112 protein-coding genes and 6 tRNA genes (2 of these 118 running past the window's edge) are annotated in these 111,962 nt (G+C 59.7%); 76 read left to right on the top strand and 42 right to left on the bottom strand.

Annotation, left to right across the window (positions count from 1 at the left end):
• The 3 genes from AC1DM5_RS03450 to AC1DM5_RS03440 all read left to right on the top strand — a co-directional run.
• Positions 1-438, top strand: partial view of an N-acetyltransferase family protein gene (locus AC1DM5_RS03450; RefSeq protein ID WP_477823845.1) — the 3' portion only. The gene continues 30 nt to the left of window position 1, outside the view; the window shows 438 of its 468 coding nt (coding positions 31-468); its start codon lies beyond the left edge, outside the window; the stop codon is at positions 436-438.
• Positions 439-540: 102 nt separating this feature from the next.
• Positions 541-936 carry an NADH:ubiquinone oxidoreductase subunit NDUFA12 gene (locus AC1DM5_RS03445; protein ID WP_183804871.1) on the top strand — a complete coding sequence of 132 codons (396 nt, stop codon included), beginning with the start codon at positions 541-543 and terminating at the stop codon, positions 934-936.
• Between the two features lie 117 nt (positions 937-1,053).
• A complete protein-coding gene (locus AC1DM5_RS03440; RefSeq protein WP_477823844.1) occupies positions 1,054-1,494 on the top strand; it encodes a DUF2155 domain-containing protein in 441 nt (146 codons plus the stop codon).
• Positions 1,495-1,575: 81 nt separating this feature from the next.
• Here the strand turns inward: AC1DM5_RS03440 and AC1DM5_RS03435 are convergent, their stop codons facing one another.
• The 6 genes from AC1DM5_RS03435 to AC1DM5_RS03410 all read right to left on the bottom strand — a co-directional run bounded on the left by AC1DM5_RS03435 (position 1,576) and on the right by AC1DM5_RS03410 (position 6,501).
• Entirely contained in the window at positions 1,576-2,505 is a 930-nt protein-coding gene (locus AC1DM5_RS03435; protein WP_477974580.1) for a DUF2167 domain-containing protein, read from the bottom strand.
• Between the two features lie 75 nt (positions 2,506-2,580).
• Positions 2,581-3,198 carry a leucyl/phenylalanyl-tRNA--protein transferase gene (gene aat / locus AC1DM5_RS03430; RefSeq protein WP_477823842.1) on the bottom strand — a complete coding sequence of 206 codons (618 nt, stop codon included), beginning with the start codon at positions 3,196-3,198 and terminating at the stop codon, positions 2,581-2,583.
• A 19-nt stretch (positions 3,199-3,217) separates the two neighbouring features.
• The gene (accC, locus tag AC1DM5_RS03425; RefSeq protein ID WP_477823841.1) at positions 3,218-4,558 is read right to left on the bottom strand and encodes an acetyl-CoA carboxylase biotin carboxylase subunit; all 1,341 of its coding nucleotides are present in this window, start codon (positions 4,556-4,558) and stop codon (positions 3,218-3,220) included.
• Between the two features lie 10 nt (positions 4,559-4,568).
• Positions 4,569-5,039, bottom strand: coding sequence for an acetyl-CoA carboxylase biotin carboxyl carrier protein (accB, locus tag AC1DM5_RS03420; protein WP_113322399.1), 471 nt, complete (start codon positions 5,037-5,039; stop codon positions 4,569-4,571).
• Between the two features lie 21 nt (positions 5,040-5,060).
• The gene (gene aroQ, locus AC1DM5_RS03415; protein WP_007825196.1) at positions 5,061-5,498 is read right to left on the bottom strand and encodes a type II 3-dehydroquinate dehydratase; all 438 of its coding nucleotides are present in this window, start codon (positions 5,496-5,498) and stop codon (positions 5,061-5,063) included.
• A gap of 244 nt (positions 5,499-5,742) precedes the next feature.
• Positions 5,743-6,501, bottom strand: a complete 759-nt coding sequence (locus AC1DM5_RS03410; protein WP_477823840.1) for a DsbA family protein — start codon at positions 6,499-6,501, stop codon at positions 5,743-5,745.
• A 206-nt stretch (positions 6,502-6,707) separates the two neighbouring features.
• Here AC1DM5_RS03410 and AC1DM5_RS03405 point away from each other — a divergent pair, with 206 nt between their 5' ends.
• A complete protein-coding gene (locus tag AC1DM5_RS03405) occupies positions 6,708-7,865 on the top strand; it encodes a pyridoxal phosphate-dependent aminotransferase (protein ID WP_477823839.1) in 1,158 nt (385 codons plus the stop codon).
• 7 nt (positions 7,866-7,872) lie between these two features.
• Here AC1DM5_RS03405 and AC1DM5_RS03400 read toward each other — a convergent pair whose 3' ends face one another.
• Both AC1DM5_RS03400 and AC1DM5_RS03395 read right to left on the bottom strand, forming a co-directional pair.
• Positions 7,873-8,664 carry an aldolase gene (locus AC1DM5_RS03400; protein WP_477823838.1) on the bottom strand — a complete coding sequence of 264 codons (792 nt, stop codon included), beginning with the start codon at positions 8,662-8,664 and terminating at the stop codon, positions 7,873-7,875.
• A 22-nt stretch (positions 8,665-8,686) separates the two neighbouring features.
• The gene (locus AC1DM5_RS03395) at positions 8,687-9,388 is read right to left on the bottom strand and encodes a haloacid dehalogenase type II (RefSeq protein ID WP_477823837.1); all 702 of its coding nucleotides are present in this window, start codon (positions 9,386-9,388) and stop codon (positions 8,687-8,689) included.
• Between the two features lie 87 nt (positions 9,389-9,475).
• On the opposite strand from AC1DM5_RS03395, the gene AC1DM5_RS03390 reads away from it, so the two are divergent.
• Complete coding sequence (locus tag AC1DM5_RS03390; protein ID WP_477823836.1) at positions 9,476-10,327, top strand: LysR substrate-binding domain-containing protein; 852 nt, start codon at positions 9,476-9,478, stop codon at positions 10,325-10,327.
• On the opposite strand, the gene AC1DM5_RS03385 is transcribed toward AC1DM5_RS03390, so the two are convergent.
• Positions 10,324-11,667 (bottom strand): DUF2778 domain-containing protein, encoded by a 1,344-nt coding sequence (locus AC1DM5_RS03385; RefSeq protein ID WP_477823835.1) that lies wholly within the window; start codon positions 11,665-11,667, stop codon positions 10,324-10,326. The genes AC1DM5_RS03390 and AC1DM5_RS03385 overlap by 4 nt on opposite strands.
• Positions 11,668-11,959: 292 nt before the next feature.
• The gene (gene phaC / locus AC1DM5_RS03380) at positions 11,960-13,792 is read right to left on the bottom strand and encodes a class I poly(R)-hydroxyalkanoic acid synthase (RefSeq protein WP_477823834.1); all 1,833 of its coding nucleotides are present in this window, start codon (positions 13,790-13,792) and stop codon (positions 11,960-11,962) included.
• A gap of 148 nt (positions 13,793-13,940) precedes the next feature.
• On the opposite strand from phaC, the gene AC1DM5_RS03375 reads away from it, so the two are divergent.
• From AC1DM5_RS03375 to recJ, 5 genes are all read left to right on the top strand, one after another.
• A complete protein-coding gene (locus AC1DM5_RS03375; RefSeq protein ID WP_477823833.1) occupies positions 13,941-14,363 on the top strand; it encodes a hypothetical protein in 423 nt (140 codons plus the stop codon).
• Between the two features lie 224 nt (positions 14,364-14,587).
• Entirely contained in the window at positions 14,588-15,805 is a 1,218-nt protein-coding gene (locus AC1DM5_RS03370) for an LL-diaminopimelate aminotransferase (protein WP_007825161.1), read from the top strand.
• 64 nt (positions 15,806-15,869) lie between these two features.
• Positions 15,870-17,195, top strand: coding sequence for a homoserine dehydrogenase (locus AC1DM5_RS03365; protein ID WP_007825159.1), 1,326 nt, complete (start codon positions 15,870-15,872; stop codon positions 17,193-17,195).
• 145 nt (positions 17,196-17,340) lie between these two features.
• Positions 17,341-17,553: a hypothetical protein gene (locus tag AC1DM5_RS03360; protein WP_477823832.1), complete on the top strand. Its 213-nt coding sequence runs from the start codon at positions 17,341-17,343 to the stop codon at positions 17,551-17,553.
• A gap of 77 nt (positions 17,554-17,630) precedes the next feature.
• The gene (recJ, locus tag AC1DM5_RS03355; RefSeq protein ID WP_477823831.1) at positions 17,631-19,433 is read left to right on the top strand and encodes a single-stranded-DNA-specific exonuclease RecJ; all 1,803 of its coding nucleotides are present in this window, start codon (positions 17,631-17,633) and stop codon (positions 19,431-19,433) included.
• 31 nt (positions 19,434-19,464) lie between these two features.
• On the opposite strand, the gene AC1DM5_RS03350 is transcribed toward recJ, so the two are convergent.
• From AC1DM5_RS03350 to gloA, 7 genes are all read right to left on the bottom strand, one after another.
• Complete coding sequence (locus AC1DM5_RS03350; RefSeq protein WP_477823830.1) at positions 19,465-20,634, bottom strand: TMEM43 family protein; 1,170 nt, start codon at positions 20,632-20,634, stop codon at positions 19,465-19,467.
• Positions 20,635-20,942: 308 nt separating this feature from the next.
• Positions 20,943-21,017: transfer RNA gene (locus tag AC1DM5_RS03345), tRNA-Glu, on the bottom strand.
• Between the two features lie 433 nt (positions 21,018-21,450).
• Positions 21,451-21,663 (bottom strand): hypothetical protein, encoded by a 213-nt coding sequence (locus AC1DM5_RS03340; RefSeq protein ID WP_477823829.1) that lies wholly within the window; start codon positions 21,661-21,663, stop codon positions 21,451-21,453.
• A 221-nt stretch (positions 21,664-21,884) separates the two neighbouring features.
• Positions 21,885-21,959: transfer RNA gene (locus tag AC1DM5_RS03335), tRNA-Glu, on the bottom strand.
• 75 nt (positions 21,960-22,034) lie between these two features.
• Positions 22,035-22,109, bottom strand: a tRNA-Glu gene (locus AC1DM5_RS03330).
• 194 nt (positions 22,110-22,303) lie between these two features.
• Positions 22,304-23,401 (bottom strand): YcbK family protein, encoded by a 1,098-nt coding sequence (locus tag AC1DM5_RS03325; RefSeq protein WP_477824303.1) that lies wholly within the window; start codon positions 23,399-23,401, stop codon positions 22,304-22,306.
• A gap of 96 nt (positions 23,402-23,497) precedes the next feature.
• Positions 23,498-23,938: a lactoylglutathione lyase gene (gene gloA, locus AC1DM5_RS03320; protein WP_112545722.1), complete on the bottom strand. Its 441-nt coding sequence runs from the start codon at positions 23,936-23,938 to the stop codon at positions 23,498-23,500.
• Positions 23,939-24,132: 194 nt separating this feature from the next.
• Here gloA and AC1DM5_RS03315 point away from each other — a divergent pair, with 194 nt between their 5' ends.
• The 5 genes from AC1DM5_RS03315 (at position 24,133) to AC1DM5_RS03295 (ending at position 26,417) form a co-directional block, all read left to right on the top strand.
• Positions 24,133-24,711, top strand: a complete 579-nt coding sequence (locus AC1DM5_RS03315) for a cold-shock protein (RefSeq protein ID WP_007827433.1) — start codon at positions 24,133-24,135, stop codon at positions 24,709-24,711.
• Positions 24,711-25,199: a DUF192 domain-containing protein gene (locus AC1DM5_RS03310; RefSeq protein ID WP_477824304.1), complete on the top strand. Its 489-nt coding sequence runs from the start codon at positions 24,711-24,713 to the stop codon at positions 25,197-25,199. Before AC1DM5_RS03315 ends, AC1DM5_RS03310 begins: the two co-directional genes overlap by 1 nt.
• Before the next feature lie 83 nt (positions 25,200-25,282).
• A tRNA-Pro gene (locus AC1DM5_RS03305) sits at positions 25,283-25,359 on the top strand.
• Positions 25,360-25,977: 618 nt separating this feature from the next.
• Entirely contained in the window at positions 25,978-26,283 is a 306-nt protein-coding gene (locus AC1DM5_RS03300; protein ID WP_113322383.1) for an ETC complex I subunit, read from the top strand.
• 57 nt (positions 26,284-26,340) lie between these two features.
• Positions 26,341-26,417: transfer RNA gene (locus tag AC1DM5_RS03295), tRNA-Arg, on the top strand.
• A gap of 149 nt (positions 26,418-26,566) precedes the next feature.
• Here AC1DM5_RS03295 and AC1DM5_RS03290 read toward each other — a convergent pair.
• Complete coding sequence (locus AC1DM5_RS03290) at positions 26,567-27,091, bottom strand: DUF992 domain-containing protein (RefSeq protein WP_477974578.1); 525 nt, start codon at positions 27,089-27,091, stop codon at positions 26,567-26,569.
• 188 nt (positions 27,092-27,279) lie between these two features.
• Between AC1DM5_RS03290 and AC1DM5_RS03285 the strand changes: the two genes are divergently transcribed.
• Complete coding sequence (locus AC1DM5_RS03285; RefSeq protein WP_310389453.1) at positions 27,280-27,453, top strand: hypothetical protein; 174 nt, start codon at positions 27,280-27,282, stop codon at positions 27,451-27,453.
• A 277-nt stretch (positions 27,454-27,730) separates the two neighbouring features.
• The gene (locus tag AC1DM5_RS03280) at positions 27,731-27,913 is read left to right on the top strand and encodes a hypothetical protein (protein WP_477824306.1); all 183 of its coding nucleotides are present in this window, start codon (positions 27,731-27,733) and stop codon (positions 27,911-27,913) included.
• A gap of 526 nt (positions 27,914-28,439) precedes the next feature.
• On the opposite strand, the gene AC1DM5_RS03275 is transcribed toward AC1DM5_RS03280, so the two are convergent.
• The 4 genes from AC1DM5_RS03275 to AC1DM5_RS03260 form a co-directional block, all read right to left on the bottom strand.
• Positions 28,440-29,213, bottom strand: coding sequence for an amino acid ABC transporter ATP-binding protein (locus tag AC1DM5_RS03275; RefSeq protein ID WP_477974576.1), 774 nt, complete (start codon positions 29,211-29,213; stop codon positions 28,440-28,442).
• Between the two features lie 15 nt (positions 29,214-29,228).
• Positions 29,229-30,374, bottom strand: coding sequence for an amino acid ABC transporter permease (locus AC1DM5_RS03270; protein ID WP_477823439.1), 1,146 nt, complete (start codon positions 30,372-30,374; stop codon positions 29,229-29,231).
• Position 30,375: 1 nt separating this feature from the next.
• Positions 30,376-31,578 carry an amino acid ABC transporter permease gene (locus AC1DM5_RS03265; protein WP_477823440.1) on the bottom strand — a complete coding sequence of 401 codons (1,203 nt, stop codon included), beginning with the start codon at positions 31,576-31,578 and terminating at the stop codon, positions 30,376-30,378.
• Between the two features lie 102 nt (positions 31,579-31,680).
• A complete protein-coding gene (locus tag AC1DM5_RS03260; protein WP_477823441.1) occupies positions 31,681-32,706 on the bottom strand; it encodes an amino acid ABC transporter substrate-binding protein in 1,026 nt (341 codons plus the stop codon).
• 379 nt (positions 32,707-33,085) lie between these two features.
• Between AC1DM5_RS03260 and AC1DM5_RS03255 the strand changes: the two genes are divergently transcribed.
• Positions 33,086-34,276: a cystathionine beta-lyase gene (locus AC1DM5_RS03255; protein WP_477823442.1), complete on the top strand. Its 1,191-nt coding sequence runs from the start codon at positions 33,086-33,088 to the stop codon at positions 34,274-34,276.
• 15 nt (positions 34,277-34,291) lie between these two features.
• On the opposite strand, the gene AC1DM5_RS03250 is transcribed toward AC1DM5_RS03255, so the two are convergent.
• Together AC1DM5_RS03250 and AC1DM5_RS03245 are read right to left on the bottom strand one after the other, a co-directional pair.
• Positions 34,292-35,440, bottom strand: coding sequence for an FAD-dependent monooxygenase (locus AC1DM5_RS03250; protein WP_477823443.1), 1,149 nt, complete (start codon positions 35,438-35,440; stop codon positions 34,292-34,294).
• 28 nt (positions 35,441-35,468) lie between these two features.
• Positions 35,469-35,714 (bottom strand): zinc-finger domain-containing protein, encoded by a 246-nt coding sequence (locus AC1DM5_RS03245; protein WP_113322789.1) that lies wholly within the window; start codon positions 35,712-35,714, stop codon positions 35,469-35,471.
• Positions 35,715-35,861: 147 nt separating this feature from the next.
• Here AC1DM5_RS03245 and AC1DM5_RS03240 point away from each other — a divergent pair, with 147 nt between their 5' ends.
• From AC1DM5_RS03240 to clpA, 6 genes are all read left to right on the top strand, one after another.
• Positions 35,862-36,647 (top strand): alpha/beta fold hydrolase, encoded by a 786-nt coding sequence (locus AC1DM5_RS03240; protein WP_477823444.1) that lies wholly within the window; start codon positions 35,862-35,864, stop codon positions 36,645-36,647.
• A 132-nt stretch (positions 36,648-36,779) separates the two neighbouring features.
• Positions 36,780-37,613 (top strand): serine O-acetyltransferase, encoded by an 834-nt coding sequence (cysE, locus tag AC1DM5_RS03235; RefSeq protein WP_007827405.1) that lies wholly within the window; start codon positions 36,780-36,782, stop codon positions 37,611-37,613.
• 138 nt (positions 37,614-37,751) lie between these two features.
• Entirely contained in the window at positions 37,752-37,955 is a 204-nt protein-coding gene (locus AC1DM5_RS03230) for a DUF3126 family protein (RefSeq protein WP_007827403.1), read from the top strand.
• A gap of 284 nt (positions 37,956-38,239) precedes the next feature.
• Positions 38,240-38,608 (top strand): phasin family protein, encoded by a 369-nt coding sequence (locus AC1DM5_RS03225; protein WP_007827401.1) that lies wholly within the window; start codon positions 38,240-38,242, stop codon positions 38,606-38,608.
• Between the two features lie 263 nt (positions 38,609-38,871).
• Complete coding sequence (gene clpS / locus AC1DM5_RS03220) at positions 38,872-39,222, top strand: ATP-dependent Clp protease adapter ClpS (RefSeq protein ID WP_037072724.1); 351 nt, start codon at positions 38,872-38,874, stop codon at positions 39,220-39,222.
• 10 nt (positions 39,223-39,232) lie between these two features.
• Positions 39,233-41,725 carry an ATP-dependent Clp protease ATP-binding subunit ClpA gene (gene clpA / locus AC1DM5_RS03215; RefSeq protein WP_439014868.1) on the top strand — a complete coding sequence of 831 codons (2,493 nt, stop codon included), beginning with the start codon at positions 39,233-39,235 and terminating at the stop codon, positions 41,723-41,725.
• A gap of 147 nt (positions 41,726-41,872) precedes the next feature.
• Here clpA and AC1DM5_RS03210 read toward each other — a convergent pair whose 3' ends face one another.
• The 5 genes from AC1DM5_RS03210 to AC1DM5_RS03190 form a co-directional block, all read right to left on the bottom strand.
• On the bottom strand, positions 41,873-42,163 hold the full coding sequence (locus tag AC1DM5_RS03210; protein ID WP_477974574.1) for a Dabb family protein: 291 nt from the start codon (positions 42,161-42,163) through the stop codon (positions 41,873-41,875).
• Between the two features lie 59 nt (positions 42,164-42,222).
• The gene (locus tag AC1DM5_RS03205; protein ID WP_477823447.1) at positions 42,223-42,651 is read right to left on the bottom strand and encodes an HIT family protein; all 429 of its coding nucleotides are present in this window, start codon (positions 42,649-42,651) and stop codon (positions 42,223-42,225) included.
• A gap of 54 nt (positions 42,652-42,705) precedes the next feature.
• Positions 42,706-43,908 (bottom strand): GNAT family N-acetyltransferase, encoded by a 1,203-nt coding sequence (locus tag AC1DM5_RS03200; protein ID WP_477823448.1) that lies wholly within the window; start codon positions 43,906-43,908, stop codon positions 42,706-42,708.
• A 77-nt stretch (positions 43,909-43,985) separates the two neighbouring features.
• Positions 43,986-44,705, bottom strand: a complete 720-nt coding sequence (locus AC1DM5_RS03195; RefSeq protein WP_477823449.1) for a glycerophosphodiester phosphodiesterase — start codon at positions 44,703-44,705, stop codon at positions 43,986-43,988.
• Positions 44,705-45,172 carry a RidA family protein gene (locus AC1DM5_RS03190; RefSeq protein ID WP_477823450.1) on the bottom strand — a complete coding sequence of 156 codons (468 nt, stop codon included), beginning with the start codon at positions 45,170-45,172 and terminating at the stop codon, positions 44,705-44,707. The genes AC1DM5_RS03195 and AC1DM5_RS03190 overlap by 1 nt, the downstream gene beginning before the upstream one ends.
• A gap of 136 nt (positions 45,173-45,308) precedes the next feature.
• Here AC1DM5_RS03190 and AC1DM5_RS03185 point away from each other — a divergent pair, with 136 nt between their 5' ends.
• The 18 genes from AC1DM5_RS03185 to lpxB all read left to right on the top strand — a co-directional run bounded on the left by AC1DM5_RS03185 (position 45,309) and on the right by lpxB (position 64,085).
• On the top strand, positions 45,309-46,148 hold the full coding sequence (locus tag AC1DM5_RS03185; protein ID WP_477823451.1) for a cell envelope integrity EipB family protein: 840 nt from the start codon (positions 45,309-45,311) through the stop codon (positions 46,146-46,148).
• A gap of 207 nt (positions 46,149-46,355) precedes the next feature.
• Positions 46,356-47,432, top strand: coding sequence for a toxic anion resistance protein (locus AC1DM5_RS03180; protein ID WP_477823452.1), 1,077 nt, complete (start codon positions 46,356-46,358; stop codon positions 47,430-47,432).
• 11 nt (positions 47,433-47,443) lie between these two features.
• A complete protein-coding gene (locus AC1DM5_RS03175; protein ID WP_477974572.1) occupies positions 47,444-49,015 on the top strand; it encodes a substrate-binding domain-containing protein in 1,572 nt (523 codons plus the stop codon).
• A 7-nt stretch (positions 49,016-49,022) separates the two neighbouring features.
• Positions 49,023-49,640 (top strand): 5-bromo-4-chloroindolyl phosphate hydrolysis family protein, encoded by a 618-nt coding sequence (locus AC1DM5_RS03170; RefSeq protein ID WP_477823454.1) that lies wholly within the window; start codon positions 49,023-49,025, stop codon positions 49,638-49,640.
• The gene (locus AC1DM5_RS03165; RefSeq protein WP_477823455.1) at positions 49,640-50,743 is read left to right on the top strand and encodes a type 2 periplasmic-binding domain-containing protein; all 1,104 of its coding nucleotides are present in this window, start codon (positions 49,640-49,642) and stop codon (positions 50,741-50,743) included. Before AC1DM5_RS03170 ends, AC1DM5_RS03165 begins: the two co-directional genes overlap by 1 nt.
• Positions 50,744-50,968: 225 nt before the next feature.
• Complete coding sequence (rpsB, locus tag AC1DM5_RS03160) at positions 50,969-51,736, top strand: 30S ribosomal protein S2 (RefSeq protein WP_477823456.1); 768 nt, start codon at positions 50,969-50,971, stop codon at positions 51,734-51,736.
• Positions 51,737-51,975: 239 nt separating this feature from the next.
• A complete protein-coding gene (gene tsf, locus AC1DM5_RS03155) occupies positions 51,976-52,902 on the top strand; it encodes a translation elongation factor Ts (RefSeq protein ID WP_477974570.1) in 927 nt (308 codons plus the stop codon).
• Positions 52,903-52,997: 95 nt separating this feature from the next.
• Positions 52,998-53,720 (top strand): UMP kinase, encoded by a 723-nt coding sequence (pyrH, locus tag AC1DM5_RS03150; RefSeq protein WP_113295637.1) that lies wholly within the window; start codon positions 52,998-53,000, stop codon positions 53,718-53,720.
• Between the two features lie 51 nt (positions 53,721-53,771).
• Positions 53,772-54,332, top strand: a complete 561-nt coding sequence (gene frr, locus AC1DM5_RS03145) for a ribosome recycling factor (RefSeq protein WP_113322813.1) — start codon at positions 53,772-53,774, stop codon at positions 54,330-54,332.
• Between the two features lie 37 nt (positions 54,333-54,369).
• A complete protein-coding gene (locus AC1DM5_RS03140) occupies positions 54,370-55,113 on the top strand; it encodes an isoprenyl transferase (RefSeq protein ID WP_477823458.1) in 744 nt (247 codons plus the stop codon).
• Entirely contained in the window at positions 55,113-55,943 is an 831-nt protein-coding gene (locus tag AC1DM5_RS03135; RefSeq protein WP_477823459.1) for a phosphatidate cytidylyltransferase, read from the top strand. Before AC1DM5_RS03140 ends, AC1DM5_RS03135 begins: the two co-directional genes overlap by 1 nt.
• A 29-nt stretch (positions 55,944-55,972) precedes the next feature.
• Positions 55,973-57,106, top strand: a complete 1,134-nt coding sequence (rseP, locus tag AC1DM5_RS03130; RefSeq protein WP_037106235.1) for an RIP metalloprotease RseP — start codon at positions 55,973-55,975, stop codon at positions 57,104-57,106.
• A 201-nt stretch (positions 57,107-57,307) separates the two neighbouring features.
• The gene (gene bamA / locus AC1DM5_RS03125; protein WP_477974588.1) at positions 57,308-59,647 is read left to right on the top strand and encodes an outer membrane protein assembly factor BamA; all 2,340 of its coding nucleotides are present in this window, start codon (positions 57,308-57,310) and stop codon (positions 59,645-59,647) included.
• Positions 59,648-59,697: 50 nt separating this feature from the next.
• The gene (gene lpxD, locus AC1DM5_RS03120; RefSeq protein ID WP_477823460.1) at positions 59,698-60,759 is read left to right on the top strand and encodes a UDP-3-O-(3-hydroxymyristoyl)glucosamine N-acyltransferase; all 1,062 of its coding nucleotides are present in this window, start codon (positions 59,698-59,700) and stop codon (positions 60,757-60,759) included.
• Positions 60,752-61,219, top strand: coding sequence for a 3-hydroxyacyl-ACP dehydratase FabZ (gene fabZ / locus AC1DM5_RS03115; protein ID WP_477823461.1), 468 nt, complete (start codon positions 60,752-60,754; stop codon positions 61,217-61,219). Before lpxD ends, fabZ begins: the two co-directional genes overlap by 8 nt.
• Complete coding sequence (gene lpxA, locus AC1DM5_RS03110) at positions 61,216-62,034, top strand: acyl-ACP--UDP-N-acetylglucosamine O-acyltransferase (RefSeq protein WP_477823462.1); 819 nt, start codon at positions 61,216-61,218, stop codon at positions 62,032-62,034. Before fabZ ends, lpxA begins: the two co-directional genes overlap by 4 nt.
• A gap of 3 nt (positions 62,035-62,037) precedes the next feature.
• Positions 62,038-62,919, top strand: a complete 882-nt coding sequence (locus tag AC1DM5_RS03105) for an LpxI family protein (protein ID WP_477823463.1) — start codon at positions 62,038-62,040, stop codon at positions 62,917-62,919.
• Complete coding sequence (lpxB, locus tag AC1DM5_RS03100) at positions 62,916-64,085, top strand: lipid-A-disaccharide synthase (protein ID WP_477823464.1); 1,170 nt, start codon at positions 62,916-62,918, stop codon at positions 64,083-64,085. Before AC1DM5_RS03105 ends, lpxB begins: the two co-directional genes overlap by 4 nt.
• 31 nt (positions 64,086-64,116) lie before the next feature.
• On the opposite strand, the gene gltA is transcribed toward lpxB, so the two are convergent.
• Positions 64,117-65,406 carry a citrate synthase gene (gene gltA, locus AC1DM5_RS03095; RefSeq protein WP_477823465.1) on the bottom strand — a complete coding sequence of 430 codons (1,290 nt, stop codon included), beginning with the start codon at positions 65,404-65,406 and terminating at the stop codon, positions 64,117-64,119.
• Between the two features lie 340 nt (positions 65,407-65,746).
• Between gltA and AC1DM5_RS03090 the strand changes: the two genes are divergently transcribed.
• Complete coding sequence (locus AC1DM5_RS03090) at positions 65,747-68,122, top strand: ComEC/Rec2 family competence protein (protein WP_477974568.1); 2,376 nt, start codon at positions 65,747-65,749, stop codon at positions 68,120-68,122.
• Here the strand turns inward: AC1DM5_RS03090 and lexA are convergent.
• The gene (gene lexA, locus AC1DM5_RS03085; RefSeq protein WP_007822432.1) at positions 68,103-68,828 is read right to left on the bottom strand and encodes a transcriptional repressor LexA; all 726 of its coding nucleotides are present in this window, start codon (positions 68,826-68,828) and stop codon (positions 68,103-68,105) included. The genes AC1DM5_RS03090 and lexA overlap by 20 nt on opposite strands.
• Before the next feature lie 197 nt (positions 68,829-69,025).
• On the opposite strand from lexA, the gene AC1DM5_RS03080 reads away from it, so the two are divergent.
• Positions 69,026-69,913: a VOC family protein gene (locus AC1DM5_RS03080; protein ID WP_477823467.1), complete on the top strand. Its 888-nt coding sequence runs from the start codon at positions 69,026-69,028 to the stop codon at positions 69,911-69,913.
• Positions 69,910-70,758: a 3-deoxy-8-phosphooctulonate synthase gene (gene kdsA / locus AC1DM5_RS03075; protein WP_007822434.1), complete on the top strand. Its 849-nt coding sequence runs from the start codon at positions 69,910-69,912 to the stop codon at positions 70,756-70,758. Before AC1DM5_RS03080 ends, kdsA begins: the two co-directional genes overlap by 4 nt.
• Before the next feature lie 13 nt (positions 70,759-70,771).
• On the opposite strand, the gene AC1DM5_RS03070 is transcribed toward kdsA, so the two are convergent.
• Complete coding sequence (locus AC1DM5_RS03070) at positions 70,772-72,583, bottom strand: methyl-accepting chemotaxis protein (RefSeq protein WP_477974566.1); 1,812 nt, start codon at positions 72,581-72,583, stop codon at positions 70,772-70,774.
• Positions 72,584-73,058: 475 nt separating this feature from the next.
• Between AC1DM5_RS03070 and eno the strand changes: the two genes are divergently transcribed.
• The 14 genes from eno (at position 73,059) to AC1DM5_RS03000 (ending at position 84,998) form a co-directional block, all read left to right on the top strand.
• Positions 73,059-74,333 carry a phosphopyruvate hydratase gene (gene eno, locus AC1DM5_RS03065; protein WP_037106212.1) on the top strand — a complete coding sequence of 425 codons (1,275 nt, stop codon included), beginning with the start codon at positions 73,059-73,061 and terminating at the stop codon, positions 74,331-74,333.
• 146 nt (positions 74,334-74,479) lie between these two features.
• Positions 74,480-74,800, top strand: a complete 321-nt coding sequence (locus tag AC1DM5_RS03060; protein ID WP_007822443.1) for an FtsB family cell division protein — start codon at positions 74,480-74,482, stop codon at positions 74,798-74,800.
• 146 nt (positions 74,801-74,946) lie between these two features.
• The gene (gene pdhA / locus AC1DM5_RS03055; RefSeq protein WP_477822546.1) at positions 74,947-75,993 is read left to right on the top strand and encodes a pyruvate dehydrogenase (acetyl-transferring) E1 component subunit alpha; all 1,047 of its coding nucleotides are present in this window, start codon (positions 74,947-74,949) and stop codon (positions 75,991-75,993) included.
• 15 nt (positions 75,994-76,008) lie between these two features.
• The gene (locus AC1DM5_RS03050; RefSeq protein WP_477822545.1) at positions 76,009-77,394 is read left to right on the top strand and encodes a pyruvate dehydrogenase complex E1 component subunit beta; all 1,386 of its coding nucleotides are present in this window, start codon (positions 76,009-76,011) and stop codon (positions 77,392-77,394) included.
• Positions 77,395-77,409: 15 nt separating this feature from the next.
• Positions 77,410-78,762 carry a pyruvate dehydrogenase complex dihydrolipoamide acetyltransferase gene (locus tag AC1DM5_RS03045; protein ID WP_477822544.1) on the top strand — a complete coding sequence of 451 codons (1,353 nt, stop codon included), beginning with the start codon at positions 77,410-77,412 and terminating at the stop codon, positions 78,760-78,762.
• A gap of 21 nt (positions 78,763-78,783) precedes the next feature.
• Entirely contained in the window at positions 78,784-79,425 is a 642-nt protein-coding gene (locus tag AC1DM5_RS03040) for an SGNH/GDSL hydrolase family protein (RefSeq protein WP_477822543.1), read from the top strand.
• Between the two features lie 2 nt (positions 79,426-79,427).
• A complete protein-coding gene (locus AC1DM5_RS03035) occupies positions 79,428-80,006 on the top strand; it encodes a GNAT family N-acetyltransferase (protein WP_477822542.1) in 579 nt (192 codons plus the stop codon).
• Between the two features lie 16 nt (positions 80,007-80,022).
• Positions 80,023-81,486: a dihydrolipoyl dehydrogenase gene (lpdA, locus tag AC1DM5_RS03030; protein WP_477974564.1), complete on the top strand. Its 1,464-nt coding sequence runs from the start codon at positions 80,023-80,025 to the stop codon at positions 81,484-81,486.
• 103 nt (positions 81,487-81,589) lie between these two features.
• A complete protein-coding gene (locus AC1DM5_RS03025) occupies positions 81,590-81,844 on the top strand; it encodes a GlsB/YeaQ/YmgE family stress response membrane protein (protein WP_113325300.1) in 255 nt (84 codons plus the stop codon).
• Between the two features lie 12 nt (positions 81,845-81,856).
• A complete protein-coding gene (locus AC1DM5_RS03020; protein ID WP_192727189.1) occupies positions 81,857-82,105 on the top strand; it encodes a GlsB/YeaQ/YmgE family stress response membrane protein in 249 nt (82 codons plus the stop codon).
• Positions 82,106-82,211: 106 nt separating this feature from the next.
• Positions 82,212-83,183: a lipoyl synthase gene (lipA, locus tag AC1DM5_RS03015; protein WP_477822540.1), complete on the top strand. Its 972-nt coding sequence runs from the start codon at positions 82,212-82,214 to the stop codon at positions 83,181-83,183.
• A gap of 161 nt (positions 83,184-83,344) precedes the next feature.
• Positions 83,345-83,941 carry an AAA family ATPase gene (locus AC1DM5_RS03010; RefSeq protein ID WP_477822539.1) on the top strand — a complete coding sequence of 199 codons (597 nt, stop codon included), beginning with the start codon at positions 83,345-83,347 and terminating at the stop codon, positions 83,939-83,941.
• Between the two features lie 13 nt (positions 83,942-83,954).
• Positions 83,955-84,542 (top strand): P-loop NTPase family protein, encoded by a 588-nt coding sequence (locus AC1DM5_RS03005; RefSeq protein WP_477822538.1) that lies wholly within the window; start codon positions 83,955-83,957, stop codon positions 84,540-84,542.
• A 9-nt stretch (positions 84,543-84,551) separates the two neighbouring features.
• Positions 84,552-84,998 (top strand): type II toxin-antitoxin system RatA family toxin, encoded by a 447-nt coding sequence (locus tag AC1DM5_RS03000; protein WP_477822537.1) that lies wholly within the window; start codon positions 84,552-84,554, stop codon positions 84,996-84,998.
• Positions 84,999-85,001: 3 nt separating this feature from the next.
• Here AC1DM5_RS03000 and AC1DM5_RS02995 read toward each other — a convergent pair whose 3' ends face one another.
• The 3 genes from AC1DM5_RS02995 to AC1DM5_RS02985 form a co-directional block, all read right to left on the bottom strand.
• Positions 85,002-85,307 (bottom strand): hypothetical protein, encoded by a 306-nt coding sequence (locus AC1DM5_RS02995; protein ID WP_477974562.1) that lies wholly within the window; start codon positions 85,305-85,307, stop codon positions 85,002-85,004.
• 79 nt (positions 85,308-85,386) lie between these two features.
• Complete coding sequence (locus AC1DM5_RS02990; RefSeq protein ID WP_477822536.1) at positions 85,387-85,881, bottom strand: CinA family protein; 495 nt, start codon at positions 85,879-85,881, stop codon at positions 85,387-85,389.
• Positions 85,878-87,098: a bifunctional 2-C-methyl-D-erythritol 4-phosphate cytidylyltransferase/2-C-methyl-D-erythritol 2,4-cyclodiphosphate synthase gene (locus AC1DM5_RS02985; RefSeq protein WP_477822535.1), complete on the bottom strand. Its 1,221-nt coding sequence runs from the start codon at positions 87,096-87,098 to the stop codon at positions 85,878-85,880. The genes AC1DM5_RS02990 and AC1DM5_RS02985 overlap by 4 nt, the downstream gene beginning before the upstream one ends.
• Positions 87,099-87,239: 141 nt before the next feature.
• Here AC1DM5_RS02985 and dusB point away from each other — a divergent pair, with 141 nt between their 5' ends.
• From dusB to hflX, 8 genes are all read left to right on the top strand, one after another.
• Positions 87,240-88,259, top strand: coding sequence for a tRNA dihydrouridine synthase DusB (dusB, locus tag AC1DM5_RS02980; RefSeq protein WP_477974560.1), 1,020 nt, complete (start codon positions 87,240-87,242; stop codon positions 88,257-88,259).
• Positions 88,256-89,410, top strand: coding sequence for a two-component system sensor histidine kinase NtrB (locus tag AC1DM5_RS02975; protein ID WP_477822533.1), 1,155 nt, complete (start codon positions 88,256-88,258; stop codon positions 89,408-89,410). The genes dusB and AC1DM5_RS02975 overlap by 4 nt, the downstream gene beginning before the upstream one ends.
• A complete protein-coding gene (gene ntrC / locus AC1DM5_RS02970; protein ID WP_007822475.1) occupies positions 89,407-90,858 on the top strand; it encodes a nitrogen regulation protein NR(I) in 1,452 nt (483 codons plus the stop codon). The genes AC1DM5_RS02975 and ntrC overlap by 4 nt, the downstream gene beginning before the upstream one ends.
• A 183-nt stretch (positions 90,859-91,041) precedes the next feature.
• On the top strand, positions 91,042-93,309 hold the full coding sequence (locus tag AC1DM5_RS02965) for a sensor histidine kinase NtrY-like (RefSeq protein WP_477822532.1): 2,268 nt from the start codon (positions 91,042-91,044) through the stop codon (positions 93,307-93,309).
• Entirely contained in the window at positions 93,299-94,663 is a 1,365-nt protein-coding gene (ntrX, locus tag AC1DM5_RS02960; protein ID WP_007822479.1) for a nitrogen assimilation response regulator NtrX, read from the top strand. The genes AC1DM5_RS02965 and ntrX overlap by 11 nt, the downstream gene beginning before the upstream one ends.
• A 61-nt stretch (positions 94,664-94,724) precedes the next feature.
• A complete protein-coding gene (locus tag AC1DM5_RS02955; RefSeq protein ID WP_477822531.1) occupies positions 94,725-95,588 on the top strand; it encodes a D-amino-acid transaminase in 864 nt (287 codons plus the stop codon).
• A gap of 110 nt (positions 95,589-95,698) precedes the next feature.
• Complete coding sequence (gene hfq, locus AC1DM5_RS02950) at positions 95,699-95,941, top strand: RNA chaperone Hfq (RefSeq protein ID WP_003539403.1); 243 nt, start codon at positions 95,699-95,701, stop codon at positions 95,939-95,941.
• 78 nt (positions 95,942-96,019) lie between these two features.
• On the top strand, positions 96,020-97,345 hold the full coding sequence (gene hflX / locus AC1DM5_RS02945; protein ID WP_477822530.1) for a GTPase HflX: 1,326 nt from the start codon (positions 96,020-96,022) through the stop codon (positions 97,343-97,345).
• Between the two features lie 18 nt (positions 97,346-97,363).
• Here hflX and mazG read toward each other — a convergent pair whose 3' ends face one another.
• Entirely contained in the window at positions 97,364-98,209 is an 846-nt protein-coding gene (gene mazG / locus AC1DM5_RS02940; protein ID WP_477822529.1) for a nucleoside triphosphate pyrophosphohydrolase, read from the bottom strand.
• A gap of 6 nt (positions 98,210-98,215) precedes the next feature.
• The gene (locus AC1DM5_RS02935) at positions 98,216-98,803 is read right to left on the bottom strand and encodes a nucleoside deaminase (protein WP_477822528.1); all 588 of its coding nucleotides are present in this window, start codon (positions 98,801-98,803) and stop codon (positions 98,216-98,218) included.
• Between the two features lie 281 nt (positions 98,804-99,084).
• On the opposite strand from AC1DM5_RS02935, the gene cysG reads away from it, so the two are divergent.
• The 5 genes from cysG to AC1DM5_RS02910 are packed head-to-tail and all read left to right on the top strand — an operon-like array spanning position 99,085 to position 104,292.
• Positions 99,085-100,521, top strand: coding sequence for a siroheme synthase CysG (cysG, locus tag AC1DM5_RS02930; RefSeq protein WP_477822527.1), 1,437 nt, complete (start codon positions 99,085-99,087; stop codon positions 100,519-100,521).
• 1 nt (position 100,522) lies between these two features.
• The gene (locus AC1DM5_RS02925; RefSeq protein ID WP_037106160.1) at positions 100,523-100,837 is read left to right on the top strand and encodes a DUF2849 domain-containing protein; all 315 of its coding nucleotides are present in this window, start codon (positions 100,523-100,525) and stop codon (positions 100,835-100,837) included.
• An 8-nt stretch (positions 100,838-100,845) separates the two neighbouring features.
• Complete coding sequence (locus AC1DM5_RS02920; RefSeq protein ID WP_477822526.1) at positions 100,846-102,516, top strand: nitrite/sulfite reductase; 1,671 nt, start codon at positions 100,846-100,848, stop codon at positions 102,514-102,516.
• Between the two features lie 10 nt (positions 102,517-102,526).
• Entirely contained in the window at positions 102,527-103,039 is a 513-nt protein-coding gene (locus AC1DM5_RS02915; RefSeq protein ID WP_477822525.1) for a DUF934 domain-containing protein, read from the top strand.
• Positions 103,040-103,080: 41 nt separating this feature from the next.
• A complete protein-coding gene (locus AC1DM5_RS02910) occupies positions 103,081-104,292 on the top strand; it encodes a UbiH/UbiF family hydroxylase (RefSeq protein WP_477822524.1) in 1,212 nt (403 codons plus the stop codon).
• 31 nt (positions 104,293-104,323) lie between these two features.
• Here AC1DM5_RS02910 and AC1DM5_RS02905 read toward each other — a convergent pair whose 3' ends face one another.
• A complete protein-coding gene (locus AC1DM5_RS02905; RefSeq protein ID WP_007822496.1) occupies positions 104,324-105,073 on the bottom strand; it encodes a cytochrome c biogenesis CcdA family protein in 750 nt (249 codons plus the stop codon).
• Positions 105,074-105,611: 538 nt separating this feature from the next.
• Here AC1DM5_RS02905 and AC1DM5_RS02900 point away from each other — a divergent pair.
• Positions 105,612-105,791, top strand: a complete 180-nt coding sequence (locus AC1DM5_RS02900; protein WP_477822523.1) for a hypothetical protein — start codon at positions 105,612-105,614, stop codon at positions 105,789-105,791.
• Positions 105,792-105,917: 126 nt separating this feature from the next.
• Here AC1DM5_RS02900 and AC1DM5_RS02895 read toward each other — a convergent pair whose 3' ends face one another.
• The 4 genes from AC1DM5_RS02895 to AC1DM5_RS02880 form a co-directional block, all read right to left on the bottom strand.
• On the bottom strand, positions 105,918-106,187 hold the full coding sequence (locus AC1DM5_RS02895) for a hypothetical protein (protein WP_477822522.1): 270 nt from the start codon (positions 106,185-106,187) through the stop codon (positions 105,918-105,920).
• 1 nt (position 106,188) lies between these two features.
• On the bottom strand, positions 106,189-106,602 hold the full coding sequence (locus AC1DM5_RS02890) for a helix-turn-helix domain-containing protein (protein WP_477974558.1): 414 nt from the start codon (positions 106,600-106,602) through the stop codon (positions 106,189-106,191).
• Positions 106,603-106,715: 113 nt separating this feature from the next.
• Entirely contained in the window at positions 106,716-106,970 is a 255-nt protein-coding gene (locus AC1DM5_RS02885) for a hypothetical protein (protein WP_007826740.1), read from the bottom strand.
• 419 nt (positions 106,971-107,389) lie between these two features.
• A tRNA-Lys gene (locus tag AC1DM5_RS02880) sits at positions 107,390-107,465 on the bottom strand.
• Positions 107,466-107,771: 306 nt separating this feature from the next.
• On the opposite strand from AC1DM5_RS02880, the gene AC1DM5_RS02875 reads away from it, so the two are divergent.
• The 3 genes from AC1DM5_RS02875 to AC1DM5_RS02865 all read left to right on the top strand — a co-directional run.
• Positions 107,772-108,599: a DeoR/GlpR family DNA-binding transcription regulator gene (locus AC1DM5_RS02875; RefSeq protein WP_477822520.1), complete on the top strand. Its 828-nt coding sequence runs from the start codon at positions 107,772-107,774 to the stop codon at positions 108,597-108,599.
• A complete protein-coding gene (locus AC1DM5_RS02870) occupies positions 108,586-110,133 on the top strand; it encodes an alkaline phosphatase family protein (protein ID WP_477822519.1) in 1,548 nt (515 codons plus the stop codon). The genes AC1DM5_RS02875 and AC1DM5_RS02870 overlap by 14 nt, the downstream gene beginning before the upstream one ends.
• A gap of 245 nt (positions 110,134-110,378) precedes the next feature.
• Positions 110,379-111,962: the 5' portion of an ABC transporter substrate-binding protein gene (locus AC1DM5_RS02865; RefSeq protein WP_477822518.1), read on the top strand. 63 nt of this gene lie beyond the right edge of the window; 1,584 of the gene's 1,647 nt are visible here — the first part of the coding sequence; its start codon is at positions 110,379-110,381; the stop codon falls past the right edge of the window.

Below are 111,962 nucleotides of genomic sequence, written 5' to 3'. Positions count from 1 at the left end.
GCACGTGAAGCCGATCTGCCGGCTTTGGTCGCCATGTTTGCTGCCGATCCGCTCGGCGGCCATGGGGATACGAGTGATCCGGAGGCCTATCCGGATTACGCCCGCGCCTTTGCGGGGATCGCGGCGTCTCCCAACCAGACGCTTTATGTTGCCGAACGGGACGCTGACGTCGTCGGCACCTTTCAGACGATAATCACCACCTCGCTCAACGCACGCGGCTCATCCGCCATGATCATTGAGGCGGTGCAGACGCGCGCCGACCTGCGCGGGCAGGGGATCGGCGCGCGGATGATCGAATTTGCCATTGCCGAGGCGAAAGGTCGCGGCGTGCGGCTCGTCCAGCTGACATCGAATGCGGTGCGCAAGGATGCCCATCGTTTCTATGAAAGACTGGGCTTCAAGCCGTCGCATCTCGGTTTCAAGATGGCTCTGAAATGACCGCAGTTTCGGCGGGAATCGCTGGACAATTCAGCTTGGCGGCGGCATAAGCGAAAAAGCCTATCTGCTTTCGTCCGCGTCCTGCGGCCACGAGGAAAAGACATGATCAAGTTCCTGCTGCACACCTTCACCTGGTGGAACAATTACACTTTCGGCACGCTGTTCGCCCTTCGCGGCTTCAAGCGCGTTGGTGAAGATGAGTTGGGCAATGTCTATTACGAAGGCGGTCTTTCCTCCTACGGCCTGCCGAAGCGCTGGGTGATCTACAAGGGTTATGCGGAAGCTTCCGCCATTCCTCCGGGCTGGCACGGCTGGATGCATCACCGAACCGACGTTCCGCCGTCCAAGGAAAACTACGTCGCCAAGGAATGGCAGAAGCCGCACCGCGCCAACCCCACGGGTTCGCCGCAGGCTTACCGTCCGCCGGGTTCGCTCTCGGTTGCCGGCGAACGTCCGCGCGTGACTGGCGACTACGACGCATGGACGCCGGGCAACTGAGCGTCGAGCATCTGATGGCGGGTCCTGCCCCGCGCTTTGGCCACAATTGACCTTTACCCGCAGGTTGGCCGCAATCGCTGCGGCCATGAACCTGATATGTGCTGGAGACGGGTAGATATGAAGCTTTCCCTGCGAAACACGGTCCTGCCGGCTGCGGGAGCTGTATCGCTGTTGGCGCTTTCCACCGGGCTTCTTTCAAATCAGGCACAGGCTGCCCGTATCGACAACCCGGTCGCCGTTTTCTCCGGCCTCGACAAGATCACCGGCCGCATCACCACTTTCGACGTCTATGTCAACGAAACGGTCCAGTTCGGCGCCCTGCAAGTGACGCCGAAAGCCTGCTATTCGCGCGATCAGTCGGAAGCCCAGAAGATCGACGGTTTCGTCGAAGTCGACGAGATCACGCTGGACCGCAAGATCCGCCGCATCTTCACCGGCTGGATGTTTGCCGACAGCCCCGGCCTCAACGCCGTCGAGCATCCGATCTACGACGTCTGGCTGAAGGACTGCAAACAGAACTCGGACGTGCCGCCTCCGGACAGCGCCGGCGCAAAGTAAAAGCGGACGCTTGCAGCAAGATGACCGCTACGCAGGTGTCTTACACAAGAGCTGTCGATAAGACTCGCCCCCAGACGGTCGCTATGCGTTGGGCGTTTTCTTTCCTGTGAAGAGCCTCTTCACAAAGCTGACCGCCCCGCCAAACACCACAAATACCAGAATCCAGGCCTTCTTGAGAAAGACGGCGGCGATGGCCAGCAATCCGACCTTCGCGGCCACCTTGGCGCCTGCGCCGGCAGCGATCATGCCCGCCATCCCGTAGGCAGCGATCTTGTCGCCATCCACGTAGTCGCTGTAGTTCTTCCCCTTATCGAACTGCACGAGCTTGGTGACCGTCGGGATAGCCGCCTCGATTTCTTTCAGCTGGGCAAGGCCGGCGATGAAATCAAACTCCAGGACACCTTCACGCCCGAGCACGCGGACGGAATAGTTCAGCGTGTGGTCTGCCTTCATGTCGTCACCGAACAGCAGATCGCGTGCCCAGTGCAGCGCATGCGCGGGCTTGTCGTAGTGCGGGGTGGAAGCCCAGCCGATCAGAGTGATCCTCGGAAATCCCTGTTTCTGGCGCTCCTCATTGTTCTCGCTGATAGAATCCTTGATGTTCTGCAGCAGTTCACCATAGTCCGTGGTCTCTGCATCCGCATCCGAAACATAACCATCCGCCTTGTACTCGACGATCGAGCCCCAGGATCCGGCATCCACCGGCGTATACTGGACCGGGAATATCATTCCGAGCGTTCCTGTAGCCGCAGCGGGAGGATTGCCCCAGATATCGACGAGCACGGTTTTCGTATCCTCAGGGCTGAGATAATAAAACCCGTCGGGTACGTTCAGCGTCGCCTTTGCAGCCGGCAGCTTGATCGCGCCTTGCTGGAAGTCGAGCTTCTCCAGAAGCGGCTTTTCTTCATCGGAAAAGTCCGTTCTGTTCGGAAACATTTCCTGATAGGGGCGGGCATCGGCCGCTCCGGCAGCCAGGGCAAACAGCATTGCGGCCGCAAAATATAGCTTCAAAATTCTATCCTCCGGTTTGATTCCAAGCCTAATAAAATCGGCCAAGAAATCAACGCTAGGATGAAAAATTCAACCTTAAAACTTTAGGTGTGGCGATTCCATCGCGGCGGCAAGCATCAGTGCATAGTCCGCCTTAGGCACGTCGAGCGCTCCGAATGTCTTTAGGTGCTCTGTCGTAAACTGCGTGTCGAGCAGTGTGAAATGCTGCCGCCGCAGGTGCTCGACGAGATGCACGAGACAGATTTTGGAAGCGTCGGTCCGCCGCGAAAACATGCTTTCGCCGAAGAAGGCGGAGCCGAGCGACACACCATAGAGCCCACCGACGAGTTTACCGTCATCCCAGGCTTCGACGGAATGCGCATGACCCATACGGTGCAGGGCCGAATAGAGTGTCCTGATGGTCTCGTTGATCCAGGTGCTCGGGCGATCGGATGTCTCGCTTGCACAGGCGGTAATCACAGCATCGAAGTCGCTGTTGAAGCGAATGTCGAATTGCTTCTGCCGGACCGTCTTTCGAAGACTTTTGGAAACGTGAAAACGATCGTCCAGCGGGAGGACGCCGCGGACATCAGGCTCGACCCAGAATATCTCCGGATCGTCGGCGGACTCGGCCATCGGAAAAAGGCCAATCGAATAGGCGCGCAGGAGGATTTCCGGGGTAATACCTGGTGATTTCCTGCGCGCTCCTGCCATTCCTGTCCTGTGCTGCCGATCAGCCGTTGGCGAGATACTTTTCCAGCCAATGGATATCATAATCGCCGTTGGCGATATCCTGGTTGGAAACGAGATCCTGGAACAGTGGCAGCGTCGTCTTGATTCCGTCAACGACAAATTCATCGAGCGCACGGCGCAGGCGCATCATGCATTCGACGCGCGTACGGCCGTGAACGATCAGCTTGCCGATGAGGCTGTCGTAGTAAGGCGGGATCTTGTAGCCCTGATAGGCGCCGGAATCGATGCGCACGCCAAGTCCACCCGGTGCATGGAAATGCGTAATCGTGCCGGGCGAGGGCACGAAGGTGCGTGCGTCCTCGGCATTGATGCGGCATTCGATGGCGTGGCCGTGGAAGTGTACTTCATCCTGCGTGACCGAGAGCCCGCCGCCGGAGGCAACGCGGATCTGCTCATGCACGAGGTCGATGCCGGTGATGGCTTCGGTAACCGGGTGCTCCACCTGCAGGCGGGTGTTCATTTCGATGAAATAGAACTCGCCGTTTTCGTAGAGGAATTCGATCGTGCCGGCGCCGCGATATTTCAGCTTCATCATGGCGTCGGCGCAGGTCTGGCCGATCTTCATCCGCTGTTCGACATTGAGAGCTGGAGAATTGGCTTCTTCCCAGACCTTCTGGTGACGGCGCTGCAGCGAGCAGTCGCGTTCGCCAAGATGGATCGCATTGCCCTCGCCATCGCCGAACACCTGAATTTCGATGTGGCGCGGCTTTTCGAGATACTTTTCCATGTAGACGGCGTCGTTGCCGAAAGCAGCGGCTGCTTCGGTGCGGGCCGTCGACCATGCCTCGATCAGATCGGCCTCGGTCTTGGCGACCTTCATGCCGCGTCCGCCGCCGCCGGCCGTTGCCTTGATCAGCACCGGATAGCCGATTTCGGCTGCCGTCTTCAGTGCATCCTCTTCGGTCTTCACTTCGCCATCGGAGCCGGGAACGACCGGGATGCCGAGTTCCTGGGCCGTGGTCTTGGCGGTGATCTTGTCGCCCATGATGCGGATATGTTCCGCCGTCGGGCCGATAAAGGTGATGCCGTGCGCTTCGAGGATATCGGCGAACTTGGCGTTTTCCGACAGGAAGCCGTAACCCGGATGCACGGCGTCAGCGCCGGTGATTTCGCAGGCTGCGACGATCTGATGAATATTGAGATAGCTTTCGCGCGACGGCGGCGGGCCGATGCACACACTCTCATCGGCAAGGCGCACATGCATGGCGTCGGCATCGGCCGTCGAATGCACGGCAACACTTGCAATGCCGAGCTCCTTGCAGGCGCGCAGCACGCGAAGGGCGATCTCGCCGCGATTGGCTATGAGGATCTTCGAAATCATTGGCAAAGCCTTATTCGACGACGACGAGCAGCTGGCCGTATTCGACGGGCGAACCGTCTTCGACAAGGATTTCCGTGACCTTGCCGGACTTCGGCGAGGGGATCTGGTTCATCGTCTTCATCGCTTCGATGATGAGGAGCGTCTGGCCTTCCTTGACGGTGGCGCCAACTTCGATGAACGCGCGCGCCCCCGGTGCCGGAGCCATATAGACCGTGCCGACCATCGGCGCGTTGACCGTATTGGCCGGGTTACGGCCGGCTGCTACCGGAGCGGCGGCGGCCGGGGCTGCTGCGATCGCTGCAGGCGCCGCATAGGCAGGGCCTGCGATCGGTGCCTGGATGTACTGGGGCGTGCCTGCGCGCGAAACGCGGATACGCAGATCTTCCTGTTCGACTTCGATCTCGGTCAGATCCGTGTCCTTGAGGATGTTGGCGAGATCGCGGATCAGTGCCTGATCGATACCGGATTTCTTTTCAGCCATGAGTGTTGCCCTGTCTTCTTCTTATGCCGTGATGTTCTTCAGCGCGTGCAGCGCCAGGATGTAGCTGTGAGGCCCGAAGCCGCAGATCACGCCCTTGCATGCGGGTGCGATCATCGACTTGTGGCGGAATTCTTCCCGCGCATGCACGTTGGATATGTGGAGCTCGATGACGGGAATGGAAATGGCACGGATCGCATCATGCAGCGCGACCGACGTATGCGTATAGGCGCCCGCATTGATGGCAACGCCGACGGCCTTTTCATCCGCTTCGTGGAACCAGTCCACCAGCGTGCCTTCGTGATTGCTTTGGCGGAAGTCGATGTCGAAGCCGAGTTCGCGGCCCGCAGCCTTGCAGTCCGCCTCTATGTCCTTGAGCGTCTTGCCGCCATAGATGCCAGGTTCTCGCTTGCCCAGCATATTCAGGTTGGGCCCGTTCAGGACAAAAATCGTTTGCGTCATCGAATGTTCCGTTTGGCGCACCGGCTCTTGATCCTCTCGGGATCAAGCGACCGCTACGCGGTTCACTATATTCATCGCGTCCTGTGCCAGCCTATCGGCAGCAAAGGCACGGGAATGCGCGAGCGCCACCTATAGACTCCACGCGGGCTTATTGAAAGCCCTTACAGAATCGACAGGGGACGTCGCGCCATGTTTGTCCACATGGCTGAAACGCTTCGATTTAGGCGATTTGATGAGTGCGGGTTCAGCAGCTCGTCTTGCCGCAGGCCCGCATGTTCTTCACCTTGGCTTCAAGATCGTCGATGCCGACGGCGCCGGGCACCATTTCGTTGCCGATCACATAAGACGGTGTACCGCTGATGCCGAGATTGGCGGCGAGCTGATAGGTCGCCTGCACGATGTCATCGTTCGGGCTCTTTTTCATCTCCGCGCGGATCTTGTCTTCGCTGACGCCGAGAGAGGAGGCGACCTGGATTGCGGTGTCCTCGGAGGCGCGGCCATCGCTGCCAAGCAGCGCGACGTGGAAATCGCTGTACTTTTCAGGCGCAAGCCGGCGGAAGGCATCCGCCACGCGATGTGCCGCGACCGAATCCGGTCCGAGAATCGGGAACTCCTTCAGCACGAAGCGGACATTCTTGTCCTTCTTCAGGAGCGCCTGCATGTCGGGCAGGGCGTGACGGCAATAGGTGCAGTTATAGTCGAAGAACTCGACGACGGTGACATCGCCCTTAGGGTTGCCGAGTGTGACGTCATTCTTGGAATCGAAGATGCCGTCGGTATTGTTCTCGATGGCCATGGTGGCCTTCACCTGCTGGGCCATCTGCTGCTTTTTCTGCAGCGCGTCCTGCACCTCGAGCATGATCTCCGGGTTTTCGATCAGATACTGCTTGATGAATTCACCCAGTTCCTTCTTCTGCTGGTCGTCGAATGCAAATGCCTGAGCCGGAAGGGCGATGGAGGCTGCAAGCGCCAGCGCGGTGAGCGTTTTGGAGAAGAAGGCCATGGTATCCTCGTCGTCGGCTGATGGGTTTTCGAACGAAAAATACCATCGCCGGGTTAATGGGCTTGGATGCGTCCGCATCAAATTACGGCGCGTCGGGCCGCCATCAAACAGGAATTTTCCTCCGATCCAAGCCCTCGCGGGATTGTGATGAGCCGATTATTGCGGCAATTGTCTGGCCTTTATCTGAAGCCAGGCAGGAAGTGATCGTGTTTTCCATATCGAAACGCAGCGAAGTCGAACCATTCCACGCCATGGATGTTCTGGCCGAAGCGACGAAGAGACGGGCAGGCGGTCACCCTGTCATTTCCATGGCTGTCGGCCAGCCCTCGCATCCCGCACCCCAGACAGCCCTTGAGGCCGCCCGCGCAGCGCTTGCCGAAGGGCGCATCGGCTATACGGATGCGCTCGGCACAGCACGGCTGAAACATGCGCTCGCCTGGCACTATCGCGATCGCCACGGTCTCGAGATCGATCCCGTCCGCATCGCCATCACAACCGGCTCGTCGGCGGCCTTCAATCTCGCCTTCCTGTCGCTTTTTGATGCCGGCGATGCGGTTGCCATTGCCCGGCCGGGCTATCCTGCCTATCGCAACATCCTCGGCGCCCTCGGCCTCAATGTGGTCGAAGTGCCCGTCACATCAGAAACGCATTTCACGCTGACGCCCGAAAGCCTGGAAGCGATCCAGAAGGAAAAGGGCGTGAAGCTGAAGGGCGTGCTACTTGCAAGCCCCGCAAATCCGACCGGTACGGTGACCGGCCGCGAAGGCCTGAAGGCGCTTGCCGCCTATTGCGATGCCAATGACATCGCCTTCATCTCCGACGAGATTTATCACGGCCTCACCTTCGCAGGCGAAGAGACGACCGCGCTGGAGCTGACGGACGAGGCGATCGTCATCAACTCCTTCTCTAAATATTATTGCATGACCGGCTGGCGCATCGGCTGGATGGTGCTGCCTGAGCGGCTGGTGCGCCCGATCGAGCGCGTCGCCCAGAGCCTCTATATTTCGCCGCCGGAGCTTTCGCAGATCGCAGCCACCGCAGCGCTCGGCGCCAGCGAGGAACTGGATCGCGTCAAGGCAAGTTATGCCGCCAATCGCGAACTGCTGCTCGACCGGCTGCCGAAGATCGGCCTTGCGCCGGCGTCGCCCATGGACGGCGCCTTCTACGCCTATGTCGACGTATCGCGCTTCACCAATGACAGCATGGATTTCGCGCGCCGCATGCTGGCAGAAATCAATGTCGCCGCGACACCCGGCCTCGATTTCGATCCGGTAGAAGGACCGCGTACGCTTCGCATGTCCTACGCCGGTTCAGAAGCCGAGATCGCCGAGGCGGTAGAGCGCATCGGCGTATGGCTGAAATAGGCGAGGCCTAGGTCCGATATTCGGGCGCCTGCCGGTCGAGAACACGCCTGACGCTTTCGAGATGCAGGCGTGCACTTTCCGGATCGCCTTCGCGCATCTGCTTTGCCGCCTGTTCAGCAATCTCTTCGGATACCGGCACCAGCCGGCGTCCGGTGCTCATCGCCTTGAGCTGAACCTCTGCGGCGCGCTCCAGATAGTAGAGATCGTCCCAGGCTTCGGCGATGTTTGGCGCGCAGACCATGACGCCATGGTTCTTCATGAACAGGATGTCCTTGTCGTCGAGCACGGCGGCGATCCTGTCGCCCTCACGTTCATCGAGCGCCAGTCCGTTATAGTTCTCGTCGACGGCGACGCGGCCATAGAATTTCAGTGCGGTCTGTCCGGCCCAGATGAAGGGATCGCCCTCGACCATGCTGAGCGCTGTCGCATTCGGCATATGCGTGTGGAAGGCCGCACCGACGCGCGGCGACATCTTGTGCAGGCGGGCATGGATGAAGAAGGCAGTTGCTTCAGGCACGCCGTCGCCGGCAATGACGTTGCCTTCAAAATCGCAGATCAGCAGTGATGAGGCAGTCGCCTCCTGAAAGGCCCAGCCGAGCCTGTTGACGAGAAAGAGATCGGGATGGCCGGGCACGACGGCCGAGAAATGGTTGCAGATGCCTTCCTCAAGCCCGAGCCGCGCGGCCATTCGAAGGCACGCCGCCAGATCGACACGCGCCTGCCAGATCTCGTCGGCATCGAGCGGCAGATTGCGCAATATCGCCGGATGTGCCTTCGCCAGGTTCAGTTCATGGGCCATGTCTTGTCTCCTATCGCGTCAATTACATCCAGCTGTTTGCGGCAAAAAGACCGGGTACCTTGTCGAGCGTCGGCACGATCTCGTTGGGGCGGTAGTCGCTGAGCGGTTTCCGTCCCGTGCCACGATCGACCCAGATCGCACGAAAACCGAGTTCTCGTGCGGCGGCAAGGTCAAGGTGCGGGCTGGCGCAGATATGCACGAGATCATCCATGCCGATGCCGAGCGTTTTCCAGGCATGCTGGAAGATTTGCGGCGAGGGCTTGTAGGCTTCCGCCTGCTCCGCCGTGATCACCCGGTCAACGAAACCACCGAGCTGCGCGACATTGCCGGCAATGATCGCGTCGTCCGTATTGGAAATAATGGCAAGCCGGAAACCGGCAGCTTTCAGCTTGCCGAACGTTTCTACCACTTCCGGGAATGGCGGCATCCGGCCGATAGAGGATGTCAGCAGATCGGCATCGGCGGTGTCGAATGGCAGGCCGAACTCCTTCATGGCTAGCTCCAATGCGAGAGCCGTGACTTGGCTGAAGGATCGGTGCGGCTTTTGTTGTTCCAGTTCATGCTCGTACCGGTCATAGACGGCAATGAAGGCAGCCTGGTCGATATCGCGGCCTTTGGCCGACAGGATCGTGTCCATAGCGGCAAGCAGGCCTTCATCCCATTGAATCAGCGTACCGTAGCAATCAAAGGTCAGCCAGGTTGGTCGGTTTCCGGGAAGGGTCATCTCTCATCTCCATGATTTGCCTCATGTTGACAAAGAACAGCATCATTGAGAAATTAAATGTGATAATTACCAGCAGTGGAAAATCGAATGAGCTTCGCCTTCGACCTCGATCTTCTCCGAACCTTCGCGGCGGTCGTCGATGCCGGCGGTTTCACGCGGGCGGCTGAGCGTGTTCACCTTACTCAGTCCACCATCAGCCAGCAGATCAAAAAGCTCGAGGCCAATATCGGCCACACCCTGCTTCTGCGCGACAAGTCGACGGGCGGCATCCAGACAACGGAGGAGGGCGAAATTCTCTTGAGTTATGCCCGACGCTTGCTGGCGACGGCAGAAGAGGCAATGGACGTCATGCGCAAGCCCGCTGCGCCCAAGACCGTCAGGCTCGGCGTTCCCGAGGATTTTGCCGGCCGCAGGCTCATCGATCTTCTCTCCGGTTTTTCCGCTGCCTCACCGCATATAAGGCTCGACACCGTCAGCGGCTGGAGCGTCGAGCTTCGCCGCCTTCTCGATACGGGTGAAATCGATCTGGCACTGATCAAGCGGGAACCCGGTGATGGTGCCTGTCTGGCGAGTTGGAAGGAGGAACTGGTCTGGGTCGAGAGCACGCGCCGACTGGTTCGGGACGAGCCTGTCCCGCTTGCAGTTTTTCCGGTCGGCTGCATCTACAGAGAGAGGGCGATCCGCTTCATCGAGCGCAGCGGAAGGCGCTGGCGCATCGCCTATACGAGCCAGGGTTTGATGGGAGTACAGGCGGCTGTCGCCTCTGGCCTCGGCATCAGCCTGCTGCCGTCGGATGCCGTCTTGCCTGAACATCGCCAGCTTGGAGCGGCAGACGGGTTCGATCCGCAGCCGGCATCCGAACTTGCGCTCGTGAGAGGAAAGACGCGTCTCTCAGTGGAGAGCCGGTCGCTCGCCGATTTCCTCGCGGCCAATCTTTAGGTGCGCGAGGAGAAGAGCGAAGCGAGCGTCGAAGCCGGCTTGTTGTTCATCCGCGGCACGACAACGAGCTGCCTGATGTCTCCACGTTGGTAGGCGGCTAGGAAACGCTTGTAATCCTTGAAGGAAATGCAGCCGTTGGAATCGCCGTTCTTGCCGAGCATATAGGTGTGCGCCAGCAGACCGACACGGTTGAAGATCGCATCCGAACCCTGCACCGGCGTCAGGCGAATGGCTGCCACACCATGGAACAGGGCTTCGCGCATCGTCAGGTTATAGGTGTGCGGCGGCGTCGGTCCGCGCATTTTCTGATCAATATAACGCGGGTTGTCACGCATCTTGCCGAGACCGGAATGGGCCTCCAGCCGCTCGCCGTTCGGCAGGTAGACGGTAGCGTTTTCAATGTCGTAGATCGCCACACCGGCGCGCAAGCGCGGCGTAAAGACCGGCTTGTCATAGCGCGGCACCGCATCGTCTTGATCATCTTCGATCGGCGAGTTCGGCTTGGCATAGGCAAGCACAGGCTCGGCAGTACGCTGCGAACCCTTGGAGGCAGGCGCCGGCTTACCGACGAGGCCATCGGGCCGCGCCATCGGCAGCGGTACGGAATCCTCATCTGGGGCGAGAACCAGGTCGAAAGGCCGCGCACCATCGTCCGCCTCGGCAACCTCCATCTCGGCCGGCTTGTTGGCGGCGAGAGCAGCAGCTGGGGTCGCCGGCGGCAGCTCGACGGGAGCGGGCATGACGCGCGGGCCGGCGTCGGCTAGAGCGAGCATAGCTGGCATTTCGGCCGCAGCGACTGCCTCCTTCGACGGGATAATGATCCGGTCGGCGTCATCCTCGGCAGGCGTGGCGGCGGTTTGGGCGACGGCTGCCACCGCCTTGACGGTGTCTTCCTTGTTGAAGCGCGGATTGTCGGAGACGGCCACCGGCTGAAGTTCCGCGACGGCAATGGGGAGGCGATTGGTCTTGGCGAGTGCGAGCTTTGCGCTCGATGCCGCCGAGGTCTTCTCGGCGTGAGACTGGATAATCTGAGCCGTCAACGGCATGACCGGCTTGGCATCGAATGCTGCGAGTCGCGAAGCCTTGTTGACATGGATAAGCCGCTCATGCGTGACGGCAACAGGCGTTGGCCTTGGTGCTGCTGTGACCGGAGCGATCTCCTTCGGTGAGGAGAAGGGCATCGATACAGATTGCATTGTCGCAACCGTGCCGATAAGCCACGTGGAGGTCAAAAATCCGGCTACTGCGATGCCGGTGAGTAAACCACGGGATCTGCCCGAACGAACAGCGGATCCGCCAAAAGGGGCGACGTTATTGAACGTCCCTATCGCAAACGCCATACTCTACTCGTCTTCCAAAACGCGCTACGCAGGCCGGCAGCACTGACTTACTGATCTTTGCCGGAGCCGCTAACTGCCCAAAAAGGCCGAATTTTGGCCCATTCGCGACAAGCGACCGTTTCTTAAGGATGACGAACTATGGTTTCCAATTGGTTTACAGGTGTGGAGTTCTGCTTCGATTGTCGCGAAAAGAGACGTATTATTTTAGAAAAAGCTATTTTTCAAAGGCTTGCCGCGATCGATATGTCACCGCTCGGTGAGGGCGACCAGGCGGCGGGAAATCTTTGTGCTTTCAGCTGCGCGCCATCACATAGCTGCCGGGAGCTTCCTCGATCGCATTGAGTGCTGCTCCACCCACCTTGCGGGCAGCCACACGCTCGCCGGTTTGTGACTCGATCCACGCATGCCAGTGCGGCCACCACGAACCCCTCGTCTCCTTTGCCTTGGCAAGCCATGCATCATAGTCGCCCTTGGCCGGGCCGCCGGTCCAGAACTGATACTTGTGCTTGTCCGGTGGGTTGACGACACCGGCAATATGGCCGGAGCCAGCAACCACGAACTGCACCTTGCCGCCGAAGAACTGGCTGCCGAGGAAGACGGAATTTGCCGGCGCAATGTGATCCTCGCGGGTCGCGAGATTGTAGATGGGTATCTTGACGTCCTTCAGCGACAAGGTCTTGCCGTCGAGGACCATCTCATCTTTGGTCAGCGCATTTCTGAGATAGCAGTTGCGCAGGTAGAAGGCATGGTTGGCCGCCGCCATGCGGGTCGAATCCGCATTCCAGAACAACAGGTCGAAGGGCAGGGGCTCCTGGCCTTTCAGGTAGTTGTTGACGAAATAGGGCCAGATGAGCTCGCTCGCCCTGAGCATGTTGAATGCCGTCGACATGCGCGAGCCGTCGAGGTAGCCGATCTCCTGCATATGCGCTTCCAGCGCCTGGAGCTGCTCCTCGTCGACAAAGACCTTCAGGTCGCCGGCATGGGTGAAATCGACCTGGGTGGTGAAGAGCGTCGCACTCTTGATGCGCTTATTCTTTTCCTTGGCGTGCAGGGCAAGGGTTGCGGCAAGCAGCGTGCCGCCGACGCAATAGCCGATGGCGTTGACTTCCTTCTCGCCGGTCGCCTTCTCGACCGTTTCGAGTGCGAAATCGACGCCTTCCCTTGCGTAAGCCGTCCAGTCCTTCAGCGCATGGCGGTTATCCGGATTGACCCAGGAGATGACGAAGACGGTATGTCCCTGGTCCACGCACCATTTGATGAAGGATTTCTGCGGGTTGAGATCAAGGATGTAGAATTTGTTGATCCACGGCGGGCAAATCAGCAGTGGCCGTTTGAGCACGGTTTCCGTCGATGGCTCGTATTGGATGACCTGGCAGATTTCGTTCTGGGCGATCACCTTGCCCGGCGTCAGCGCCATGTCGCGGCCGACGGCGAATTTGGTCATGTCGGTCTGGCGCAGGCGCAGTTCGCCGCGACCGGCAATGATATCCTCGGTCAGCATCTTCATGCCGCGCACGAGGTTTTCGCCGCTCGTTGCGATCGTCTCCCGGTAGACCTGCGGATTTGTCACCACGAAATTGGTAGGCGAGAGCGCTGCCGTAATCTGCTTCACATAGAAGCCGGCCTTGTGCTTGGTGTGCTCGTCCAGCCCTTCGGTCTCGGCAACCAGCTTTTCAGCCCAGTCGGCGGTCACGAAATAGACCTGCTTTAAAAATTCGAAGAAGGGATTCTTCTGCCAGTCTTCGTCGGCGAAACGCTTATCCACGCGTGTGATCGGTTCCGCTGCCAGCGGGCTGCCCTGCATCCTCTGCATGGAGTTCATCCATATGCCGAAGAACGAGCTCATCAGCTGTGTTTGCGCCTCGAAGGTTCGGCGCGGATCGGAAATCCAGTATTCCGTTACCTTGGAGAGCGTCTTCACCATATCGGTGACGGGTTCGACGACCGTGTCGGAGATTTCGCCGCGCTCACGCGGGCCGAGCCACGCCGAAGCTGCCTTGCCGAGGTTTTCGAGCGCACGAGCGACGTTCATCGCCATGGCCTCGGGATCCTTCAGGAGATAGGGATCGAGATCCTTGGCGTCGAAATCCACCTTGGCACCATTCTCCCGCTTGCTGTCGGTCACGCACTTCCTCCGGCGGCAGCATCCACTGTTCACTCGTTGTACATCTGCTGTGTTGAAGAAAACAAGTTCCGCGCGCTCGCTCTCATGCTATTGCTTTGTCGCTGCGACGAATTTAACAGTCGAAGCAGGCAGGATTGGATCATCAGGCATGACGACGACAGGCATTGGGCATATCGCGACCTTCACCCGCACCGCAGCAATCTGCGCGGCGGCCGCGGCCATGGCCATTGCGCTCGCCGGATGCAACAAGACCGCCGAGGAGAAGAAGGCTTTTGCCCAGCGCATGGCAGCGCCGACGGCAGTCGTGATGCCGGCCTCCAAGGGCGAGCCCGTTGAAGGCGGCCTTACCAAAAGCCGGGACGGCTACCCGTCGTTCGGTGCGCCACTGACGGCCGCCAATGTGCAGATGAGCGACGAACAGGCGGCCGAGCTTCAGCATCAGCTGACGGCCCTCAGCGCCAAGCGCCAGTCGGGTGCGATCTCGGAAGCGGAGTACCTGCGTCGCGTCGCCGAGATGCGCGCGCTTGCCGCCGACCACGGGGCCGCGACGCTCTCCGAAATCACCAAATAAGCCTTGCCTTTAAGGCGATTTGGACGCAAAGCCTTCCGGATGGATCGGAAGACACAATTTTCCCGATAATGCGCTTCATGCGCGGCCTCTCCGTCAAAGATTTGCCGCGCAGTTAAGTTGAAGAAGAATACGGCGCTGCGAGTCTGAAGCTCGTATCGCAGATGCCGGGAGACGGAACGAGCTTCGACAGCGGTCAGGTTGGCCGCATTTCCATGGGGAAAGAGATGGAAGAGTTTCACAAAGTCCGGCGTTTGCCGCCTTACGTTTTCGAACAGGTCAACCGTTTGAAAGCGAGCGCGCGAGCGGGCGGGGCCGATATCATCGATCTCGGCATGGGAAACCCTGACCTTCCGACCCCTCAGGCGATCGTCGACAAGCTCTGCGAGGTCGTTCAGGACCCGCGCACCCATCGTTATTCGTCTTCAAAGGGCATTCCCGGTCTGCGCCGCGCGCAGGCCGCCTATTACGCCCGGCGATTCGGCGTGAAACTGAACCCGGACACGCAGGTGGTCGCCACCCTCGGCTCCAAGGAAGGCTTCGCCAATATGGCGCAGGCCATCACCGCGCCGGGTGACGTTATCCTCTGCCCGAACCCGACCTATCCGATCCATGCTTTCGGCTTCCTGATGGCCGGCGGCGTGATCCGCTCCATGTCGGTCGAGCCGGATGAAAGCTTCTTCCCGCCGCTGGAACGGGCCGTCCGCCACTCGATCCCGAAGCCGCTGGCGCTGATCCTGAATTATCCGTCGAACCCGACTGCCTTCGTGGCAACGCTCGACTTCTACAAGGACGTCATCGCCTTCGCCAAGAAGCACGACATCATCGTGCTGTCGGACCTTGCCTATTCGGAAATCTATTTCGATGGCGAGCCGCCACCGTCGGTTCTGCAGGTTCCGGGCGCAATGGATGTGACGGTTGAATTCACCTCGATGTCCAAGACCTTCTCCATGCCCGGCTGGCGCATGGGTTTTGCGGTCGGCAACGAGCGGCTGATCGCGGCGCTGACGCGTGTGAAGTCCTACCTCGATTATGGCGCCTTCACGCCGATCCAGGTTGCCGCGACCCATGCCCTGAATGGCGACGGCTCCGACATTGCGGAAGTCCGCAACGTCTACAAGCGCCGCCGCGACGTCATGGTCGAAAGCTTCGGCAAGGCCGGCTTCGAAGTGCCGCCGCCGGCTGCCACCATGTTCGCCTGGGCGAAGATCCCGGAAAAGTTCCGTCATCTCGGCTCGCTGGAATTTTCGAAGCTTCTGGTCGAGAAGGCCGATGTTGCCGTTGCGCCGGGTATCGGTTTCGGCGAACAGGGCGACGACTACGTCCGTCTGGCGCTTGTCGAGAACGAACACCGTATCCGCCAGGCTGCGCGCAACATCAAGAAGTTCATGTCGACGGCAGACGAGACGATGCACAACGTCATCTCGCTCAACGCCCACCGTTAATTCCAACCTCGAAGACAGCCGCAGATTTGCGGCTGTCTTTCACTAGACATTTCAGGATCGATCCATGGCAGATGCCCTCAAAATCGGCATTGCGGGCTTGGGCACCGTTGGCGCCTCGCTTGTTCGCATCATCAGGCAGAAAAGCAATGAACTTGCAGTCACCTGCGGACGCCCGATTACGATTACGGCAGTTTCGGCGCGTGATCGCTCGAAGGACCGTGGTATCGATCTGACCGGCATCACCTGGTACGAACGTCCGGAAGAACTGGCCGAAAAGGCCGATATCGACGTGTTCGTCGAGTTGATCGGCGGTGCTGAAGGGGCTGCAAACGTGGCCGTTCGCGCCGCTCTTTCCCGTGGTCTCCATGTGGTGACCGCCAACAAGGCGCTGCTTGCCTATCACGGCGTCGAGCTTGCGACGATCGCGGAGGAGAAGGGCTCGCTCTTGAACTTCGAAGCGGCCGTTGCCGGCGGCATCCCTGTCATCAAGGCGCTGCGTGAATCGCTGACGGGCAACACGATCTCGCGCGTTTACGGCATCATGAACGGCACCTGCAACTACATCCTCACCAAGATGGAGAAGGAAGGCCTGTCCTTTGCCGATTGCCTGAAGGAAGCCCAGCGCCTCGGTTATGCCGAAGCCGATCCGGCTTTCGACATCGAAGGCAATGACACCGCCCACAAGCTTTCGATCCTGACGACGCTTGCCTTCGGCAACAGGATCGCTGCCGACGATATCTATCTCGAAGGCATCACCAATATCTCGATCGACGATATCCACGCCGCAGCCGACCTTGGCTACCGCATCAAGCTGCTCGGCGTCGCCCAACGCACGGATACCGGCATCGAACAACGCGTGCATCCGACCATGGTGCCGGTCGATTCCGTCATTGCCCAGGTCGATGGCGTCACCAATGCGGTCGCAATCGAATCCGATATCCTTGGCGAACTGCTGATGGTCGGCCCCGGCGCTGGCGGCAACGCCACGGCTTCTTCTGTGCTTGGCGATATCGCCGACATCGCCAAGAGCCAGCCGGGCGCCCAGCGCGTTCCTGTTCTCGGCCATCCCGCCAAGTCGCTTGAGACTTACCGCAAGGCGCAGATCCAGAGCCATGAGGGCGGCTATTTCATCCGCCTGACCGTTCTCGACCGCACCGGCGTTTTCGCCAGCGTCGCCACGCGCATGGCGGAAAACCAGATTTCGCTGGAATCGATCGTCCAGCGTTCCAAGCAGCATCTGGCGCCCTCGCACCACCAGACGATCATCCTCGTCACCCATGCGACGATGGAGGATTCGGTGCGCAAGGCGGTCGCCGCGATCAAGGAAGAAGGCTACCTCGTCGGCGAGCCGCAGGTGATCCGCATCGAGCGTCCCAAGGAAGAATCCTGACGCTTTGTTCCAATTTGGAACGGTTCAACCCGTCCGAGGTCGCTCGGACGGGTTTTCTGTTATTAATCAAAGCATTTCGCCGAATTTATATTAACAGATATGTAGATATAGATATAATCAACCTCGGAGCCGTTGGAGTCGCGGGTTGAGGAATATCGAGCATACGCATGATCATGTTCGGACGGAGATCGAAAACCCTCAGGCGGGCTTGCCGAAATCTGACCCTACGGCGCTTGGAGCAGCCTTCGAGCGCGAGGCGCCGCGAGGGCGCAATTGGGCCACGCTCCTGATCCTGCTTTCGATCCTCTTCGTCCAGCTGCTTGTTATCGGCTTGGTTATCTGGGCAATTTTCTGGTAATCCACAGGCTTGAAATCACCGCTTTGCTATCTGTCCTGCATCTGTAAAAAGGGCAGATGATGAAAGCGGAGTTTGGCATGGCAGATCAGGTCGATCCGGTACCGCGTGCCTTCCTGGGCGTCGAAAAATCGGTTCTCGACAATCGCTGGGTTTCACGCCTCGATCAGGCGGGGCAGAACCGCGCGCTCGCTATGTCACAGATGCATGGCCTGCCGGATCTGATCGCACGTGTGCTTGCCGGCCGCGGCGTGACGGTGGATGAGGCAGTCGAATTCCTCGATCCGACGATCCGCAGCCTCATGCCAGACCCCTACAAGCTGACGGACTGCGAGAAGGCCGCCAAGCGTCTTGCCGCTGCGATCCGTGACGGCGAGCCCGTCGCGATCTTCGGTGACTACGACGTCGATGGTGCAGCCTCCTCCGCGCTCATGTATCGCTTCCTGACCCATTTCGGCGTCAAGGCGCATATCTACATTCCCGATCGCATCTTCGAAGGCTACGGGCCAAACCCGACGGCCATCAATCAGTTGATCGACAACGGCGCGAGCCTGATCGTCACGGTCGATTGCGGCTCCACCAGTCATGAGGCGCTGGCGGCTGCCGCGGACCGCAACATCGATGTCGTCGTCATCGATCATCATCAGGTGACACACGAGCTGCCGCCTTGCCACTCCCTCGTCAACCCAAACCGCGAAGACGATCTTTCCGGGCTAGGGCATCTTTGTGCGGCGGGTGTCGTTTTCATGGTGCTGGTGGCAACGCTGCGCCTGCTGCGCGAGGCCGGAGACAAGCGCATTCTCGCGATCGATCTCCTGCAATGGCTGGATATCGTGGCACTCGCGACCGTCTGCGATGTCGTGCCCCTCAAGGGCCTCAACCGCGCCTATGTGGTCAAGGGGTTGGTCGCCGCGCGCCACCAGAGCAATGCCGGTCTTGCGGCACTATTCCGCAAGGCGGGTCTGGCAGGGCCTGTTACGCCCTATCATTTCGGCTTCCTGATCGGCCCGCGCATCAATGCCGGCGGGCGAATCGGTGATGCAGCCCTCGGGAGCCGCCTGCTGACGCTGGATGATGCCGTAGAAGCCGAAGCCATCGCCCAGCGACTGGACGAGCTCAACCGCGAACGGCAAGCCATGGAAGCGATCATGCTGCAGGAGGCCGAGGCCGAAGCGCTAGCCGAGTATGGGGGCGGCGAGGGGGCTTCCGTTATCGTCACCGCGCATGAGAAATGGCACCCCGGTATTGTCGGCCTCATTGCCGCGCGCCTGAAGGAGAGGTTCAAGCGACCCGCCTTCGCCATCGCCTTCGATCCCTCAGGCAGGGGCACCGGCTCGGGGCGTTCGATCAACGGCTTCGACATGGGCAGGATGGTACGTGCCGCGGTCGATGAAGGACTGCTTGTGAAAGGCGGTGGTCACGCCATGGCGGCTGGTCTTACTGTCGAGCGCGGCAAGCTTGGCCTGCTGAGAGCCTTCTTCACCGAGAAGGCACAGAAGACGGTATCGGCCCTTGTCGCCAATGAAACGCTGAAGATCGATGGTGCTATCGCTGCAAGCGGCGCGACGATCGAGCTTATCGACCGTCTGGAAACAGCGGGGCCTTATGGCTCGGGACATTCCCAGCCGGTCTTTGCCGTACCGGCGCATCGTGTGCGTGATTCCCGTCTGGTCGGCGAGCGGCATGTGAAGGTGACGCTGGAAGCAATGGATGGTGCGCGCCTCGATGGCATAGCTTTCAGGGCTGCCGAGACCCCGCTCGGCAACCTGCTTCTCAACTCTCGCGGCGCCAACCTGCATGTCGCAGGTTCGCTCGGTGCCGAACACTATCAGGGCTCGCGCAGAATCCAGCTGCGTATCAGTGACGGCGCACCGGCCAAGTGACCGGCTGATTGGCTGTCGGCTTGGAAAGGGATCAGGCCGGCTGCGGCTGAGAAAGCGGTGCTTTTCTGCGAAGGCGAGTGACGATCACGGCAAGCAATATGCCGCCCGCAATGATTCCGACGGACAATAGCGGCCTGTAGGCGAACCAGCCTATGGCGGTGACAACGGGGCCGACGAGCAGTGTCAGCACGAAGGCCACGACGCTCGTGCCGAAGCCGATGATCGAGCCGAGAAACGGAATCAGGTCGGCGAGAATGGGCAGGAGCCCAAACATCAGCTTGAAACTGACGAACAAGCCGATGAGACCGGCGGCGCGCACAAGCCAGGTGATAATGCTGTTTTCGCTCTCTGCCGTTTTGAACATCTGGCCGGCATCCACATCGCCATCAGCGGTAAGGAAGATATCGCGGTGGTTGGTCGTCTCGTAGGGAACGAGCGCGCTGTGACTCTGCTTGCCGACGATGCTTGCCGCTTCCACGTCGATTCTCTGGTAGGTGATCCTGAGATCGCCGACATCGGGCAGGTTTTCGTTCAGACCGATATAGGCACCCTCGGAATTCCGCTTCGCCGGCCGGCTGGCGCCAATCTGCACCGCTATGCGCTGCACGTCGCTGTCGGTGAGCGCGAGTCGTGAATAGTCGCCGATCCCCGCCACATCCTTACCCGGTACCGAGAAGGCGCCGACATGCGCCGTTTTTGCCGTGAAGGTGGCGCCGTCAGGCATGCTGGTTGGATTTTGATGATCATCAGATTGCTTGAAGCGGCTCGAATCGACGATGTCCGAGCGCCATTCCTTGGTGTAGGAATAGGTCGTCGTCGTTTCTTCGCCGCCACCCAATGTCTTTTTGGTCTGGCTCTCGCTCTTTTCCACCCACTGATACATCGCGACCTGGCGGGAAAGACCGACGGCGCCGTCGGCGGCGACACCGAATTGACTGTCCCGTGGGACCTGATCGGATTTCACCGCGCCACTGATATGGACCAGCTTGCCTTCATTGGCCGGATCGATAGCCGCACCATCGACCGAAATCACCTGTGACGCGCCTTCCGAAAGAGCGCGATAGGTCTGGATCGCACGGCCTTCGTTCCAGATCAGCAGCCAGATACATCCGATAAGCAGAGCAAGGCCGACCAATGCGCCGATCAGCGCGCTTTTGATGCGCTCAAACCACGAAGTATAGGTCGTTTCCGTATGGCTCATATCCGAAAATCCCTTGTCGCCGAGGAGTATGTTGGAGTACCGCGTCAGCAGAAATGCCTCGATGATCTTAGACCCCGCCCGCTAATCCCCGGTAAATACCAAAAACCATTTTTGGGCTGATCATATCCTTGAAAATAATAGGCTTTCCGAAAGATTGCGGAGCGGGTCCATGAGCCGAACTTCGTGCTGCAGAGAGCAGCGCCTGATGCGTGTGATGTCACTGGATTTGCCCCATCAACTCGCATGGCAAGCATAGCTGGATCCGCGAACGGAACTCTATGAAAAGACAGGGGAATGATGAAGGAGAGTGGCACGCCCTAGGGGAGTCGAACCCCTCTTTACAGAATGAAAATCTGTCGTCCTAACCGATAGACGAAGGGCGCGTGCTCTGTGGTGGCGCCCTTATAGTCAGCACCTTTCTGCGCCGCAAGCGGCAAAATGAGAATTTTTCGCCGGATTATGCAGATTTTTTCTGGGCTTGTGGAAAAGTGGAAAGCGGATGGGAATGATTGTCTTCGCCAGACCTTGTCACTGCGTGAATTGTTGGCCTGCAGCGGTGGGCCACCACATGAAAGGACAAATTTGGTTCTGCGGCTCGAAACTCTGGCTTCCGCCCGGGCTGACGATGACGAGCCTGCGCCTCGATAATCTCGTTGTCCTTCGTCACCTCTGCAACACGGGTGGAGTCAGCATCGCAAAGATCGGGCTCCGATCATCCGCAAGATTGGCCGGCCTGGCAACTGGCGGCGTAACCCCGCCACCCCATCTTTGGCCGCTGTCTATAAGGCAAGGCCATCAACGCCTAACTGAATGCTTCTAACTGCCGGAGTATTGCGGGTGCTTCTTCCCGAAGAGTTTCGCAACGAATGCCAATGCCGCATGCATGCCAAGCGCTTCCGCCTCTTTAACGACCTGGTGCTCTGAGATGGCGATACCGGAAAGCACGCCCTTATTGGCGGCAACTTTCTGTATTAGGTCGTCAATGTTGTGAAATTGCTGTGTTTTTTCAAATAGCTGCTCGATGCCCATTCCATCTAACCCGGAACCTTAACCCAGAGGCAGCGGTATCAGGTTGCGAATTGCGCGTAAATTGTGCGGTGTAACAAGAGCGAGAGAAAGTCCTGAAAAGGTCAACCGGTAAGGTTAAAGACCCACCACCCCATCATCAAAGGATGCCACAGATAGCTCAGCTGCCTACTATAACGATTTCAGTGGGGCACTTTACTGCAACTATTTGATTTCATGAAAAGTGGTACGCCCTAGGGGAGTCGAACCCCTCTTTACAGAATGARAATCTGTCGTCCTAACCGATAGACGAAGGGCGCAGGCTTTCAGCTCAAATAGGAAAGCGCAATGAGTTCCGCAAGCGGTAAAGTATAATGTCGAATTTGAAGAGGAAGTGGCACGCCCTAGGGGAGTCGAACCCCTCTTTACAGAATGAAAATCTGTCGTCCTAACCGATAGACGAAGGGCGCGTGCTGTGGTGGCGCCCTTATAGTCAGGCACTTTCGATCCCGCAAGCGGCAAATTCGAAATTTTTCAAAAAAATGACAAGCCGTTTCCGCTTGTGGAAAATGAAGATTATTGCAGCTGAATCAAAGAGCTGCAGCGGCGGCTGGAAATCGGGTGCCGGCCGCTTTCCCTACGTCACTCTTTCAGAGGGGGGAGGTCAGATCGCCCTTGCCGAAGCGATCGGCGCGCTCTTGCGGCCGCAGCCCCAGTTCCAGTCGCGGGAATTGCCCGTGTCCAGATGGACCGAATCCGTGTGGCAATAGGTGCCGACGCCGCCGCGGTTCGGGAGCGACCGGATATATTGGGCGATATCCCATTTGCTGACACCGTCGATCTGGATATCGGCTGCTTCGCAGCTCTTGTGCATTGATTCCTCGGCGCCCCCGACCTCACGGTTATGCTGCGGGTCGCGGTAGCCTGACGTGACGACAACTGGCTTGCCGAAATGAGTCTCGACTGTCTTGATGACCCGCATGAGATCGGGCTTGAAGCAGCCGACCTGGACGCTGTCGTTCTGCACATGCAGGCCGTTTGGCGCGATGCGGGTCATGCCGGGCAGCGATGCTTTCTGCAGGAGCCCGGAAAGGCTGCTGAGCAGGTTCTGCTTCGGCGCGCTGTAGAGCACATTCGTCGTCGATCCTGGAATGCTTCCGCCGGCAAGCGAGGCTGTTTGATCAGGTGCAAGCTTCGTGCTGGTATTTTGTGATGATTGCTGCGGCAGTATCTCGCCTTGTTGTGGCTCGGGCGGCGCGCTGAACACGCTCGATCTTGGGCCAGCGTTCTGCGGTGCGTAGGCGTTCACGCCCTGCTGCTGGATGACCGTCGAGGTCGAATTGTTCTGCGGCAGCGGCTGATGATCGGAAAAGATGCTCATCGCCTGCGCATTGATTCGCGTCGACTGCATGACGAGACCACCGATATTGGCCGGCTGCTGCTGTTGCATGGCCGGATCGACGGGCGGCGCGGCCGTTGCCGCATTCGGATCCTGCATTGCCGTCTGCGGATTGACACCGGAGACATTGGTCAGCATCGGATCGCGATAGAGCTGTTTCGACGCGGGGGACGATGCGGCGGGCATTGCCGCTGCAAGCCTCGGCGCCGGCTGTCCCTCCACAGCCGGTGTGGCGACGGCGGCCGAATCAAGCGCCTTCTTGTCGGAGACGCAGCCGGAAAGCGCCAGGATAGAGCTGGCGATCAGCAAAGCACCGACAGCCTGCCGGCTCGGAGGGGCAATCCGCTTGTTGTTTCTGGTCAACCGAGAAATCTCCGGTGAATGCGGAAGGCGCCCGAAAGCGCGCTTCCGTTACGATGGAACCGGAGAATGCCTCGTGAAGCTTGCCTGCAGCTTGGCTTACCAGGCGCCGGTATTGCCCATGGACAGCCAGGGTTCGGCCGGGGCCAGTTTTTCGCCCTTCTGCAGGATCTCTATCGAGATGCCGTCGGGCGAGCGTACGAAGGCCATGTTGCCATCACGAGGGGGGCGGTTAATCGTAATACCATTGTCCATCAATTTCTGGCAGATCGCGTAGATGTCATCCACCTCATAGGCGAGGTGACCGAAATTGCGTCCTCCGGTATAATCTTCCGTGTCCCAGTTATAAGTGAGCTCCAGGCAAGGAGCTTTTTCGCTGCGGGCACGGTCGAGATCATCGCGAGCGGCCAGGAAAACGAGCGTGAAGCGGCCCTTCTCGTTCTCATGGCGGCGGATTTCCTCGAGTCCGAAGAGTGTGGTGTAAAAATGGAGGGAAGCGTCGAGGTCTTTGACGCGAACCATGGTGTGGAGATAACGCATTGTGTTTCCTCTCTCTATTTAGGCTAGCCCATCTGGAGTAACAGACGCCAGTTTCGGGCAAGTCATCGCTATAAAATGTACAGTTGGGAATAACCGAAAACTAGGACTTGCGCTTATCCGTTACCAAGATGTTAATCTTGATTTCAAGAATCAGTTAACCGTAACAGTGTGACGCGTATTGAGGGGCTGGCGACATGGCTGACAGGATTTCATCGAATGGCTTTACCGACCTTGAGGAGTTGTCGGGGGAACCGGTTGACCTCGTTGAAATCACCGGCGTGGTGAAATGGTTCGACGTGGCCAAGGGTTTTGGCTTCATCGTTCCCGACAATGGCATGCAGGATGTGCTGCTGCACGTAACCTGCCTGAGACGCGACGGCTACCAGACCATTCTTGAAGGCACCCGCATCGTCGCGCTTATCCAGCGCCGCGAGCGCGGCTTCCAGGCCTTCAAGATCCTCTCCATGGATCAATCGACTGCGATCCATCCCTCGCAGATGCCGCCGGTTCGCACCCATGTGCAGGTCACGGCAACCAGCGGCCTCGAGCGCGCCCTGGTGAAGTGGTTCAACCGCACCAAGGGCTTCGGCTTCCTGACGCGCGGTGAGGGCACGGAGGACATCTTCGTGCATATGGAAACGCTCCGCCGCTTCGGCCTCACCGAACTGCGCCCCGGCCAGGTGGTGCTGGTGCGCTTCGGCGACGGCGAGAAGGGCCTGATGGCTGCCGAGATCCATCCTGACGTTCCGAGCCCGGTTGGCCGGTCTCACTGATGCGCAGCATGTTCTCCGTTGAGATGATGAGAAGCGCCTTCACGGCGCTTTTTTTCATGGTCGCCCTGCCGGCATTTGCACAGCAGGACATGCGCTTCGATAGAGAGCCGCTGATCATCCAGACAACTGCCGGCAAAATGCTGCACTTCACCGTAGAGATCGCTGCCACCGGCGACCAGCGGGCCTACGGCCTGATGTTCCGCAAGACGATGGCTGAGGACGCCGGCATGATCTTCGATTTCGGCGTATCGCGGCGTGTCACCATGTGGATGGAAAATACCGTCCTGCCTCTCGACATGCTCTTTGCGGACGACAGGGGCGTGATCACCCATATCAAGGAAGACGCCACGCCCTATTCCCGCGACATCATCGATTCGATGGGCGAGGTCCGATATGTGGTCGAGATAAACGCCGGCACTGCCCGCAAGCTCAATATCCGCCCCGGCGATCGTATCGTCAGCGCCACGACAACGAAAAAGGCGAAGTAAGCCTGTGAAATCTGCCGGCCTAGGTGGATTTATGGGGTTGCTAGGGCAGGGGGAAGCGTGTATTCCCGCTGCCAACAACGGCTCGGAGTGTAGCGCAGTCTGGTAGCGCATCTGGTTTGGGACCAGAGGGTCGGGAGTTCGAATCTCTCCACTCCGACCATGTTTTTCCCTATATCCCTAGTGATTTGAGGTCGGAGCGACAGTTTGTTGCGTTGCCGTCGCAAGGCGGATTTTGGCATCGGGAACATGCGACGATATCATTCACGTCGCTAAAGCACGCCTGTCTATGCGTGCCGTGATTCAGCCCTGAGCAAGCAGGCCGACATATTGGGCATAGCTGATCGCCGCGTAAAAAAACGCAGTGATGCTGGCTCCAATCATGATGGCATGGAATTCTGCAGAGGTTCTCATAGTTCTCACCCGTGTCACAACGGTTGGTAGGCACCCTAGTCGCCTATGCCGGCCATAACAATTAGAAAGCGATCAAAACATGCAACAATCCGAAACATTTCGGATTGTGTAACAGGATTGCCCGCTTATCCACACCCGGCTGCGAAGAGGGCTGCGCCTTGGGCGCTCCGTGTTAGAAACGCACGGAGCGGCAATCGGTTTCGCTCACCTGTCCATGCTGTGATAACGGCGCTTTTCCCTTGAAAAGACGAGGATTCGCGGATAATCAAAATTCACTTCTTGCTGCCATACTGGGATATGCAAGCGAGCCTGATCAGGGTTGATTTATGAAAGGCGGGCGCCGCCCGCATATCGGAGGCACTGCAGCATGTCTGCTAAGATCTATCGTCCGGCCAAGACCGCAATGCAGTCCGGCAAGGCAAAGACCCATCTCTGGGTGCTGGAATTCGATCAGGAGCAGCCGCGCAAGATCGATCCGATCATGGGCTACACCTCGTCAGGCGACATGCGCCAGCAGGTCAAGCTGACCTTCGAAACGCAGGAACTCGCAGAAGCCTATGCCAAGCGCAGCGGCATCGAATACCGCGTGATCGCTCCGAAGGATCCCGTCCGTCAGGTCGTCGCTTATCCGGATAATTTCCGCTATACCCGTACCCAGCCCTGGACGCATTGATCCGTACGCGGTTCAAGACAGATATGCCGCATGTCGCGGGATCGCGACATGCGAGACGGCCCCTTAGCTCAACTGGATAGAGCAGCTGCCTTCTAAGCAGCAGGTCGCAGGTTCGAGTCCTGCAGGGGTCGCCACTTTTTCAGAATTTTCTAGATATCGCGCCATGACTGCGAACTCTGTTCGTGGCCAAGAGCAGCATTACAATCGGCAACAACAAATAAGCCGGCGGCGTATCGTCATATCCGATGCGCCGCCGGCCTTTGTTTTCTTGGCTCTTGCCGTCTTAGCCCTCGGGTGACAGCGTCATCGACGTGCCTGTCGCGGCAACATTGAGGCCGAGCTGGCCCGTGACGCTGATCGTCTGCAGATGGACCGAGCCGGAAGTACCGCCAAAGAGCACGTTGGTGCCGAGGCCGCCGACGAGCGTGGCTTCAGCAGTCGCGCCCTGGTAGAGGCCGGCCAACGAGCCGCGGTGATAGCCGGCTGTCGGTGCGAAGACGGCCCAAAGCAGGCGACCACGCGTGGTGAAACCGAGATCCACGCCGAACTTGCGCAAAGCACCGCTGTAATGTTCAGGCGATTCGCCACGGCTCGTCGGCTGGAAGACGCAATCGATCTGCTTGGAAGAACCRAGCACATAGCCGACGCCRCCGCCGATMTCGCAATCGAGGTAGCCGATCTTCACGCCCCCGCTTACATCGGGAGCTACCGGCGGCTCYSTCCGTACCAGATCCGCCGCGCTGGCGCTCATGGCAAAAGCCTGGAGCAACGAGGCTGCGGCGATTGTGGTCGCGAGTATCTTTTTCATTTTCGTCTCCTTTGAATACCGCTGGAAGGATATAGCGTCGGCTATGTCATAACCAAGGCAGGAAAGTCTTCGCCGTCATTTTGGTTCCGACAGTCGCCTGTGCCAAGCTGCCGCGCCCATCTTTTATGGAACCCTATCGGCCTGCATCGGTTGTCCAGATGTCCATTTTTCAAACAATGGAGATCAGAATGAGCAAGACCAATGCAGACGACATCCGCAAGAAAACGGAGCGGCAGGTGGAGAATACCAGTGCCGGGGGACATCTCGGCGGAACTTATTTCGGCCAGCAGCCTGACGGCAAGACGGCCTCTTCCAGCAGTTCCGAGGCACGAAAGTCACGGCCAAACGACGGCCGCAACTGACGTGAGGACGATCGCAACGGGCATTTGCGACTGGCCCGAGAGGCCGGCGGCCTCATCCAAAGGTGCTATTTTTCCCAAGTTGAAACGCTCGAATCCGATAAATTTTAGGGTATTTTAACCATAATCTTCTCTCGGCAGCTTCCCTGAAACATTCGCAACCTGCCAGCGTTTAATTCGCACGGGCTAATCCAATGGAGGGTCGCCCGGTCGATCGAAGGTACGCGCGTTCCTCGGTTTCTTGCCGGAAGGTTTCGGCTTCGGAAAAACGGAGGAAGTCATGAAGGACATGTTTCACGGACGCTCGCTTGCGCTATTCGCTTCGGCCTGCATCGCCCTCTCATTGCCGGCAGGCAGCACGCAGGCACTTGATCTCGGCGTTTCGGCAAATGTCGGAAGTATAAGTGCAGATGTCGGCGCTTCGACAAGTTCGAGCGATCTGGACGCTGGGGTCAATGCCTAGGTTGGCGGAGCCAACGGTATCAATGCCAATGTCGATGCATCCGCCGGTGGCGGGCGCGGCATCAACGCTGACGCGGACGCCAGCATCGGCGGCAGCAACGGTGTCAATGCCAACGTCAACGCGCGTACGCTCGGCAATTCGGGCAGCGGCGCAAACATCAATGCCAGCGTCGGCGGGGGTGATGGAACGGGCATTACGCTTTTCGGACCGAATGGCTTGAATCTCGGCCTCGGTCGCGGAGCCACTGCCACAGGTGGAGGCGCGAGTTCCGGCGACGGTACCGGTACCGGTACCGGGGCAGGGGCCAGCAGCCCTACGCCGACAGTGGTGCTCCAGCGCTTCCGGGAAATGTCCGTCAATGACCAGAAGAAGATGCTTGTTAGCTGCCGCGATATATCCGTTTCCAGCGGCTATGATTCTGGCCTCGCAGGCTGTGCGGTCTGCTGCGCTTTACGGCTTCCCGCTAGAGCGCATGAAAAACCCGCCGGTAATCAGCCGGCGGGTTTTGAATGTTATATCTGTCTGATCAGTGCAGGATCTGGCTGAGGAACAGTTTGGTGCGCTCGTGCTGCGGATTGTCGAAGAATTCGGCCGGCGAATTCTGCTCGACGATCTGGCCCTGGTCCATGAAGATCACGCGGTTCGCGACCTGACGGGCAAAGCCCATTTCGTGGGTGACGCACAGCATGGTCATGCCTTCTTCGGCAAGACCCACCATCGTATCCAGCACTTCCTTGATCATTTCCGGATCGAGCGCCGAGGTCGGCTCGTCGAACAGCATGATCTTCGGGTTCATGCAGAGCGAACGGGCAATCGCCACGCGCTGCTGCTGGCCGCCCGACAACTGGCCCGGATATTTGTTGGCCTGTTCAGGGATCTTGAYGCGCTTCAGGAAGTGCATGGCCACTTCTTCGGCCTGCTTCTTCGGCATCTTGCGCACCCAGATCGGCGCCAGCGTGCAGTTTTCCAGAATCGTCAGATGCGGGAAGAGGTTGAAGTGCTGGAACACCATGCCGACTTCGCGGCGCACTTCGTCGATCTTCTTCAGATCGTTGGTCAGTTCCGTGCCGTCGACGACGATCCGGCCCTTCTGGTGCTCTTCCAGACGGTTGATGCAGCGGATCATCGTCGACTTGCCTGAACCCGAGGGGCCGGCGATGACGATGCGCTCGCCGCGCATGACCTTGAGGTTGATGTCGCGAAGAACGTGGAAGTCACCGTACCACTTGTTCATGTTGACGATCTCGACGGCCACATCGGTCGCCGACACGGTCAATTTCTTGGTGAGAGGCTCTGCCATTGCGGGTTCCTATTCTTATCGTTTGTGGCCGGTGTCGAGATGGCGTTCCATGAATGCTGAATAGCGCGACATGCCGAAGCAGAAAAGCCAGAAGGTGAAGCCGGCGAAAATCAGCCCGGACAGCGGCGTCACGGCCGTTGCCCAGTTCGCGTCGGTGAAGAAAAAACGAACGATGCCGAGGAGGTCGTACATGCTGATGATCGACACCAGCGACGTATCCTTGAACATGCCGATACAGGTGTTGACGATACCAGGGATCACCAGCTTGATCGCTTGCGGCAAGATGATCAGCCTCATCTTCTGCCAATAGCCGAGACCGAGCGAATCGGCGCCCTCGAATTGCCCCTTCGGAATGGCTTGCAGGCCGCCACGAATGACTTCGGCCATATAGGCGGAGGCGAAAAGCGACACGCCGACAATCGCGCGCACGAGCTTGTCCACCGTCCAGCCCGCAGGCAGGAACAGTGGTAGCATGACACTCGCCATGAAGAGCACCGTGATCAACGGCACACCACGCACGACCTCAATGAAAATCGTGCTCACCATGCGAATAACCGGCATGTGCGAGCGCCTGCCGAGTGCCAGGATAATGCCGAGGGGGAAAGACACCGCGATGCCGACGAAGGAGAGCACCAGCGTCACCATCAGCCCGCCCCAGCGCGGAGTCTCGACGATTTCGAGGCCAAATCCACCGTAAAGCAGAACGAAGGAAACGATCGGCAGCACTATGAAGAGCAGGACAGCATTGAGGCCCTTGCGCGGTACCGAAGGGATGAGCATCGGTACCAGCAAGAGTATGAAGAGAATGCCAACCAGCGTGGGTCGCCAGCGCTGGTCGAGCGTGTAGCCCCCGTAGATGATCTGGTCGAACTTTGCGCCGATGAAGGCCCAGCAGGCACCGCTCCAACCATCTGGCTGGACACCGCCCTGAACGGTCGTCGCACAGAAGGTACGGTCTGATCCGGTCCAGACCGCCTGCACGAACAGCCAGTTGAAGGCATGTGGCAGAGCCCAGGCGAGGAAGGTTACGGCCAGTAGGGTAAGGACAATGTCCTTGGGCGTCGCAATCAGGTTGCGGCGGATCCAGGCGCCGGCACCCTTTTCCCCGGGCGGCGGTGGCTCTTGAGCCAGCATGGTGGTTCTGATGAAACTGTTGCTCATCTCATCTCTCCACCAGTGCCATCTTGGCGTTGAACCAGTTCATCATCAGCGATGTCACGATGCTGATGGCGAGGTAGATGACCATCCAGATCAGGATCACTTCGACGGACTGTCCGGTCTGGTTCAGCGTCGTGCTGCCGACAGCAACGAGATCGGCAAAGCCGATCGCGATCGCCAGCGACGAGTTCTTGGTGAGGTTCAGATACTGACTGCTCAGCGGCGGGATGATGATGCGGAAAGCCTGCGGAATAACAACCAGTCGGGTAATTGCCGAAGGATGCAGGCCGAGTGCGGCGGCCGCCTCCGTCTGTCCCTTGGGCACGCCGCGGATACCTGAGCGCACGATCTCGGCGATGAAGGCTGCCGTGTAAAAGGAAAGCGCCAGGAAAAGCGACATGAACTCCGGGCCGACCACGGAACCGCCGGTCAGATTGAACTTGCCGGCGACCGGGAAATCAAAAGACAGCGGTGCGCCTGCGAGCAGGAAGGCAATGAGCGGCAGGCCGACGATGAGGCCGATCGAAACCCAGATCGTGTGGAACGGCTGACCTGTCGCTGCCTGCCGGCGATGCGCCCACCGTGCGGTGATAACAGTGGCGATGATTGCGACAGCGAAGGCAACGCCGACCAGCCAGAAACCGTCGCCGAAGATCGGTTTGGGAAAGGCGAGGCCGCGATTGTTCAGATATGATCCGAGAGGCAGATGCAGCGAGTCACGGGCATTGGGCAGAATCGCCAGAACGCCCGAATACCAGAAGAAGATCACCAGCAGCGGCGGGATGTTGCGGAAGACTTCCACATAGACCGTGCAGAGCTTGGCAATCAGCCAGTTTCGCGACAGACGGCCGATACCGACAACGAAGCCGATGATCGTTGCAGTGATGATGCCGGTAACGGCGATCAGGATAGTATTCAGAAGGCCGACGAGCAGCGCACGGCCATAGGTCGAATCACTCGAATACGGGATCAGAGACTGGCCGACTTCGAAGCCGGCGCGTCCGTTCAGAAAGCCGAAACCCGATGCAATGTTGGCGCGCGCCAGATTGACTGCCGTATTGTGAGCAATCGACCAGATCAGCGCGACCAGCAAGACAATGGTAAGGACTTGGAAGAAGATGCCCCGAATTGTCGGGTCATAGAGGGCAGACTGGAAGCTCCAGCCGCTCCTGGGCAAAGATGTTGAATCCGCAACCTGATGCGTCATGCCTGGCCAATTCCCCACGTTATGCGCTCCTTTTCGGAGCTTTTTTATAGGAGGAGGGAAAGGCGGTTATCCGCCTTTCCGGCTTTTCATGCGTAGTGCCGATTAACGAACCGGCGGAGCGTACTGAATGCCGCCCTTGTTCCAGAGAGCGTTGAGGCCGCGCGAGATCTTCAGCGGGCTACCCTGGCCGATGTTCTTTTCGAAGACTTCGCCATAGTTGCCGACGGTCTTGACGATGTTGTAGGCCCAGTCATTGGTCAGGCCGAGATCGGTACCGATCTTCGTGTCGGCTTCAACGCCGAGGAAGCGCTTGATATCCGGGTTCGGCGAGTTCTTCATGTCGTCGACATTGGCTTGTGTGATGCCGAACTCTTCGGCGTTGATCATCGCATAGCCGACCCAGCTGACGACATCGAACCACTGGTCGTCACCCTGGCGGACGGCCGGGGCGAGCGGCTCCTTGGAGATGATTTCCGGCAGGATAATGTGTTCGTCGGGGTTCTTCAGCGTCAGACGCAGCGAGTAGAGGCCCGACTGGTCGGTCGTATAGACGTCGCAACGGCCGGAGTCATAAGCGGCGTTGACTTCGTCGAGCTTTTCGAAGACCACCGGATTGTACTGGAGATTGTTGGCCTTGAAGTAGTCGGCGAGGTTGAGCTCGGTCGTGGTGCCGGACTGCACGCAGACGGATGCGCCGGAGAGTTCCAGAGCCGACTTCACGTTCAGGCTTTTGCGAACCATGAAGCCCTGGCCGTCATAGTAGTTGACGAAGCGGAAGTTCAGGCCGAGAGCCGTATCACGGTTGATCGTCCAGGTCGTGTTGCGGGCCAGAACGTCGACTTCGCCGGACTGCAGGGCAGGGAAGCGGTTCGCGGCGCTAAGCGGCGTGAACTTCACCTTGGTAGGATCGCCGAAGACCGCAGCGGAAACCGCGCGGCAGAAGTCGACGTCGAAGCCCGACCAGTTGCCGGACGCATCAGGGGCAGCAAAGCCGGCAAGACCGGTATTGACGCCGCACTGGACAAAACCTTTTGCCTTTACGTCTTGAAGAGTAGTGGCCGAAGCGGCCGAAGCGCCAAGAGCGAAAACTGCTGCGCCGGCTGCTGCGGACAGGAGCTTGTACTTCATTTTTCCCAACCTTTTTCCGTTGTCTTATCTTTATCTTTTTGGGGAGTGGCCGGATTGAACTAGCCCGTGTACCTCCCCGTTTCCCGCAACCCTCCCGGCGCGAGTGGGTCTATCACAGTCGCAAATGTCACTATGGTCAAGTGTCGCGGCCAATAATTGCGGCAAAATTCAGCATTTTGGTAGATTGCGCTGCGTCTCTAGGCACTTGGCTAGAAATTGAGCTCTAGCTTGAGGAAAAAAATAGCGCTGAAACCGCGAAGTAAAGGCCGGCGGCTTCGCGGGGCGAGGCTATCACGTCAAGTTGTAGGGGTTGACCCTGATGGCGACGGGGTTCAAGAGTTCGGCCTTTGCATACCCTCGCCAGAAGGCCATTTCCCACATGAAAGATCTAGACAGTCTCCTGCCGGGCGCCGGCATCAACACCCGTCTTTCCCATATCGGCTACGACCCCGCGGATTATCACGGTTTCGTCAATCCGCCGGTGGTGCGTGCGTCCACGGTGCTCTTTCCCGACGCCAAGTCCATGGAGACGCGCAACAAGAAATACACTTACGGCACCCGCGGCACGCCGACGACCGACGCCCTTGCCGAAGCGGTCAATGCGCTCGAAGGCTCGGCCGGCACCGTGCTGGTGCCCTCCGGCCTAGCTGCCGTCACGGTCGCCATCCTGGCCTATGTCGCGTCGGGCGATCACGTGCTGGTCGTCGATTCCGTCTACGGTCCGACGCGCCATTTCTGTGACACGATCCTGAAACGCATGGGTGTCGAGGTCGACTATTTCGATCCGGCGATCGACGCGGCCATCGAGACGCTCTTCAAGCCGAACACCACGGTCGTGCTGACCGAAGCCCCCGGCTCCAATACTTTCGAGATGCAGGATATCCCGGCCATCGCGGCTGTGGCACACAAACACGGCGCCGTCGTGCTGATGGATAACACCTGGGCCACACCTCTCTATTTCCGCCCGCTGGACTTTGGCGTCGACGTATCCATCCATGCCTCGACCAAATATCCGTCGGGCCATTCCGACATTCTGATGGGAACCATTTCCGCCAATGCCGAGCACTGGCCGCGGCTGATCGAAACGCATGGCACACTCGGCCTTTGTGGCGCGCCTGATGATTCCTACCAGATCCTGCGCGGCCTGCGCACCATGGGCATCCGGCTGGAGCGCCACTACGAAAGCGCGCTGGCAATCGCCACGTGGCTCGAAAACCGCGAAGAGGTTGCCCGCGTCCTGCATCCGGCCCTGCCGAGCTTCCCGTCGCACCACATTTGGAAACGTGACTTCAAGGGTGCCAGCGGCATCTTCTCCTTCGTGCTGAAGGTTGACGATCCGCAAAAGGTCAAGCCGAAGGCGCATGCCTTCCTCGATGCACTCTCTTATTTCGGACTGGGCTATTCCTGGGGCGGCTATGAAAGCCTTGCCATACTGGTCAATCTCTCCGACCGAAAGATCGCCAAGGCCCCGGCCGAAGGTCCGGTCATTCGCCTGCAGATCGGTCTGGAAGATGTCGTTGATCTCAAGGCCGATATCGAGCGCGGCTTTGCTGCGGCAAACGCCGTCTGATCAGCCGCCACCTGATCAGCCAACCGAGCGGTAGCCGTAAATCCAGTCGAGATCCGCCGCGAGGCTTCGCGGCGGTTTCAGCGACAGCACGATATCCCGGCCGAGACGGATCGGTCCGCTTGCATGATAGGCAAAACGGTTGAAGGCGCCGCGCTGGCGGAGCTTGGCGATGCGCGGCATGCGATGCCGTTCAAAGAGCGAGATGGCTTCGGAAACCGGGCGGGTGGCGAGGAAGGCTGCAAGCTCGAATGCATCCTCGATCGCCATCGCGGCCCCCTGTGCCGCAAAGGGCATCATGGCATGTGCCGCATCGCCGATCAGCACGGTCTTGTCACCATCCTGCCATCTGCCCGGCGTTGCCTCGAAAAGTGGCCAGAAGGTGATATCGCCACGCCGCCCGAGTAAGCCGGCAATAGCGGGATGCCAACGGCGGAAGCGTGACTGCAGAAGCTCCTGCTGAGCCTGTGTCGGCTCGCCTTGCCAGGCCTGCGGCGCGATATTGCCGGCGGTAATCGCCACCATGTTGAAGCCGCCGGTTTCCTTCAGCGGATAGCAGACCATATGCGCCGACGAACCGAGCAGGGCCGAGACGCTGGTGCGGTCGAGAAAGCCCGGCGCATCTGCTTCTGCGATGGTAAAACGGAAGGCGACATTTCCGGAGAATTGCGGGGCAGGGGCGCCCGGTATTGCCTGCCGTAATCTGGACCAGACACCATCGGCGCCGATGATGACGTCGGCCGAACGCCGGCCTTGTGGCAAGTCCGATTCGAAACGTGTTCCGAGATGGAGCGCGCAGAGCGGATTGGCGCTGACGGCATCCAGCAGGGCCTTCTGAAGCGTCTTGCGATGCAGGACGCCGTAGGGCGCTCCCCAGCGGTTCCTGGCAAAACTTCCGGCCGGGACAGCTGCAAGTTCGCGCAGCGAACTGCCCGAGATCAGCCGGATGGATTGCGGCTCGAGCCAGAGGCTGGTCAGCCCGTCGAGCACACCGAGTTCGGCAAGCACGCGCGATGCATTGGGAGAGATCTGCAGGCCGGCACCCACCTCGGCAAGCTCGGGCGCCTGTTCGAAAATATCCGAACTGATACCATGTCTTGCGAGTGACAGAGCAGCCGTCAGGCCGGCAATTCCGGCACCGATAATGGCGGCATGTTCGACCGGCATGGGATATCCGATCTAAAGAGGGGGGAAATTACGCCGCCTTGACGAGGAAGACGCAGCCGGGCGGGTTTGTCTGGTTGGACTTCAGCGAAGCATTGTAGCGGTAGAGGGTCGAGCAGTAGGAGCAGACCTTCTCATTGTCTTCGCCCATATCGATGAAGATATGCGGGTGATCGAAGGGAGCGGATGCGCCGGTGCACATGAATTCCTTGACGCCGACTTCGATAACGCGGTGACCGCCGTCGTTCTGAAAGTGGGGAATGCTGTGGCCGGCCATGTCTGTCTCCGAATGCTTTGAAATTCTGCGCGGACTTTATAGGCCTTCGAAGCAAAAGTGTAGTGCCAAAGCATGGCTCCCCTGCGAGTTTTTGGCTTCACGCTCAAAGGTCGCTCGACTATGGTCGCGCCAAACAAGGACGGCCCGATGAACCTGAATACGCCTGCATTTTCAAGCTTCACCCATGATGGACTGAAACTCGCTTTCTTCGATGAGGGTGACCCCTCCGGCCCGCCGGTGCTGCTGATCCATGGCTTTGCTTCGTCGGCGAGCGTCAACTGGGTTCATCCGGGCTGGCTGAAGACCTTAGGTGATGCCGGTTACCGTGTCATTGCCATCGACAACAGAGGGCATGGCGCTAGCGACAAGCCGCGCGATGCCGAAGCTTATAGGCCATGGTTCATGGCTGGTGACGCGATCGCGCTGCTTGATCATCTCGGTATTCCCGAGGCCAATCTGATGGGCTACTCCATGGGCGCCCGCATCTCCGTCTTTGCGGCGCTTGCCCATCCACACCGCGTCCGCTCGCTGGTACTCGGCGGCCTCGGTATCGGCATGACGGACGGGGTAGGCGACTGGGATCCGATCGCCGACGCGCTGCTTGCACCGTCGCTAGCCGATGTCATCCATCAGCGCGGCCAGATGTTCCGCGCCTTTGCCGAGCAGACGAAGAGTGACCGCGAAGCCCTTGCCGCCTGTATCAAGGGTTCGCGCGATCTGGTTGCCCGCGCCGACATGGGCAGGATCGATGCGCCCACCCTGATCGGAGTTGGAACGAAAGACGATATTGCCGGTTCTCCCCAGGAACTTGCGGCGCTGATGCCTGACGCCGAAGCACTCGATATTCCCGGCCGCGATCACATGCTCGCCGTGGGTGACCGGGTGTTCAAGAAGGCTGTCCTGGAATTCTACGCAAAGGTCGCCGCCGGCTGATGTCGCCGGCGGGTGACATAAACGTGATTTTAAAGAAAAACACGCTGAACCGATGTGCCGCGGGCACCCATTTATGTTATCGGCGTTTTCCTCTATATAATCGCATTCCAACGGGAAATGAGGAGGCCGGAAATGGTCGCTAAGACGGATATCCGCACGCTGGAGGGAGCCCATCCGCTGAAGGTGATGGATCCCATCTGGGACAGCCTGCGAGAAGAAGCGCGCCTCGCTGCGGAAAGCGATCCGGTGCTGGCGGCCTTCCTTTATTCGACGGTCATCAACCATCGCTCGCTCGAAGAATGCGTCATTCACCGCATCTGCGAGCGCCTCGACCATCCCGACATGCAGGCAAACCTGCTGCGCCAGACCTTTGAGGAAATGCTGGAGGACTGGCCTGAATGGAGCTCGATCCTGCGCGTGGATATCCAGGCGGTCTATGATCGCGACCCCGCTTGCCTGCGCTTCATGGAAGCGGTTCTCTACTTCAAGGGCTTCCACGCGCTGCAGACGCACCGGCTGGCGCATTGGCTGCTGAACCGCGGCCGGCGCGACTTCGCGCTTTACTTGCAGAGCCGCTCCTCCAGCGTCTTCCAGACGGACATCAATCCGGCCGCTCGCATCGGCAAGGGCATCTTCCTCGACCACGCGACCGGCCTCGTCGTCGGCGAAACGGCTGTTATCGGCGATAACGTCTCCATCCTGCATGGTGTGACGCTCGGCGGTACCGGCAAGGAAGGGGCCGATCGTCACCCCAAGATCGGCACGGGCGTAATGATCGGCGCAGGTGCGAAGATCCTCGGCAATATCGAGATCGGCTTCTGCTCGCGCGTCGCCGCCGGCTCCGTCGTCCTGAAAGCGGTACCGCCAAAGACCACGGTGGCGGGCGTGCCCGCCAAGGTCGTCGGTGAAGCGGGCTGTTCCGAGCCTGCCCGCGTGATGGATCAGGTTATCGGCGCCGATATCTGAGCCTTCATTTGAAAAATGCGGAAAAACGCCTAGATCCCGGTGAAGACAGTCACTGCTAACTCGAGCTCGCGACCTTTACAGCGCAGCTTTACCTGTGCAAGAAGCGGCCAACCGAGATTGCTTACGGAGATCAAAAGAGTGAAGCCTGAAGAAATCAAGAAGCTCGACGCCTATTTCAAACGCACGCTGAACCCGCAGATCGTGGTGAAGGCGCGTCCGCGCAAGAATGACTCTGCGGAAGTCTACATTGGCGAAGAATTTCTGGGTGTCATCTACATCGATGACGAGGACGGCGACCGTTCCTACAATTTCTCGATGGCAATTCTCGACGTCGATCTCTGATCGCCATCACATCGATCAAAAGCCGTGGATCGCCAGGCGATACACGGCTTTTTTGTTTGCGCCGATCGCCAAATACGCTGGTTCACTAAAATTTCTGCTAACCCTGCGGTTGCAGTCGCCTGATATATTTTAGCAAAATCAATAAAAGACGAACGTGCCCAAAAATCCGGTCTTTAGCGCTGGCAGCGAGCGCAACCATTGAGTGTTTTGCGATGCACAAGACTACTTGACTCTTTGTGCGTTGCAGCTACCCTCTGCTTGCAACTGCCAATTGGAGGATGGTCATGTTCAATTTCGACGATACAAACCGGAAGAGCAAGGAAGCCGTGGATTCGATGCTCAAGAGCTATTCCGATACTGCCAAGGGTTTCCAGGCGATTGCCTCCGAGGCGGCCGAATATTCCAAGAAGTCCTTCCAGGATGCCGTCACCCATTTCGAGACGCTGTCAGGCCTAAAGAGCTTCGAGGCGGCCTTCGAATTGCAGACCAATTATGCGAAGTCTTCCTATGAGGCTTTCGTTTCCGAAGCGACCAAGCTCGGCGAAATGTATGCCGACCTCGCCAAAAATGCTTATAAGCCCTACGAAGCACCGATGGCCGCCGCTGCCGCCAAGGTCTCGAAAGCCACTCCGGTAGCCCCCGCCGCCGCATAAATCTTGTGGCGCGTTGCGCGCCGCCTATTGAAAATCAAAGACCGGTACCGCATTTGCGGCCGGTCTTTTTTGTTTCCCGAAGCGCGCCCTGGTTTTTACGCAGACTTTTTTGGCCTTTGCGTCAAGTCCTGCGGAATTGTGATTGCAGTCGGAAACAAGGGGCTTAAAATCGCTCTATTATGAACTACCTTAGGGTTTCAGATATTCGTCGGGAAAGCACCCCTCCCATGCTGCCTGCCGGATTGATTGAGGAATGAATGACAATGATCGCCAGACCGATCCGGATGCAAAACGACAGCGAAAGGAACGGGGATAACGGAAATCGAACCTCGGTCATCACGCGCACCAAGCCGAAGACCAAGAAGCCTAATCTCTATCGCGTACTGCTTTTGAATGACGACTACACCCCAATGGAATTCGTCATCCATATCCTGGAGCGTTTTTTTCAGAAGGATCGGGAAAGTGCCACCCGCATCATGCTGCATGTCCATAACCACGGCGTCGGCGAATGCGGAATATTCACATACGAGGTAGCGGAAACCAAGGTGAGCCAGGTGATGGACTTTGCCCGGCAGCACCAGCATCCGCTGCAATGCGTCATGGAAAAGAAGTGAGGAACTGAACGTGCCAACATTTTCGCCTAGTCTTGAGAAGGCGCTCCATCAGGCACTGACCTTTGCCAACGAGCGGCACCATGAATATGCGACGCTCGAGCATCTGCTGCTCGCCCTGATCGACGATGCCGATGCGGCCGCGGTCATGGGTGCCTGCAATGTCGACCTCGACGCGCTTCGTAAAACGCTCCTGGAATATGTCGATAACGAACTCTCCAACCTGGTCACCGGTTATGACGAAGACTCCAAGCCGACGTCAGGTTTCCAGCGCGTCATCCAGCGCGCGGTGATCCATGTCCAGTCTTCCGGCCGCGAGGAAGTGACCGGCGCCAACGTGCTCGTCGCGATCTTCGCCGAGCGCGAAAGCCATGCTGCCTATTTCCTGCAGGAGCAGGAAATGACCCGCTACGACGCCGTCAACTACATCTCCCACGGCATCGGCAAGCGCCCCGGCGTTTCCGAAAGCCGGCCGCCGCGCGGCGCTGAGGACGAGTCCGAATCCAAGCCGACCGCACGCGGTGGCAACGAGGAAGAAAGCGGGCCGAAGAAGCAGCAGGATGCGCTGAAGGCCTACTGCGTAAACCTCAACGAGAAGGCCAAGGGCGGCAAGATCGACCCGCTGATCGGCCGTCACGCCGAGGTGAACCGGACTATCCAGATCCTGTGCCGCCGCTCCAAGAACAACCCGCTCTACGTCGGTGATCCCGGCGTCGGCAAGACCGCTATCGCTGAAGGCCTTGCCAAGCGCATCGTCGAAGGCAAGGTTCCGGAAGCTCTGGCCGATGCCACGATCTTCTCGCTCGATATGGGCACGCTGCTCGCCGGCACCCGGTATCGCGGCGACTTCGAAGAGCGCCTGAAGCAGGTCGTCAAGGAACTGGAAGAATATCCGGGCGCCGTGCTCTTCATCGACGAAATCCACACCGTCATCGGTGCGGGTGCAACGTCGGGCGGGGCTATGGATGCCTCGAACCTCCTGAAGCCGGCTCTGTCTTCGGGCGCGATCCGTTGCATCGGTTCGACGACTTACAAGGAATACCGCCAGTTCTTCGAAAAGGATCGGGCTCTGGTCCGCCGCTTCCAGAAGATCGACGTCAATGAACCGTCGATCGACGATGCGATCGAGATCATGAAGGGTCTGAAGCCCTATTTCGAAGAATACCACCATCTGCGCTACTCGAACGAGGCGATCAAGCAGGCCGTCGAGCTCTCGGCCCGTTACATTTCGGACCGCAAGCTGCCCGATAAGGCGATCGACGTCATCGACGAGACCGGTGCGGCCCAGATGCTGTTGCCGCCTTCCAAGCGCCGCAAGCTGATCACCGAAAAGGAGATCGAAGCGACGATTGCGACAATGGCCCGCATTCCGGCAAAAACCGTCTCGAAGGATGACGAAGCCGTTCTTGCCAATCTCGAGCAGGAACTGCGCTCGGTGGTCTATGGTCAGGATGTGGCGATCGAAGCCCTGTCCACCGCGATCAAGCTGGCACGCGCGGGCCTCCGCGAGCCGAACAAGCCGATCGGCGCCTATGTCTTCTCCGGTCCCACCGGCGTCGGCAAGACGGAAGTGGCCAAGCAGCTTGCTGCCTCGCTGGGTGTCGAGATTCTGCGCTTCGATATGTCGGAATACATGGAGCGGCATACGGTTTCCCGTCTGCTCGGTGCACCTCCCGGCTATGTCGGCTTTGACCAGGGCGGCCTCTTGACCGATGGCGTCGACCAGCATCCGCATTGCGTGGTCCTGCTCGACGAAATCGAAAAGGCGCATCCGGATATCTACAATATCCTGCTGCAGGTCATGGACCACGGTACGCTGACCGACCATAACGGCAAGAAGATCGACTTCCGCAACGTCATCCTGATCATGACGACCAATGCGGGTGCTTCGGAAATGGCCAAGGCCGCTATCGGCTTCGGTTCGTCCAAGCGCACCGGCGAAGACGAAGAGGCTCTGACCCGCCTGTTCACGCCGGAATTCCGCAACCGTCTCGACGCGATCATCCCGTTCGCGGCGCTGCCGACGGCCGTCATCCACAAGGTCGTGCAGAAGTTCATCATGCAGCTGGAAGCTCAGCTCTCCGAACGCAACGTCACCTTCGACCTGCACGAGGATGCGATCGCCTGGCTGTCCGAAAAGGGTTACGACGAGAAGATGGGCGCCCGCCCGCTGTCCCGCGTGATCCAGGAAAACATCAAGAAGCCACTGGCGAACGAAATCCTCTTCGGCAAGCTGAAGAAGGGCGGCGTCGTCAACGTCACCGTCGGCCCGAAGGAAGATGGCAAGCCGGGCCTCATTCTGGAAGCCATTCCGGAAACAGCACCTATCAAGCCGAAGCCGGAAGCCGAACTGGTTCATCCGGGAGCGGTCAATGAGGATGATGGCGAGCTGAAGACCAAGCCGGTCAAGAAGACGAAGGCCAAGACCGTGCCGCAGCCTGAGCCTGAAGTCCGCGATGCCCCCAAGAAGGGCTCGACGGTTCCGAAGGTTCCGCGCAAGAAGTAAGTTTTGCGACAGACAATGAAAAAAGGCCGCTGCGAAGCGGCCTTTTTGTTTGCTCTAAAGCATGTCGCGCGAAAGCGTGTAGCGGTCTTGCGATAACGATATGCGCAAGAAAAGACCTGAAGCGTGGCAGCGACACGCTTCAGGATGTCAGAGCTTCGTGTAGTCGATCTCGAGGAAGTCTGCGACCTCGGGTATCCAGCGGTCGCGCACGAAGGCCACGTGCAGCGGGTGGACGTTATAGGCGTCGTAACCGGCCTGGTCGTCGAACTCCATCGAGAAGCCGAATGTGAAATCGTTCTTCGGGCTCGTCTGGCGAAGTTGCTCGAAATTTCTGACGCTTAGGATCTGCTTGAGCGTCAGCGCCTCATCGAGAAAAGCCTTTTCTTCGGCAGAGCCTGCAGCGTGCTTCAGGCGGAATGCGACGGTGTGGCGGATCATGATTTCCTCCTAAATCGATGAAGTAATTTAGTATTCCGAAAAATAAGGCGGCGTTTCCGTCACGCGAGTTCCGCCTTGATCTTCTCCGCGTTGGCGGCGAGTATCGCGCCGTCCTCCATCTTGCCGGAATGCGGCTTGAGTGCCACGCCCTCATGCCGCGGGATGACATGGAAATGCAGGTGGAAAACGGTCTGACCTGCTGCCGGCTCGTTGAACTGGGCGATGAACACACCATCTGCGTCGAAGGCTTCCTTGACCGCATTGGCGACCTTCTGGACGACGGTGATCGTATGGGAAAGAGAGGCGGGGTCGGCGTCGAAGATGTTGCGGGAAGGTGCCTTCGGCAGGACCAGAACATGCCCAGGCGCTTGCGGCATCACATCCATGAAGACAACGGTCTTGTCGTCCTCGTAGACGCGATGCGACGGGATTTCACCGCGCAGGATCTTGGCGAAGATATTGTTGTCGTCATAGGCGGCGCTGGTCATGGCGAAATCTCCTCGTGTTTCCCTTGATCGCGTAGCGCGGCGAGGCCAAGCGCGTCAATCCTCCTGCAGTCGCTCGCCCTTGCGGAAGGGTGTATGCTCGCTCAGCATCTCATTCATGTACTCGACGTCCTCCCGCTCACGCTCAAGGTAGTCGGCAACCGCACGCCGCAATCCCGCATGGGCGATATAGTGGGCGGAATGCGTTGTCACCGGCAGGTAGCCGCGGGCAAGCTTATGTTCGCCCTGGGCGCCGGCCTCCACCTTCTTGAGGCCCTTTTCCAGCGCAAAATCGATAGCCTGATGGTAGCAGACCTCGAAATGCAGGAAGGGGTGTTCCTCGATGCAGCCCCAGTGCCGTCCATAGAGCGTATCACCACCGATGAAATTGATGGCGCCTGCCACATAGCGGCCGTCGCGCTTGGCCATGACGAGCAAGATGTCGTCGGCCATGCGCTCACCGATCAGCGAATAGAATTTGCGCGTCAGATAAGGCCGGCCCCATTTGCGGCCGCCTGTATCCATGTAGAAGGTGAAGAACTGATCCCAGATCTTTTCGGTCAGGTCCTTGCCGGTCAGCCAGTCGATAGTGATGCCGTTCTCGACCGCTGTCCGCCGCTCCTTGCGCAGTGCCTTGCGCTTGCGGGAGACAAGCGTTTCCAGGAACGCGTCGTGATTGGCATAACCTTCATTGATGAAATGAAACTGCTTGTCGGTGCGATGAAGGTAGCCGTCGGTCTCGAAGACCGGCATCTCGTCCTCGGGCACGAAGGTGATATGGGCCGAGGAAATATCGAGGCGGCGGACGACCTCCTTGAGGCTTTCCGCCATGGCATTCTGAATTGGCAGGCGGGCAAGACCCTCGGCCACAAGCAGGCGCGGGCCGGTCGCAGGCGTGAAGGGGATCGAGCACTGCAGCTTCGGATAATAGCTGCCGCCGGCCCGTTCGAAAGCGTCGGCCCAGCCGTGGTCGAAGACATATTCGCCCTGGCTGTGGTTCTTGAGATAGCCGGGCAGCGCGCCGACCAGTTCACCCTTGTCGGTTTCCAGAAGCATGTGATGGCCAAGCCAGCCAGTCTGCGCGGTGGCGGAACCGGATTCTTCCAGCGACGAGAGAAAGGCATGCGAAACGAAGGGATTATAGGCGACGGCGTCGCACGTCTTCGATGCTCCCGAAAGCCTGGACCAGCGCTCGGGGGAAATCGCGGTGAATGATCGCTCGATGCGGATGGAAAGTTCGTCTGACGATTCGTCTGTCATGAAGCAAATGCGAAGCCGTTGGGGGAGGGAGCTGGCTCCCTCCCAGTCTGCGCACGATCTTGTCGAAAAAGCGAGCGTCAAACTGCCGCGCGCGGATCGAAGCCTTCGAAAGTCATTTGATCGGCATTCTCGAAAGTCTGCTTGCGAGCCTGTTCATCACGCACCGTCCAGGTGATGACCGGAATGCCCTTGTCGCGCTGGCCGGTGATGAACGGGTTCGGCAGGTCGGCATAATAGTAGGAGATGAAATCGAGGCCGATCTCCATCGCCTTCTCATGCTCTGCATATTCCTCCGGCGTATTGCCGTTGGCCGTCAGCCCGATCGGGTAGGGCGCGTTGAGCTCCTTGAGATCCTTCAGCAGCCAATGGTCGAAGCTCATCAGCGCAACCTTGCCCTCATAGCCCTCGAGTACGTCGAGAACGGCTTCGGCAAAGCCCTCGTCGTCGGCTTCGCGGCCCTTGAGTTCCAGCACAAGCGGCACCTTGCCCTGCACGAGCGCCAGAAGCTGCTTCAGCGTCGGCACTTTGTCCTTCGTGCCGCCGACGGCGATCAGCCCGAGTTCCTGGGAGGTCCGTTCCCGCACATCTCCCTTCAGGTTGCAGAGGCGTTCCAGATCTTCATCATGGAAGATGACCGGCACGGCATCCGAGGCGTAATGCAGGTCGCATTCGATAGCGAGGCCGGCTTCGACGGCCCGTGAAAAAGCCGAGAGCGTGTTTTCCCAGACGGCATTGTTGAGGTCGTGGTAGCCGCGGTGCGCAACCGGCAGCTCTTTGATCCAAGCGGCATTCGTCATTATGCGATTTCCATGATAGCATCGATTTCGACTGCTGCATTGAGCGGCAAGGCTGCCATGCCGACGGCAGCGCGGGCATGTTTGCCGGCTTCGCCGAGCACGCCGGCGATCAGGTTCGAGGCGCCGTTGATGACGAGGTGCTGCTCGACAAAATCAGGTGCTGACGCAACGAAGCCGTTGAGCTTGATGACGCGGCGGATGCGGCCGAGATCGCCGCCGAGCGCTGCCTTTGCCTGCGCAAGAATGTTGATGGCGCAAAGCTCTGCGGCACGCTGGCCGGTGGCAACATCGACGGTCTTGCCGAGGTGGCCTGAGATGGCAACCTTACCGCCTTCGAGCGGCAGCTGGCCGGAAATATAGAGAAGGTTGCCGCTGATGACATAGGGGACATAATTGGCGGCGGGTGCTGCGGCCTCGGGCAGGGTTATCCCCATTTCCGACATGCGCGTTGCGATTACATCGGACATTTTCGTCTCCGCTTTTGTTGTCAATTCTTCAAAAAGAATGCATCAAGACTAGAATCTTTAATGTGACAGTTTCGAGCCTCGATTTGGCCGAAAGCGTTCTTATAACATCGCGGACGAGTCCAACAGGAGTTAATGAATGTTCCGATCGTCACTTGCCGCTCTTCTTCTCGCAAGCGTTTCCGCCAATGCCTGGGCGGCCGCGCCGGCGACGAGCGCTGCGATCGCAACCGGGCTCGTCGCTCACCGCGCCATCTACGACCTGGAACTGAAGGACGCTTCGGAACGCTCCGGCATCTCCTCCATGTATGGCCGCATGGTCTATGAGTTCGACGGCAATTACTGCGAAGGCTTCACCACGAACTTCCGTTTCGTCACCCAGATCGACACCGGCGACAACGTGCGCGTCAGCGACCAGCAGACCAAGACCTTCGAGAGCCTGAAGGATGGCAAGTTCACCTTCGATACCAAGTCTTTCACCGACGATCAGCTCGACAAGGAAGTCAACGGCGCGGCTCAGGATAAGCCGGAAGGCGTCAAGGTCGACCTCAAGCAGCCGGCAAGCCGTGAGCTGCAACTCGCGGAAAGCCGCTTTCCGACCGAGCACATGCTCGACGTCATTCAGAACGCCAAGGACGGCAAGCGCTTCTTCGAGGCCCGCGTCTTCGACGGCTCCGACGATGGCGACAAATCCCTGGTGACGACGACGATCGTGGGTAAACAGGAGACTCCCGTCACGGATGAGGCTGATGCCGGCAATGCCGGCCAGTTCGCCAAGGCCGCCTTCTGGCCCGTGACGATCTCCTATTTCAACGAGAATGCCAAATCCGACACCCTGCCGGTCTACCGCATGTCGTTCAAGCTCTATGAGAACGGCATCACGCGGGATCTGACGATGGATTACGGCGATTTCGTCCTAACCGGCAAGCTTGCCAAGCTCGAGCTTCTCGACAAGAAGGCCGCGCCGGTCTGCCAGTGAGGCCGCGTCTGCGACAAGCTTAAGCATCTGTCATAAAATATTATTTCTAGTACAGCTAAACTGTCGTCCCGCAGATGAGCCATCGCGGGCCGGTCTTTGTGGAAGTCTACCTTTTCCGGCCCTACATAGTGGATGGCCCATTTGCTCAGATAATGGGTTTGCAATTCTCAAGACCAATTGCACCCCAAGCCGAGAAAGACGACCCGAATGGCCGATACCGATCTCGCAACTGTTCAGAATACCGTCCTGCCGGCCGTTGCCGCCGATCCCTCCGAAGTCGCCCGCATTACAGACACCATCAGTATTACGGACCGCGCCGGAATTTCGGTTTACGGCGACCGCGCACAGCAGGCCGTCAGTGACTATGCCGACAGGATCTTGCGCGAGGTGCGCAACAAGGATCTCGGCGATGTCGGCAAGCTTTTGACCGACATCATCCTGAAATCCAAGAGCCTCGATCCCGCGTCCCTCAAGGACAAGGGTTTCCTGAGCCGCATGTTCCTCTCCGCCAAGGCGCGTCTCGAGCGCTTCAAGGAGGAGTTCGAGGACGTCGCCGGCCAGATCGACCGCATCGGCCTGGAGCTCGACCGCCACAAGGATACGCTGCGTCGCGACATCGCCCTGCTCGACGACCTGCATGAAGAGACGAAACAGTCGATCGTAAAGCTCGACGCCTATGTGCAGGCGGGCAAGAACTTCGCCGTGCACTTCCGCTCGATCGAGCTGCCGAAGCTGAAGAGCGCAGCCGACGCCGCTGTCTCCGGCCCCGGTGGCGGCATGCTGGAAGCCCAGACCTATCAGGACAGCCTCCAGGCGCTCGACCGGCTGGAAAAGCGCATCTTTTATCTGCAGCAGGCCCGCCAGCTCGGCATCCAGCAGCTTCCGCAGATCCGTATCGTCCAGGCCGGCGACGAAACACTGATCGAGAATCTGCAGGCGACCTCGGCGCTGACGGTGCCTGCCTGGAAGCAGAAGATGGTCATCCTTCTCGGGCTCACGCAGCAGAAATCGGCCCTCGACCTGCAGAAGACGGTGACCGACGCCACCAATGACATGATCCGCCAGGCCTCGGAAATGATGAAGGATCAGGCGATTGCTATCGAGCAGCAGTCGCAGCGCGGCATCGTTGATATGGAGACGCTTGCCAAGGCCAATCAGGATCTGATCGACACCGTCACCGGCGTTCTGCGCGTGCAGGAAGAGGGCCGCAAGAAGCGGGCCCAGGCCGAGCAGCAGATGGAACAGCTGACGATCGATCTCAAGAAGGCGATGACCCAGGCGTGACCGGCAAAACCATGATCCGATCACTCCTCTGCGCACTGGCGCTATCTGGTCTCGCGGCGTTGGCAGGCTGCGATGCTTTCAGCAGCGGCCCGAATTTCTCGATCGTTTCCGGCTCGGAAAACACCGTCTTGCAGCCGATCGTCGAGGAGTTCTGCAAGGAGAAGCACGCGACCTGCTCCTTTAAATATGAAGGCACGCTCGATATCGGCCTTGCGCTGCAAAGCGATCAGGGTGTCGAGCAGGATGCCGTCTGGCCGGCCTCCAGCGTCTGGGTCGACATGTTCGATACCAAACGCAGGGTCAAGGACCTGACGTCGGTGGCGCAGACGCCCGTCATCCTCGGCGTGCGCAAGTCGAAGGCCGAGCAGCTCGGCTGGGTCGGCAAGGATGTCTTCATGAGGGATATCCTGGCAGCGGTGAACAGCGGCTCGCTGAAGTTCCTGATGACATCGGCTACCCAGTCGAATTCCGGTGCCAGCGCCTATCTGGCCATGCTTTCCAGTGCGCTCGGCAACAAACCGGTGATCGAGCCCGGCGATCTCGATGACAAGACGGTTCAGGACACCGTTCGAAGCCTGCTTGCCGGTGTTGCGCGCTCCTCCGGGTCTTCGGGCTGGCTCGCCGACCTCTACACGGATTCCGCCGGCAAGGGCACGATCTACGATGCCATGTGGAATTATGAGGCGGTCATCAAGGAAACCAATGACAAGCTTACGGGCATGGGCAAGGAGCCGCTCTACGCCATCTATCCTGCCGATGGCGTGGCGATGGCGGATTCGCCGATCGGTTTCGTCGATCATGGCCGCGGTCCTGAGGTTCAGACCTTCTTCAAGGATTTGCTCGCCTATCTGCGCTCGCCCGATGTTCAGAAGAAGATCGCCGAAACCGGTCGTCGCCTGCCGCTCGGCAGCGTCACCGCTGAACCGGAGCCGAGCTGGAATTTCGATCCGGCCAAACTGGTGACCGCGATCCGCATGCCGGAACCGACAGTGATCCGCCAGGCACTCACGCTCTATCAGGCGGCATTGCGCAAACCGTCACTGACGGCGCTTTGCCTCGATTTTTCCGGCTCGATGCAAGGAGACGGCGAGAACAGTCTGCAGCAGGCGATGCGTTTCCTGTTCACGCCCGAGGAGGCCAGCAAGGTGCTGGTGCAGTGGTCGCCGGCCGACCGCATCTTCGTCATTCCCTTCGATGCCAATGTCCGCGATATCTTCTCGGCTTCGGGTGACACGATGGAGCAGCAGGGGCTTCTCAACGCAGTTTCTGGTCAGCATGCCGGCGGCGGCACCAATATGTATGCCTGCGCCGAAAGGGCGCTCCAGCAGATGGCGAAAACCGCGGACCTGTCCAATTATCTGCCGGCGATCATCATCATGACCGACGGCAGATCCGATGACCAGAGTGCGGCCTTCATGAGCGATTGGAACGCGATGGAACCACGCGTGCCGATCTTCGGCATTACCTTCGGCGATGCGGACAAGACGCAGCTGGACAGTCTGGCGGCAGCGACGGCGGCACGCGTCTTCGACGGACGCTCGGACCTTGCGGCAGCGTTCCGCACCGCACGCGGTTATAACTAGGACCGGCATGGGTAACTGGCTCGGCAATGACGGCAACTGGATCGTGGCGGGAGTGGTGACGGCCGTTCTCGTCCCCGTCCTCACGTTCACAGCCGGCATGCCGTTCTGGATTGCCGCCGTCATCGGCCTCCTGGTTTTTGCCGGCCTCGTTTTCCTGCTGGCGCCACGCAGGCTTTTCGAAGGTCTCGATATCAAGGTGATCGGCCGCGGTCGCGTTGCCTTCGCGAGAGAATTGCTGGAAGGGGCTGTGCCCGCCGCGCAAAGGCTGGAGACGGCGGCGGACGATATCGCCGACAAGCAGACGGCAGCGCGCGTGCGCCACCTGGCGGAAATCGCCGCCGATGTCTTCCGCAAGGTGGAGGCGAGGCCGGAAAGTGCCAATTCCGTACGCCGCTTCCTTAGCTACTATCTGCCGCGTGCGGCCGAAGTCGCCGAGGGCTTTGCGGTGATCGAGGCGAAACGCGCGCCCGACATCAAGCAGTTGGAGGATGTCCGCGCCGTGCTGGTGAAGCTCGAGGATGCCTTCGTTCATTATGCCGACAGCCTTGTTGATGCTGAGCTCGGCACGCTCGATACCGACCTGCGCCTCATCCAGGCATCGCTCAAAGAGGATCTCGGACGCTGATGGCCCTTTCCCGCCGCGCCTTTGGAGTTGGACTGCTTGCCACCGGTATTGCCGGCACGGGCGGCTATTTCGCCGTCCGCGACAGGCCGGAACTGCGGGGCCTGCTGGGTACGCGCACAAAGCTGTTCGGCTTCATCGGCGGCGAGAAGGAGGCTTTCCTTGCTGACCCCGATGTCGTCGACGCTATCAAGGGCTACGGCCTTTCGATCGACAGTCGCGTCGCCGGCTCGGTCGAAATGGTGCGCGAGCAGGCCTTGCTTTCGCAGAACCCGCAATTTCTTTGGCCGTCCTCCTCCATCATGGTGGATATCGCCCGCCAGAGCGGCGTGAAGATCCGCGATGACAGGGTCATGCTCAATACGCCTGTCGTCGTCTACACGTGGCAGCCTGTCGTGGATGGGCTGATCAAATCGGGCCTCGTGACGGTAATCAATGGCCATCACCAGCTCGACCTGAAGGCGCTGCTTGATGCCATCCTTGCCGGAACGGATTGGTCAAAGCTCGGCGTCAATGCGCTCTACGGCCGGGCGCGCATCGTCTCCACCGATCCGAACCGGTCGAATTCGGGCTTCATGTTTTCGGGCCTCGCGCTCAGCCTCTTCAGCGGCAATGTCGCGACATCGGATGATCTCGCCCAATATGGCGGCAAGGTGCAGTCGATCTTTCGCAATATGGGTTTCAAGTCGCCATCGTCAGGCAAGCTGTTCGACCAGTATCTGGCAGGCGGCCTCGGCGGCGAACCAATGATTGTCGGTTACGAGAATCAACTCGTCGAATGGGCGCTTGCCGATGCCGACCGATGGAACCGCATCCAGTCGGGGCAGGGCGCGAAGCCCGTCGTCCTCTATCCGCGCCCGACCGTCTATTCGGCCCATCCGCTGATCGTGGTGGATGAGACGGCCGAACGTCTGATCGAGGCGTTGACGAGCGCAAAGCTGCAGGAGCTTGCCTGGGCCAAACACGGTTTTCGCGGGCCGCTCGGTACCGCAACCGGCGATACCAAAGGTCCCATCGCCGGTCTGCTACCGGCCGAGATCGACGCCGTGTTGCCGATCCCGGATGCTGGCGTCATGCTCTCGCTGCTGAACATGCTGGCAAGCTGAGCCGGCGACGCATATATATATTGACGGCGCGGCTCATTCGTCAGTTCGCGCCAGATTTTTTGACGCAAGCCTTGCTTTTGCGGCAAATCGAATGTAAGGCCACGCGCATTCCACACGTAAGGCATGGGATCGTCCGGGAGAAATCCGGCTTTTCCGCCCGGTGGCATCTTCGAAGAGGATGCTGTTCGCCTTGCGGAGGTTCAACCGGAAAAGGAGTAACAAGGCATGGCATTGCCTGATTTTTCTATGCGCCAGCTTCTGGAAGCCGGCGTCCACTTCGGTCACCAGACTCACCGCTGGAACCCGAAGATGAAGCCGTACATTTTCGGCGATCGTAACAACATCCATATCATCGACCTGGCCCAGACCGTTCCGATGCTGTCGCGCGCCCTGCAGGTCGTGTCCGACACCGTTGCTCGTGGCGGCCGCGTTCTCTTCGTCGGAACCAAGCGTCAGGCTTCCGAGCTGATCGCTGACTCGGCCAAGCGTTCTGCCCAGTACTACGTCAACTCGCGTTGGCTCGGCGGCATGATGACGAACTGGAAGACGATCTCCAACTCGATCCAGCGTCTGCGCAAGCTCGACGAAATCCTCGGCTCCGAGCAGTCCGGCTACTCCAAGAAGGAACGCCTGACCCTCGAGCGCGAGCGCGAAAAGCTCGACAAGGCCCTCGGCGGTATCAAGGACATGGGCGGCACGCCGGACCTGATGTTCATCATCGACACCAACAAGGAAAAGATCGCGATCGACGAAGCCAAGCGCCTCGGCATCCCGGTCGTTGCCATCATCGACTCGAACTGCGATCCGGACCTGATCGACTATCCGATCCCGGGCAACGACGACGCTTCGCGCGCCATCGCTCTGTATTGCGACCTGATCGCCCGCGCTGCAATCGACGGTATTGCCCGTCAGCAGAGCGGATCGGGCCGCGACCTCGGCGCTTCTGTTGAAGCTCCGTTCGAGCCGGCGCTCGATGAGGCGACCGAAGCCTGATAGAAGCAGGCGGAGCAAAGCTCCGCCAAAGCTTGCAAAGATTGGGAAAGGCCGCTCGCGACTCTTTGAAGTTCGGCGGCCTTGCCCTTTTCAGGCGGAAGCTGTGACTGCTTTTGCCTCAATGAATTCTGTTGTGACGCGTCTTCATAACGCTGTCATACATACAGGTACATTTCGTGCCTCAATCCGGTGCCGCGCCGCAAACTGCGGGCACCGCTTGAACCGACAAGAGGAAACTTATGACCGAGATTACGGCTGCACTGGTGAAGGAACTGCGCGAAAAGTCCGGCGCAGGCATGATGGACTGCAAGAAGGCGCTGACCGAGACCAACGGCGACATCGAAGCCGCGATCGACTGGCTGCGCGCCAAGGGCATCTCCAAGGCCGACAAGAAGTCGGGCCGCGCCGCTGCTGAAGGCCTGGTCGCCATCGCCGGCGCCGGTCACAAGGCCGTTGTCATCGAGCTCAATTCCGAAACCGACTTCGTTGCCCGTAACGATGCCTTCCAGGATCTCGCACGCGGCATCGCCGAAGTTGCGCTGTCCACGGACGGTACGGTCGAAGCCATTTCGGCTGCGACCTATCCGGCATCCGGCAAGCCGGTCGCTGACACCATCAAGGAAGCGATCGCAACCATCGGCGAGAACATGACGCTTCGTCGTGCGGCCAAGCTGGAAGTCGAGCACGGCGTCGTGGCGACTTACATCCACAACGCTGCCGGCGACGGCATCGGCAAGCTCGGCGTTCTCGTTGCTCTGAAGTCTGTCGGCGACAAGGCCGTTCTGACGTCGATCGGTCGCCAGGTTGCCATGCACATCGCTGCTACCAACCCGCTGGCGATCCGCGCCGAAGAAGTCGATGCCGCAGTCGCTGAGCGCGAACGCAACGTCTTCATCGAGCAGTCCCGCGAATCCGGCAAGCCGGAAGCGATCATCGAGAAGATGGTCGAAGGCCGCATGCGCAAGTTCTTCGAGGAAGTCGCTCTTCTCTCGCAGTCTTTCGTTATCAACCCGGACCTGACGGTCGGCGCTGCGATCAAAGCAGCCGAAAAGGAGGCCGGCGCCCCGATCGAAGTCGTCGGTATGGCTCGTCTGCTCCTCGGCGAAGGTGTCGAGAAGGAAGAAACTGACTTTGCAGCGGAAGTCGCCGCTGTCGCCAAGGGCTGATCTTGCTGCCATATTTGGGAAAACCGAAGGGCATCGCGTGACAACGCGGTGCCCTTCGTGTATCGGGCAATTGCGGCAATATACGAGGAGCCAACATGACGTCGGAACCAATCTATAAACGTGTTCTACTCAAGGCTTCCGGGGAAGCCATGATGGGTAGCCAGGGCTTCGGGATCGATGTTGCGGTGGCGGACCGCATCGCGTCCGACATTGCCGATGCACGGCAGATGGGCGTCGAGGTCGGTGTCGTCATTGGCGGCGGTAACATCTTCCGCGGCGTGGCTGTCGCGTCCAAGGGCGGCGACCGCGTCACCGGCGACCACATGGGCATGCTCGGCACGGTCATCAATGCGCTCGCGCTCGCGACCTCGCTGCGCAAGCTGAACATTGATACAGTGGTTCTGTCGGCAATCTCCATGCCGGAAATCTGCGAAAGTTTCTCTCAGCGCGCCACGCTGTATCACCTGTCGCTCGGCAGGGTGGTGATCTTTGCCGGCGGTACCGGCAATCCCTTCTTCACCACCGATTCTGCTGCAGCGCTGCGCGCTGCCGAAATGGGTGCCCAGGCGATCTTCAAGGGTACGCAGGTGGACGGCATCTATACTGCCGATCCGAAGAAGGATCCGACTGCGACGCGTTTCGATCATCTGACCCACAAGGAGGTTCTCGACCGGGGCCTCGCCGTTATGGACGTCGCCGCTGTTGCGCTCGCACGCGAGAATTCCATTCCGATCGTTGTTTTCTCGATCCACGAGAAGGGACGTTTCGCTGAAATCTTGACGGGTGGTGGTCTCAAGACCATCGTATCCGACAACTGATAGGGAGCTGCGCGGTTGCCGGCGCAAATCTTCTGATACGGGAGCATAGACATGAGTGAAGGTATCGATATCAAGGAACTGAAGCGCCGCATGGATGGTGCCATTTCCGCGTTCAAGAGCGACATTGCATCGCTGCGTACGGGCCGCGCTTCGGCCAACATTCTCGATCCGGTGACGGTTGAAGCCTATGGTTCGCGCATGCCGCTGAACCAGGTCGCCAACATCACTGTTCCGGAGCCGCGCATGTTGACGGTATCCGTCTGGGACAAGAGCATGGTCGGCGCCGTGGACCGTTCGATTCGCGAATCGAATCTCGGCCTGAACCCGATTGTCGACGGCCAGAACCTCCGCATTCCGCTGCCGGAGCTCAACGAAGAGCGCCGCAAGTCTCTCGTCAAGGTCGCCCATGACTATGCCGAAAAGAGCAAGGTTGCGATTCGCCATGTTCGCCGCGACGGCATGGACGGCCTTAAGAAAGCCGAAAAGGATGGCGTAATCGGCCAGGACGAAAGCCGGGCACAGTCGGAACGCGTTCAGAAAATGACGGACGAGACGATTTTGGAAATCGACCGCTTGCTTGGCGAGAAAGAAAAGGAAATCATGCAGGTCTAGTATACTTGCGTCCTTGCCAAGAAAGACCGGACGGAAAATGTCGGAAACCTCATTTTTGACTGCGCCAGAACACGTCGCGATCATCATGGATGGCAACGGTCGTTGGGCAAAGCAGCGCGGCCTGCCGCGGACGATGGGACACCGCAGGGCGGTCGAGACCGTTCGCCAGACCGTGCGCACTGCCGGCGATCTTGGCATCAAATATTTGACGCTCTTTGCCTTCTCCTCGGAGAACTGGCGTCGCCCGGAGGCCGAGGTCACTGACCTTCTCGGCCTGCTGAAAGCCTTCATCCGCAGCGACCTGGCCGAGCTTCATCGGCAGAACGTGCGCATCAGGGTGATCGGCGACCGCGTCAACCTGCGAAGCGATATCCTCAAGCTTCTGCTGGAAGCCGAGGAGACGACCAAGGCCAATACGGCGCTGACACTCGTCATCGCCTTCAACTATGGTTCTCGCGATGAGATCGCCCGCGCCGCGATGAGCCTCGCCAAGGATGTGGAGGAGGGGCGCCTCAGATCGCAGGATATCACCCCTGCGCTGATCGACGCCCGGCTCGATACAGCCGGCATCCCCGACCCTGACCTCATCATCCGCACCAGCGGTGAGGAGCGGCTGTCCAATTTCCTGTTGTGGCAGGCCGCCTATTCGGAGTTCGTTTTCCTGCCGGAATACTGGCCGGATTTCAGCCGCGAGCTCTTCCTGTCGGCGCTTGAGAAATTTGCCTCGCGCGATCGCCGCTTCGGCGGTCTTTCCGCGCAGGCCGCTGCAGTGAACACCTGATGAAGCAGGAACTGAAGCTCCGCATCGTTTCAGGTCTGATTCTCGCAGTCATCGTTCTTGCCGCCACCTGGTATGGCGGCTTTATCTTCCGCACGGTGGCGGCGGCGATCGCGCTTCTGATCTATTACGAATGGTCGACGATCACAGGCATCGTGCGCGACCCCGTGACCAACGTGCTCGGCTGGGTAGGCGAGGTGCTGGTCGCCCTGCTCGTTCTGGCGGGTGCGTTCGAATATGCGTTCGGAATGCTGATTGCCCTGACCGCGGTCGGCATTGCCATGATCTTCCTGCATCGTGCCAGCCGCTGGTTCGCGCCGGGGCTTTTATATGCCGGCGGCACCGGATTGGCGCTTGCCGCGATCCGCGGCGATGAAACGTTTGGCCTCTACGCGATGCTCTTCATCTTCGCCGTGGTCTGGGCGACCGATATTCTCGCCTATTTCGTTGGGCGCGCGCTTGGCGGTCCAAAGCTTGCTCCGCGCATATCGCCCGGCAAGACATGGTCGGGCGCAGTCGGTGGCGCCATTTCAGCCGTCATCGCCGGAGCCGTCATTGTCCATTTTTTGATTCCGGAAGCCCTGGATCGTGCAGCGGTGATCGCGCTCGTCCTGTCCGTCTTCAGCCAGTCAGGCGATCTTTTCGAAAGCTTCATCAAGCGAAAATTCGGCGTGAAGGACTCCAGCCGTCTCATTCCGGGGCATGGCGGCGTCATGGATCGTGTCGATGGACTGATTTTTGCCTGTTTTTCAGCGTTCTTGCTTGCTGGCCTTTTTTCGCTGATAAAGGGCGACGGAACGACGTCGCTCGGTGCGGCATTGTTCGGCCTTTGATCATTACGGCCAGATAGAAGAAGGAAGTCATGGAAGCGGTGACCGGCATATTCGGTTTTTTGACGGGCTATATCGTCCCCTTCGTCATCGTCCTGTCGCTGCTCGTCTTCGTGCATGAGATGGGCCACTATCTGGTCGGGCGCTGGAGCGGCATCCGTATCCTCGCCTTCTCCGTCGGCTTTGGCCCGGAGATTGTCGGTTTCACCGATCGCCACGGAACGCGCTGGAAGATATCGGCGATCCCGCTCGGCGGCTATGTTCGCTTCTTCGGCGATGAGGATGCGTCCAGCAAGCCGGATACGGACAGGCTCGCCGCGATGACGGATGAGGAGCGCGAACGTTCCTTCGCCGGTGCAAAGCTTTGGAAGCGCGCCGCAACCGTCGCAGCCGGCCCGATCGCCAACTTCATCCTTGCTATTGCCATCTTCACGGTCCTTTTCGCGGTCTACGGCCGTACAGTGTCCGATCCCGTAGTCGCTGAAGTGAAGCCGGACAGTGCTGCTGCGGCAGCCGGCGTACTGCCGGGCGACCTGCTCGTCTCAATCGATGGCACCAAGGTTCAGACCTTCGACGACGTGCGGCGTTATGTCAGCATCCGTCCGAACCAGAACATCGTCGTGACCATCGAGCGCAACGGCGAGAAGATGGACCTGCCGATGGTGCCGCAGCGCACCGATATCACCGACCAGTTCGGCAACAAGATCGAGGTTGGCCTGATCGGGATCGTCACGAACGAAGAGGTTGGCCACTTCCGTCTGCAGACCTATACGCCGCTTCAGGCACTGAACGAAGGCGTGACGCAGACGTGGCACATCGTGACCGGCACCTTCAAATATATCGGCAATTTGCTCAATGGATCGATGAAAGCCGACCAATTGGGTGGGCCGATCCGCGTGGCGCAAGCTTCGGGCCAGATGGCTACGCTTGGAATAGGCGCGTTGCTGCAGCTTGCTGCGGTTTTGTCAGTTTCGATTGGATTGCTGAATTTGATGCCGGTTCCGGTACTTGATGGCGGCCACCTGATGTTCTATGCGGTGGAAGCGGTTAGGGGAAGGCCGCTGGGTTCTTCGGCTCAGGAAATTGCGTTTCGCATTGGCCTGGCCATGGTGCTTACATTAATGGTTTTTGCTACCTGGAATGACATTAGCGCGCTCATCGGCTAGCGCGTAAAAAGATAGGGAAAATTACTGTTTATTTACGATGTTTCAAAGCTGTAGTGGCGAATGGGTCACGCTTCGAAATGAAGTAAACAGAAATTAACGAGCTCCCTTGCTTGTATGTCAAAAGCGGGTAAAACGACACACGTGGCCGGAATCGGGGGTTCCCCTGGGGTCGGAGACGAGGGAAAAAAGGTAATGGGTGAAATGAAGGCTGGTTCAAGGTTTTTGAACGCAGTATCGGCGATTGCGCTGTCTGCTAGTGTTGTTGCTTCTGGCGCAGGTGCTTTGACTTTCGTTTCGGCTACGGCTGCGGAAGCTGCCGTCATTCAGCGGATCGATGTACACGGTGCAAGCCGCGTCGGTGCTGAGGCCGTCCGGTCGAACATCACCATTACTCCCGGCAAGAGCTTCTCCAATACCGATATCGACGACTCCGTAAAGCAGCTTTACGGCACCGGTTACTTCTCCGACGTCAAGATTTCGGTTTCCGGCAGCACCCTCGTCGTCAATGTTCAAGAAGCGCAGCTCGTCAACCAGGTCGTCTTCAACGGCAACCGCAAGGTCAAGGACGACAAGCTGGCAGCTGTCGTCAAGACACATGCCGCTGGTCCTTATAGCGATGCGCAGATCCAGTCCGATATCGCGGCGATCAAGGAAGCCTATGCCGCTACCGGTCGCAGCGAAGTCGAAGTGACGACGCAGGTCGTTCCGCTCGGCGAAGGCCGCGTCAACCTCGCTTTCGTCATCAATGAAGGCGACCGCACCAAGATCGACGCCATCAATTTCGTTGGCAACCAGGCCTACAGTGCCGGCCGTCTCGCCGCGGTCATCCAGACCAAGCGTTCGAACTTTCTCTCGTTCCTGACCCGCAAGGACGTCTACAACGAAGACAAGCTGCACGCTGATGAAGACGCGCTGCGCCAGTTCTATTACAATCGCGGTTATGCCGACATGCGCATCGTTTCTTCCGATGCCTCTTTCGACGAAGCGACGAACAAGTACACGCTGACCTTCAACATCGAAGAAGGCCCGCGTTATGATTTCGGCGCGGTCAGCGTTCAGTCGACCGTTGAAGGTGTCGATGCCCAGCAGCTACAGGGGCTGGTCAGAACCCGCGAAGGCCAAGTCTACAACGCCAAGGAAGTCCAGAAGTCCATCGAGGCGATTTCGGATCAGGTTGCTTCGGCCGGTTATCCTTTCGCGCGCGTCACGCCGCGCGGCAACCGCGACCTGAACAACAATACGATCGGCGTCGAATACCTCGTCGACCAGGGCGAGCGCGCCTATGTCGAGCGTATCGAAATCCGCGGCAACAGCCGTACGCGCGATTACGTTATTCGCCGCGAGTTCGATCTCAGCGAAGGCGACGCCTTCAATCAGCAGATGATCACCCGCGCAAAGCGCCGTCTTGAAGCGCTCGGCTACTTCTCCTCAGTCAACATCTCGACCCAGCCGGGCAGCTCGGCTGATCGCGTCGTCATCGTTGTTGACGTACAGGATCAGTCGACCGGTTCGTTCGGTATCGGTGCCGGTTATGCGGCCGGCGGCGACGGCCTGTTGCTCGAAGCTTCGATCGAAGAAAAGAACTTCCTCGGCCGCGGCCAGTATATCCGCCTTTCGGCTGGTGGCGGTCAGGAAGGCTCGCGCGCTTACGGTATCAACTTCACCGAGCCTTACTTCCTCGGTTATCGCCTTGCCGCCGGTTTCGACGTCAATCACAGCGAGACGTCGAGCAACGACAACTACGATTACGAGGAAACCAGCGGTGTTCTGCGCGTAACGGCGCCGATCACTGAAGATCTGGCGACGACGTTCCGCTATAATTACAAGCAGATGAAGTACGATTCCAGCGGAAGCAGTCTGGCCGATTTGTCCGCTACCTATCAAAACCTGGTCAACGAGAGCCCGTGGACACGGTCTTCCATATCGCAGACGCTGACCTACAATACGCTTGACGATACCGTCCTGCCGCGTGAAGGTGTCTACGCTACTGCGACACAGGAAATCGCCGGCCTCGGCGGCGACTCCCAGTACTACAAGATCTACGGTAAGGCCCGTTACTACCATCTGCTCGCTGACGATGCCGACATCATCGGCTCGCTCTCGGCTTCAGCTGGTTACGTTGTCGGTTTCGGTGATCACCTGAACGTCTTCGACCAGTTCACGCTGACCAATTCCGATATTCGTGGCTTCGAGAACAAGGGTATCGGCCCGCGCATCACCAACCCGGACGATCCGCTCGGTGGTACGACTTACTTTACCGCTTCTGCCGAAGCGACGTTCCCGATGCCGGGCTTCCCGCGTGACTTCAACCTGCGCGGCGCAGTCTTCGCAGATGCCGGCACGCTGTTCGGCAACGATGTCGAGCTTCTCGGTTCGGATACTGCAGAAGGTGACGGTTCCTCGCTGCGTGCTTCGGTCGGTGTCGGTCTGATCTGGCAGTCGCCCTTCGGTGCGCTCCGCGTCGACTACGCGATCCCGGTCGTGAAGGAAGACTTCGACAAGACTCAGCGCTTCAAGTTTGGCATTAACAACCAATTCTGATATCGGCAGTCCGGAACTGTAAATTTCAATTCCGTTCTGGAGTTTTGCCGATGGAGCAAAATACTTTTTTTCTGCCCCATGAAGGCGTGAGACTTGCTGAGTTAGCGCAATTTCTTGGGGCAGAACTTGGCAATTCCGATCATGGCGATGTCATCATACGCTCGGTCTCTCCCATCGCTAGGGCGCAGGCAGGGGATATCTGTTATATCCTCTCTCGCCGTAACCGGGACGAGTTTCTGACCTGCGAGGCTTCGGCCGTGATTTGCGACAAGGCGCTGGCTGAGTTGGTGCCGCCGCATATCCCTGTGTTGATCTCCTCTAATCCGCATGCTGCCTTTGCGATGGCCGGCGGATTTCTCTATCCCGCAGCTCTCAAGCCGGTGACGTTTTCGTCCGGCGAGACCGAGATTGCGCCGAGCGCTATCATCGATCCGACTGCGCGGCTAGAGAAGGGCGTGATTGTCGAGCCGATGGCGATCATCGGCCCCGGCGCGGAGATCGGCGAGGGCACTCGCATCGGCGCTCACTCGGTCGTCGGTCCCAACGTCAAGATCGGCCGGAACGGTTCGATCGCGACGGGTGCGAGCATTCTCTGCGCGCTCATCGGCAACGGCGTCATCATCCATAATGGTGTCCGTATCGGCCAGGATGGATTCGGTTATGCACCAGGCCCGCGTGGCATGATCAAGATCGTGCAGATCGGTCGCGTCATCATCCAGGACAATGTCGAGATCGGCGCCAATACGACGATCGATCGCGGCGCCATGGACGATACCGTCATCGGCGAGGGAACCAAGATCGATAACCAGGTCCAGGTCGGCCACAACGTCCGCATCGGACGCCATTGCGCGATCGTTTCGCAGGTCGGGCTTGCCGGCAGCACAATCGTTGGCGATGGCGTGCAGATCGGTGGACAGGTCGGCCTCAAGGGACATATCACCATAGGTGATGGCGCGCAGATCGCTGCAAAAAGTGGTGTCATGACCGATCTTGCTGCTGGCGGCCGCTATGGCGGAATACCGGCACGTCCTCTAAATGACTATCTGAAATATGTTGCACAGCTCATGGCAAAATCAGGGGCGCGCGGAAAAAAGGGAGGCAAGAATGACTGAAGCAACAGCCGCCACGCTTTCTTCGGCAGACATCATGGAAATCATAAAGCTGCTGCCGCACCGCTATCCGTTTTTGATGGTCGACAAGATCGTCAATATCGATGGCGACAATGCTGCCGTTGGCATCAAGAATGTGACGGTCAACGAGCCGCATTTTTCCGGCCACTTCCCTGACGCGCCGATCATGCCTGGCGTTCTGCTGGTTGAAGGCATGGCGCAGACTGCGGGCGCGATTTGCGCCAAGAAGGAAGGCCAGACCGGCAACCTCGTCTACTTCATGACGATCGACAATGCCCGCTTCCGCAAGCCGGTCGTGCCGGGCGACCGCGTTGAATTTCACGTGCAGAAAATCAAGCAGCGCGGCAATATCTGGAAATTTCATTGCGACGCAAAGGTCGACGGAGCGCTCGTCGCTGAGGCCGATATCGGCGCGATGATCGTACGTAAGGACAACGCATGAGCATGATCGCCGAAAGCGCCAGAATCCACCCGATGGCCGTGGTCGAAGACGGTGCCACGGTCGGTGAAGGCGTGGTGGTCGGCCCGTTTTGCCATGTTGGCCCCAAGGTCACACTTCAAGACAATGTCGAACTGATCAGCCACGTGGTTGTTCTCGGTCTGACGACCGTCGGCGCCGGTACGCGTATATTTCCTTCAGCCGTTATCGGCGGCGACTCGCAGAGCGCCCGCCACAGCGCCGTCGACACGTCGCTGATCATTGGACGCAACTGCACCATTCGCGAGGGCGTTACGATGAACACCGGCACCGTCGAACATGGCGGCTCGACGGTAATCGGCGACAACAGTCTTTTCCTAGCCTATTCGCATGTTGCTCATGATTGCCGTGTCGGCAACCACGTTATCATGTCCAACAATGTCATGCTGGCTGGCCATGTGTACGTTGGCGATCACGCAATCATCAGCGGCGGCGCCGCAGTGCACCAGTTCACCCGAGTCGGCAAATATGCCTTTGTCGGTGGTCTCTCGGCCGTGAGTTACGACGTCATTCCCTACGGCATGCTGAACGGCAATCCCGGCATTCTGAGCGGCCTCAACGTCGTCGGCATGACGCGAGCCGGCGTCGATCGCGCCGTCATTCACACAGTTCGCCGTGCCTATAAGGCTATCTTCGAGGGTGCCGGCTCGATCCGCGAGAATGCAGCCCAAATCCGCGACGAATATGCCGATTGCGAGCAGGTGGTCGAGATCCTCGATTTCATCGCGGCCGAAAGTGATCGCGCGCTGTCTTCGCCGAGTCGGGGACAGAAGGGCTGATCTGTGGCTTCCGACGGTGACACCGCTGAAGGCCGGCTGGCGATCATTGCCGGTGGCGGCCTTCTGCCGTCTTATGTCGCCGAGGCTGCACGTTCGGCCGGCGAAAATCCTGTTATCGTTATCCTGAAGGATGAGGGCGACCGTCGTTGGGATGGTTTCGACCACGCCACGATCGGTATCGGTGATTTCGCTTCGCTCGATCGGCTTTTCAAGCGGTACGGAGTAAGCCGTGTCGTCATGTCGGGCAGCGTCCGTCGGCGGCCGGAATGGCGCGAGGTACGGCCGACGCTGCGTATTCTGACGAAGGTGCCCGCAGCCATCCGTACGCTGCTTTCGGGGGGCGACGATACCGTTCTGAAGATGGTCATCAAGCTGATAGAAGGGCGAGGTCTGCGTGTCGTCGGCGCCCATGAGATTGCACCGGATCTGCTGGCAACCGCAGGCCCGCTGGGCGCTGTTTCGCCCAATGAAGAGGATCGTCGTGACATAGAGCGCGCAGGCAAGGCGGCGGATGTGCTTGGCAGTCTGGATATCGGGCAGGGCGCCGTCTCGATCGGCGGGCGCGTCGTCGCTGTTGAGGGCGTTGAGGGCACGGACGGCATGCTTGACCGCGTGGCGAACCTGAGAGCGGCAGGCCGCATATCGCCGCGCCGGCGCGGTGTGCTCGTCAAGCTCAGCAAGCCCCAGCAGGATATTCGCGCCGACCTGCCGGCGATTGGTGTGTCCACTGTGCTCAACGCCAAAGCCGCCGGGCTTGCAGGAGTGGCCGTCGAAGCCGGCCGGGCGCTGGTGCTTGATCGCGACGCGCTCATTAAAGTGGCAGACGAAAACGGTCTTTTTGTCTGCGGTATCGACAAGGGCTTGCCGGGATGGGGGCTTCAATGAGCGACAGACCGCTGAGGATTGCCGTCATAGCCGGCGAAGTCTCCGGCGATCTCTTAGGTGCCGATCTCATTGCCGGGCTGAGGAAGATCCATTCCGGGCCGATCGAACTCGTCGGCGTCGGCGGTGAGGGGCTGCAAAGCCAGGGATTGAAATCGCTCTTCGATTTCTCCGAACTTTCCATCATGGGCATTACCCAGGTGTTGGCAAAGCTGCCGAAGCTCTGGTCCCGCATCCGGCAGACGGCCGCGGCGATCATCGCGTCGAAACCCGATATCCTGCTCATCATCGACAGCCCGGACTTTACCCATCGCGTCGCCAAGCGCGTGCGCAAGGCGCTGCCTGACCTTCCAGTCGTCAACTATGTCTGTCCCAGTGTCTGGGCCTGGAAGGAATATCGCGCCCAGCGCATGCGCGCCTATGTCGACCATGTGCTGGCTATACTTCCTTTCGAGCCGGCGGTGATGCAGCGTCTCAACGGGCCGGCGACAACCTATGTGGGCCATCGTCTGGTTGCCGACGCAGCACTGCTGGAGACCCGGCGGCTGCGCGCTGGCCGACAGCCCGGCGACGGTGCGATCCTGCTTCTTCCCGGCTCGCGTTCGTCCGAGATCAAGAAGCTTCTGCCTTATTTCGAGGCCGCCGCCGAGGAGCTCGTCGCCCGCAATGGACCGATACGCTTCATGCTGCCGACTGTGCCGCACAAGGAAGCGTTTGTGCGCGAAATGACGGCGGAATGGACGATAAAGCCGGAAATCGTTGTGGGTGCTGAAGCGAAATGGAAGGCCTTCGCCGAAGCCGATGCGGCCATGGCAGCGTCCGGCACGGTGATCCTGGAACTGGCGCTTGCTGATGTACCCGTCGTTTCCGCTTACAAGGTCGACTGGATCATGCGCATGCTGACGTCAGGCATCAAGACCTGGAGCGGCGCACTGCCCAATCTGATCGCCGACTACTCGGTCGTCCCGGAATATCTGAACGATATCGTTCGCGGCGCAAGCCTCGCGCGCTGGATGGAGAGGCTGTCAGCCGACACCTACCAGCTCAAGGCGATGAAGGAAGGCTACGAGCTCATCTGGCAGCACATGCAGACAGAAAAGCCGCCCGGAGAGCATGCAGCACAGATACTGCTCGCTGTTCTCGCCAACAAAAAACCCGGCCATTCCTGACCGGGTTTTCTTTTTAGTTCGAAGTCAGCGCTTAGCGCTTGGAAACCGGCACGTAGTCGCGCTTCGGTTCGCCGATATAGAGCTGGCGCGGACGACCGATACGCTGTTCCGGATCTTCGATCATTTCGTTCCACTGTGCGATCCAGCCGACGGTGCGGGCCAGAGCGAAGAGCACGGTGAACATGGTCGTGGGGAAGCCGAGCGCCTTCAGCGTGATGCCGGAGTAGAAGTCGATGTTCGGGTAGAGCTTCTTCTCGATGAAGTATGAGTCGGTCAGAGCGATGCGCTCCAGCTCCATGGCGACTTCGAGAAGCGGATCGTCCTTGATGCCGAGTTCGCCGAGAACTTCATGCGTGGTCTTCTGCATGATCTTGGCGCGTGGATCGTAGTTCTTGTAGACGCGGTGACCAAAGCCCATCAGGCGGAACGGATCGTTCTTGTCCTTGGCGCGGGCGATATATTCCGGAATGCGGTCGACAGTGCCGATTTCCGTCAGCATGTTGAGGGCTGCTTCGTTGGCGCCGCCGTGAGCGGGGCCCCAGAGGCAGGCGATGCCGGCGGCGATGCAGGCGAACGGGTTCGCACCCGAGGAGCCGGCGAGACGGACGGTCGAGGTCGAGGCGTTCTGCTCGTGATCGGCATGCAGGATGAAGATACGGTCCATGGCGCGTGCGAGCACCGGATTGACGACATATTCCTCGCAGGGAACAGCAAAGCACATGCGCAGGAAGTTGGACGCGTAATCGAGATCGTTCTTCGGGTAAACGAAGGGTTGGCCGATATGGTACTTATAGGCCATCGCGGCGAGCGTCGGCATCTTGGCGATCATGCGCAGGCTAGCGACCATGCGCTGGTGCGGATCGGTGATGTCGGTGGAGTCGTGATAGAAGGCCGAAAGCGCGCCGACGCAGCCGCACATGACGGCCATCGGATGAGCGTCGCGACGGAAGCCGGTGAAGAAGCGGCTCATCTGCTCATGCACCATGGTGTGGTGCGTGACACGATAGTCGAAGTCCTTCTTCTGGGCGGCGGTCGGCAATTCGCCGTAAAGCAGCAGGTAGCAGGCTTCCAGGAAGTCGCCATGCTCGGCAAGCTGCTCGATCGGGTAACCGCGATGCAGCAGAACGCCTTCGTCGCCGTCGATATAGGTGATCTTCGATTCACAAGATGCGGTCGACGTAAACCCGGGATCGTAGGTGAAGGAAGCCGTGTTCTTGTAGAGGGCACCGATATCAATGACGCTGGGTCCGACCGTGCCGTTTCGGACGGCGAGGTCGACTGATTTGTCACCGATTTTGATTGTAGCGCTTTGATCCGTCATGCTGATCCTCCGGAGTGGCGGTGGCGCCGCAAAAGCGCCATAAGAGTTAAGCGTCCTCAGCGATAGCTATATGATCGGGAAGCTAATGCCAAGTTACCGTGATGCCATTTTGTGCATCGCGGCATCATCTTTTAGGCACTGCAGCGATGAGCTAAATGCATATCAGAACACCATGATTTGACTGGATTTTCGCTCCTGTGAATTTTCCTCTTATTTCAATCGATTATTGTTTGCTCGTTTTGATTTCAGGTTGCATTCTGCCAGTATCCGGGGGCGGGTCCAGGCGATTATGGCGGGGTTAGAGACAAGAGAACGACAAGAGCAATCCATTGATCAAAAGATGGATTTTGCTGGCATTGCCCCGCGCGCCATTATGACGCAATCGGCTCGTACGCAGGTTGCGATCCCATTTCGATGGCGATTGGTGACTGTTGCGAAACGATACGTCGGGTCGTCGATGCGTATGGCCGCCGAAGAGGCCGGCCACGGTCGCCTCCTCCTCTTCTCGCCGGTCTTCCTTGGTGCGGGTGCCGCGACCTGGTTTCTGGCGGCCTCGGACTTTCCGGCCGTGTCGCTCGGTCTCTGCCTGCTTGTTCTCCTTATTGCCGTTGCGCTCTGCGGTTATGCCCGGACGAAACTGCGGGCGACGCTGCTTGCTCTGTTTCTTTTTGCCGGTGGAATGCTCTCCGCGCAGATCGAAACATGGCGGGCAAAGACCCTGATCCTCGATTCAGCCGTAACGAGAACGGTGTCCGGCCGGATCGAACGCCGAGAAGGCGATGGCCAAGGGCGCTGGCGTTATATTCTTGACGTCACCGGCACGGATGCTCCTGAGATCAAGCGTCCGCCCGAACGCATCTCCGTGCTGGTCCGCGGGGCCACCCAGCCGTTCGAACTCGGCGACGTCATCGAGGGCAGGGCGCGTCTCACGCCTCCGGCAGGACCAGCACTCCCCCACCTCAATGATTTTGCCTTCAATGCCTATTTTGACGGCATTGGTGCCAACGGCTTCTTCTATGGAGCACCGAAGAGGGTTGCAGAACAGCCGGAGCAAGCTGGCTCGGTCGGTGAGACCACCCTGGAGTGGCTTTACCGCCTGAGAAGCGGCATTGGCGATCGGATCCGCTCCACGCTGCCCGGCGACACCGGGGCCTTTGCCGCCTCCCTTGTCACCGATGAGAGACGGGCGATCTCGGATGAAACGACGGAGGCGCTGCGGCAATCCGGCCTTGCGCATATCATCGCGATCTCCGGCCTCAATATGGCGCTCTCCGCCGGCATCTTCTTTGTCGGCCTGCGTGTCATCCTCAGTCTTTTTCCCGGTATTGCCCAGGCATGGCCGATCAAGAAGATCGCGGCGGCCGGCGCGCTCGCTGCGGTGACGGCCTACTATCTGATCTCGGGTTTTGCCGTCTCCGCCGAACGCGCCTTCATCATGATGGCGATTATGCTGGTTGCGGTCTTCTTCGACCGGCCGTCGATCAGTCTCAGAAACGTGGCGCTATCCGCTCTCGTGATCCTCGGGGTCTCGCCATCGGAGGTGCTGGGGCCGAGTTTCCAGATGTCCTTTGCTGCAACGCTTGCCCTGGTCGCCGGATACGACCTCTGGAAGGGGCGGCCGATGCGGGAGAATGCCTTTGCCAAGCTGCCGATCATGAAGCCCTTTTTCATGGTTGGTGGCTTCTTCGGTGGCGTTTTCCTGACGTCGCTGATCGGTGGTTTCTCGACGGCGCTGTTTTCGATCGAGCATTTCCACCGGCTGACTGCCTATGGCCTGCCGGCAAATCTCGCGGCCATGCCGGTCATCACCTTCATCGTCATGCCGGCCGGGATGCTGGCAATGCTGCTGATGCCGTTTGGTCTGGACGGCTGGCTATGGCCGGTGGTAGGCTTCGGGCTTGATCTGGTGATCACCATCGCAAAGGCAGTAGCGGGGTGGGGCGGCAACATAGATGTAGGCCGCTTGCCCGGCTGGTATTTCCCGACCGCCGTTTTCGGATTTCTGCTGCTGACCCTGCTCAGAACCCGGCTGCGGCACATGGGAACGGCAATTATCGCGGTCTCGACGCTCGCTATTGTACTGCTTCCGTCAGAGGCGATGCCCGACATCGCCATCTCCGAAGATGGCGGTCTGGTCGCTATAATCGATGCAGAGGCGATGGCTTCGAACCGTGAAAAGCCGCCCGCCTTCATCTTCGAACAATGGCATAGGGCACTTGCCATCGAAGAGCATCGGAAGCCGGTTATGCTCCAAACTGCCAAGGCGCCCACTGCGCCTGATGGCAAAAGACTGCAACTGTCACCCGATCAACGGAATGAAGCCGGAGCGGCAATGAGACAGGCAGTCGCCGTCGGCCCGCCGTCACGCTTCTCCTGCCTGAAGGGCGCCTGGTGCACCACTTTGCTCGGTAACGGAAAGAAACTGACTGTCATCGACAATGCTGCCTATCTCGGGCCAGCTTGCGATACGGCTGATATTGTCGTGACCCCTGTCCGATTGCGCTTCGACCGTTGTCGTTCCGGCGCGCTGCTCTTTACCGGCGAGACGCTGCGCAAGACAGGTTCTGTCGAACTTCGATTCACTGATAAGGGAGTTGAGGTCGCAACCGCATTCGACACATTGGGGCGACCCTGGATACGCCACCGCGCCTATAATTGGCGCAGCAACACATTCGCAGACGCCAATCTGTCACCGGTCAGTGATAGCGGCGAATGAGACCGACGAGCTTGCCCTGGACCTTGACGCGATCCGGCGGGAAAATGCGGGTCTCGTAAGCGGGGTTTGCAGCCTCGAGCGCAATCGATGCGCCCTTGCGGCGGAAGCGCTTGAGCGTTGCTTCCTCGTCATCGACGAGTGCGACGACAATATCACCCGGATTGGCCGTGCTGCCATTGCGGATGATGACCGTGTCGCCATCGAAGATGCCGGCTTCGATCATCGAGTCGCCGCGAACTTCGAGCGCATAATGTTCACCGGAGCCGAGCATATCGGCGGGAACGGTGATGTCATGCGTATTGTTCTGGATTGCCGAGATGGGAACACCGGCGGCGATGCGGCCCATGACGGGAACGGAGACCGCATTGCCGTTATCGGCAGCAGGTGCTGGCTTTGCCGAGGCAGGAGGTGCTACGGGCTGGGGCTTGCCGAGGCTGCCCTCGATGACGCTCGGCGAAAAGCCGCGCCGAGGCTGCAGGCTCGGGCTGTAGGCTTCCGGCAGTTTGATGACTTCGAGCGCGCGCGCCCGGTTCGGAAGCCGGCGAATGAAGCCGCGTTCTTCGAGCGCCGTGATCAGCCGGTGAATACCCGATTTCGAGGCCAGATCCAGTGCGTCCTTCATCTCGTCGAAAGACGGTGGAACGCCTGACTCCTTCATCCTTTCATGAATGAAAAGAAGGAGTTCCTGTTGTTTGCGCGTGAGCATGGCGTCTAACCCCAGTCTTGAAACAAATCCAGAACGGACACTATATGTTCCATATGTGTTCCGCAAGTAGCTAAATTTTCGTAAAACTTCTGTTCAATCTGTCGAGAATTTGATTTTTATCGCCCTTAGGCCTGTCTGGCCTTGCTTCACGAGGCTTGCTGAAGCACATCTCCTTGTGATTGCTGGGAGAAGAACCGATGAGCCAAGACACGCTTCCGATCGATCATCTCGTTTTGCCGGTTACCGATATCGACCTAGCCCGCGAAAGGCTGGGCAAGCTGGGCTTTACCGTCGCGCCCGATGCCCGCCACCCCTTCGGCACGGAGAATGCCTGCGTTTTCTTTGCCGACAAAACCTATCTTGAGCCGCTCGGTGTCGCGAGCGTCGAGGAGAGCGAGGAGACGGCACGTGAGGGCAATGTCTTCACGGCCCGCAATCAGGCTTTCCGCTTCCGCTGCGGTAGCGAGGGACTGTCCGCCATCGCCTTCGCGACAGCGGATGCGAAGCATGAACATGCTCGATTCGTGAAGGGCAGCATCAGTGCTGGTTCTGTGCTACAGTTCGAACGCCCAGTGAAAATGCCGGATGGCACGGAAAGCATCGCCGGCTTCCGGCTTGCCTTCGCTGCCGACCTCCGGGCACCGGATTTCTTTCTCTTCGCTGTCGAGCGCATCAACCCGCTTCCAACCGATCGCAACGTGCTGGAGACCCACGCCAACGGCGTGACAGGCATTGCCGAGATCGCGCTCGGAGCCCCTGACCCGACAGCCTTCGGCGAGTTCGTTGGCTCGGCGGTAAAAGCCGCTTCTGCTGATGTCACGAGTTTCGGGCTGGAGGTCCCCACTGGAAACGCAAAGATCAGCCTGATGACCCCGCAGGGGCTGGAGGCCTATTTCGATCTGGCGACGCCGAATATCGATCGCGGCCTGCGCGGCCGGGCAATCCTCTTTGCCGTTGGCGATCTGGCCGTGACAGAAGCGCATTTGGCTGCTAACGGGGTGACCTATACACGCAAGGGCAACCGTATTCTGGTGAAGCCCGCGCCCGGTCAGGGCGTGCTCTTCGCTTTCGAGGAAACATCATGAGCTCCACTACCAATTCCGTTGTGACGGTCGGCGAGGGCGCCGGCAAAGTCACCTTCTCCAATGCCGCACGCCTGTCGCTGATTGCCGGCGCTTGCGAAATGGAAAGCCGCGACCATGCGTTCATGGTTGCCGGCACGTTGAAGGAACTGTGCACCAAGCTCGGCATCGGGCTCGTCTATAAGACCTCGTTCGACAAGGCGAACCGCTCTTCCTTGTCGAGCAAACGCGGTGTCGGCCTTGAGAAGGGGCTGGAGGTTTTTGCCGATCTCAAGAAGGAACTCGGCATTCCGGTTCTGACCGACATCCACACTGAAGAACAATGCGCCGAAGTGGGCAAGGTCGTCGACATCCTGCAGATACCGGCCTTCCTGTCTCGTCAGACAGATCTCCTGGTGGCTGCGGCAAAGACCGGTCGCGTTATCAACGTCAAGAAAGGCCAGTTCCTGGCGCCTTGGGATATGAAGAACGTGCTCGGCAAGCTAAACCAGAGCGGCAATCCGAACATCTTGCTCTGCGAGCGCGGCGCTTCCTTCGGTTACAATACGCTGGTCTCCGACATGCGTTCCCTGCCAATCATGGCAGCAACGGGCGCGCCCGTCATTTTCGACGCCACGCATTCCGTCCAGCAGCCTGGCGGGCAGGGGGAAACCTCCGGCGGAGAGCGGCAGTTCGTGGAGACGCTGGCCCGTGCAGCCGTGGCTGTCGGCGTAGCCGGTGTCTTTATCGAAACCCATCAGGACCCGGATAACGCGCCCTGTGACGGGCCGAACATGGTCTATCTCAAGGATATGCCACGGCTTCTCGAGAAGCTTCTCGCCTTCGACGCGATCGCCAAGGCCGCCTGAACGACAGGCAGCATCAGGCTGCCGCGCGGGACGGGCGCCTTTCCTCCAGTGCGAAGCGGGAGAGCATGCGCCCGAGATGGGACGCCTCGTTGCCGAGTTCCTGGCAGGCGGCGTTCGTCTCTTCGGCCATCGCCGCATTCTGCTGTGTCACCTGATCCATGCGGTTGACGGCAGCGTTGACCTCGACGAGCGCGACCGACTGTTCCGAAGACGAGCGCACGATCGCTTCGATCAGCGCCGTCACCTGCAGCACCTGGCGGTCTATATCGCCGAGTGCCTCACCGGTGCGGTTGACAAGTGCCACGCCCGCGGAAACCTGCCGCGACGACGTCTCGACGAGAAGCTTGATCTCCTTGGCGAGATTGGCGGAGCGGCCAGCGAGCTCGCGGACTTCCTGAGCGACGACGGCAAAGCCTTTCCCGGCGTCTCCGGCGCGTGCTGCCTCGACGCCTGCGTTGAGCGCCAAAAGATTGGTCTGAAAGGCGATCTCATCGATGGCGTTGATAATATCGCCGATCTTGACCGCTGATTCCTCGATTTTCTCCATCGCGGTAACCGCTTCGCGAACGATCTCGGCGGAATGCGCCGCACTCTCCTTCGTAGCCGACATCATCGCATTGGCTTCCTGGGCACGCTCCGAGGAGTTTTTCACCGTGACCGTGATCTGATCCAGCGCCGAAGCCGCCTGCTCGAGTGAGGTAGCCTGGCTCTCGGTGCGCTGTGCCAGATCATTGGTGCTGAGTGCGATTTCGCGCGAACTGTCGCCGACCGTATTCGTGGCGGCATAAATGTCCTTCATGGCATCGGAAAGAATGATGATGCTGGTATTGAAGGTCTCGCGAAGCTTTTCATAAGTGTTGGCGAACTGCTCGTCGAGACGCACGGTCAGGTCGCCGCGTGAAAGACGCTCCAGGCCGGCGCTCAGGCTCTCGATGACGCGCTGACGCGTGGCATTCTCCACGCTCTTCGATGCGTCGAGTTCGGCATCGCGGCGCATCTGTGCCTGCCGTTCCTCGTCCTGGTGCGCGCGGATGGCGTTCCGTTCTTCCGCCGATTCGCGAAAGACCGTGACTGCACGCGCCATTTCTCCGATTTCGTCGGATCGTCTGACATAGGGAACTTCGCGGGAATAGTCGCCGTTTGCGAGAACCGCCATGTAGTCGCGCATCGCCGATAGCGGCACGATCGCGCGCCGGCGGAACATGTAGAGCCCGGCAACGATGAGCACGAAGGAAAGCGCGGCGGCCGATAGTGTAACGGTGGAGAGCAGTTCCGTCTGTTCGGCAGCCTGCTTTTCGGCATCCGCCTGGAAGGCGTTCGCCATCGCCACGAGTTCGTTCACGGCCTTTTCGTGAACATGAAAATTCGTCGCAAGCTTGATGAGCGCCGGTTCTACGGCGGCCTTGTCGCCCTTGAGGATTGCAGGCACCGCCTCCTCATTCATGACTTGCCAGAAGGCGTCGCCCTTGACGAGAACGTCATCGAGAAGCTTGCGCTTGAGATCGGCGCTGAGCGGCGTTTCTGACCAGTATTTGCGGCGGTCTTCATAAGCCGGCTTCAGAACCGTTCGGATGCGTTCGATATTGGCCGTTGCCGAGGCCGGTTGCTCGACGGCTTCGAGCGCGAGCATGTAGGGTTCGATGACATAGAGCGGCGGCGGGAGAATATCGGCGACGAGATCCTTGCCATAGATGATCTGTTTATACATCAGTCCGTTCACGCGAAGCATGTTGAACGCGTAATTCTGCAAGCCGATGGAGGTCACCAGTCCGAGGATGACAACGGCACCGAAAATGGCAAGGCTGCGTGCAATATTAAGTTTCATCTGTGCCTCGTATGAAATGCCGCCAAGAGAGTCGATAAAATCCCGTACTGGTTGTTTTTGAGGGAAACCGCAGCTGCTCGTCCAAGCCGTTCCATATTTGCCCGAGCGGCTGGCATGACTGACTTTTGAGGGTCTCACTCAAGCTCTTAAAATTAGACTGGGATGGTTACCGAAGGCTGAAATCAAAGGGCGGGAAGCCGTCCAAAATTGGGGCTGTTGCAGGAATTTTCAGCCGTGGGTTGCTGCCGACGGCGGCGGCTTGCCAACATTCTGCCCGGATAAACAGTTTATCGTCTTTCGATGGGTGGGATATGCTGACCGGCGACTGCCGTTCCCTTCAAAACCCTGACATGATTGTGCTATAGGCCACGTCTGATGCGCTGCCTGAACGTGCAAAATTGCGGCATTGTAATTTGCGCACCTTCGATTAAGACGGTTTCAAACGATTTATCCACCCACCGAGCAGGAAAAAATCATGACTGCAATTACCGATATCATCGCCCGCGAGATTCTCGATAGCCGTGGTAACCCCACCGTCGAAGTCGATGTCTATCTCGAAGACGGCAGCATGGGCCGTGCGGCTGTTCCCTCGGGTGCTTCGACTGGCGCGCATGAAGCCGTCGAACTGCGTGACGGCGGCAAGCGCTACCTCGGCAAGGGTGTCGAAAAGGCCGTCGAAGCCGCCAACACCGAGATCTTCGACGCCATCGGCGGCATCGACGCCGAAAACCAGATCCAGATCGACAAGATCATGATCGAGCTCGACGGTACGCCGAACAAGTCGCGCCTCGGCGCTAACGCGATCCTCGGCGTTTCGCTCGCCGTTGCCAAGGCTGCCGCGGAAGCTTCCGGCCTGCCGCTCTACCGTTATGTCGGTGGCGCTTCGGCCAGCCTGCTGCCGGTTCCGATGATGAACATCATCAACGGTGGCGCGCATGCCGACAACCCGATCGATTTCCAGGAATTCATGATCCTGCCGGTTGGCGCAGACTCGATCCGTGAAGCCGTCCGCATGGGCTCGGAAGTCTTCCATACGCTGCGCAAGGAACTTGCCGCCCAGGGGCACAACACCAATGTCGGCGACGAAGGCGGTTTTGCACCGGGCCTGAAGAGCGCTCCGGAAGCCCTCGACTTCATCATGAAGTCGGTTGAGAAGGCCGGCTACAAGCCGGGCGAGGACATTTATCTCGGCCTCGATTGCGCCTCGACGGAATTCTTCAAGGACGGCAAGTATGTGATGGAAGGCGAAGGTCGCACGCTCGAACCGGGCGCAATGGCCGAATACCTCGCCGAACTCGTCGGCAAGTACCCGATCATTTCCGTCGAAGACGGCATGGCAGAAGACGATTGGGAAGGCTGGAAGACACTGACCGATCTCGTCGGCAAAAAGTGCCAGCTCGTCGGCGATGACCTGTTCGTCACCAACTCGGCTCGCCTGCGTGACGGTATCCGCATGGGCGTTGCCAACTCGATCCTCGTCAAGGTCAACCAGATCGGCTCGCTGACGGAAACGCTCGACGCCGTCAACACCGCGCACAAGGCAGCCTACACTGCCGTCATGTCGCACCGCTCGGGCGAAACGGAAGATTCCACGATCGCCGATCTCGCAGTTGCCACCAACTGCGGCCAGATCAAGACCGGCTCGCTGTCGCGCTCGGATCGCCTTGCCAAGTACAACCAGCTGATCCGCATCGAAGAAGGTCTCGGCCCGCAGGCTCAGTATGCCGGCCGCTCCATCATCCGCGGCTAATACGAACTGAAAAATCAGGCATTTGGAACCCGCGCTCCGGCGCGGGTTTTTTTGTTGAGTCTGCCCGTGATGGGCGTTGAGTCAACGAACGGTTAATCTCTGCGCGCTAAATTGAAACGATTGGTAATGCGTTAGAGCATGCGTGTATGTGGACAAAGCATCATAAGAAGAGAAAGACTGGCCGCTTCGTCATTCCGGCCATGACGGTCGCCTTCCTCTCCTATTTCGGTTATCATTGCATCCATGGTGACTATGGTCTGCGTGCGACGGAGGCGTTCGAGCGCCAGCGTGTTGCGCGTGAGAAGGAATTGGCTGTGCTGAAGGTCAAGCGTGAGCATCTGGAGGCGCAAGTGGCGCTCTTGAGTGATGGCTCGCTGGACAAGGATATGCTCGACGAAAAGGCGCGATATCAGCTCAATATGTCGCGCGCGGATGAGATTGTCATTTACAATCACTATCGCAATTAACCGAATTTCGGTTAATCAAAAATTCCTGTTATTTATCAATAATTTACCTGCGAATATGAGCCATGCAAATATGGCATTGCTGTGGTCATTTTTCTTCCCTATGGTACGCGCCACCCGAGAACCGATAAACCCATAGGGAGGGTTGAATGGCGTTGCGCAAAACCGCGACCGTTTCCAGCCGCAAAAACAGTGCGAAATCCGCAGCCAAGGCATCGAACGGTGGTCCTATCGCCGATTTCGATCGCGACGAGGAGCTGAAGGCCTATCGCGAGATGCTGCTCATCCGCCGTTTCGAGGAAAAGGCGGGCCAGCTTTACGGCATGGGCTTCATCGGTGGTTTCTGTCACCTTTACATCGGTCAGGAAGCTGTCGTCGTCGGCATGCAGATGGCGCAGAAGGAAGGCGATCAGGTCATCACCGCCTATCGCGACCACGGCCACATGCTGGCCACCGGCATGGAAGCACGCGGCGTCATGGCCGAGCTGACCGGCCGCCGCAACGGCTATTCCCACGGGAAGGGCGGTTCGATGCACATGTTCTCCAAGGAGAAGCATTTCTACGGCGGTCACGGCATCGTCGGCGCGCAGGTGTCGCTCGGCACCGGTCTCGCCTTCGCCAACAGGTATCGCGGCAACAACTCGGTCTCGATTGCCTATTTCGGCGACGGTGCTGCCAACCAGGGCCAGGTCTACGAGAGCTTCAACATGGCTGCTCTCTGGAAGCTGCCGATCGTCTATATCGTCGAAAACAACCGTTATGCTATGGGCACCTCGACGGCGCGCGCGACGGCTCAGTCGAACTATTCGCTTCGCGGTTCCGGCTTCGGTATTCCGGGCGTCCAGGTTGACGGCATGGACGTTCGTGCCGTCAAGGCTGCTGCCGATGAGGCGCTCGAGCACTGCCGCTCGGGCAAGGGCCCGATCATCCTTGAAATGCTGACCTATCGCTACCGCGGCCACTCCATGTCGGACCCGGCGAAGTACCGTACCAAGGAAGAAGTGCAGAAGATGCGCTCCGAGCAGGACCCGATCGAGCAGGTTCGCCTGCGCGTGATGGAAAAGGGCTGGGCAACCGAAGACGATCTGAAGGCGATCGACAAGGAAGTCCGCGATATCGTCGCCGACAGCGCCGATTTCGCCCAGGCCGATCCGGAGCCGGATGCATCCGAGCTCTACACTGACATTCTGCTCTAATCGGGGAGGGAACCCATGCCTATCGATATCCTCATGCCCGCCCTTTCTCCGACGATGGAAGAAGGCACACTGTCCAAGTGGCTCAAGAATGAAGGCGACAAGGTCACGTCCGGTGACGTGATCGCTGAAATCGAAACCGACAAGGCGACGATGGAAGTCGAAGCCGTCGATGAAGGCGTCATCGGCAAGCTGCTGGTTCCGGCCGGCACCGAAAACGTCAAGGTGAATGCCAAGATCGCTATCCTGCTGCAGGACGGCGAATCCGCCGACGCGATTTCCGCCGCGCCTGCTGCCGCTCAGCCAGCTCCGGCCGCTGCGGCACCTGTTGCCCAGGAAGAAAAGCCGGCGGCAGTTGCTCCGGTTCCGGCCGAGCCCAAGGCTTTCGTGCCGAACGATCCGGAAATCCCGGCCGGTACCGAGATGGTGTCGATGACGGTGCGCGAAGCGCTTCGCGACGCCATGGCCGAAGAAATGCGCGCCGATGACAACGTTTTCGTCATGGGCGAGGAAGTTGCCGAATATCAGGGCGCCTACAAGGTTACCCAGGGTCTTCTGCAGGAATTCGGCGCTCGCCGCGTCATCGACACCCCGATCACCGAGCACGGCTTTGCCGGCGTCGGTGTAGGCGCTGCGATGTCTGGGCTGAAGCCGATCGTCGAGTTCATGACCTTCAACTTCGCCATGCAGGCGATCGACCAGATCATCAACTCGGCTGCCAAGACGCTCTACATGTCCGGCGGCCAGATGGGTGCTCCGATCGTCTTCCGCGGCCCGAACGGCGCGGCTGCTCGCGTCGGCGCCCAGCACAGCCAGGATTACGCCGCCTGGTACAGCGCGATCCCCGGCCTGAAGGTCGTCATGCCCTACACGGCATCCGACGCCAAGGGTCTGCTCAAGGCCGCGATCCGCGATCCGAACCCGGTCGTCTTCCTCGAAAACGAAATTCTCTACGGTCAGCATTTCGATGTGCCTAAGCTCGATAATTTCGTTCTGCCGATCGGCAAGGCCCGCATCCACCGTCCGGGCAAGGATGTCACCGTCGTCTCCTTCGGCATCGGCATGACCTATGCCACGAAGGCGGTCGCCGAACTCGAAAAGCTCGGCATCGATGTCGAACTGATCGATCTGCGCACGCTTCGCCCGATGGATCTTCCGACCGTGATCGAATCGGTCAAGAAGACCGGCCGTCTGGTCACCGTCGAAGAAGGTTATCCGCAGAACTCCGTCGGCACCGAAATCGCCACCCGCGTCATGCAGCAGGCCTTCGATTACCTCGATGCGCCGATCCTGACGATTGCCGGCAAGGACGTTCCGATGCCTTACGCCGCCAACCTCGAGAAGCTCGCGCTTCCGAATGTCGGCGAAGTGGTCGATGCGGTGAAAGCCGTTTGCTACAAATAAGGGGAGGGCCTTTCGATGCCGATCAATATCACGATGCCCGCCCTCTCTCCGACCATGGAAGAAGGCAATCTGGCCAAGTGGCTGGTCAAGGAAGGCGATAAGGTCAAGTCCGGCGATGTGATCGCTGAGATCGAGACCGACAAGGCGACGATGGAAGTCGAAGCCATCGACGAAGGCACCGTCGCCAAGCTCGTCGTTCCGGCCGGCAGCGAAGGCGTGAAGGTCAACGCCCTGATCGCCGTTCTCGCCGCCGATGGCGAAGATGTCGCCGCCGCCGCCGCAAGCGGTGCCGGCTCCGCCTCTCCGGCGCCGAAGGCTGCAGCTGCTCCGGCACCAGCCGAAGCACCGAAGGCTGAGGCAGCACCCGCTCCGGCACCGGTGGCTCCGGCCGCTGCCCCGGCTGCCGCCTCCTCGGCTGGCGCGCGCACATTCTCGTCGCCGCTTGCTCGCCGTCTCGCCAAGGAAGCCGGTATCGATATTTCCGCCGTTGCCGGCACCGGTCCGCATGGCCGTGTCGTCAAGAGCGATGTCGAAGCGGCCGCTGCAGGTGGTGGCGCCAAGGCTGCTCCGGCTGCTGTCGCTGCCCCGCAGGCTGCTGCACCGGCTCCGGCCGCTGCCGCTCCGAAGGGTGCTTCGGATGAAGCCGTACTCAAACTCTTCGAGCCGGGCTCCTACGAGCTCGTGCCGCATGACGGCATGCGCAAGACGATTGCCCGTCGCCTCGTCGAATCCAAGCAGACCGTTCCGCACTTCTACGTTTCGGTCGATTGCGAACTCGACGCGCTGATGGCGCTGCGTGCCCAGCTGAACGACGCCGCTCCCCGCAAGGACGGCGCTCCAGCCTACAAGCTTTCGGTCAACGACATGGTCATCAAGGCCATGGCTTTGGCGCTGCGCGACATTCCGGATGCCAACGTCTCCTGGACCGAAAATGCCATGGTCAAGCACAAGCATGCCGATGTCGGCGTGGCTGTCTCGATCCCTGGCGGCCTGATCACCCCGATCGTCCGCAAGGCCGAGGAGAAGACGCTGTCGACCATCTCCAACGAGATGCGCGATCTCGGCAAGCGCGCGAAAGATCGCAAGCTGAAGCCTGAGGAATATCAGGGCGGCACGACCTCGGTCTCCAACATGGGCATGATGGGCGTGAAGAACTTCGCAGCCGTCATCAACCCGCCGCATGCGACCATCCTCGCAGTCGGCGCGGGTGAGCAGCGCGTTATCGTCAAGAACGGCGAAATGGCCATTGCGACGGTCATGACCGTGACGCTCTCGACTGACCATCGTTGCGTTGACGGTGCTCTCGGTGCTGAGCTGCTGCAGGCCTTCAAGGGCTACATCGAAAATCCGATGGGCATGCTGGTCTAAGCAGGACGCGGGAGGGCGGACATGACGAAGACTGTTCTTTGCTATGGTGACTCGCTGACTTGGGGCTATGACGCCGTCACGATCGGCCGTCATGCCTATGAGAACCGCTGGCCGAGCGTGCTTCAGGCAACGCTCGGGAGCGGAGTTCGCGTCATCGCGGAAGGCCTGAACGGCCGCACCACCGCCTTTGACGACCATCTTGCCGATTGCGATCGCAATGGCGCGCGTATTCTGCCGACTGTCCTGCAGACGCATGCGCCGCTCGATCTCGTCATCCTGCTGCTCGGCACCAACGACATGAAGCCGGTCGTTGCCGGCTCGGCCTTTGCCGCATGCCAGGGCATCGGCCGTCTGGTGCGCCTGATCCGCAATCATGCCTGGCCCTTCGAATTCGACGGGCCAGAGATCCTGATCGTGGCGCCGCCGGCAATCTGCGCGACGGGCAATGTGCCCTTCGCGGCATCGTTCCCCGGTGGTATCGAGGAATCGGCAAAGCTTCCGACGCTTTACCGTGACCTCGCCGATGAACTCGGCTGCGGCTTCTTCGACGGCAATTCCGTCGCCAGGACCACGCCGATCGACGGTATTCACCTCGATGCGGAGAATACGCGTGCGCTCGGTCGCGGCCTTGAGCCCATCGTGCGGATGATGCTGGGCCTCTGACGATGACTGCCTTTCTCGCTCTCCGACAGGCCTCCCGCCGGGATGCTTCGGAACTGGCGATACTGGCGGATATTGCTTCTCACGGCTTTGCCTCATGGCTCTGGTTTGCCGATGTCGCAAGCGGCATGAGCGATACGCCGCTGGAGCGAGGCCGGCTGAAGATGAGCGATGAGGCGCTCGGCGGCTGGAAGAATGCCGTCATCGGCGAGGCCTATGACGAGATCGCCGGAATGGCGATCGGTTATGAGGTGGATGAAGGCATACGTGATCTCGAAGCGCGGCATCCGGCCATAGAGCCGATGCTGGCGATGCAGAGATCGGTGATCGGACACTGGTTCATTGGCAGTCTCGCGGTCTATCGCCATATGCGCGGTATCGGCATCGGCAAGAGGCTTCTGGAAGATCAGCTCGCAAGGGCAGACGGGCTGCCGGTCAGCCTGATCACGTCGGATAGTAACGAAGCGGCTCTGTCGCTTTACAGAAGAAACGGATTTTCGGAAGCGGCGCGCATGAATGCCGTGCCGCTCTTCGATAACAGCAAAAAGCACGCATGGGTTCTCATGACCCGAGCGGGAGCGTAACAAAGGCAGGAAAGCAATGGCTCAATCCTACGACGTTATCGTCATCGGTTCCGGTCCCGGCGGCTATATCGCCGCCATCCGCGCCGCGCAGCTCGGCCTCAAGGTCGCCTGCGTCGAGCGCGAACATCTCGCCGGCATTTGCTCCAACTGGGGCTGCATTCCGACCAAGGCGCTGCTGCGCTCGGCTGACGTCCTGCATACCGCCCAGCACGGCAAGGATTACGGACTGGTGCTGGAAGGCACGATCAAGCCCGATATCAAGGCGATCGTCACCCGTTCGCGCGGTATTGCGCATCGCATGAACAACGGCGTCGGCTTCCTGTTCAAGAAGAACAAGGTCGATGTCATCTGGGGTGAGGCAAAGATAACCAAGCCCTCTTCTGGTTCGCAATTGGCCGAGATCGTGGTTTCCAAGACGACGAAAAAGCCGATGGAGCCGATGGGTCCGGTGCCGAAGAACGCGCTCGGCGAAGGCACCTATACAGCCAAGCACATCATCGTTGCGACCGGCGCCCGTCCACGCGCGCTGCCGGGCATCGAGCCGGATGGTAAGCTCATCTGGACCTATTTCGAGGCAATGAAGGCCGACGAACTGCCGAAGTCTCTGCTCGTCATGGGCTCGGGCGCAATCGGCATTGAATTTGCAAGCTTCTATCGCACCATGGGCGTCGACGTCACTGTCGTTGAAATCATGAGCCAGGTCATGCCGGTCGAGGATGTGGAAATCTCCGCTCTCGCCAAGAAGCAGTTCGAGCGTCAGGGCATGAAGATCCATCTGGAGGCCAAGGTCGCCAAGGTGGAGAAGGGCGCAAACTCGATCACTGCCACCATCGAGAAGAAGGATGGCACGACGGAAACGATCACCGCAGACCGCATGATCTCGGCCGTCGGCGTGCAGGCCAATGTCGAAGGCATCGGTCTCGAGGCTGTCGGCGTGAAGACCGATCGTGGCTTCATCGTCATCGACGGCTATGGCAAGACCAATGTGCCCGGCATCTACGCGATCGGCGACGTTGCCGGCCCGCCGCTGCTGGCCCACAAGGCCGAGCATGAAGGCGTCGTCTGTGTCGAGAAGATTGCCGGTCTGCCGAACGTTCATCCGATGGACAAGCTGAAGATCCCGGGCTGCACCTATTGCAACCCGCAGGTCGCATCTGTCGGTCTCACCGAAGCAAAGGCCAAGGAGCTGGGCCGCGATATCCGCGTTGGCCGCTTCCCCTTCAGCGCCAACGGCAAGGCTGTCGCGCTCGGCGAAGACCAGGGTCTGGTCAAGACGATCTTCGACAAGAAGACCGGCGAACTGCTCGGCGCCCACATGGTCGGCGCCGAAGTCACCGAACTCATCCAGGGCTTCGTGGTCGCCATGAACCTGGAGACGACGGAAGAAGAACTGATGCACACGATCTTCCCGCATCCGACCATTTCGGAGACGATGAAGGAAAGCGTGCTGGATGCTTACGGTCGCGTTCTGAACGCTTGATAATTTCCTTGTGCGCCCTCTATCCCCGGCGTGGCGGAGCGCCATCGCCCGGGATGGAAAATCCATTCCCCTCCCGGGGTGGAAAAAACGAAAGGAAATCATCATGTCTATGAGCACGCAGTCGCTTCTCGTCTTTCTGCTGATCGGTCTGGTCGCGGGTTTCCTCGCAAGCCTGGTCGTTGGCGGGGGCGGATTGATACGGTGCCTGCTCAGCGGCATCATCGGCGCGTTCGTGGGCGGTTTTTTGTTCAATGCATTGGGGATTTCTCTGGGCATTGAAAATGCATTGGTGGTTCAGATCATCCACGCCACTGTCGGCGCCATTGTCGTGGTGCTGATCGCAAGGGCGATAGCGTAGGGTAAAGACAGGATGGAAGGCATCGGCTGGATTTCGGCAATCATCGTCGGCGGACTTGCGGGCTGGCTCGCGGGCAAGCTGATGGAAGCGCGTTATGGCATCTTGCTGAACATCGTGCTCGGCATTGTCGGTTCGGTCGTCGCCACGGCCATCCTGGCGCAGTTCCATATCGAGGTCGCCGGCGGCAGGCTCGGCTATTTCGTGACGGGTTTTATCGGCGCCTGCCTGCTGATATTCCTCGCGCGCCTGGTACGAAGATAAAGCGCGAAGATAGAGCGCATGACCGTTCAGATCGAGAGATTTGAACAAAGGAATGATGCGCAATATGACAATCCGGGCCGCATGGGCGGCGGAAAGTTGAACTGACATGGTCACCATTCTCGACACGATCAATCCAGACGCAAAGCGCGTACGCCATCCGGAAAAGGCGCATCGCCCGGATACGGAAGTGCTGCGCAAGCCGGACTGGATTCGTGTGAAGGCGCCGAACTCGAAAGGCTACGCCGAAACCCGCTCGATCGTGAAGGAGCACAAGCTCGTCACCGTCTGCGAAGAAGCGGGCTGCCCGAATATCGGCGAGTGCTGGGACAAGAAGCACGCCACCTTCATGATCATGGGCGAGATCTGTACGCGCGCCTGCGCCTTCTGCAACGTCGCGACCGGCAAGCCGAACGCACTCGACATGGCCGAGCCGGAAAACGTCGCCAAGGCCGTCAAGCAGATGGGCCTGAGCCACGTCGTCATCACCTCCGTAGACCGTGACGATCTGGAAGATGGCGGCGCCGAGCATTTCGAAAAGGTCATCTGGGCAATCCGCGCCGCTTCGCCGATGACGACGATCGAAATCCTGACGCCCGACTTCCTGAAGAAACCCGGTGCGCTGGAACGCGTTGTTGCTGCCAAGCCCGACGTCTTCAACCACAATATGGAAACCGTCGCTGGCAACTATCTCACGGTTCGCCCGGGCGCCCGCTACTTCCATTCCATCCGCCTGCTGCAGCGCGTGAAGGAGCTCGATCCCACCATGTTCACCAAGTCCGGCATCATGGTCGGCCTCGGCGAGGAGCGGAACGAAGTTCTCCAACTCATGGACGACCTGCGCACTGCCGATGTCGACTTCCTGACGATCGGCCAGTATCTGCAGCCGACCCGCAAGCACCACAAGGTCGAGAGCTTCGTCACGCCGGAAGAGTTCAAGTCCTATGAGACGGTCGCTTACACCAAGGGCTTCCTGATGGTCGCTTCCAGCCCGCTGACCCGTTCCTCGCACCATGCCGGCGACGACTTCGCCCGCCTGAAGGCTGCGCGCGAGAAGAAGCTGCTGATGGCTGCCGAGTAAGAGCGTGCCCCTTGTGTTTAATAGGACCGCGGTGATTTTCGCCGCGGTTTTTCTTTGCTCGCGTCATTGTCATCATCAGGTCACGCGAAGCAGCTAGCCAGCACGCCGCTCTTCGCAACAGATCGGTCCGCGAAGGCGATCCTGTCGAAAGCGAGTTTGCCATGCATCAAGTGACGACGTCGCCTGAATCCGTGCGTGCAGTCTCCATTGCCGAAGCTGCCACCATTATTCCCCATGCCGAGCGCATCCTGATCTTCGGCTGCTCCGGCACCGGCAAGTCGACGCTTGCCCAGGCGCTCGCGCGCCGATTCGGACTGACTTACGTCTCTATGGATCGCGACATCTTCTGGCTGCCCGGCTGGAAACTGCGTCCGCGAGAGGAATCCGTTCAGCGTATCCGCGATGCCGTTGCCGGCGAACGCTGGATCATGGACGGCAACAACCCAAGCACATTGCCGATCCGCCTGGCGCGCGCCGATATGGTGCTCTGGCGCCGCCCGCCGCGCAGCGTTTCCGTGCGCAGCGTGCTCGGGCGTTGGTGGAAATATCGCGGTCAGACCCGGCCGGAAATGGCACCGGGATGCCCAGAGCGGATCGACTTGCAATTCCTGCAATACATCTGGACTTTCGAAAAGCGGGAAGCGCCGAAATTCGCGGCGATGCTGGCGGGCCATGGCCACGGCATCCCGGTTCTGACGCTCAAGTCCTTCCGAGAGAGCGACGAACTGCTGTCCAGACTGCCGGCTGTAAACGAGTAAGAAGGAGCTCGCGATGGAACGGCAATCGGACGAGGCAATCAACTATGTCGACGATGCCTTTGCCGCCGGGCAGATTCGTGACGCGAGACGCATCTTGGTCATCGGTTGCTCGGGCGGCGGCAAGTCGACGCTTGCTCAGAAACTGGCGAGCCATTTCGACCTGACCTATCTCGCGATCGACCGCGATATCCTCTGGCTGCCGGGCTGGGTGGAACGCAGCAGGGAGGAGCAGCGTCAGCGGATCGTCGAAAGGATTGCCGGCGAGCGCTGGATCATGGATGGCACCAATCCGTCCACTTTCGATATCCGCCTGCCGCGCACCGATATCGTCATCTGGGTGCGGATGCCGCGCCTGCTTTGCGTCTGGGGAGTTGTGACCCGCTGGCTGAAGCACATCGGCCGCACGCGCCCGGAAATGGCGCCGGGTTGCATCGAAAAGGTCGACTGGCAATTTCTCGAGTTCATCTGGACTTTCGAGAAGAAGTTCGCGCCGCGAGTGACCTCTGCGATTGCTGCCCATGGGCCGCATGTACCGGTTTTGAAGGTGAAATCCCGCCGCCAGATGCGCGCGCTTCTTGATCTTCTCCGCGTGCCGGCTTAACTGCGCTTCATGCCGCAATTCGAAACGCATCGCCCTGTCCCGCACACGCCCGACCAGATGTTCGACCTCGTCGCAGATGTCGAGCGGTATCCGCAATTCTTGCCGCTCTGCGAAGCCCTGTCGGTGAAGAGCCGCAAGGAGCGCGACAGCAAGGAACTGCTGATCGCCGACATGACGGTCGGCTACAAGGCGATCCGCGAAACCTTCACGACCCAGGTCCTGCTCGACAGGGCCGAGCGCGTCATCGACGTCAAATATATCGACGGCCCGTTCCGCTACCTCGACAACCGCTGGCGGTTCGTCGAGGCGGAAGGCGGCGGCTGTACGGTCGATTTCTTCATCGACTATGAGTTCAAGAGCCGCATTCTCGGCGCGCTCATGGGGTCAATGTTCGACAGGGCTTTCCGCATGTTCACGGACGCCTTCGAAAAACGGGCGGCAACGATCTACGGCTGATAGTCAGCGATCGAAGAAATGGTCGAAGATCTGCGTCGCAGGATAGGCGTAGGAGCCACGGTCGATGAAGCTGTAGCGATAGAGGCAGCCTCTGAGTGCCGCGTTGTAGAGCAGGCTGGTGGTATCAGGCGATCCGCGATAGCCCAGCGCTTCCGGCTGGCAACGGCGGAGCGCATGGTCGTATTTGCGCAGCAAAACGGGATCGGAATCCACCCGCACGCCACCATTAACCTGATAGTTGGATGGTGCTTCAGCCRCCGAAACGCAGGCCAGGCTCAAGACGACACCGATGCATGCCAAGTATCTCATTTGACCGTTCCTTCAAAACCGGTTCTTGCCTACACGCGGCAGAAACTGAAATTCCTGCGTTTTGTTCCTTCACTCAATATCACACAATTTCAATAACCATTTGAAGTGCCGTCCGGATTGTTGCCAGGCGGATTTCCGTGCGGCCAATGTCGCCGTAAAGCATCTTCCGATGGATAAGCTTACCCGAGCGCGATTTCGCCGCAAGATGCACCAGCCCGACTGGCTTTTCCGGGGATCCGCCGCTGGGTCCGGCGATGCCTGTCACAGCGACCGCAAGGTCGGCGCGCGAGCGGAAGAGGGCGCCATGCACCATCTGCCGGGCCGTCTCCTCTGAAACCGCGCCGAAACGGATTAGCGTCTCTTCCTGCACGCCAAGCATCTGCATCTTGGCCACATTCGTATAGGTCACGAAGCCACGGTCGACGACAGCGGACGATCCCGAAATTTCCGTGAGCGCGCCGGCAATCAGTCCGCCGGTGCAGGACTCTGCCGTCGACACCATCAGACCCGCAGCCGTGAAATTGTGGATGATGTTTTCCGCCATCGAAGTAATATCTGCGGGAAACAGGCTCATCGCTTCTTGCCTCCATAGACGACGGTTGCCGTTGCGATAGCGGCGATCCCCTCGCGGCGGCCGACGAAGCCGATCGTCTCGTTGGTGGTGGCTTTCACCGAGCAGCGCTCGATGTCGATACCGAGGAATTCCGAAAGATTGGCGCGCATGGCTTCACGATGTGGCCCGACCTTCGGCGCCTCTGCAATCAGCGAGACGTCTGCATTGGTGATGGTGCCGCCATGATCGCGCACGATCTTTGCTGCATGTTCGATGAAGATGCGGGAAGGGGCACCCTTCCATTGCGGATCGGATGGCGGGAAATGATCGCCGATGTCTCCGGCGCCGCAGGTGGCAAGCAGTGCATCCGTCAGGGCATGCAGCGCAACATCGGCATCCGAATGGCCTTTGAGCTTCTGATCATGCGGAATGAAGACGCCGCAGAGCGTTACACCGTCGCCGGGCTCGAGCTGATGCACATCATAACCGTTGCCGGTGCGCACATCCGGGATACGGGCGTTTGAGAGCTTGTCGTCGGCCATGGCTATATCGCTTCTGACTGTCAGCTTGACGTTGGTCGGTGCGCCTTCGACGATGGTTACAGGAATACCGAGCCACTCGGCGATTGATGCATCGTCGGTGAAATCCGTCCTGCCGCTGGCGGCAGCCTTCTCATGCGCCTCGAGAATGGTGGCGAAATCGAAGGATTGCGGCGTCTGGGCCGCATAGAGCTGATCGCGCGGGATGGTCTTGACCACGATCCCGTCGCTGCCGGCCTGCTTCAGCGTATCAGCGACCGGCGTTGCCGGAAGAACCGCGGGCGCACCGGCCGAAAGCGTATCGGCGATCCGGTCGAGAAGCTGGTGATCGACGAAGGGGCGCACCGCGTCGTGGATCAGCACGTGGCTGATGCCCTTGTCCCTAAGGTGTCGCAGGCCCGCCAGCACCGACTGCTGACGGGTCGCGCCGCCATGAACGGTCTCGATCGGCGTTGCGGAGATAACGTGCCGGGATGCTCTGGCAAAAAGCGCTTCGTCATCGGGGTGGATGACGACGACGATGTGCGTTGCCGCTTCCCATGTCATGAAGTTTTCAAGCGTATGAACGATAACCGGCTTGCCGCCGACCATCCGGTACTGCTTGGGGCCTTCCTCGTGTGATCCGGCGCGTTCACCGCGGCCCGCCGCAACGACGACAATTCCAGCCGATATCGGTTGCTTAGTATGCATTTGCAGCATAAATCCCTGAAATATGCGGAATGGATGTCAGTTGCTCTATCGTCTTGCTCGGACCTTTTCCAGCATTTGCCCAAAAAATATCAATTCGGTCTCGACCCTCTTGGCAAGCCGTAGAACTATGGCTAAAAATAATGCAGTTACATGGTGTGCCTGAAAGATAATCATTTGATTTCCAAGGACCTCGCAGCGCCTTTCCGAATCGGACCCGTGTCCGTGCGGAACCGCGTTGTGCTTGCGCCGATGTCGGGTGTCACGGACATGCCGTTCCGCGAACTTGCCTGGCGCCATGGCGCAGGCCTCGTTGTCACCGAAATGGTAGCAAGCCGGGAACTGGTGAATGATACCGCCGAATCCTGGGCGCGCCTGCGGGCTGCCGGTTTCCGTCCGCATATGGTGCAGCTCGCCGGTCGTGAGGCGCACTGGATGGCCGAAGCCGCCAAGATCGCTGCTGATCATGGCGCCGATATCATCGACATCAACATGGGCTGCCCGGCCAAGAAGGTCATCGGCGGTTATTCCGGTTCGGCGCTGATGCGCGATCCGGATCATGCGCTTGAACTCATCGAGGCGACCGTCAAGGCAGTCGATATCCCGGTCACGCTGAAGATGCGCCTCGGCTGGGACGAGAATTCCATCAACGCACCACATATTGCCAAGCGCGCCGAAGAGACTGGCGTCCAGCTCATCACCATCCACGGCCGCACCCGCATGCAGTTCTATGAGGGCAGGGCGGACTGGGATGCCATCCGTCCCGTGCGCGATGTCATTTCCGTGCCGCTGATCGCCAATGGCGATGTTGAAACGGCTGAGGATGCACAGGAGATCCTGCGCCGCTCGGGCGCCGATGCTGTCATGATCGGCCGCGGCAGCCAGGGCAGGCCGTGGCACGCCGGTGTTCTGGCAGGTGCCCGCGAACCCGGGTGTGAGGAGATCGCGGCCATTGCCGTCGAGCACTATCGCATGATGCTGGAATTTTATGGCGAGGCCGTTGCCGTCAGGCACGCCCGCAAACATCTCGGATGGTATCTGGAGCGCTTCGCGCCGGATCTTCCGGGCGAGCAAAAGGCTGTGATCATGACATCGCGCGATCCTGATGATGTGATTGCCCGCTTCGGCGATGCGATAGCGACAGGTGCGGTAGAGCGGCGGGAGGCGGCATGAGCACGGACAGCACAGCTTCTTCCGAGAATCCGGTCAACGCTATGGCAATGGCGGTGCTGAACGCCATCCAGAACCCCGTCGTCATGGTGGATGAGGGCGGTTTCATCGTTTTTGCGAACTGGGAAGCCGAGGCCTTCTTTGGCGCCAGCGCTGCGCATCTCTCCCGCTACCGCATCTCGACCTTTATTCCCTTCGGCAGCCCGCTTCTGGCGCTGATCGATCAGGTGCGCGAACGCAAGGCGCCGGTCAACGAATACCGCGTCGATTTGAGCTCGCCGCGCCTCGGCCAGGACAAGCTCGTCGATCTCTATGTTGCGCCTGTCATTGCGGAGCCGGGCTCGGTCGTTGTCGTCTTCCAGGAGCGGTCGATGGCAGACAAGATCGACCGGCAGCTGACACATCGCGCGGCCGCCCGCTCGGTCACGGGTCTCGCCTCCATGCTCGCACATGAGATCAAGAACCCGCTCTCCGGTATCCGCGGCGCTGCCCAGCTTCTCGAACAGTCCGTCATCGATGACGACCGCGCCCTGACGCGGCTGATCTGCGACGAGACGGATCGCATCGTCTCGCTGGTCGATCGCATGGAAGTCTTTTCCGACGAGCGCCCGGTCGACCGCGTGCCGGTCAATATCCATTCCGTGCTCGATCATGTGAAGGCCGTTGCCAAGGCAGGCTTTGCCCGCAATATCCGCGTGACCGAGAATTACGACCCGTCGCTGCCGGCCGTCTACGCCAATCGCGACCAACTCGTGCAGGTCTTCCTCAACCTGGTGAAGAACGCTGCCGAAGCGGTCGGCGACCGTCCTGATGGCGAGATCATCCTGACCACGGCCTACCGCCCCGGTATCCGTCTCTCGGTCGCCGGCACGCGCGAGAAAATCTCGCTGCCGCTGGAATTCTGCGTCATCGACAATGGTCCAGGCGTACCGACGGACCTCTTGCCGCATCTCTTCGATCCCTTCATCACCACCAAGCCGAATGGCAGCGGTCTCGGCCTCGCCCTGGTTGCCAAGATCATCGGCGATCATGGCGGCATCATCGAATGCGACACCCAGAACAACCGCACGATTTTTCGCGTCCTCATGCCGGCCTCCAAGGATGCCTCGCTTGATGACGCCGCTATTGCAAGCTCGACAGGACCCAATCGATGACAGCTACGATCCTCGTTGCCGATGATGATGCGGCCATCCGCACGGTGCTCAATCAGGCCTTGAGCCGCGCCGGTTACGATGTGCGCATTACTTCCAATGCCGCGACGCTGTGGCGCTGGGTTTCAGCCGGCGAGGGCGATCTCGTCGTGACCGACGTCGTCATGCCGGATGAGAATGCCTTCGACCTTCTTCCCCGCATCAAGAAGGCGCGGCCGGACCTGCCCGTTCTCGTCATGAGCGCGCAGAACACCTTCATGACGGCAATCAAGGCGTCGGAAAAGGGCGCCTATGACTACCTGCCCAAGCCCTTCGACCTGACGGAGCTGATCGGTATCATCAGCCGGGCGCTCGCCGAACCGAAGAGAAAGCCGGCCAAGCTCGACGACGACACACAGGACGGCATGCCGCTCGTCGGCCGCTCGGCGGCGATGCAGGAAATCTATCGCGTTCTCGCTCGTCTCATGCTGACGGACCTGACGCTGATGATCACCGGCGAATCCGGCACCGGTAAGGAGCTCGTCGCCCGCGCGCTGCATGATTACGGCAAGCGCCGCAACGGCCCCTTCGTGGCCATCAACATGGCGGCCATCCCGCGTGACCTTATCGAGTCCGAGCTCTTCGGCCACGAGAAGGGCGCCTTCACCGGCGCACAGACCCGCTCCACCGGCCGTTTCGAACAGGCTGAAGGCGGCACGCTTTTCCTCGATGAAATCGGCGACATGCCGATGGATGCCCAGACGCGTCTTCTGCGCGTTCTGCAGCAGGGCGAATATACGACCGTCGGCGGCCGCACGCCGATCCGCACCGATGTGCGAATCGTTGCCGCGACCAACAAGGATCTGAAGCAGGCGATCAATCAGGGCCTCTTCCGCGAAGACCTCTACTATCGCCTCAATGTCGTGCCGCTACGCCTGCCGCCGTTGCGCGACCGTGCGGAGGATATTCCCGATCTCGTCCGCCATTTCGTCCAGCAGGCCGAAAAGGAAGGCCTCGGCTCCAAGCGCTTCGATCAGGAAGCGCTGGAACTGATGAAGGCCTATGCCTGGCCGGGCAACGTGCGCGAGCTGGAAAACCTCATCCGCCGCCTGATGGCGCTTTATCCACAGGATGTCATCACCCGCGAAATCATCGATGCCGAGCTTCGCTCTGATGTTCCCGATAGCCCGATCGACAAGGGTCCGATCCGCAGCGGTTCGATGACCATTGCCCAGGCGGTCGAGGAGAATATGCGCAGCTATTTCGCCAGTTTCGGCGAAAACCTGCCGCCGCCCGGCCTGTATGACCGCGTACTGACGGAAATGGAGTATCCGTTAATACTTGCGGCATTGACGGCTACCCGTGGCAACCAGATCAAGGCTGCCGATTTGCTGGGTCTGAACCGCAATACGCTGCGCAAAAAGATCCGCGAACTCGGCGTTTCCGTCTACAGAAGCTCGCGTACAGCCTGACCTTCGACCTTGACATTGTGGCGAAGTGCGTTGCATTTTCGCCACAATGCGTTGCTTAAAGGTCACGCATAGGGTTTGGACATTCGCCCACGATCGAGTCGTTTGAACGCCGGTTTTTCGCAAACCGGCGTTGGTTGGGCTTCTCGTTGGGCGCGACGGCATTGCCGTTCGAAGAGAGGCTGAATGGACGAAGAAGGGGCATCGCCGGAAACGGCGAACGAGGCGGTGACAACGGTGACCGATCGTCGTGCCCTGTTTGCCGTACCCGGTCTGGTGCTTGCCGGCGGCGCGTTRGTCTGCGCAACCGTCACGCTCTTTGTGCTGCTCGGCGTAACGCCGATTGCCCCGACCTCTCATGTCGTCATCGGCTCCGTCGTCATCAATTCCTTTTTCGTCCTCGGCCTGATCGCGCTGATCGGTCGCGAAGTTGCGCGGCTTTTCAAGGCCCGCACGCGCGGCCGCGCCGCTGCACGCCTGCACATCCGGATCGTCGTGCTCTTCTCGATCGTCGCGATCACGCCAGCGATCCTTGTTGCGATCTTTGCCAGTATCACGCTGAACGCAGGCCTCGACCGCTGGTTTGCGCTCCGAACCCAGGCGATCGTCAGTTCGTCCCGCAATATCGGTCAGGCCTACATGCTGGAAAACGCCAGCTATCTGCAGGGCCAGACGGTTTCGATGGCAAACGATCTCGAGCGTAACCGCGCTCTCTACAGCCTGGACAAGACCGGCTTCGGCGAGCTGATGACCCGTCAGGCAAGGGGCCGCGGCCTGCTCGGCGCCTTCCTTGTCGAGCGCGATGGCTCGGTCGTCGTCCAGGCGGACATCGCCACGGAAAAACCGCTACCCGCCATCCCGCAGGATGCGCTGGAAAAGGCGGCCGCCGGTCAGCCGACGCTGATCCCGCCCGGTGTGACCAACCTTGTCGGCGCCATCATCCGGCTCGAGTCGATCCCCGGAACCTTCCTCTATACGGTGCGCGCAGTTGACCCCAAGGTCATGAATGCCATGCGCATGATGGAGGAGAACGCCACCGAATACCGTTCGATGGAAGCCGGCCGAGTCTCGCTGCAGATCGCCTTTGCAGTGCTCTACATCGGCTTTGCTCTGATCGTGCTGCTCGCGGCGATCTGGACCGCAATTGCGGTTGCCGACCGTATCGTGCGGCCGATCCGCCTGCTGATCACCGCTGCAGACAGCGTCGCATCCGGCAATATGGATATCGTCGTGCCCGTTCATGCTGTCGATGGCGACGTTGCCAGCCTGTCGCGCACCTTCAACAAGATGATCTCGGAAATCCGCACGCAGCGCGACGAGATCCTCGAAGCGAAGGACGAGGTAGACGATCGCCGCCGCTTCATCGAGGCCGTGCTCTCGGGTGTCACCGCCGCCGTCATTGGCGTTGAGCAGGATCGGCGCATCACCATCGTCAACAGTTCAGCCGAGGCGCTGATGGCGCTGCATGCCGATGAATTGCTTGGCAAGCAGCTGTCGGAAGTAGCGCCCGAAGTGGATCAGGTGCTGACGGAAGCCGCCTCACGCTATCGTGGCGACTTCCGCAAGCAGATCGCGCTGGTGCGTGGCGGTACAGTGCGCACGCTGAGCGTCCAGGTGACGCGCGAGGAAGTGCGCGATCTGAGTGAATCCTACGTCATCACGCTCGATGACATCACCGATCTCGTCATTGCCCAACGCTCCACCGCCTGGGGCGATGTCGCCCGCCGCATCGCTCACGAAATCAAAAATCCGCTGACGCCGATCCAGCTGTCGGCCGAGCGTATTCAACGTCGTTACGGCAAGCAGATCGACGAGAACGATCGCGCCGTTTTCGACCAGTGCACGGACACGATCATCCGCCAGGTCGGCGATATCGGCCGCATGGTCGATGAATTCTCCGCATTTGCCCGCATGCCGAAGCCGACCAAGGAACCAAGCGATCTGCGTGCTATCCTCCACGATGCGATTTTCCTGCGCGAGATGGGCAATAACCATATCGGCTTCCAGCAGGAACTCGGCGAGGAGCGGCTGGAAGGCATGTTCGACAGCCGCATGCTGGGTCAGGCCTTCGGTAATCTCATCAAGAACGCCGTGGAAGCAATCGAGGCCGTGCCGAGCGAGGAACGCGAAGCGCGCAAGATCCTCGTCCACGCCTCTCTGGATGAGGCGCGTGACCGCTTCACCGTCGATATCATCGACAATGGCCGCGGCCTGCCTGTCGAGAACCGCCACAGCATTCTGGAACCCTATACGACCATGCGCGAGAAGGGCACCGGCCTCGGCCTCGCCATCGTCAAAAAGATCATCGAAGAACATGGCGGGCAGCTCGAACTGCACGATGCACCCGCAGATTTTGACCAGGGAAGAGGGGCCATGATCCGCGTGCATCTACCACGCCGGGATGTGGCCGCTGCCCCGTCAGCCAGTGACAAGGAAAGCGTTTATGGCCTCTGATATTCTCGTCGTCGACGATGAGCATGACATTCGCGAGATCGTTGCCGGTATCCTGTCGGATGAGGGTCACGAAACCCGCATGGCGCATGACAGCGACAGCGCGCTGGCGGCAATTTCCGATCGCGTGCCGCGTCTCGTCTTCCTCGATATCTGGATGCAGGGCAGCAAGCTCGACGGTCTCTCGCTTCTCGACGAGATCAGGACGCGCCATCCCGAGCTTCCCGTGGTGATGATTTCCGGCCACGGCAATATCGAGACGGCTGTCTCGGCCATCAAGCGCGGCGCCTTCGACTTCATCGAAAAGCCGTTCAAGGCCGACCGCCTGATCCTGATTGCCGAGCGCGCGCTGGAAAATTCCAAGCTGAAGCGCGAAAACGTCGAATTGAAGCGCCGCGCCGGCGATGCGCTGGAGCTGATCGGCACCTCGGTCGCCGTTTCGCAACTGCGCCAGACGATCGAAAAGGTCGCGCCCACCAATAGCCGCATTATGATCTTCGGCGCATCCGGCTCCGGCAAGGAGCTGGTGGCGCGTATGATCCATAAGAAGTCGACGCGCGCCAACGGCCCCTTCGTGGCGCTCAATGCCGCCAACATCACGCCCGATCGCATGGAAGTGGCGCTGTTCGGCACCGAGGGCGCCCCGGGGCAGGCACGCAAGATCGGCGCGCTGGAAGAGGCCCATCGCGGCATCCTCTATCTCGACGAAGTCGGCGAAATGCCGCGTGAGACGCAGAACAAGATCCTGCGCGTGCTGGTCGATCAGCAGTTCGAGCGTGTCGGCGGCTCCAAGCGGGTGAAGGTCGATGTGCGCATCATTTCCTCGACCGCCTATAATCTGGAAAGCCGCATCGCCGAGGGCTGGTTCCGCGAGGATCTCTATCATCGCCTGGCGGTGGTGCCGGTGCGCGTGCCGCAGCTTGCTGAGCGCCGTGAGGACATTCCATTCCTCGTCGACCAGCTCATGCGCCAGATTTCCGAACAAGCCGGCATCCGGCCGCGCCGCATCGGTGATGACGCCATGGCTGTGCTGCAGGCCCATGACTGGCCGGGCAATATCCGCCAGCTCCGCAACAATATCGAGCGGCTGATGATCCTTGCCCGCACCGACGGTCCGGATGCGCCGATCACCGCAGACATGCTGCCGACCGATCTCGGCGACATGCTGCCGAAGGTCTCGGCCAAGAATGATTATCACATCATGACGCTGCCGCTGCGCGAAGCCCGCGAGATGTTCGAGAAGGATTACCTGATCGCCCAGATCAACCGCTTCGGCGGCAACATCTCGCGCACGGCGGAATTCGTCGGCATGGAACGCTCGGCGTTGCACCGCAAACTAAAGTCACTCGGCGTCTGATTTTTTTCCGGCGCGGGCTCAAGTCGCGCTGGCTCCCTTTTTTGCCCCAAACAGGTTTTCAATGCCAAGAATTGCCTATGTGAATGGACGCTACGTGCCGCATTCCAACGCCATGGTGCATGTAGAGGATCGTGGCTATCAGTTCGCCGATGGCGTCTATGAAGTCTGCGAGGTCCGTCACGGCCTGATCGTCGACCTGACCCGGCATCTGAACCGTCTCGACCGTTCGCTCAGTGAACTGCGCATTGCCTGGCCGATGAGCCGTGCGGCGCTGACGCAGGTGATTCGCGAGACTCTGCGCCGCAACCACGTCCGCAACGGCCTCTTCTATCTGCAGGTGACTCGCGGCGTTGCCCGACGAGATCATGTGTTCCCCGCCGAAGGCACGCCGCCATCGATCGTCGTGACCGCCAAGAGCGCCGATCCGTCAGTCATTGCCAAGAAGAACGCCACTGGCATCAAGGCGATCACCGTTCCCGATAATCGCTGGGATCGCGTCGACATCAAGTCGGTCGGGCTGCTGTCGAATGCTCTCGCCCGCCAGCAGGCGAAGGAGGCCGGTGCCCAGGAAGCGATCTACGTCGATGCCGATGGCATGGTGAAGGAGGGGGCTGCGACCAATGTCTGGATCGTCGATGCCGACGGTACACTGGTAACGCGGCCCGCCGAACATGGCATCCTGCGCGGCATCACCCGCACGACTCTGATCGATGTCGCGGCCAAATTGGGGGTTAAAATCGTCGAACGAAAGTTCTCCGTTTCGGAGATGATGGCCGCTCGCGAGGTCTTCATTACCGCAGCCACAAGCATTTGTTTTCCAGTGGTTTCCATTGATGGACACGCAATCGCGAATGGTCATCCCGGAAGCCTCTCGCAGAATATTCGGGAAGCCTTTTTCGACGTTGCGGAAAAGATTACGATTTGATACCAAGATTTGCTGGACAGGTGGAATGAGGGTGCCACCTGCCTTGCTGGTGAGGTTGATTGATATTCTACCGGCTTGATCAGGTCGGCAATAAAGAAAGAAGCGGCGCGATGGCGGAACGTTCTCAGAATCTGCAGGACTTATTTCTCAATACTGTACGCAAGCAAAAGATTTCCCTGACAATCTTTCTAATTAACGGCGTGAAACTCACGGGCGTTGTCACTTCTTTTGACAATTTCTGTGTTCTGCTTCGCCGTGACGGCCATTCGCAGCTCGTGTATAAGCACGCGATCTCGACTATCATGCCTGGTCAGCCAATGCAGATGTTCGAGAGCGAAGAAGCAGCGTCCTAACCAAGGCCAGCCGTCATTTCGACACGCGATACAAAGAACGATTCCATCATCCCTGAGGCAGCCAAGCACAGGGATGATATGCGCGCGACCGTCGTCGTCCCCGTGCTGAAGTCGCGCTCGCGCGGTGGGCAGACCGAATCGGCATCGACCCGCACTCCCGAAAGCCGTCTCGACGAAGCGACGGGCCTGGCTCAGGCGATCGACCTCGACGTCGTCAACGCTTCCATCGTGTCGGTCAACGATCCGCGCCCGGCAACCTTGCTCGGCACCGGCAAGATCGAAGAGATCAAGAACCAGCTCGATGAGCGTGATTCCGGCCTCGTCATCGTCGACCATCCGCTGACGCCGGTACAGCAGCGCAATCTGGAAAAGGAATGGAACGCCAAGGTCATCGACCGGACGGGCCTGATCCTCGAAATCTTCGGCCGCCGCGCTTCCACCAAGGAAGGCACGCTGCAGGTCGATCTTGCGCATCTGAACTACCAGAAGGGCCGTCTGGTCCGAAGCTGGACCCACCTTGAACGCCAGCGCGGCGGCGGCGGCTTCATGGGTGGTCCGGGTGAAACCCAGATCGAAGCCGACCGACGCCTGCTGCAGGACCGCATCATCAAGCTCGAACGCGAGTTGGAGCAGGTGGTGCGCACCCGCCAACTGCACCGCGCCAAGCGCAGGAAGGTGCCGCATCCGATCGTGGCGCTCGTCGGCTACACCAACGCCGGCAAATCGACGCTGTTCAATCGCATTACCGGGGCAGGGGTTCTCGCCGAAGACATGCTCTTCGCGACGCTGGATCCGACACTGCGTCGTATGAAGCTGCCGCATGGCCGCACCGTCATCCTGTCCGATACCGTCGGTTTCATCTCCGACCTGCCGACCCATCTGGTCGCCGCTTTCCGTGCGACTTTGGAAGAGGTGCTGGAAGCCGATCTCGTTCTGCATGTCCGCGACATGTCTGATGTGGACAATCAGGCCCAGAGCGCCGATGTTCTGCGCATCCTCAACGATCTCGGCATTGACGAGGCCGAAGGCGAGCGCCGCATTCTCGAAGTCTGGAACAAGATCGACCGGCTGGAACCCGAAGCCCATGACGCCATGGTGCAGAAGTCCTCCGGCATGAAGAATGTCATTGCCGTTTCCGCCATCAGCGGCGAGGGCGTGGACAGGCTGATGGATGAAATCAGCCGCCGTTTGTCCGGTGTCATGACGGAAACGACTGTCACGTTGCCGGTCGACAAGCTGGCGCTGCTGCCCTGGCTTTACGACCACGCTATCGTCGATAGCCGCGAGGACAATGAGGATGGCTCCGTGACATTGGACCTGCGTCTATCTGAGACGGAGGCTACCGAGCTTGAGCGCCGGATCGGCAATGGTCAGAAGCCTGCAAAGGAAGACTGGGAGCGGTAATCCCGTTTGAGCGGAGTTTCACTCCGCCCCGGCTACGACAGCCCGCTCGATTGCCTTGGCCGCCTGCCAGATCTCTTCCATCCGTTCCAGACTAGCCGCCTCCAGGCTCTCGCCTTCTGCATCAAGAACCGTCTCAATGTGATTGAATCGGCGCCGGAACTTCGTATTTGTACCACGAAGCGCCTGTTCCGGATCGGCCTTTACATGCCTGCCGATATTGACGACGGCGAAGATCAGGTCGCCGAGTTCGTCGCTGACTTTTGACTTGTCGCCCTCACGCAGCGCAACGCGCAGCTCGTCGACCTCCTCCTCGATTTTGTCGAGGATCGGCTCGGGTGCGGACCAGTCGAAGCCGACCTTGGCGGCACGTTCCTGAAGCTTCAACGCTTCGGTCAGCGCCGGAAAGCTGCGTTGCACCGAGCCGAGGAAGCCCGCCTTGAAATCTTCTGTGATACCGCGCAGCGCCCGGCGCTCCATGCGCTCGCGCTTCTCTGCCTGCTTGATTTCGTCCCACTGCTTCTTCACGGCGTCGGGCGTGTCTGCATCCGAACGGGCAAAGACATGCGGGTGGCGACGGATCATCTTGCGGGTAATGGCTTCCACCACATCGCCGAAGGAAAACTCGCCGGCTTCTTCGGCCATACGCGAATGAAAGACCACTTGCAGCAGCAGGTCGCCGAGTTCGTCGCAGAGATCGTCCATATCCTTGCGCTCGATCGCGTCGGCCACCTCGTAGGCTTCCTCGACCGTATAGGGTTTGATGCTCTCGAAATTCTGCTCAATGTCCCACGGGCAGCCGGTCTCGGGATCGCGAAGCGCGGCCATGATCTCGATCAGCCGCGAAATGTTTTTCGAAGGTTCCATGGTCTCTCAACTCAGCGGGATGTCATTGGCGCTTTTGGTGGCCTGATAGGTATCGGAGAGCGCGGCGTAGCGCGACTTGATCCGCGCTGTCTGCGCTTTGAGTTCGGCCTTCAGCGCAGCATCCTCGGTCTCGACGAGATCGGCAATCGCAAAGCTCTTCCAGAAAGCGTTTTGCCGCCTGTAGCCGCCCGGCTCTAGTCCGAAGACTTCCTTCAGGATCTTCAGATCGTGCGGGATGGCAAAGCTGTCGCGCGAATCCTCGTGGCTGAAGAAATAATAGAAATTATCGAAGCCGGCCCAGGTGATCGCAGACATGCACATGGTGCAGGGTTCATGCGTGGAGAGAAAGATCAGGTCCTTCGTCGCCGGCTTGTCGTTGAGCTCGTAAAAGCGCTTTAGCGTGTGCACTTCGCCGTGCCAGAGCGGATTTTCGAGCTCGTTATTGGTCTCAGTGACGACGAGCGAAAGATCGGATTTGCGCAGGATCGCTGCCCCAAACACCTTGTTGCCGGAAGCGACCCCAAGTTCCGTCATCGGCAGGATGTTATCCTCCATGACCTGCAGAAGGCGGGAGGCGATTGTCTTTTCCGGCATGAAAATCTCCTGTTTGGCTCATCCTATCGCCCCGCGGAATGAAGCGGAATGCATAAGTCCAGCGCCGGAGACTTTGCCACAGGCTTTATCGCTTCATCCTTTGGCAGGCAAAGCTGCAATAACGGCTCAAGATATGTGCTTTTTGCGCCGCACGGGTCAGTTTTCTCAAATCATTGATCAACCGGGTAAAAGAATACGCGACTGGCCGGCCTTTGGAATTCTGTTTCTTCATTCGCCTGTCCGGAGAATGCATATTCGGAGAACTTCGAAGTGGATTGAGAATGCCTCCCAGGACTGAACAGCTTTCGGTATTTCCCGCCTTCTTTCGCGTGGAAGGTCGGACTGCGGCCGTTTTCGGCAATGGCGATGAAGCTTTCGCCAAGGTCCGCCTGCTCTTGAACACGCAGGCGCGCATTATCGCGCATGCCGATCGCCCGGAAGCCGATTACCACGCTTTTCTGATTGCCAACCGCATCGAGACTGTCCGCGAAGCTTTTGCGCCCGAACAGGTCGAGGGTGCCGTACTGGTGTTTGCGGCAACCGGTGACGCGGAACAGGATCGTCGTATCGTCGATGCCGCACGCGCCGCGAAGATACCGGCCAATGCCGTCGACCAGCCCGACTATTGCGATTTCTACACGCCCGCTCTCGTTAATCGTGCGCCTGTTGCCGTTGCGATCGGTACCGAAGGGGCAGGGCCGGTGCTGGCGCAGATGATCCGCGCCCAGATCGATCAGCTCCTGTCGCCCTCGCTCGGCCGACTCGCCGCTCTTGCGACCAGCTATCGCAAGGCCGTCGAACACGTCGTTCCCCGTGGCGTTTCACGCCGCATCTTCTGGCGTCGTTTCTTTTCCGGCCCGGTCGCCGATGCTGTCGCTAACGGCAACCTGCCGCAGGCCCGCCGCGCCGCCAATGGTCTGTTGCGCTCGCTGGATCGCGTTGAAGGCCATGTTTGGCTGGTCGGCGCCGGTCCCGGTGCTGAAGATCTCCTGACCTTGCGCGCCCAGCGCGTGATGATGGAGGCCGATGTCATCGTCTATGACGCGCTCGTGCCGCAGGCGATCGTCGATATGGGCCGCCGCGATGCCGAACGTCTTTCTGTGGGCAAGCGCAAGGGCTGCCATTCGAAGTCCCAGGAAGAGATCAACGATCTCTTGGTCGATCTCGGCCGCCAGGGAAAACGCGTCGTGCGCTTGAAGAGCGGCGATCCGCTGGTCTATGGCCGGGCAGGGGAAGAGATGGCAGCGCTACGCGCCGCCGGCATCTCCTATGAGATCGTGCCCGGCATCACCTCTGCCTTTGCCGCTGCTGCCGATTTCGAACTGCCTCTGACGCTGCGCGGCGTTGCCTCTTCCCTGGTCTTTACGACCGGACATGATCTGACCGGCGACGTTTTGCCGGATTGGGCAAGCCTTGCCGTGTCGGGCGCCACGATCGCCGTCTATATGGGCCGCACCGTCGCGGCCTCTGTCGCCGAACGTCTGATGCAAGCTGGCATTCCCTCGGAAACCACAGTCGCCGTCATCGAGAATGCCAGCCGCGCCGACCGCCGACTGTTGCACGGCACGCTGCGCGATCTTCCCGACCTGCAGCATCGTGACGAGTTGACTGGGCCGGTCATGGTCATTATCGGCGATGCGGTCGCAGGCGCTAATTTCGAACTATCCGAACCGCTGGTGCGTGAACGCATCCGGTTCGATGAACTTGCAAGGAGCTGACATGGTAGACAAGGTTCTGACCGCCAACCGCCTGACGGACGGCATCGCCGTCTGGCTGAACGCCAATGGCGAATGGGTAACCTCGTTGCAGGAGGCGCTCGTCGCCCGCCATGCCGAAGCCGTCGCTGCCCTTGAGGAGATCGGCAAGAAATCCTACGCCGACAACAAGGTCGTTGACGTTGCTGTCGTCGAAGTTCAGGAAACCAACGGCCAACTCTGGCCATTGCGCCTGCGCGAGCGTATCCGCGCCCAAGGCCCGACCATGGAATATGCGCCTGGCTACAAGCCGGCCGATCCAGAATTCATTGCAGTCTGAGGAAGACGATGTACCGTTACGACGAATTTGACCACGCCTTTGTCGCCGAGCGCGTCGAGCAGTTTCGCGATCAGGTTCAGCGCCGCCTTTCCGGTGAACTGGCCGAGGACGCGTTCAAGCCGCTGCGCCTGATGAATGGCGTCTATCTGCAGCTCCATGCCTATATGCTGCGCATCGCCATTCCCTATGGCACGCTGAGCTCGCGCCAGCTGCGCATGCTCGCCCACATTGCACGCACCTATGACCGCGGCTATGGCCATTTCACCACGCGCCAGAACCTGCAGTTCAACTGGCCGAAGCTGTCGGACATGCCGGATGTGCTAGCCGAACTTGCTACTGTCGAAATGCACGCCATGCAGACGTCCGGCAACTGCATCCGCAACGTGACGGCCGACCATTTTGCCGGCGCTGCCGCCGATGAGGTCGCCGATCCGCGCCCCTATGCCGAAATCCTGCGCCAATGGTCTTCCGTTCATCCGGAATTCTCCTTCCTGCCGCGCAAGTTCAAGATCGCCGTTACCGGTGCCGAGCGCGACCGCGCCGCCATCCAGGTCCACGATATCGGCCTGCATCTGAAGAAGAACGATAAGGGCGAAATCGGCTTTGCCGTCTATGTCGGTGGCGGTCAGGGCCGCACGCCGATGGTTGCCAAGCTGATCCGCGACTTCCTGCCGGAAGAGGATCTCTTGTCCTACACGACCGCAGTCATGCGCGTTTATAACCTGCATGGCCGCCGCGACAACAAGTACAAGGCCCGCATCAAGATCCTCGTTCACGAGACGGGTGCCGAAGAGCTTGCCCGTCAGGTCGAAGTCGAATTCGCACAGCTGAAGGATTCCGAGCTGAAGCTGCCGGAACAGGACGTGCAGGCCATCACCGCTTATTTCGCGCCGCCGGCCCTGCCGCAACGTGCCGAGGGTTGGGAAAACCTTGCCCGCTGGAAGAAGGCCGATCCGGCTTTCGCCCGCTGGGTTCAGCAGAATGTCCAGCCGCACAAGAACCCCGATTACGGCATGGTGACGATCTCGCTGAAGCCGATCGGTGGCATTCCGGGTGATGCGTCGGATTCGCAGATGGATGCGATCGCCGATATCGCCGAGGAATATGCCTTCGACGAAATCCGCGTCAGCCACGAGCAGAACCTCATCCTGCCGCATGTCGCTCTCGCCGATCTCGAAGCCGTCTATCGTGGGCTCGTGGCGATTGATCTGGCGGAAGCCAATGCCGGCCTGATCACCGATATCATTGCCTGTCCGGGGCTCGACTATTGCGCGCTCGCCAATGCGCGCTCCATTCCGCTTGCCCAGGAAATCTCCCGCCGCTTCGGCGATGCGGCGCGTCAGGCTGAGATCGGCGAGCTGAAGATCAAGATCTCCGGCTGCATCAATGCCTGCGGCCACCACCATGTCGGCCATATCGGCCTTCTGGGCGTGGAAAAGAAGGGTGCCGAACTCTACCAGATCACGCTGGGCGGTTCCGGCGACGAGCACACCTCGATCGGCGAAATCATCGGACGCGGCTTCGAGCCGGACAAGGTGACGGATGCGATCGAAACGATCGTCGACACCTATCTGCGCCTGCGTCTCGATCCCTCGGAAATCTTCCTCGCCGCCTACCGCCGCGTTGGCCCGCAGCCTTTCAAGGAAGCGCTCTACGGCTCGGCAGCGGAAGCGGCATAAGGAGGGGATGATGACGAAGATCTGGAGAGAAACCGGTTTTATCGAGAACGATCCCTGGGTGATCGAGACCGACGAGGTGAAGGCGACGGGCGATCAGAAGCCGCTGCTGACGCTCGACGAGCTGATCGCCAAGGCGGATGAGAGCAATGATGTCGGCTTGGGCGTGGTCATCAGGCCGGCGGACGATGTCTTGAAGCTCGAGCCCTATCTCTATCGCCTGGAGATCGTGGCTGTCGCATTCCCGGCCTTCAACGATGGCCGTGCCTTCAGCCATGCTTCGCTGCTGCGCCAGCGCCTCAGCTACACCAACGAGCTGCGCGCGGTCGGCGATGTGCTGATCGACCAGGTGCCGCTGATGCTGCGCGTCGGCATCGACAGTTTCGCCGTTACCAACGAGACGGCGATCCGTCGCCTGTCGGAAAAGCGCCTACCGTCCATTCCGCATCATTATCAGCCGGCGGTGCGTGACGCCGAAGCCGGCAAGGGCTATAGTTGGCGCCGTCAGGCAAAACCGGCCGCCTGAGGCTGCCGGTTCTGCCGTCTTTTTGATGACGGAACGATAGCATGAGCAAATTCGAAGTGGCGGTGATCGGCGGCGGTCTCGCCGGTATGATCGCCGCAGTCGCCCTGGCGCGCGGCGGTCGCAACGTGGCGCTGGTCGCCCCTCCATCCCCCAAGGAAGATCGCCGCACCACGGCACTGATGGACCAGTCGATTCGCTTCCTGGATCGCCTCACGCTTTGGGAAAAGCTTCGCCCGGCAGCCGCACCGCTCACCTGCATGCGCATCATCGATGGTACCAACCGTCTGCTACGTGCGCCGACCACGACCTTCCGCTCTGCCGAAGTCGGGCTGGATGCCTTCGGCTATAATTTCCCCAACAAGGCATTGATGGATGTGCTCGAAGCTGCCGTGGCCGCTGAGGGCAATATCACCCGTTTCACCGACATGGCCGAGACGATCGGCATCGCTCCGGAATCTGTAACGATCACGCTCGCAGGCGGAGAAGAGATCAGTGCCGATTTTGCTATCGGTGCTGATGGCCGCAAATCGAAGCTGCGGGAGACGGTCGGCATCGATGTGCGCACCTGGTCCTATCCGCAATCGGCCATGGTGCTGAATTTTGCCCATACGCTGCCGCACCAGAACATCTCCACAGAGTTCCACACGGAGCACGGCCCCTTCACCCAGGTACCGCTGCCGGGCAACCGCTCCAGCCTCGTCTGGGTACAGAATCCCTCGGATGCCGCAGCCCGCGTCGAGCTGTCGCTCGCCGAGCTCGGTAATGTCGTGGAAGAGCGCATGCAATCCCTGCTTGGCAAGGTCACCGTCGAGGAGGGCGTGCAGATCTGGCCGCTGTCGGGCATGATGGCGCATCGTTTCGGCAAGGGCCGGATCGCACTGATCGGCGAGGCCGCACACGTCTTCCCGCCGATCGGAGCCCAGGGCCTGAATCTCAGCCTTCGCGATATCATGGCGCTGACCGATCTTCTCTGCGCGCGCGCGGAATTGCCTGTTGCCGCCGATGCCGGCACAAGCTTCGACCGTAAACGCCGTGCCGATATCATGACTCGCACCGCAAGCGTCGATCTTCTGAATCGCTCGCTGCTCTCCGATTTCTTGCCAGTACAGGTGCTGCGCGCCGCAGGCCTGCATGTCCTCTCAGTCGTTCCGCCGCTGCGCAATATAGTCATGCGAGAAGGCATCGAACCGGGGCGCGGCCTCCGCGATATTCCGGATGCGATCAAGGAGCGGCTGAGCCGGAAGAAAGCCTGATTTATCGCAATATATCGGCTGAGCCTGGCGCTCAGCCGATTTGCATAAGGATCGGAAAGGTCTGCTGGAACCAGATCGCGACATTGCTGACCCAGCCAAGCAGGAAGGCAAGCCCCGTCAGCACGAGGAAGACGCCCATGATCTTCTCAACCGTGCCGAGATGCCGGCGGAAGCGCGACAGGAAGCGCATGAAGGCCCCGGAAAAGCCGGCAGCGATCCAGAAGGGCACTGCAAGGCCGAGCGAATAGACGGCAAGCAAACCCGCACCTGAGCCGACCGTTTCACGCGATGCGGCAACGCCGAGGATTGCCCCGAGCACCGGCCCGATGCAGGGCGTCCAGCCGAACGCGAAGGCAAGTCCCATGATATAGGCGCCCGTCAGCGTCGCCGGCTTGCCGTTGCCCTGGAAACGGGCTTCCCGCGCCAAGAGGCCGATTCGGAAAAGCCCAAGGAAGTTCAGCCCCATGACGATGATGATCAGGCCGCCGATCTTGGAGAGCAGATCGAGGTGCTGGCGCAGCACCATGCCGATGGTCGAGGCGCCGGCGCCGAGCGCCACGAAGACGGTCGCAAAGCCGAGCGTGAAGAAAAGCGCCGAAAAGAGCACACCGCGCCGCACATCCGGTGCCGCGGCAACCGTGCCGCCGCCGCGGAACTGCTCGACCGAAATGCCCGCCATATAGCAGAGATAAGGCGGAACGAGTGGAAGCACGCAAGGCGACAGGAAGGAAAGCGCTCCGGCAAGCAGCGCGCTCCAAAGGGAAATATCGGCAATCGACACGCATTCTCTCCGGCAGCAGTCTGAGCGATGTTCCTAGCGCCGCAAAGGGGTGATTGCCAATCACCTTTTTGCGCTGAGCGCAGCCGGCCGGATCTCCAAATTGCCGCAGGCCTTGACGCAGCTCCGTCCATCCCAACACGGGACAGGGCATGTGGATATTAACCGCGCGCAAACCATCTTTGGCTCTGTGAATGGATCGACTCGGGCATGACCGGTGGTATTGCCCGGCATTTGCAGGCACCCCACTGCGAATGCCGGGAGGTCCGGCCGGCGGACATACGAGGCCGACGCCGGATCTCTCGCTACTCTATCCGGCCTGTTGGCTACGGCGGCCGAGAGCAAGCTTGTGATGTCGTTTAGTTGCGATGACTGTTTGGTGCTGGTATGCGCTACAGCATCGGCCCGAAAATCGGAATCGATTTTCGGAAAGCCGATGCGTAGATTCAAAGAGTTAGAGCGTCCTTTGTGCGTCTGAATGGGCGCAGGGCGCTCTAGCGTGAGAGATTGACGCCGGAACATCCACCGAGGAGAAACATTGATGAGCAGATTTCGGGCATTGGCAGCAGCCGGAGCGCTGATCGGCATCTCGCTGCTCACCGCGTGCGCAACTCCCCCGAATTCATACGGCTCCGCTTCGGGCTACGTGCCGGGAGATTCGATGAATCGCGCCTGTGCAGATGGCTTCAGGCCCAGGGATGGTCGCTCCTGCAGCTACTGACGACGAGTATTGCGAATTCACATTGATAAGCTTCCGGCGCCAGGCCGGAAGCTTATCAAGGTCTTCGCAATGTGGCAGTGCGGATTGGTAGGCCGCGACGAGAGGCCAGGGAACGGGTCGATCCCATCAATGCACCAGCGGCTCATCCTCATCGAGAAAGCTTCGCACGCCATCTCGTTCTGCGGTGGCCAGGAACTCTTCCCAAGCTTCCAGATCCGTGGCGAATGCATCTTCCCAGGTCGTCACGACCTCGGTTCGCGAAATGACCTCGAGAGTCCAATCGCCATTGGTGCCCGCCGGCCGATGTATATCGACGAGCACGGTTACGCCGTCATCTTCGAACTCGCCGGAGAAATCGGAATGCTCGAGCTTTGGTTCTTTGGGTTTTTTCGCCATTTTAACCTCCAGCACCAGGAGGTGCATCATTCTCATAAAACTCGCGATACTGAATCGTCTCGCGTTCTTTGACGTCGATCGACGCGCCTTCAGGCTGCGTCAGGCGGACGCCTGGGCCGCCTGAACCGGAGTAGTTCCCATCAAGAAAGGTGACGCCGGCGGCTTGCAATACCGCAATGACTGAAGCGACGTTATTGCGCATGCCCTCGACAGCACCCTCGCTGGCTTCCATGCGTCGTAGGGTCGGTGCTGATACGTTTGACCTGCTGGCCAGCTCAACCTGACCAATCCCCAGTAAAACGCGGGCGGCCGCCAACTGTCGGCCGGTTAAATGATCAAAATCGCTCATTATGAAAATATCGCCCGATACGCTCTGTCGATGGGATTTATTATCATTGTGAGCGAAATTAATCAATGAAACGCCTCCCAGTGAGGAGATGAAATCAGTGGACTTGTGCCCCTGGCAGCCGCCTGCAACGCGGCCGGTACATGCGCGGTACGGTTCCGATTTGCCACTGATCGACCTAGCTACCGCTTTTCCCGGGCGTCACCTGGCAAAGCATCAATTAGCTGATGCACCTTTCCGGTGGCGAAGACGATGTCTTCGCGCGGTAGATGGACCGTTATCTCAATCTCTTCCCATCTGCCGCCATGGTCTTTTGCGAACCTGACGGCGGCTTCCAAAGAGGTGAATTGCACGGCCGGTGCGTTGGCGGTCCAGAACTGCACGCTGCAGTCCGCCGCACTGTAATCTGTAAATGCCTTCTGAGGATCTAGGGCCATGGCACGTGCTTTACACCGACGCCGCTTGATTGGCCAGCGAATGCCTGCCTTGTATGCGAACGTCAAGAAAGCCCGAGCGACCCGCCAGCCTCAGAGAAGAGCGAGCCGTTCATCAACTGGGCGTGCCTGTGCCGCGTTGCCAGAGAGAAGGACATGACCAAACTTTCAGAGAAATCACAGGAGTTAGCGGCCGATGGCCAAGGCGTGAACATGACACAGAGGGCGGCAGTGTCGCGGATTCGTCGCGATTCGATTGGAAGGCGGCCAGCCCATCGCTCTGCCAACTCGGCAAATTCCCGACGTGGCTTGCGCCAATCGTGTTCCGCACATGCTCGCCATGTGCGGTAAAGACTGGGCAATAGGCGTCAACAATCTGTGCCGGTTGCTATCTCTACAGATTTGATTTCATTAAGAAATTATGGTGAGAGCGTCGGGGTTCGAACCCGAGACCTACTGATTAAAAGTCAGTTGCTCTACCGGCTGAGCTACGCTCTCACTCTCCGCGGTGCGAAGCACCCCGGCCGGAAGTGCGCGGAACATATGCAGGCGACCTATCGCGGTCAACTGAAAAAATCCTCCTATTTACGCGTTTGGCGCATTTCTTGCGGACTTGCCATTTTTCGGAAACTGCCCGGGCATCGATCATTTGATCTCGTCACAGCGAGCGACAACGGCACGTAGCGCGAAAATGTGGAACTTTGTGCGACTTTGAGGAGATAAACAAAAACATCAAAAAACTGTCACGGCATTGAAACATGGCGGGGCTAGAAATGCCACGTCATCAAGGCGAGCAGTTGTTTCATGTCCAAGCTTCCCGCAGCCAGCCGTCACCAGACCATCATCCGTCTCATCAATGGCGGCAGCGGCATGTCGATTAGCGCGATTGCCGAGACCTTCGGTGTTTCGACGGAAACCATCCGGCGCGATCTCGTGACGCTGGAGCGGGGCGGCTCGCTGCAGCGTGTTTACGGTGGCGCGATCCCATCGGGCCGCGAGGCGGCGCTCGACGAGCGCGTCAACATGGAGCGGGCTGAAAAGCAGGCGATCGGCAATCTCGTCGCCGCGATGATCCAGCCCGATCAATGGATATTCATGACGGGCGGAAGCTCGGTGCTTGCTGTCGCCCAGGCGATGCGCAACGGCCCGCCGGTAACGGTCATGACCAACATGCCGGCTATCGGCGAGGCGCTGCAGGCGGGCCTGCGTCACAAGGTGATCCTGACCGGCGGCGAATATGATTATAACGGCAAGACGCTGCTGGGCGACGAAGTATTCGACGCGATCCGCGACTGCAGCTTCGACCTGTCGATCATCGGCGTCTACGGCCTCGATGCCGAATACGGGCTGGTCGAGCGCACCAAGCACTACATGCAGCTCAAGACACGGCTCGCCGCACAGAGCCGTTCCAATGTCTATGTGGCCGACCACACCAAGATTGGCGCCGTCGGCCGCTACCGCAGTATTCCATTTTCCGAAATCGAGACCTTCGTGACCGACCAGCCGCTGGAGGAGCCATTCGTGCGCCTGCTGACGGAGGCCGGCGCCAGCGTCCTCTATCCCCAAAGCGTCAATGACAATGCCGGTCCGACCGGCGCGACAATAGAAGAGAAGGTGAATGAAGATGACTGATGTCCGCCATGTCATCGTGCTCGGTGTCGACGGCCTGCGGCCGGATATGATCGACGCGACGACCATGCCCAATCTCGCAGCGCTGAAGGTGTCCGGTGTTACGAGCCGCGATCACCGCACGGTTTTCCCGAGCGAGACGCGCGGCGCGCTGACGGCGCTTGCAAGCGGCGCACGCCCCGAAACGACGGGCGTTCTCGGCAACGAGTTCTATTCGCGCGATGGCTCCGGCCGGCTGACCGGCACGGACACGATCCACGACTGGCGGGCCGGCGACAGGCGCCTCGTCGGCGGCATGGCGACCGCGACCAATCTGTCGGAAACGCTTGCCAAGCACGGACTTTCCTTCGCGACCGTTACGTCGAGCGGGCAGGGCTCCTTCACCGCGCTGAACTGGAAGGGCGCCGACTGGGGGCAGGCCGGTTTTAATGTTCGCCATCCGGCAATCGCCTTCCCGCCGGAGCTTGCAGTCGAGATTGCCGAGCGGCATTCCGTTCCGCCGACCGGCTTCAACCGCGGCGCCGAGCGGCGCGCGGTCTCTGTCTTCACCGATAGCGTCTGGCCTGCCAAGAAACCGTCGGCGGCGATCATCTGGCTGACCGAGGTTGACAGCGCCTCGCATGTTCATGGCCTCGGCGCCGAAGGCATGCTCGCCTCGATGCGCGATTGCGATGCGGCGATCGGTGACCTCATGGAGTGGCGCGAACGCCAGCCGGAGCGGGATGCCATCGCGATCTTCGTGACCTCGGATCACGGCCATTCCACCTCGGCGAAATTCATTTCCGTCGGCGAAGCGTTGAGAGACGCAGGCATTTCGGCGGACCACCACTTCGATAACGACGCCGACATCCTTTACCGCGGCGGCCGCGCCCCTGGTCTCTGGCTGCGCAAGTTCGACCGCGGCCTGCTGCAGGCAGCCTTCGATGTGCTGGCCGCACAGGAATGGTACGGCGCGACCTTCACGCAGGCGATCGCACAAGGCGCAAGCGAGGGCATCATCGCCGGCACGCTGGCGCTCGGGTTGTCGGGCACGGCACATCACCGCGCGCCGGATCTCTATATCAACCTGAAAGGCGATAACGACAGCAACGCCCACGGCATTCCCGGCACCTCCTACTGCGATGCCGCAAGCTACAACATTCCGGTTGGGGGTGGCACGCATGGCGGCCTGCATGCGACCGAGCTTGCTGCCGTGCTCGTCGGCGGTGGCGCCGGCATACGCAGCGGCGGCGAGGTGATCGCCTCGCGCACCGGAATCTACGACATTGCCCCGACCGTGCTGCACCTTCTCGGTGTCGAGCCGGCCGCCACGATGACCGGTCGCGTCATGCACGAATTGCTGGAGGGCGGCCAGCCGGTTTCGGCACCTGTCGTCACCCACTTTACCGCATCTGCCGGCGACAAGGTCTCCCGCATCGCGATCGCCCGCGTCGGCACTCACCACTATATCGACGAAGCCGATCTCGTCCTCGAAGGCAGGCCGGCCGCCGAGCCGATGCGGCGCGAGGAACTGAAGGTCGAATTGCAGACTGAATAAGCATGCCGCGCAAAAACGCGCAGCGGTTTTGCGATAGCGGCATACGCAAAACAAAAAACTAAAGCGTGGCAGACGCATCTGAAAGATCGCGGCACGCTTTAAGCATTTTCATCAGACAGCGCCCTGATTGGCCGGGGCGCTTCATTCAGATCCCGGACGCAGGCCGACTGAGGAGTGGCAGGCGAACGGCGAAGCCATGCCGGCTTTTCAAAGCCGGCGCAATTTTTCCGAACGGAGACATAGCCATGAACATGAATTTCAGAACATTGTCACTGACATCAGCCCTTCTTGCCACCACGGTCCTCGGCTTCAACCAGATCGCTCGTGCCGAAGACCGTCCGACCATCAATGTCGCGCTGCAGAGCATGGGCAGCGCTGGCACGCTCGACACGACCGACAATACGGGTACGGCAGCCCGCAAATATCAGAACGACATCTACGAGCAGCTGATCGCGCTCGATCTGTCCGATCCGAACCTCGGCGCCAAGCCGGGCCTCGCCACCGAGTGGAAGTGGGTTTCGCCCGAGATCCTGGAAGTAAAGCTGCGCCAGGGCGTCAAATTCCACAATGGTGACGAGATGAAGGCCGATGACGTGGTCTTCTCCTTCTCCGACGAACGCTATGGCCTGCTGTCGGAACAGGCAAAGGCCCGCGACGCCAACCAGCCGACCTTCACCCGCGCCGACGGCACCACCGGCATCGTTCCTCCAGCCGTCACCGCAGCAGGCCGCAAATCCGAATGGCCGCTCTTAAAGTCGGTCGAGAAGGTCGATGACTATACCGTCCGCTTCGTCATGCAGAAGTCGACGCTCGATACCGAAGCGCGTCTCGCCCGCGTCAACTATGCCGCCATCATCTCCAAGCGCGCCTTCCAGAACGCCAAGTCCTGGAAGGATTTCGCCCTGCATCCAGTCGCGACCGGCCCTTACAAGGTCGACGGCGTCGATCAGGGTTCGGCCATCCATCTCGTTGCCCACGACGATTACTGGGGCGGCAAGCCGCCGATCGCCAAGCTGAACTTCAACATCGTTCCGGAAGCCGCAAGCCGTATCAACGGCCTGCTATCAGGCGAATACGACATCGTTAGCGACGTCGGTCCGGACCAGGTTCCGATGATCAAAGGCAATTCCGATTTCGAAGTCGCCGGCGGCCCGGTTGCCAATATCCGCTTCATCGCGCTCGACACCAACAACGGCCCGCTGAAGAACAAGCTGATCCGCCAGGCTCTCTCGCACTCGATCGACCGCCAGACGATCGTCGACTCGCTCTGGGGCGGCCTCACCGCCGTTCCGCAGGGCTTCCAGCACAAGCTGTTCGGCGACCTCTTTGTGGAAGGTTTCAAGTCGCCGGCCTATGATCCGGAACTCGCAAAGAAGCTGCTCGCCGAAGCCGGTTACAAGGGCGAACCGATTACCTACCGCGTCCACAACGACTATTATCCGAACGAGCTGACGGTTGCCCAGTTCGATCTCGATAACCTGCGCAAGATCGGCTTCAACATCGACTTCTCGGTTGTCGACAACCCGAACGACCCGGCTCCTGATCGCATGATGCAGGATCTGTCGAACACGGCATATTTCGCCTATCCGGTCGCGCTGCTCGCCAACAATTGCCCGAACGGCACCTATCACAGCGGCACGAACCCGAAGACCGGCATGTGGAAGAACGAGGAGTTCGACAAGCTCTGCAACGTCCTGAACACCTCGACAGACAGGGCCGAAGTCAAGAAAGCCTTCGCTCGCGCGCTTGAAATCATCGAAGTCGAGGATCCGGCTCTGATCGTTCTGCACCAGAACGCCATCCTCTACGGCAAGCGCGCCGACATTCAG

This window comes from Rhizobium sp. 01T437 (assembly GCF_056398505.1).
Note: the sequence above shows the minus strand (reverse complement) of the source record. Positions and strands in the feature narration are given on the sequence as shown.

Coding starts and splice junctions, on each gene's coding strand:
- AC1DM5_RS03370 (WP_007825161.1), top strand. CDS start 14,588: ATGGAAGAGTTTCACAAAGTCCGGCGTTTGCCGCCTTACGTTTTCGAA.
- AC1DM5_RS03200 (WP_477823448.1), bottom strand. CDS start 43,908: ATGACAGACGAATCGTCAGACGAACTTTCCATCCGCATCGAGCGATCA.
- accB (WP_113322399.1), bottom strand. CDS start 5,039: ATGGCTGAAAAGAAATCCGGTATCGATCAGGCACTGATCCGCGATCTC.
- accC (WP_477823841.1), bottom strand. CDS start 4,558: ATGATTTCGAAGATCCTCATAGCCAATCGCGGCGAGATCGCCCTTCGC.
- hflX (WP_477822530.1), top strand. CDS start 96,020: ATGCGCGCGACCGTCGTCGTCCCCGTGCTGAAGTCGCGCTCGCGCGGT.
- AC1DM5_RS03185 (WP_477823451.1), top strand. CDS start 45,309: ATGTTCCGATCGTCACTTGCCGCTCTTCTTCTCGCAAGCGTTTCCGCC.
- AC1DM5_RS03135 (WP_477823459.1), top strand. CDS start 55,113: ATGAAGCAGGAACTGAAGCTCCGCATCGTTTCAGGTCTGATTCTCGCA.
- AC1DM5_RS03005 (WP_477822538.1), top strand. CDS start 83,955: ATGGAACGGCAATCGGACGAGGCAATCAACTATGTCGACGATGCCTTT.
- AC1DM5_RS03395 (WP_477823837.1), bottom strand. CDS start 9,388: ATGACCCTTCCCGGAAACCGACCAACCTGGCTGACCTTTGATTGCTAC.
- AC1DM5_RS03270 (WP_477823439.1), bottom strand. CDS start 30,374: ATGAGCAACAGTTTCATCAGAACCACCATGCTGGCTCAAGAGCCACCG.
- AC1DM5_RS03375 (WP_477823833.1), top strand. CDS start 13,941: ATGACGACGACAGGCATTGGGCATATCGCGACCTTCACCCGCACCGCA.
- lpxB (WP_477823464.1), top strand. CDS start 62,916: ATGAGCGACAGACCGCTGAGGATTGCCGTCATAGCCGGCGAAGTCTCC.
- AC1DM5_RS03050 (WP_477822545.1), top strand. CDS start 76,009: ATGCCTATCGATATCCTCATGCCCGCCCTTTCTCCGACGATGGAAGAA.
- AC1DM5_RS02920 (WP_477822526.1), top strand. CDS start 100,846: ATGTACCGTTACGACGAATTTGACCACGCCTTTGTCGCCGAGCGCGTC.
- ntrX (WP_007822479.1), top strand. CDS start 93,299: ATGGCCTCTGATATTCTCGTCGTCGACGATGAGCATGACATTCGCGAG.
- AC1DM5_RS03285 (WP_310389453.1), top strand. CDS start 27,280: ATGAGCAAGACCAATGCAGACGACATCCGCAAGAAAACGGAGCGGCAG.
- AC1DM5_RS02885 (WP_007826740.1), bottom strand. CDS start 106,970: ATGGCCCTAGATCCTCAGAAGGCATTTACAGATTACAGTGCGGCGGAC.
- gloA (WP_112545722.1), bottom strand. CDS start 23,938: ATGCGTTATCTCCACACCATGGTTCGCGTCAAAGACCTCGACGCTTCC.
- aroQ (WP_007825196.1), bottom strand. CDS start 5,498: ATGACGCAAACGATTTTTGTCCTGAACGGGCCCAACCTGAATATGCTG.
- AC1DM5_RS03385 (WP_477823835.1), bottom strand. CDS start 11,667: ATGGCGTTTGCGATAGGGACGTTCAATAACGTCGCCCCTTTTGGCGGA.
- cysG (WP_477822527.1), top strand. CDS start 99,085: ATGCCTCCCAGGACTGAACAGCTTTCGGTATTTCCCGCCTTCTTTCGC.
- AC1DM5_RS03165 (WP_477823455.1), top strand. CDS start 49,640: ATGGCCCTTTCCCGCCGCGCCTTTGGAGTTGGACTGCTTGCCACCGGT.
- AC1DM5_RS03070 (WP_477974566.1), bottom strand. CDS start 72,583: ATGAAACTTAATATTGCACGCAGCCTTGCCATTTTCGGTGCCGTTGTC.
- AC1DM5_RS03225 (WP_007827401.1), top strand. CDS start 38,240: ATGTTCAATTTCGACGATACAAACCGGAAGAGCAAGGAAGCCGTGGAT.
- pyrH (WP_113295637.1), top strand. CDS start 52,998: ATGACGTCGGAACCAATCTATAAACGTGTTCTACTCAAGGCTTCCGGG.
- dusB (WP_477974560.1), top strand. CDS start 87,240: ATGGTGTGCCTGAAAGATAATCATTTGATTTCCAAGGACCTCGCAGCG.
- AC1DM5_RS03240 (WP_477823444.1), top strand. CDS start 35,862: ATGAACCTGAATACGCCTGCATTTTCAAGCTTCACCCATGATGGACTG.
- ntrC (WP_007822475.1), top strand. CDS start 89,407: ATGACAGCTACGATCCTCGTTGCCGATGATGATGCGGCCATCCGCACG.
- gltA (WP_477823465.1), bottom strand. CDS start 65,406: ATGACGGATCAAAGCGCTACAATCAAAATCGGTGACAAATCAGTCGAC.
- AC1DM5_RS03170 (WP_477823454.1), top strand. CDS start 49,023: ATGGGTAACTGGCTCGGCAATGACGGCAACTGGATCGTGGCGGGAGTG.
- AC1DM5_RS03045 (WP_477822544.1), top strand. CDS start 77,410: ATGCCGATCAATATCACGATGCCCGCCCTCTCTCCGACCATGGAAGAA.
- clpS (WP_037072724.1), top strand. CDS start 38,872: ATGATCGCCAGACCGATCCGGATGCAAAACGACAGCGAAAGGAACGGG.
- AC1DM5_RS02975 (WP_477822533.1), top strand. CDS start 88,256: ATGAGCACGGACAGCACAGCTTCTTCCGAGAATCCGGTCAACGCTATG.
- bamA (WP_477974588.1), top strand. CDS start 57,308: ATGAAGGCTGGTTCAAGGTTTTTGAACGCAGTATCGGCGATTGCGCTG.
- AC1DM5_RS03410 (WP_477823840.1), bottom strand. CDS start 6,501: ATGGCCTTCTTCTCCAAAACGCTCACCGCGCTGGCGCTTGCAGCCTCC.
- lpxD (WP_477823460.1), top strand. CDS start 59,698: ATGGAGCAAAATACTTTTTTTCTGCCCCATGAAGGCGTGAGACTTGCT.
- AC1DM5_RS03310 (WP_477824304.1), top strand. CDS start 24,711: ATGCGCAGCATGTTCTCCGTTGAGATGATGAGAAGCGCCTTCACGGCG.
- AC1DM5_RS02910 (WP_477822524.1), top strand. CDS start 103,081: ATGAGCAAATTCGAAGTGGCGGTGATCGGCGGCGGTCTCGCCGGTATG.
- AC1DM5_RS03250 (WP_477823443.1), bottom strand. CDS start 35,440: ATGCCGGTCGAACATGCCGCCATTATCGGTGCCGGAATTGCCGGCCTG.
- AC1DM5_RS03365 (WP_007825159.1), top strand. CDS start 15,870: ATGGCAGATGCCCTCAAAATCGGCATTGCGGGCTTGGGCACCGTTGGC.
- rseP (WP_037106235.1), top strand. CDS start 55,973: ATGGAAGCGGTGACCGGCATATTCGGTTTTTTGACGGGCTATATCGTC.
- AC1DM5_RS03195 (WP_477823449.1), bottom strand. CDS start 44,705: ATGACGAATGCCGCTTGGATCAAAGAGCTGCCGGTTGCGCACCGCGGC.
- AC1DM5_RS02935 (WP_477822528.1), bottom strand. CDS start 98,803: ATGCCGGAAAAGACAATCGCCTCCCGCCTTCTGCAGGTCATGGAGGAT.
- AC1DM5_RS03190 (WP_477823450.1), bottom strand. CDS start 45,172: ATGTCCGATGTAATCGCAACGCGCATGTCGGAAATGGGGATAACCCTG.
- AC1DM5_RS03300 (WP_113322383.1), top strand. CDS start 25,978: ATGTCTGCTAAGATCTATCGTCCGGCCAAGACCGCAATGCAGTCCGGC.
- AC1DM5_RS03440 (WP_477823844.1), top strand. CDS start 1,054: ATGAAGCTTTCCCTGCGAAACACGGTCCTGCCGGCTGCGGGAGCTGTA.
- AC1DM5_RS03245 (WP_113322789.1), bottom strand. CDS start 35,714: ATGGCCGGCCACAGCATTCCCCACTTTCAGAACGACGGCGGTCACCGC.
- cysE (WP_007827405.1), top strand. CDS start 36,780: ATGGTCGCTAAGACGGATATCCGCACGCTGGAGGGAGCCCATCCGCTG.
- AC1DM5_RS02870 (WP_477822519.1), top strand. CDS start 108,586: ATGAAGATGACTGATGTCCGCCATGTCATCGTGCTCGGTGTCGACGGC.
- AC1DM5_RS03140 (WP_477823458.1), top strand. CDS start 54,370: ATGTCGGAAACCTCATTTTTGACTGCGCCAGAACACGTCGCGATCATC.
- fabZ (WP_477823461.1), top strand. CDS start 60,752: ATGACTGAAGCAACAGCCGCCACGCTTTCTTCGGCAGACATCATGGAA.
- AC1DM5_RS03255 (WP_477823442.1), top strand. CDS start 33,086: ATGAAAGATCTAGACAGTCTCCTGCCGGGCGCCGGCATCAACACCCGT.
- AC1DM5_RS02895 (WP_477822522.1), bottom strand. CDS start 106,187: ATGGCGAAAAAACCCAAAGAACCAAAGCTCGAGCATTCCGATTTCTCC.
- AC1DM5_RS03350 (WP_477823830.1), bottom strand. CDS start 20,634: ATGAGCCATACGGAAACGACCTATACTTCGTGGTTTGAGCGCATCAAA.
- frr (WP_113322813.1), top strand. CDS start 53,772: ATGAGTGAAGGTATCGATATCAAGGAACTGAAGCGCCGCATGGATGGT.
- AC1DM5_RS03175 (WP_477974572.1), top strand. CDS start 47,444: ATGATCCGATCACTCCTCTGCGCACTGGCGCTATCTGGTCTCGCGGCG.
- AC1DM5_RS03265 (WP_477823440.1), bottom strand. CDS start 31,578: ATGACGCATCAGGTTGCGGATTCAACATCTTTGCCCAGGAGCGGCTGG.
- AC1DM5_RS03390 (WP_477823836.1), top strand. CDS start 9,476: ATGAGCTTCGCCTTCGACCTCGATCTTCTCCGAACCTTCGCGGCGGTC.
- lipA (WP_477822540.1), top strand. CDS start 82,212: ATGGTCACCATTCTCGACACGATCAATCCAGACGCAAAGCGCGTACGC.
- AC1DM5_RS03340 (WP_477823829.1), bottom strand. CDS start 21,663: ATGGGCATCGAGCAGCTATTTGAAAAAACACAGCAATTTCACAACATT.
- hfq (WP_003539403.1), top strand. CDS start 95,699: ATGGCGGAACGTTCTCAGAATCTGCAGGACTTATTTCTCAATACTGTA.
- AC1DM5_RS02915 (WP_477822525.1), top strand. CDS start 102,527: ATGACGAAGATCTGGAGAGAAACCGGTTTTATCGAGAACGATCCCTGG.
- AC1DM5_RS03040 (WP_477822543.1), top strand. CDS start 78,784: ATGACGAAGACTGTTCTTTGCTATGGTGACTCGCTGACTTGGGGCTAT.
- rpsB (WP_477823456.1), top strand. CDS start 50,969: ATGGCATTGCCTGATTTTTCTATGCGCCAGCTTCTGGAAGCCGGCGTC.
- recJ (WP_477823831.1), top strand. CDS start 17,631: ATGGCAGATCAGGTCGATCCGGTACCGCGTGCCTTCCTGGGCGTCGAA.
- aat (WP_477823842.1), bottom strand. CDS start 3,198: ATGGCAGGAGCGCGCAGGAAATCACCAGGTATTACCCCGGAAATCCTC.
- AC1DM5_RS03180 (WP_477823452.1), top strand. CDS start 46,356: ATGGCCGATACCGATCTCGCAACTGTTCAGAATACCGTCCTGCCGGCC.
- AC1DM5_RS03260 (WP_477823441.1), bottom strand. CDS start 32,706: ATGAAGTACAAGCTCCTGTCCGCAGCAGCCGGCGCAGCAGTTTTCGCT.
- AC1DM5_RS03280 (WP_477824306.1), top strand. CDS start 27,731: ATGAAGGACATGTTTCACGGACGCTCGCTTGCGCTATTCGCTTCGGCC.
- lexA (WP_007822432.1), bottom strand. CDS start 68,828: ATGCTCACGCGCAAACAACAGGAACTCCTTCTTTTCATTCATGAAAGG.
- AC1DM5_RS03020 (WP_192727189.1), top strand. CDS start 81,857: ATGGAAGGCATCGGCTGGATTTCGGCAATCATCGTCGGCGGACTTGCG.
- lpdA (WP_477974564.1), top strand. CDS start 80,023: ATGGCTCAATCCTACGACGTTATCGTCATCGGTTCCGGTCCCGGCGGC.
- AC1DM5_RS03315 (WP_007827433.1), top strand. CDS start 24,133: ATGGCTGACAGGATTTCATCGAATGGCTTTACCGACCTTGAGGAGTTG.
- AC1DM5_RS02900 (WP_477822523.1), top strand. CDS start 105,612: ATGAGCAGATTTCGGGCATTGGCAGCAGCCGGAGCGCTGATCGGCATC.
- pdhA (WP_477822546.1), top strand. CDS start 74,947: ATGGCGTTGCGCAAAACCGCGACCGTTTCCAGCCGCAAAAACAGTGCG.
- AC1DM5_RS03080 (WP_477823467.1), top strand. CDS start 69,026: ATGAGCCAAGACACGCTTCCGATCGATCATCTCGTTTTGCCGGTTACC.
- AC1DM5_RS03400 (WP_477823838.1), bottom strand. CDS start 8,664: ATGGCCCATGAACTGAACCTGGCGAAGGCACATCCGGCGATATTGCGC.
- AC1DM5_RS02955 (WP_477822531.1), top strand. CDS start 94,725: ATGCCAAGAATTGCCTATGTGAATGGACGCTACGTGCCGCATTCCAAC.
- AC1DM5_RS03090 (WP_477974568.1), top strand. CDS start 65,747: ATGGATTTTGCTGGCATTGCCCCGCGCGCCATTATGACGCAATCGGCT.
- kdsA (WP_007822434.1), top strand. CDS start 69,910: ATGAGCTCCACTACCAATTCCGTTGTGACGGTCGGCGAGGGCGCCGGC.
- AC1DM5_RS03000 (WP_477822537.1), top strand. CDS start 84,552: ATGCCGCAATTCGAAACGCATCGCCCTGTCCCGCACACGCCCGACCAG.
- AC1DM5_RS03445 (WP_183804871.1), top strand. CDS start 541: ATGATCAAGTTCCTGCTGCACACCTTCACCTGGTGGAACAATTACACT.
- eno (WP_037106212.1), top strand. CDS start 73,059: ATGACTGCAATTACCGATATCATCGCCCGCGAGATTCTCGATAGCCGT.
- AC1DM5_RS02990 (WP_477822536.1), bottom strand. CDS start 85,881: ATGAGCCTGTTTCCCGCAGATATTACTTCGATGGCGGAAAACATCATC.
- mazG (WP_477822529.1), bottom strand. CDS start 98,209: ATGGAACCTTCGAAAAACATTTCGCGGCTGATCGAGATCATGGCCGCG.
- AC1DM5_RS02875 (WP_477822520.1), top strand. CDS start 107,772: ATGTCCAAGCTTCCCGCAGCCAGCCGTCACCAGACCATCATCCGTCTC.
- tsf (WP_477974570.1), top strand. CDS start 51,976: ATGACCGAGATTACGGCTGCACTGGTGAAGGAACTGCGCGAAAAGTCC.
- lpxA (WP_477823462.1), top strand. CDS start 61,216: ATGAGCATGATCGCCGAAAGCGCCAGAATCCACCCGATGGCCGTGGTC.
- AC1DM5_RS03025 (WP_113325300.1), top strand. CDS start 81,590: ATGTCTATGAGCACGCAGTCGCTTCTCGTCTTTCTGCTGATCGGTCTG.
- AC1DM5_RS03010 (WP_477822539.1), top strand. CDS start 83,345: ATGCATCAAGTGACGACGTCGCCTGAATCCGTGCGTGCAGTCTCCATT.
- AC1DM5_RS03060 (WP_007822443.1), top strand. CDS start 74,480: ATGTGGACAAAGCATCATAAGAAGAGAAAGACTGGCCGCTTCGTCATT.
- AC1DM5_RS03205 (WP_477823447.1), bottom strand. CDS start 42,651: ATGACCAGCGCCGCCTATGACGACAACAATATCTTCGCCAAGATCCTG.
- AC1DM5_RS02925 (WP_037106160.1), top strand. CDS start 100,523: ATGGTAGACAAGGTTCTGACCGCCAACCGCCTGACGGACGGCATCGCC.
- AC1DM5_RS03210 (WP_477974574.1), bottom strand. CDS start 42,163: ATGATCCGCCACACCGTCGCATTCCGCCTGAAGCACGCTGCAGGCTCT.
- AC1DM5_RS02985 (WP_477822535.1), bottom strand. CDS start 87,098: ATGCTGCAAATGCATACTAAGCAACCGATATCGGCTGGAATTGTCGTC.
- AC1DM5_RS03035 (WP_477822542.1), top strand. CDS start 79,428: ATGACTGCCTTTCTCGCTCTCCGACAGGCCTCCCGCCGGGATGCTTCG.